This window comes from Nocardia arthritidis NBRC 100137, assembly GCF_001612765.1.
Classification (GTDB): domain Bacteria; phylum Actinomycetota; class Actinomycetes; order Mycobacteriales; family Mycobacteriaceae; genus Nocardia; species Nocardia arthritidis.
Genome location: NZ_BDBB01000019.1, coordinates 1 through 112,915, shown reverse-complemented (window position 1 = coordinate 112,915; position 112,915 = coordinate 1). Strand labels below are relative to the sequence as shown.

The window sequence follows — 112,915 nt, the reverse complement described above, 5'->3', positions numbered from 1 at the left end:
CTGCGCGGCATCCGCCGGGTCGGCGGCGTGCTGCGCGGCCTACGCCGCGACTCGATCGGCTTCGGGGTGGACCTGCACCACATCGCCGCCGACGGCGACGTCGTGCTCACCGACCGCACCGACTACCTGCGCTTCGGACCGGTGCGGGTCGGCTTCTGGGTGACCGGCACGTTCGAACTGCGCGACGGCCGAATCATCCTGTGGCACGACCACTTCAGCTGGGGGAACTTCCTGCGCGGCACCGCCGCCGGCCTCTGGCGCGCCGCACTCACCCGCGGCTGACCCGGCCTCAGGAGTGCTGGGCCAGGTAGTCCAGGTAGACCGGCCGCAACACCTCGGCGACCGCGCCGTCGCCCGCGTGGACGTAGTCGTCGAGCATAGGCAGCACGTACTTGATGTCCGCCTCGCTCTCGCCGACATTGCCCGCGGCGGCTTCCGCGGCCGGGATCGACGTGAGCAGCCGCCACAGGAACTTCACATCACCGCGTCGCACGGCGAGCTTCATCGCCCGATCGTGCAGCTCCTTCGACGACAGCTTCTCCAAATCCTCGTTACCGGACATACCAGCGACTCTATCCGCCGAATCGGCCGACAGCGACGGCGTGGCGAATCCCGGAGCCGCTCGGGGCGCGTGCTGCGATGACTGCTATGGCCCCGCAACCGCAACCCGGCTTCCGCGTCAAGCGCGTCTACGACAGCCCCGACCCGGACGACGGCGCCCGGGTACTGGTCGATCGGCTCTGGCCGAGGGGTATCACCAAAGCGCAAGCGCGGGTCGATCGCTGGCCCAAGGACCTCACCCCGTCCACCGAGTTGCGGCGCTGGTTCCACGCCGATCGGGACGCGCGGGGCGCGGAATTCGCCCGCCGCTACCGTGCCGAGCTCGCCGCGCCGGAAGTTCAACAAGATTTGCGGGATTTGCGGGATCTGGCCGCCGAAGGTCCGGTCACATTGCTCACAGCCGTACAGGATCCGGCGCACAGTCATGTTCCGGTGCTGCTCGACGTGCTGCGGTGAATAGCCGCGACGTGCCGGTTTACGACAAATTCACGGACACGCCTCCCGGTCCCCGAGCGCGGACATGGGAATCGGAGGTAGCGTCGGGTGTGCGGGCCGCGGCGGTGTGGCTCGTACGGGAGGTCCTGACCGTGACTGAGCTACTCAGTACGAGGGGGCCGGGACCCGGCCCTCGTGGCACCTGACGGCAACGTCGGGTCCATCAGGACGGACCGGTCCAGCGAGATCGTTCGTGCGATTGCCGCGCGAACACAGAGGAGCCCACCGTGACTGCTGCACGCTCCGTTTCCGCTCCCTCGGCGAACTCCAGCTCCGCGAAAGGCGGAGCCGCCGCGAAGGGGGCCCGCCCCTCGCAATCAGCCGGCACAACCTTCGTCATCGACACGTCCGTCCTGCTGTCGGATCCCTGGTCCTTCACGCGGTTCGGCGAACACGACGTGGTATTACCCCTGGTGGTCATCAGTGAACTCGAAGCCAAAAGGCACCATCACGAACTGGGCTGGTTCGCGCGAGAAGCCCTGCGCAATCTGGACGATCTGCGCCTGCAGTACGGCAGGCTCGATCAGCAGGTGCCGATCGGCACCGAGGGCGGCACGTTGCAGGTGGAACTGAACCACACCGATCCCGCGGTCCTCCCGGTCGGCTTCCGCACCGACACCAACGACTCCCGGATCCTGGCCTGTGCGCTCAACCTCGCGGCCGAGGGCCGCGAAGTGGTGTTGGTGTCCAAGGACATCCCGCTGCGGGTGAAGGCCAGTGCGGTGGGCTTGCACGCCGACGAGTACCACGCCCAGGACGTGGTGACCTCCGGCTGGTCCGGCATGGTGGAACTGGACGTCAGCACCGCGCGTATCGATCAGCTCTACGCCGAATCGGTGATCGATCTGGACGAAGCGCGAGAGCTGCCCTGCCACACCGGCGTTCGGTTGCTCGGCGTCAGCTCCAGTGCGCTGGGCCGGGTCACGCCGGACAAGCGGGTGCAGCTGGTGCGCGAGCGCGAGGCGTTCGGGTTGCACGGCCGTTCCGCCGAGCAGCGCATCGCGCTCGACCTGCTGCTGGACGAGAGCGTCGGCATCGTCTCGCTGGGTGGCCGAGCGGGCACCGGCAAGTCGGCGCTGGCGTTGACCGCGGGCCTGGAGGCGGTGCTGGAACGGCGGACGCAGCGCAAGGTGGTCGTCTTCCGTCCGCTCTACGCGGTGGGCGGCCAGGAGCTGGGCTATCTGCCCGGCACCGAGAGCGAGAAGATGGGCCCGTGGGCCCAGGCGGTCTTCGACACGCTCGACGGGCTGGCCAGCCGCGAGGTGATGGAGGAGGTGCTCAGCCGCGACATGCTGGAGGTGTTGCCGCTGACCCACATTCGCGGGCGGTCGCTGCACGACTCCTTCGTGATCGTGGACGAGGCCCAGTCACTGGAGCGGAACGTGCTGCTCACGGTGCTCAGCCGCCTGGGAACCGGCTCGCGGGTGGTGCTCACCCACGACGTGGCCCAGCGCGACAACCTGCGTGTCGGCAGGCACGACGGTGTCGCGGCGGTGGTCGAGAAGCTGAAAGGTCACCCGCTTTTCGCGCACATCACGCTGACCCGTAGCGAGCGCTCGCCGATCGCGGCGCTGGTCACCGAGATGCTGGAGGAGTACGGCCCCAACTCCTGATCCCGCACGGCCGTCCAACGGCGTGTTTCACGGCACATCCGGTGGGTATCATCCGCCGCGATAGCTGTTCGATATGACCCGGTGGCCCTCGTCGGTCACCGGGTCATCGCCTGACAATCGGCCGAGGCTACGCGCGTCGTCATGGAGTCCGTGGTGTGCCGGTAGCCCACAGCGAGAGGATGGACATGCACCACTTCGCTCGACGAACGGCTGGATTCACCGCAGTGCTCGCGGCGGCAGGGCTGGTCTTGGCCGGCTGCGGCGACGATGACGACAAAGGCGACAGCGTCAAGAGCGGTATGGCCAGTATGACCGGCATGGTCACCTCGATGATGAGCCCCGGCACCGGGAGCCCGACGCGCACCGGAGCGGAGCCGACCGGCACCACGGGCGCCACGGCCACCACGGGCGCGAGCGCGGAGGGCACCAAGATCGCCACGCCGGGCGGCGAGATCGCCGTCGAGGGCGAAATCTACGAGAAGTACACGCAGCTCGGTGGCCCGACCGGCATGCTCGGTCTTCCGCTGGAGGCGGAGGAGAAGGGCCCCGAGGACGGGGAGTACCAGGACTTCGCGGGCGGCACGATCTACGAGGCCAAGGACGGCGATCCGCACGTCGTCTGGGGCGAGATCCGCAAGGCGTGGGAAGACAACGGCGGCGCGCAGGGGCAGCTCGGCTACCCGGTCAGCGACGAGAAGGACATCCCCGGTGGCAAGCAGAGCGACTTCAGTGGCGGCACCATCACCTGGGTGAACGGTACTATCACCGTCACGCCCAAGTAGGAACCAGATGTACGGCGTCCGGGATCGCGGTGCGGTCCCGGTTACCTATGAATCCCATCCATCCGCCCCCGCTACGCGGGCCAAGCCGCTAGGTTATCTCGGTGCAAACTCTCCTGACCGATCGCGAATTGCTCGAATCGCTCGCGGTGGACGTAGAACTGCTGCTGCGTAAGCACATCGATGTCGCCGACGGGTGGCAGCCACAAGACCTCGTTCCGTGGGACGACGGCCGCAACTTCGCCTTCCTCGGCGGTACCGACTGGGCGCCGGAGCAGTCGGAGCTCAGCGAAACCGCCAAGCTGGCGCTGACCGTCTCGGTGCTGATCGCCGACAACCTGCCCTCCTACCACCGGGAGATCGGCAAGTACCTGCGCACCGGCGCGTGGTGGCGCTGGGTCGGCCGCTGGACGGCCGAGGAGAACCGCCACGAGATCACCATCCGCAACTACCTCATGGTGACCAGGGCCGTCGACCCGGTCGAACTGGAGCGGTTGCGCATGGAGCACATGACCAAGGGCTTCCGCCGCCCGGCGATGCATTTGCTGGACGTGCTGGCGAACTGCGCGTTCGAGGAGGCCGCCAGCGCGGTCCGGCATCGCAACACCGCGGCGCTCGGCGAGAACCCCCTCGTCACCGCCATCGCCGAGCGCATCGCGATGGACGACGAACTGCAGTCGGTGTTCTTCGCCGACCTGGTCGCCGCCGCCCTGGATCTGGCGCCCGACCAGACCGTGCGGGCTATCGCCGACCGGGTCGCCGGTTTCGAGGTCCCCACGGTGACGCTGCCGAACGGCCGCAGCAGCGACGAGATGCTCGCCGAGGCGGGCATCTACGACCGCGCCAAGGAGGACGAGCTGGTCTTCGCCCCGTTGCTGCGGCGGTGGAACATCTTCACCCGCACCGACTTCGGCCCGGACGGCGAGCTGGCGCGCGAGGAACTCTCGCGCCTGCGCGACTGATCCGCCTTCTCGGATCACGGGCGCTCCCTTCCGTGTCTCGCGGTCGGGTCGCCCGGTCAGAGTTCGAAACGTTCCAGGTGAACGCCACCTCGGCAAACCCCCGGTTTCTGAGGTGGCGTCCGTTTCCGCGCAGCTTCGCTGCGCTAGGACGCGACGCCTCTGGCATCGCTCCGACGCTCAGCGGTGGCGCCGAGGCAGGATTCCCGGTCCGTCAGTCCTGTTCTTTCACCTTCGCCATGGCGAGCACGTCGAGGCGGCGGTCGAGTTCCTCCTCGGTCAGCTTCTCGTCCAGCAAGCCGCGATCGATGACGGTCTGGCGAATGGTCTTCTTCTCCCGCAGCGCTTCCTTCGCGACCGCGGCCGCCTCCTCGTAGCCGATCGCGGAGTTCAGCGGCGTGACGATCGAGGGGGAGGACTCCGCGAGCGTGCGCAGGTGCTCGACATTGGCGACCAGGCCGCGCACGCACTTGTCGGCGAACAGGCGGGCGACGCCTGCCAGCAGGCGAATCGACTCCAGCAAGTTGCGCGCCATCACCGGGATGTAGACGTTCAGTTCGAACGCGCCGTTCGCGCCCGCGAAGGCGACCGCGGCATCGTTGCCGATCACCTGCGCGCCGACCTGCGTCACCGCCTCGGGGAGCACCGGGTTGACCTTGCCGGGCATGATCGAGCTGCCCGGCTGCAGATCCGGCAGTTGGAGCTCGGCAAGTCCGGTGAGCGGGCCCGAACCCATCCAGCGGATGTCGTTGGCGATCTTGGTCAGGCTCACCGCGATCGTGCGGAGCGCGCCGGAGGCCTCGACCAGCCCGTCGCGTGCGGCCTGCGCCTCGAAGTGGTCCTCGGCCTCGCGCAACGCATCGATGCCGGTGGCGCGCACGAGTTCCGCGACGACCTTCGCGCCGAAGCCCTCCGGCGCGTTCAGCCCGGTGCCGACCGCCGTTCCGCCGATCGGCAGCTCGCCGAGCCGCGGCAGCGTGGCCATGATGCGCTCGATGCCCGCAGCGACCTGGCGGGTGTAGCCGCCGAACTCCTGGCCGAGGGTCACCGGGACGGCGTCCATCAGGTGCGTGCGGCCGGACTTCACCACGGTGCGCCACTCCGTCGACTTGTCCAGCAGCGCCAGCCGCAGATGCTCCAGCGCGGGAACCAGGTCGGTGATGACCGCTTCGGTGGCGGCGAGATGCGTTGCGGTGGGGAAGGTGTCGTTGGACGATTGGGACATGTTCACGTCGTCGTTCGGGTGGACGGTGACGCCGTTGGCCTTGGCCAGCGAGGCGATCACCTCGTTGGCGTTCATGTTCGAGCTGGTACCGGAACCGGTTTGGAAGACGTCGATCGGGAACTGGTCGTCGTGCCTGCCCTCGGCGATCTCGTTCGCCGCGGCGATGATGGCACCGGCCTTCGCGGGATCGAGCAGACCCAGGTCCCGGTTCACCGTGGCACACGCGGCCTTCAGCAGGCCGAGCGCGCGAATCTGCGCCCGCTCCAAGCCGCGTCCGCTGATCGGGAAGTTCTCCACGGCCCGCTGGGTCTGCGCCCGCCACAAAGCGTCCACCGGAACCCGGACCTCGCCCATGGTGTCGTGCTCGATGCGGTACTGCGTCTCCTCGCTCATGATCCCGACCCTATGCCGCGGCCGCTGCCCTTGGGGCAGCCACGCCTGAGGTCATTCGCACACCCCCGCCGCCCCGCACTCGGGAATAGGAAACCGCCCTCCGGCCGCGGCGTGCCTCCCACTACCTGAACGCCGTGCCCACTGTAGTACAGGTGGAAACGACAAACCGTGAGCTGCTGCCGCGGTGGCGGCGCCACGTGCTTATTCGGCCCCGACTCGCGAGCCTCGAACCGCGCGGGATTGCCCTGGACAGCTGTTTCGCCCCGGACAGCGAAATCGCGTAGACGGGCTGTTGCGGTTTCCCCGCTGCGGCCCTACTCGGCCCACTCCCGGTTTCGAGCTGAGCGAGACCGAGCATGTTCCGTTCGCGGCCCGGCTCGCGTGTGCGTGGCCGCCGCGTCCGCGACGAAGTCGCAAGCGGTGGTCGCGCACACGCGAGCCACAGAGGGGCCCGCGAACACGCAGCGTCGCAGGCGCTGCGAAAAGTCACGGCAGCGGCGGGACCGCGTGTTCGTCGCCGATGAAATCGACCGAGGAGTATTCGCGCAGCTTGGTCAGGCGGTGGTAGGCGTCGATCATGCGGACCGTGCCGGACTTCGAGCGCATGACGATCGACTGGGTCGAGGCGCCGCCGCCGTAGTAGCGCACGCCGCGCAGCAAGTCGCCGTCGGTGACGCCGGTGGCGCAGAAGAAGACGTTCTCGCCGGAGACGAGATCCTCGGTGGTGAGCACGCGGTCGAGGTCGTGGCCGGCGTCGATGGCCTTCTGCCGCTCCTCGTCGTCCTTCGGCGCGAGCATGCCCTGCAACTCACCGCCCATACAGCGGATCGCGGCGGCGGCGATGATGCCCTCGGGCGTGCCGCCGATGCCGACCAGGATGTCGGTGCCGGATTCCGGGCGGGCCGCGGCGATCGCGCCCGCGACGTCGCCGTCGGAGATCAGGCGGATGCGGGCGCCCGCGTCGCGCACCTGCTGGATCAGCTCGGCGTGCCGGGGGCGGTCCAGGATGCAGACGGTCAGGTCGGACTTCGAGGAGTTCTTGGCCTTGGCGACCCGGCTGATGTTCTCGCCGATCGGGGCCGATATATCGATCACATCGGCGGCATCGGGGCCGACGGCGATCTTGTGCATGTAGAACACCGCGGACGGATCGAACATGGCGCCGCGCTCGGCGACCGCGAGCACCGAGATCGCGCCGGGGACGCCCTTGGACATCAGCGTGGTGCCGTCGATGGGATCCACCGCGAAGTCCACTTCGGGGCCGGTGCCGTCACCGACGGCCTCGCCGTTGTACAGCATGGGCGCTTCGTCCTTCTCGCCCTCGCCGATGACGACGATGCCGCGCATGGACACCGAGCTGACCAGCTGCCGCATGGCGTCGACGGCGGCGCCGTCGCCCCCCTCCTTGTCGCCGCGTCCGACCCACCGGCCCGCGGCCATCGCCCCGGCCTCGGTCACCCGGACCAGCTCGAGTGCGAGGTTGCGGTCGGGCGCCTCGCGGCGGCTAGGTGTGGGAGAAGTTGCCGTCATTGCGGGGTGCCTCCTGTGCGTCGGTACGTACCGGTCAATTGTCTCATTCGATGTGGCACGGGCGTACACCCCTGCTCGGCCGCGGTCGGGGTGCGCGGGGCGGCGTCGCCGTCCGAGTGGATACTGGGAGCGTGTCGTACCAAAAGCCACGCATCCTGAACGACTACCGGGATCTGTTCTGGTCGCTGATCCCGTTGGTGTTGATCGCGCTGGTTTTCGCGGGCCTGGCCAGCCAGTGCAGTTTCGCGGCGAACGGTCCGACGCAGGGGCAGATCCCGCACTTCGACGCGCGGGCGGCGCTCACCGCCGACGCTCGATCCCTGCCGTTCCCGATCCGCAATCCGGACCTGCCCGCGGAGTGGACGCCGAATTCCGGCAGCCGCGAGTCCATCGGAGGCAATGGCGGCGGACCGGTCAGCACGGTCGGCTACATCACGCCGCAGGGCACCTACATGCGTTTCAGCCAGAGCAACGCCACCGAGGAGGCGCTGGCCCGGTTCGTACTCGGGTCCCGGTACGCCAGCGGTACCGAGCAGGTCGGCGCGCAGAAGTGGATCGTCTACGCCGAGCAGGGGTCGGAGACCGCGTGGATCACCGACCTCGGCCGGTCCCGCGTGCTGATCACCGGCGCGGGCAACCAAGCGGCATTCACCACGCTCGCGCAGGCGATCGCCGTGGCGCAACCACTGAAGCCCTGAAACACGCTTGCCTTCGGTCGCGCGCGACCGTTACGTTTGCCGCGGCGCGAGACACGTGCCGAACCGGATCTCGGAGGTCGATGAATATGGCTGTCCTCAGCTGTATTCCGCATGCCCTTCGCCGGTTCGCGCGCCCCTGATTCTTTTCTCAGTCGCGTCGGCCTCTTTTCGCAGTCGCGTCGGCGCGAACCGGTCTCTTCTCGATGACCAGGAGTGTCACGTGTCTGTTTTCCTTTCCTCCGATCTGCTCACCGAACGTCTGATCCTGCGGTCGTGGACCGCCGATGCGGCGGACGCCGTGCTCGAGGACCAGCGTCGGGCCGCGTGGGCGGCGGATTTCCCGGCCGAGGGGGATCGCGTCATCGCCGGCCTGCTCGCCGCGCATCCGGACTGGCTCGGACCCTTCGGGCACCGGCTGATCGTCGAACGATCGAGTGGGCTCGTCGTCGGATCGATCGGGCTGTTCTGGCCGCCCGCCGACGGTGAGCTGGAGATCGGGTACGGCATCGTCGCCTCGCGGCGCGGTCGTGGTTACGCGACCGAGGCCACCGCCGCGCTGACGGCGCACGCGTTCACCGCGCCGGGCGTCCGCGTGGTGCGCGCCGATGTGGAGCTGTCCAATCCGCCGTCGGTGCGTGTGCTGGAGAAAGCCGGGTTCGAGCGGGTGACCAGCGCGGACGGCGTCGCGCGATTCCGGGTAGCGGCCGCACCGCGATAAGCGCGGTGCACGGGACCGTCGTCAGCGGTGGCTCACCACGTTGACGATGGTCCCGCTCGGGTCGCGGACGAAGAAGCGGCGCACGCCCCACGGCTCGTCGCGCAAGGGGTAGACGATGTCGGCGCCCGCGGCGAGCACCTCGGCGTGTACGGCGTCGACGTCGTCGACCTCCACGCTCATGTCGGGCTGGAGTCGCTCGGCGTCGGGACCTACGAGCAGGACCTGGGCGGTCGGGTTGGACGGTGAGGCCATGGTCACGACCCAGCCCAGGTCCATCGCCTCCTGGAAGCCGAGTAGCCGGTAGAAATCCCGGCTGGCGGCCAGGTCGGTGGTGCGGATGTCGGGTGTGGCGCGGCGGATGGTCATTCCTGCCGCTCCAAGTCGCTGCGGTGCAGCGCGTCCTCGACGCGCTTGCGCGCGCCCGCCAGGTGCTCTTCGCAGCGGGTGGCCAGCGCCTCGCCGCGTTCCCACAGGGCCAGGGATTCGTCCAGGTCGAGGCCGCCCTGTTCCAGGATCTTGACGACATTGACCAGTTCGTCACGGGCGCGTTCGTAACCGAAACCGGCGATCTCGGCCGCGTCGTCGGCCGGATCGGCTCCCGTCCCGTTCTTGCCCGTGGACTTGCCGGACTCGGCCAAGGTCAGTTCCTCCCTGTGTCGGTGTGCTTCGCGCCGAGCGCCTGGGCGCCGAGCGCGGCGGCCGTGACGGCCCCGTCGGCCACCCGGATGCGCAACTGGCTGCCCGCGGGCGCGTCCTCGATCGAGCGCACCACCTCCCGTTCCCGGCCGGCGACGCGCTGTACGACAGCGTAGCCACGGGCCAGCGTCGCGGCAGGGCCGACGGCGGTGAGTTTCTCGCGCAGGTGCCTTGTGGCCGTGGATTCGGTGCGGATCAGCTGTTCGGCCGAGCGGTGCGCGGCCGCGCGCAGGCGTTCGACCTCCTCCTGACGGCGATCGATTTCGCGCAGCGGGTCGGCCAGCACGGGCCGCGACCGCAGTTGGGCGAGCGCCCTGGTCTCCCGGTCCACCCAGCCGCGCAGCGCGGCGGCGGTGCGTTCGCGCAGCTCGCGGATGCAGGCCAGTTCAGCGGCCGCGTCGGGGACGATCCGCTTGGCGGCATCGGTGGGGGTGGCCGCGCGCAGATCGGCGACCAGGTCACTGAGCGGGTTGTCCGGTTCGTGGCCGATCGCGCTCACGATCGGCGTGGTGGCGGCCACGATGGCGCGGCACAGCGCCTCGTCGGAGAACGGCAGCAGGTCTTCCACGCTGCCGCCGCCGCGCGCCAGCACGATCACCTCGACGGCGGGATGCCGGTCGAGTTCGGCCAGCGCCGTGAGCATCTGCGCGACCGCGGTGGGTCCTTGCACGGCTGTGTTGCGGATTTCGAAACGTACCGCGGGCCAACGGTTGCGGGCGACGCTCAGCACGTCGCGCTCCGCGGCGCTCGCGCGGCCGGTGATGAGGCCGATCGTCCCGGGCAGGAACGGGATCGGGCGCTTGAGCCGGGGATCGAACAGGCCCTCGGCGGCCAGCAGCGCCTTCAGCCGTTCGATGCGGGCGAGCAGCTCGCCGATGCCGACCGGCCGAATCTCCGCGACGCGCAACGAGATCGTGCCGCGCCCGGTGAAGAACGAGAGCTTGCCGTAGACGACCACCCGGCTGCCCTCTTGCAGGGGGATGGGGGAATTGCGAATGAGGTCCGGATCGCAGGTCACCGACAGCGACATGTCGGCGGACGGGTCCCGCAGCACCAGGAACGCGGTGCGGGTGCCCGGTCGGAGGTTCATCTGGGTGATCTGGCCCTCCACCCAGATGCTGCCGAGCCGGTCGATCCACTGGGCGACCTTCATGGAAACCGAACGCACCGGCCAGGGGTGTTCGGCGGAGTTGGCCGGTGCGGCGGCGGGCCCACCGGAGGTCCCCCGGCTTGCCGTCGGCGACGAAGGAGTCCGGGGTTCGGTCACTGGGCCTGCACAGTGGCGATCCGGTTCGTGAGCATGGTCACGAACGGCGCCCTGGCGCGGGTGCGCTGCTCGTACTCCAGCAGCGCGGTGAGGTCTTCGATCGTCAGCAGGCGCAGCCGGGCGCGCAGCTGGGCCAGGGTCATGTTGGCGTAGTCGTAGCGGACGGCGACTTCCGGTTCGGCGATCTCGGGCGCTTCCGCGGCAGACTCGGGATCGGTTTCCGAGTTGCCCGGCTCCGGTTCTTCGGCCGGCTCCTCGGCGATCCTCGTCACCGAGGCGACATGGCCGTTGGTCGCTTCGGCGCGGGTGTCGTCCGCGGAGAAAGACTCGTTCGCGCGGAACGCTTCGGGATCGTCGGCGGTGAAGAGATCGAATCGACTGCCGCGATGCGCGGTGGGGCTCGGGTCGTCGGTGAGGTCCTCGTCGAAGGTGGCCCACTCCGGCTGCTCGACCGGGTGGCTGGACAACCGGTCGAATACCGCGTCGCCCTTCAGCGCCAGGCTGGTGACGAACTGCTGGACGTGCATCGTCGTCTGCAGTACCTGACTGATGGCCGTGATCGGGAAATTCATTGCCGCCGTGGGTAGCCGGCGGGATTCCTCGAGGGCGTATACGGCGGCGCCGGCGGCGACGCGGGCCAGAAAGGGTGGTCGAAACATGGTCCTAGCCTGCCCGAAATGGTGTGTTATGCAAAGGAGGGGCGCGCCCGGTTCCGATATTCGCCGGTTACGGCGTGCGGCCGATCGGCGGGAATTGCGCGGCGCTGTGCTCATAATGCGGAGAATAAACGCAGGTCCCGGCGGGAGTGTCCGAGACATTCGCGGCGGCCGGGTCGGCAACTCGGCCACGGCGGGCTCTTCGCCCCAGTTCGCGGCCCGTACGCACCGGCTCCGGCGCGGATGTGACGGGCAACTCCCGGACGTGGCGTGGTCGCGGTCCGCACGTATCCTGTGGACATGTCTTCGGCCATTCCCTTGAACGTCGGAATCGCGCGCTCGGCAGGCGTCGGAAACGCCCTTGCCGAGGGCGGAAAACGCGTGCTGCTCGCGGAACCGCGCGGGTACTGCGCCGGCGTGGACCGCGCGGTCGAAACCGTCGAGAAGGCGCTGGACAAGCACGGCGCGCCGATCTATGTGCGCAAGGAGATCGTGCACAACCGCCACGTGGTGGAGACGCTGCGCGATCGCGGCGTGATCTTCGTAGACGAGACCGACCAGGTCCCCGAGGGCGCGGTCGTGGTGTTCTCCGCGCACGGCGTGTCGCCCGCGGTGCACGCTTCGGCCGCCGCGCGCAGTCTGCACACCATCGATGCCACCTGCCCGCTGGTCACCAAGGTGCACCAGGAGGCGAAGCGGTTCGCCCGCGACGACTACGACATCCTGCTGATCGGTCACGAGGGCCACGAGGAGGTCGAGGGCACCGCGGGTGAGGCGCCCGAGCACGTCCAGCTGGTCGACGGGCCCGGCGCGGTGGACAAGGTCAGCGTGCGCGACGAGTCGAAGGTGATCTGGCTCTCGCAGACCACGTTGAGCGTGGACGAGACGATGGAGACGGTGCAGCGGTTGCGGGAGCGCTTCCCCTCCCTGCAGGACCCGCCGAGCGACGACATCTGCTACGCCACGCAGAACCGCCAGGTCGCGGTGAAGGCGATGGCGCCGGAATGCGACCTGGTGATCGTGGTCGGCTCGCGCAATTCGTCGAACTCGGTGCGCCTGGTGGAGGTGGCGCTCGGTGCGGGCGCCAAGGCCGCGTACCTGGTGGACTTCGCTCGCGAGGTCGACCCGGCCTGGCTCGACGGCGTTCGCACGATCGGCATCACCTCGGGGGCCTCGGTGCCCGAGATCCTGGTCCGCGGCGTGCTGGACATGCTGGCCGAGCACGGGTACGGCGAGGTCCAGCCGGTCACCACGGCCAACGAGACCCTCGTCTTCGCCCTTCCCCGCGAACTGCGCGACACCCGTCGTTGACGCCGGTCCGTGCCCGACGGGGCCGGCTCCGGTCCGCGCGCCTCCGTTCTCGCGTGCATGCGGAATGAGCGACATCTCCGATACCGAGCCGCGTCGTGGTGAGGTCGCCGGGTCCGCAGGGGCGCAGTAGCCGCACTGTCGCACCCGAGCGAACCGGCTACAGGTTCTCCGGCCTGCGCCGTTCCGGGCGGCCCGAATCACGTTCGCGGTAGCGCACATTGGGCTGGGGGTGCGGGGGCATATCGCGGCGACGGCCCGCGCCGCGCGGTGGTTCTCCTTCGGGCCGCGGCACGGCCCCGGCCGGGCGGGTAGCGCCCCTGGCAGGCGCCCGTCCTTCCCGCGGGCGAGCGGGTGCGACGCGCGGCGGGGTATCGGCGACCTGCGCCGCTGGTCGGCGGGCCGGCCGTGGGGTGGACTCGTCCGAGCCGTCCGCCTCGGGCCCGGCGGGCTCCGCCTTCGGGCGGCGGGTTTTGCGGCGTGGCGAGTCCGCGAGACCGCGGGATGAACGCCCGGGCTTGTTCTTCTTCGCCGGCGCCTTGCCCCCGCCCACGCCCGCGCCGCGGCGGGTCGACGGCGGACGAGTGGACTCCTCTTCGCGGCGGTGCAGGTAGATCCGGGCGCCACCGATCAACAGGACGACGACCGTGGCGAGCATCATGGTCGGGAACCGGTTCACCAGCGGGATCGCCAGGTTCAGCAGGATGTCCTTCAGCGAGGTCGAGCCACGGCCGGTGAGCTGCTGATAGGCCAGCGGCACGGCGACGAAGAGCAGCAGCGGCGGCAGCACCAGCGTGCTGAACAAGCCGCGATAGCGGACGGCGGCGACGGCCGCCACACACCCGAGGACGTACAGCGCGGCGAACGTGCCGGTCAGCTCGTTATTGCCGCCGCCGGCATCGATCAGGAACCCCAGAAACGTGCAGGCAACCGCGATCAGGATCGCCGCGCCGACCGGGATCCCCGGCACCGACGGCAGGATCGAGCGTTGCGGCGCGGGCACCCGGGATCGCACACGTTCGGAAGCAGCCACGACATGCAGACTAGTTGCCGCCGCTCGTGGCGGCGTGGCGGCACGGCCATAGTCCTGGTTACTCGCCCGCGTCGGTGAAGCCCACCGCGCGGTGGCGAAAATCCACGCGCCCGATGGCGGGCACTTTCTACTCGGCTATCTCCAGGTCGCGCCGTCGCGTGCGGTGACCATCACCCGCGACTCCACCGACGCCACGGTGTAGTCGAAAGTTTCCACCGCCTTGCCGAGTTGCGTACCCAGCCGGTCCAGGTGCTGCCCGTCATGTCCAGCCGGTGATACAGCTCACGGCCCAGCCGCCGCACGGGTGGCCATATCCCTGGACAGCGGCTCCTGTCGCGAGCCGAAGGCGATGGCGCGCAGCAACGCGATCGAGGTTGTCGGAGTAGCGAGGATCACGTCGCGACCGAACGCGTACTCCAGCAACTCCGAGTCGGTGGTCAGGGCCGCGTCCAGGAACGGGTCGCCGGGCGCGAACAGGACCACGAATTCCGGCGCCGGATCGAAAGTGGCCCGGTACGCCTTGTCCGACAGCTGATCGACATGCGCGCGCAGATGCTTGGCGTGCCGGGTGAGCAGCTCGGCGCACCTCGGGGTCGTCGGTGGCGCAGGCGTCCAGGTAGGCGGCGAACAGCACCTTGGCGTCCACCACGATGTGCCTGCCGCCGGCCAGGCGCACCCACCAGGTCCGGTCGCACCGTGCGGTCGCCCTCGTCGCGACCGGTGGGGGTCATCTGGCTGCGGAAGTCGCAGTGCCCGGCCGGCTCGACCACGATCGAGCACCGAGAACTGTTCGGCATCGGGTCGGCAACCGGTTCTGCCGGTATGTTCCGTGGTTGCGGGAACCATCTGGATTCGGGCTTGCGGAGCCGAGGATCGGGAGACCATGCGATATGTGCGATTCGGCTCGGCGGCCGACCGGCTCGAACACGTCCGTCCCCTTCGCTGGACATGCCGGGCTCTTGCTGGGCAAACCCGGCGCGGCGGCCGGGGCGATTGAAGTCTGTCGGTGGGTTGCCCTACGGTTTCGCGGCATGCGGATGCTGCACACCTCGGACTGGCACATCGGGCGCACGTTCCATGGGGTCGATCTGCTTGCCGACCAGGCTCGTTCACTGGCCGCCATCGCGGACCTGGTGGCCGAGGAGTCGGTCGACGTGGTGGTGCTACCGGGTGACGTGTACGACCGATCGATTCCGAGCGCCGACGCGATCGCGGTGTGCAACCGGGGATTCGAGGCGATCCGGGCCGCGGGGGCGCAGATCGTCGCCACCTCGGGGAATCACGACTCGCCCGCCCGGCTGGGCGCCGGCGCGAGTTTCGCCGCGGCGGGCGGGCTGCATCTACGTACCACCGTGGCCGACGCCGATCACCCCGTTCTGCTGGAAGACGCGTACGGACCGGTGGCGTTCTACGGCATCCCGTACCTGGAACCGGAGATCACCCGCGCCGAACTCGAAGTGCCGCAAGCACGTTCGCATGCCGAGATCCTCGACGCGGCCATGGCTCGGGTGCGAGCCGACATCGCGCGACGGCCGGGGGTGCGGACGGTCGTGCTGGCGCACGCCTTCGTGGTCGGCGGGGAAGCCACCGGGTCGGAGCGCTCGATCTCGGTCGGCGGGGTGGAGACGGTCCCGCTGGCCGCCTTCGACGGGATCGACTACGTAGCGCTCGGCCACCTGCATTCGCCGCAGACGCTCGCCGAGCAGGTCCGCTACTCCGGCTCGCCGCTGCCGTATTCGTTCGGCGAGAACGTGCATCGCAAAGCCGTCTGGATCATCGACCTGGACGCGTCCGGTCTGCACACGGTGCGCCGCCGGGACCTGCCGACGGTACGGGGCCTGAGCAAACTGACCGGCACCCTGGACGAGCTGCTGAGCGGCGCGCAGCACTGCGCGGCCGAACAGCACTACGTGTCGGCCGTGCTCACCGACGTCGCCCGCCCGGTCGACGCCATGCGCAAACTGCGCGAACGGTTCCCCTACGCTGTCCACGTCGAATGGGCACGGCCCGAGGGGAACCCCGAACTGCGCTACCGTGAGCGGGTGCACGGCCGCCGCGACATCGAAGTAGCCCGCAGCTTCCTCACCGACGTCCGTGGCGTACCCAACTCGAGCGAGATGAACTGGCTGGAGCGGGCGCTGTCCGCCGCCGTCGCCGAGCCGGAGCAGGTGGCCGTGGTAGCCGCCGCCGAGGAACTGACCGCATGAGCGCTCTGCCGGAGCCGCGTGTAGGCGCGGCGGGATGAGGCTGCACAAGCTCGAGATGACCGCATTCGGCCCGTTCGCCGACACCACGGTCGTCGACTTCGACGCGCTCGGCGCCGACGGATTGTTCCTGCTGCACGGCCAGACCGGCGCGGGCAAGACCACGGTGCTGGACGCCATCGCGTTCGCGCTCTATGGCAGGGTCCCCGGCGCGCGCGGGGAGAGCAAGCGGCTGCACTCCGATCACGCACCGGAGCAGAGGCCACCGCAGGTGGTCCTGGAGGCGACCTTGGGTGGGCGGCGACTTCGCCTGACCCGCAGCCCCGAGTTCCAGCGTGCCAAACGTGATGGCACCGGCATGCGCACGATCAACCCGAAGGCGACGCTGACCTGGCTGGACGGCCGCGGGGAGAACCTCTCCCGGATACCGGATATCGGCGAGGAGGTGCTGCGCCTGCTCGGCATGAGCGCCGACCAGTTCTTCCAGGTGGTGCTGTTACCGCAGGGCGATTTCGCCCGCTTCCTGCGCGCGGACAACGAAGATCGCGAGAAATTACTCGAGAAGCTGTTCGACACCAGGCGATTCGGCACCGCGGAACAGTGGCTCGCCGACAAGCGTCGCGCCGCCGAAGCGGATCTGGACGCTCGTGCGGACGGCGTCAAGCGGCTGATCACCCAGGTGGGTATGGCGGCCGGAGTGGCGGATTCGGTCGGTCCGGCCGAGTGCGTCGAATGGTCCCAGGACCTGCTGGCCGCCGCACGCGCCGATCTCGCTGCCGCCGTCGCGGAGGTCGAACGCCGCCAACGAGATTCGGCGCGCGTCCGGGAGCAGGCCGAACAGGCGCGTCGGCTGCACGAGCTGCGCCGCCGCCTGAGCGTGGCGCGCGCCCAGCTGGACGACTACGCCGCGGGCACCGACCGGCGCGCCGCACTGCAAGCCGAACTCGACCTCGCTCGCCGGGCCGAGCCGGTCGCGGCCGCTATCGACGAAGCGCGTTCGGCGGTGCAAACCCAGCGCAGGCGCGACGGCGAGAAGCAGGCCGCGGCGCAGCGACTCGCGGCCAGGTTGCGGGAACCGGAGAGCGTCGAACTCGGTGGCGGCGAACTGGTCGATCCCGACGGCGAGCAAGTCCGCGACGATGCCGACATCGACGCGGCGATCCAGCGCTGGAGCGCGCAGATCGGCGCGCTGGACGAGGTGCGCACCGATGCCGCCACCGCGACCAGGCTCGGCGGTGAACTCGCCACGCTGCGTACCGAGGACGCGACGCTGGCCCGGCGCGTCACCGAACTCGCAACCCGGCGTGACGAACTGCCCGCGGCGCTCACCGCGGCCGAGGCCCGGCTGCGTGAGGCCACCGAAGCGGCCGCGGCCCTGCCCGGCATCACCGCGGAGACCGAGCGGCTGCAGACCGCCGCCACAGCCGCGGTCGAGCTGGCGGCCCGTCGCACCGCGCTCGATCACGCCCGGATCGAGTTCGACGCCGCCCGCACCGCGCATCTCGACGCCAAGGAACTCGTACTGGATCTGCGCGAGCGCAGGCTCAGCGGGATGGCCGCCGAACTGGCCGGCGAATTGGTTGACGGGAGTCCTTGCGCGGTCTGCGGTTCGGCGGAGCATCCCGCACCCGCCCGGCCCACCGACGCCGCGGTGTCCAAGGACGAGGAGGAGGCCGCCGTGGCGGCCGAGCGCGCCGCGGAGGACACCCGCGACCGCGCGCTGGCTCGTATCACCGGGCTCGAGCGCGAGATCGAAGCGCTCATCGCTCGCGGCGGCGATACCGACCGCGTCGAACTCGCCGCCGCCCTGCGCGCCGCGACCGACCGCTACGAGGACACCTCGGAACTGGCGGCGAACGCCGATGGGTTGGAAGCCGAACTCACCCGTTTGCGCGACGGCGAGGCCCGCCTGCACGAGGAGCTGCGCGCATCCGAGGCGCGCCGCAGCGCGGTCGCCGCCACCATCGTCTCCGCCGACGAGCGCTTGGCCGAACTCACCGAACGGCTGCGTACCGCGGCGGGCGCCGACCAGACCATCGACCGCCGACGTGCGCGGCTCGCCGCCCTCGTCAGCGAGGCCACCGCCCTGCGCGACGCCCGCGCCGAAGCCGTAGCGGCGCGTGAGCAGGTGTCGGTCATCACCGAACGGGTCCAGAACCTCGCGCGCGCAGCGGGTTTCGTGCCTGAGGGCGAGTTCGGCGGTCCGCTGCTTGTTCCCGGCGCATCGGCCGCGATCGGCGAGGCGGGTTCGCCTGGTGCGAATTCGGCTCTTTTCACCGAATCCGACACGAGGGTTACCCCCGGATCCGCTGGTCTGGATAACCCGGTGCGCTTGGCCGCTGCTGACGTCACCGCGCGCGACGATGTCGCGCTCTTGACCGCCTACGCGAAGGTCGTCGCCGCCGCGTCCCGCAGCCCGCGACAGCAGGCCGAGATCGACGCGGAACTCGTGGCCGCCGACCGTGCCCGTGCCGCGGCGGAAGCGGTGCTGGCGGAACCGGAGATCCGGGCGGCAGCGCAGCAGGAGCCCGGCGATCCGGCCGAGTTCGACGCGCTCGTGGCGGAGGCGCAGACCGCGCTCAACGCGGCGGTGGCCACCCATGCCGAGGCGAGCAGGCGGGCCGGCCAGCTCGAGGACCTCGGCGGCCAGCTCTGGGCCGCCGTGGACCGGATCGCCCCGGCTCAGCGAGCTTTCGACGAGCTGGACGGTCTCGCCGACGTGGTCGCCGGGCGCGGGGCGAACAACCGCCGCATGTCCCTGCACTCCTACGTCCTCGCCGCACGTCTGGAAGAAGTCGCCCAAGCGGGATCGCTGCGGTTGCGCAGGATGTCCGGCGGCCGTTACGAATTCGTCCACTCGGACAAGGCCGGTCCGCGCGGTCGCCGCGGCGGGCTCGGGCTGGACATCCGTGACGACTACACCGGAGCCATCCGCCCGGCCAAGACGCTCTCCGGCGGCGAAACCTTCATGGCGTCGCTGTCGCTGGCGCTCGGCCTGGCCGACACCGTCGCCGCCGAATCCGGTGGCCTCGTCCTGGACACCCTGTTCATCGACGAGGGTTTCGGCGGCCTGGACGCCGACACCCTGGACGCCGTGATGGGCGTGCTGGACGAACTGCGCGCGGGCGGCCGCGTGGTCGGCGTCGTCAGCCACGTGGACGAGATGCGCCAACGCATCCCCAGCCGCCTGCACGTCCTGCGCGGCCGCGCGGGCTCCCACCTGCAAGCGACCATCGCCTGAGCGCGAGCCTTCCGTCCGCGAGGGACGGATGATCGCCGACAGCCGGTTTCCGGCCCCGATGATGTGCGACTCGTCCCTCGCGGCGAACCGGCGAACCATGGGTCTGCTCGCGCGAGTGCTGCGGGCGACGGACATGCGGCGCTGGGTGAACCGGTCGCCGAGCCGTGCGCCGGTGACGCGGCGGCGTCTGCGAGCGACGGTCTGCCCTCGCGACAGTCGCCGATCCGGTCGCCGGACGCTCACCCCTCGTGGTCGAGCAGCCACCGTTTCACCGGTAGTCCCCAGCGGAAGCCGCCGAGTGCGCCGCCGATGCGCAGGATGCGGTGGCAGGGCACGAAGAGGGCGGCGGCGTTGCGGGCGCACGCGTTGGCCGCGGCGCGCGTGGCGTCGGGGCGGCCGGCGCGGGCCGCGAATTCGGTGTAGGTCAGAGGGCTGCCCGCCGGGACGGCGCGGAGTATCTCCCAGGCGTGGACGAGGAACTCCCCGGACTGCTGACGTACCGGAATCCGATCGATCGCGGTGACCTCCCCCTCGTGGTAGGCGGTGACGGCGCCGGTCACCTCGCCCAGCGAATCCCGCTGCCGTAACGAGCCGGGACGCAGGATGGGGTGGATCAGGCCGCGGAGGTCTTCCGCGTCGGATGTCCAGCCGGAGGCCAGGACCGCGCCGTCGGAGTCGACGAGCGTGGTGAACGGGCCGAGCGGGGTCTGCGTGACAGCGAAATCCGCTGTCGTGGTGAGAGTGCCGCCGGTCTGGGTGCGGACGGCGATGCTGGTGGTCATGATTCGACACTGCCTTTCGTGGTGGCGAGCGCGGGGACATCGGAAGGTGTGGCGCGGCTGGTCAGTGCCGCTTTCCATAGGTGCATGGACAAATACGACCGCCACGGCGCCCAGCGTGCGGTGTCCGTCAGATCAAGGCCGAGCAGGGTCGCGCCGCGGCGGACGACCAGGTCGGTCCCGAGCAGGACGTCCGGATCGGCGAGCAAGCGCATGATCACGTAGTCGGCGGTCCACGGCCCGACGCCGTCCAGCGCGAGCAGGTCGTGGCGCAGGTCGGCGGCGGTACGCCCCTGGTGCAGCGGCAGCTCGCCGGAAGCGAGTGCCTCGGCGGCCGCGATGATGGAACGGATGCGCCGCGCCGGTCCGGTCAGGATCTCGGCGCCACGCGCGGCGATGATTTCGGGTGCCGGGAACAGCAGCGGAATCGGCCCGTCCACCCGTTCGCCGAGCGCTTCGACCAGCCGCGCGGTGTGCGTCGCGGCGGCCGACACCGAGATCTGCTGCCCGATCATGGTGCGCAGCAAGAGTTCGGCTCCGTCCACGCACCCGGGCACGCGGATACCCGGCGTGAACGACGGGCGCGCCGCGTCGAGCGGCTCCGCCCCCGTCGGCGTCGCGGTTTCCGGCGGCGACCCCGCGTCCGGCAGGTACTCGGCGGCCTGCTCGGGCAGTTGTCTCGAGGAAGGCATGAGCGCGGCAGGACCGACACCGAGCGCGTCATCGATCCCGACCGGGTCGGCGTCCAGATCCAGCAGGTGCCGCAGCCTGGCCACCGTCGGCGCGAGATCGCGCATGTCGTGCAGGGACAGCTCCGCTCGCACGTGGTCGCGCTGGAAGCTCAGCCGCGCGGTGGCGTGCCCGTGTGGCGTGCGCAGGTTCCTGGTGTAGGCGCGGTTCTCCCACAATTCCATGCCCGGCACGACGTGGGCGGACAGGAACCACTCCAGCCAGGCCCGGTCGAGCGGTTCCCGGTAGGGCAGCCGCAGGGTGAGCGATCCGCTGCCGGCCTGTGCCGGGCGCGCGGAGGCGCCGGTCTTCGCGCGCTGCGCCTCGAGCCGCATGATGGTGGGGCTCACCGCGAACACCTCGCGCACCGTGTCGTTGAACTGGCGGATGGAGGCGAAGCCCGCCGCGAACGCGATATCGGACATGGGCATGGCGGTGGTCTGGATCAGCAGCCGCGCGGTGTGTGCCCGGTGCGCCCGTGCCAGTGCCAGCGGCCCCGCGCCCAGTTCCGTGGTCAGCACCCGGGTGAGCTGCCGCTGGGAGTAGCCGAGCGTGGCGGCCAGCCCGGGCACTCCGGTGCGCTCGACCACGCCGTCACCGATCAGCCGCATCGCCCGTGCGGCCAGATCCGCTCTCGTGTTCCACAGCGGCGATCCGGGCGCCGCGTCGGGCAGGCAGCGGCGGCAGGCGCGGTAGCCCGCCTGCTGCGCCGCTGCGGCGGTCGGCAGGAACGACACGTTGGCCCGCTTCGGCGTGATCGCCGGACACGAAGGGCGGCAATAGATTCCGGTGGTCCGTACCGCGGTGAAGAATTGCCCGTCGAATCGGGAGTCCCGGGTCGACACCGCCCGGTAGCAACGTTCGAAATCCAAAGCCGTGATCGTCACGCCCACCACAATGGCAGCTGTGGCGGACCCGTGCTAGCGGGAATCGGTCACCACCGCCGGTGGTTGTCCCCACCTCGCATAACGGTCATGACATCGCACAGCCGTCGCCTGGTTCGCGGTGGTGGTGGCTACCAAACGGGGGTGTGGTGGCGCGCGCCGAAATTCTGTCGTTCAGCAGCAGCGATTGGCTGGATTGCGATCCGCCTCGGCGTGCCGCTGCCGCCAGTACTCCCGCTCGGTCGGAATGGCGCAGCCCGGATGCCTGCGCCGCAGGTGCTCGACGTAGCGCTGATAATCCTGCCCGCCCAGGATCGAGTCGAACCACCAGATGGCCGCCCGAACGCCGTCGCGGCAGGCGCGGGCCGCGGCGCGCAGCCGAGTGCCGACCGGTCGCCCGGACCGGTCGGCACCCGGTTTGGCCGAGTCGTTCATCGCGCGTGGACGTGCGCCGCGCCGGGAGCGCGCACCTTTCCGGTCGCGATCAACTCGTCCCACTGCTTCTGCACTTCCTTCTCCGCCGCGGTGGCGACGAAACCACTGGGCGCGAAGATCTTCGACGGCTCTTCCGGCGTCTCGGTGGTCCTCGTCTCCCCGGAGCGCCAGGCGCGGTAGGCCACGACGGCGCCGACCACCGCGACGATCAGCACCAGCACCGCGAACACGATCGACAGTGTGCCCTGGATGAAGGTGTTGCGCACGATCGCGGTCATGTCGTCCTGCGTCTTCGCCGTCAGGCACAACTTCCCGGCGTCCTGCGCGGCCTGGCAGATGCTGTGCTGCTTCCAGTAGCCGAGCTTCGGGTCGGCGGAGAAGATCTTCTGCCACGATGCCGTCATGGTCACCAGCAGGTCCCAGACCAGCGGAATACCAGGCACCCAGGCCCATTTCGCGAGGCCCTTCTTCACCACGATCACCAGCACCACGGTCAACGCGATGGCGGCGAGCAACTGGTTGGCGATGCCGAACAGCGGGAACAGCGTGTTGATGCCGCCCAGCGGGTCGGTGACGCCCATCAGCAGGATCGAACCCCATGCCGCGACCACGATGGCGGAGCACAGCCACGCGCCCACCCGCCAGGACGGATCACGGAACTTCTTCGCCGCCCCGCCGAAGTTGCCCAGCGCGTCCGAGAGCATGAACCGCGCCACCCGGGTGCCCGCGTCGATCGTGGTGAGGATGAACAGCGCCTCGAACATGATCGCGAAGTGGTACCAGAACGACTTCATGCTCGCGCCGCCGAGGAACTGGTGGAACACCTCCGAGATGCCGACCGCCAGCGTCGGCGCGCCGCCCGTGCGAGAGATGATCGACGATTCGCCGACGTCGCTCGCCGCCTGGCTCAGCTCCGCCGGAGTGACCGCGGGACCGCTGAGCCCGAGGCTGTTGGTGTAGGCCGCGGCCTTCTCCGCGGTGCCGCCGGTGAGGCCGAGCGGCGCGTTCATCGCGAAGTACAGGTGCTGGTCGATGATCGAGGCGGTGATGATGGCCATGACCGCGACGAACGACTCCATCAGCATGCCGCCGTAGCCGATCATCCGGGCGTGTGATTCCTTCTCCAGCAGCTTCGGCGTGGTGCCGGAGGAGACCAGCGCGTGGAACCCGCTCAGCGCACCGCAGGCGATGGTGATGAACAGGAACGGGAACAGCGAGCCCGCGAAGGCAGGCCCGGTGCCGGTGGAGGCGAACGACGAGACCGCGGGCGCGTGCAGCACCGGCAGCGTGACGAGGATGCCCACCGCGAGCAGCCCGATGGTGCCGACCTTCATGAACGTCGACAGGTAGTCGCGCGGCGCCAGCAGCAGCCACACCGGAAGCACCGAGGCGACGAAGCCGTAGGCGATCAGCAGCCAGGAGATGGTCACCGGCGAGAGCGTGAACCAGTCCGCGCCCCAGTCGGTTTCCGACACCCAGCCGCCGCTCACGATGGCCAGCAGCAGCAGCGCGAATCCGATCACGGAGACCTCGCCGACCTTGCCCGGCCGCAGGAACCGCAGGTATACGCCCATGAACAGCGCGATGGGAATGGTCATGCCGATCGAGAAGACGCCCCACGGGCTGTGCGCGAGCGCGTTGACGACCACCAGCGCGAGCACCGCCAGAAGGATCATCATGATCACCAGCACGCCGACGATGGCCGACCAGCCGCCGATCACCCCAAGCTCGTCCCTGGCCATCTGCCCGAGGCTGCGGCCGCGCCGCTTCATCGAAACCCATAGCACCAGGTAGTCCTGCACCGCCCCGGCCAGTACCACGCCGACCACGATCCAGATGGTCCCCGGCAGGTAGCCCATCTGCGCGGCCAGCACCGGCCCGACCAGCGGACCCGCGCCCGCGATGGCGGCGAAATGGTGCCCGTAGAGCACCCGCCGGTCCATCGGCATGTAGTCCTTGCCGTTCTCCAGGATCTCGGCGGGCGTGGCCAGGTCGTCACGCGGTTCGACGATCTTGCGTTCGATGAACCTGGCGTAGAACCGATACGCGATGATGTAGGTGGATACCGCCGCGATCACGATCCACACCGCGTTCACCGATTCGCCCCGCGAGATGGCGAGCACCGCCCAAGCTATGGCGCCGAGTACGGCGATCGCGGCGAAGATCAATTTCTTGGCCGGTGTGATCGGGGACTTGTCGACCACGCCGACGGGCGGCAGATCGGGATCGGTCCGCAGATATTCGATTGTCGCCATCTGCCTTCTCTCCTGTAAAACGCGCAGGATCTTGCTGAAACACGTGACAACGTATCCGATCGATGATCGCCGTCGCGCCGATTCCGGACGCCGAGCGGGCACCGTGAAATATTGTTCATGTGTCGGCCGTCACCACGTGATTGCCGAACGTATGCTGCCATGCGGTTCGAGGAGCTCCACATCCGCCCTGGAGGAGGGCTTTGTTGCGTGCGAATCCCGTCGCCCGGGTCCGTCGCCGGACGCTGCTCGGGTCGGCGCTGGCCGCGCCGCTGCTGGCCGGCGGCGGCTGCGCTTCCGATGACGACGCGTTGACCTTCTTCTTCCAGGCCAGGCCGGAAGAGGCGCGGGTGCGGCTGAAGATCATCGACGAGTTCCGGAAATCGCACCCCGGCATCCGGATTCGCACCATTGTGTCGGGGCCGGATCCGTTGCAGCAGATGCTCACCTACTGCGCGGGCGGTAAGTGCCCGGACGTGCTGATGGCGTGGGAGCTGCTCTATTCCGGGCTGGCCGAGCGCGGCGTCCTGCTGGATCTGAACACGCTGCTGGATCGCGACCCGCGCTACGCGGCCGAGCTGAAAGCCGACAGCTATCCGGCGCTGTATGACACCTTCGCTTACGGGGGCGGGCAGTACGCCCTGCCCGAACAGTGGTCCGGCGTGTTCCTGTACTACAACCGGACCTTGTTCGACGAGGCCGGGATCACCCCGCCCGCCCGCTGGCTCGACGCCTGGTCGTTCGATGAGTTCCTGGCCGCCGCCGCGGCGTTGACCAGGCGCGACTCGTCCGGACGGACCCGGTGGGGTTTCGCCGACGCCTGGGTGCCGTACTTCTCGGCGGCCTGCTTCGGCATGAACAACGGCGCCGAATGGTTCTCGCCCTCGGTGAACCCGACCAGGACCAACCTCGGCGATCCGCGCTTCGCCGAAGGCTTCCAGTTCTACGCCGATCTCGCCGTACGCCACCGCGTGGCGCCGAAAGCCGCCGACACGCTCTCGGTTTCGGCGCCAGACCTGTTCCGGCGGGGCCGGGCGGCGATGGCATTGGGCGGGCACTGGCTGTACTCCGAATTCGCCGGGCACGACGATCTCGCGATCGACGTCACGGTGCTGCCGACCGGCCCGCACGGTGGTCCCGGCGCGATCACCGACGTCGGCAGCACCGGCCTGGCCATCGCCGCGGACAGTCCGCGCGTCGAACAAGCTTGGGAGTTCGTGAAGTTCGCGACCGGACCGGTGGGGCAGGCGATCATCGCCGCGTCCGGGCTGTTCGTTCCGGTGCTGAAATCGGCCATGAGTTCACCGGGTTTCGCCGCCGCGCACCGCGAGGTCCGCAATCTCGAGGTATTCACCGAAGGCCCGGCCAGCTCCCGTCCGCTGCCGGTGACACCCGCGTGGGGCAAGGTGTCCGCCCTGCTCGAACGCGGCGCCAACCGAGTGCTGCGCGGCGCCGCCACCGCCGCCTCCCTGGAGGGGCGTTTCGCCTCCGACGTCGACGCGCTGCTGGACACGCCGTGACCGGCGCACAAAGGTCGCAAACGTCGGGCAAAGGGGGTGTGGCCTCCCGGTTGGCGCGGCGTCGGGAACGGGCCGGGTGGGCGTTCGTCGCGCCCAACGTGGCGGCCGTGGCGATTTTCTTGTTGTTCCCGCTGGGATTTTCGCTCTATCTGAGTTTTCATTCGTGGGACTTGTTCAGTCCCATGCGCTTTGTCGGTGTGGACAACTACCGGCGGCTGTTCGGTTCGGACCCGTTGTTTCTCATCGCATTGCGCAACACTGCCGTTTTCACAGTGTCCACCTTGGCGCCAACGGTGGTGATCGGACTGGCCGTCGCCGCCGCACTGAATCGAAAGCTGGCCGGTATCGGCCTCTTTCGGACCCTCGCGTTTCTGCCGTTGGTCGCCTCGGCGGTTGCCATGGCCGTGGTGTGGCGGTTCCTGTTCACCGACGACGGGCTGCTGAATTCGGCGCTGGCCGGGTTCGGCATCGACGCGGTGCCGTGGCTGACCGACCCCGACTGGGCGCTGGTCTCGCTCAGCATCGTCACCGTGTGGAAGAGCGTGCCGTTCGCGACGGTCATCCTGCTCGCCGCCATGCAGGGCGTGCCGCAGACGCTCTACGAGGCCGCGATGATCGACGGAGCCGGTGCGCTGCGGCGGTTGTTCGCGATCACGCTGCCGCTGATCCGAGGGCCGTTGTCGTTCGTCTTCATCATCACGATCATCAATTCGGTGCAGGCGTTCGACCAGGCCTACGCGCTGACCGGCGGGAACGGGGGACCGGAGACGGGTACGTACCTGTTGGGGATCATGCTGTTCCAGAACGCGTTCGGTTTCTACGAGGTCGGTTATGCCTCCGCGCTCGCCTGGGTGATCTTCGCGATGCTGTTCCTGCTCACCCTGGTGCAGTTGCGGCTGGCCCGGCGCTCGGAGGTGGAACAGTGAACACCTACGAGGTGGTGCGGCGCGCACTGCCGGTCCGGCGCGACCGCGCGGGCGTCGCGTTCGGCCGGGTCGACCGGGCGGTCGTGCGGCGGCTGCTGCGCGGGACCGCGCTATACGCGGTGCTGGTCGGTATCGCGTGGTGCGCGCTGCTGCCGATCCTGTGGGCGGTGTCGGGCTCGCTGAAGCGGGACGGTGAGATCGCCGACGCGGCTTTCCTTCCGCAGCGGCCGCAGTGGTCGAACTACGGGAAGGTCTTCGAACTGCTGCCGATGGGGCGGATGCTGCTCAACACCACGGTTTACGCGCTGTGTGTGACGGCGGGGCAGGTCTTCTTCTGTTCCCTGGCCGGCTATGCCTTCGCGCGCTTGCGCTTTCGCGGGCGCGACATGCTGTTCCTCGCTTACCTCGCGACGCTGATGGTGCCGCTGACCGTGACGGTGATCCCGCAGTTCCTGCTGATGCGGGCGTTCGGCTGGGTGGACACCCCGTGGGCGATGATCGTTCCCGGCCTGTTCGGCAGCGCGTTCGGCACGTATCTGATGCGGCAGTTCTTCCGCACGCTGCCCGACGAACTGGAGGAGGCCGCCATCCTCGACGGTTGCAACACCTGGCAGGTCTATTGGCGGGTCCTGCTGCCGCACACCCGTCCGGCCCTGATGGTGCTCGCCGTGCTCACCTGGATCACCGTGTGGAACGACTTCCTCTGGCCGCTGGTCATGATCCAGCGCGAGGACGTGGCCACCGCGACACTGGGTCTGGTCCGGCTGCAAGGCCAGTACCACACCCAGTGGCCGATCCTGATGGCCGCCGCGGTCGTCATCCTGGTTCCGCTGCTGGTGATCTACGCGATCGCCCAGCGCGCGTTCATCCGCGGCATCGCGATGTCGGGGCTCGGCGGGCGTTAGTCGGTTGTTCCCCAATAGGTGCCGAAACTCCAGAGGTTGCCCTCCGGGTCGCGGACCGTGAAGCCGCGCGAGCCGTAGTCCTCGTCGCGCAGGCCGCGGACCACTTCCGCGCCCGCGGCGGTCGCGCGGGCGAACAAGGCGTCGGGCTCCTCGCAGACCAGATAGACGGAGTCGGTGCCGGTCGGGCGAGTGCCGAACGGGCTGTCGTCCTTGCCTGCCGAGCCGAACATGACGCCGCCGCCCAGCGGCCAGCGCAGTTCCGCGTGCTCGACGATCGACGGGTCGTCCTCGCGGGTATAGAGCGCGGCTTCCCGGAAGCCGAACGCCTCGACGAGGAAAGTTGCCATGGCGCGGGCATCGCGGAAGGTCAGCGTGGGCCAGACGGCGGTGCGGGTGCTGGTTTGTGTCGGATTCGTCATGGATTCATCGTCATCCGGCGGACTCGTCGGCGGCTTGGACGGATGGAACCTCCTCGGCGAGCCAGACGGTCGGGCTCGTTCCGGCGAGGTCGGCGAAGTCGCGGTCCAGATGGGCCTGGTCGTAATAGCCGCACGCGGCGGCCACCTGGGCGATGGTGATGTAGGAGGGCGTGTGCGCGAGCATTCGGCGGGCTCGTTCGAAGCGCGTGATCCGGGCCGCGAGCTTCGGGCTCAGACCGAACTCGCGATTGAACCGGCGCGTCAGATGCTGCCTGCTCCACCCGATCTGCTCGGCCAGCGGGCCGACCGCTATCGCGCCGCCGGAGCCGACCACGGCGCGCCAGGCCCGGGTGAGCTCCGGACCCACCGCGCGGTCGGGATCGGCGAGCGCGCAGAGCACCCGATCGCAGACGGCGAAACGTTCCGGCCACCTCGGCGCGGATTGCAACCGTTCCCACAACTCCAGGCCGACGGGACCGACGACCTCGGAGAATTCGACCGACGTATCCCACAGCGCCGCCGCGGGCATGCCGAACAAGGTGCGGCAACCGAGTGGCGTGAGCGCCACGGCCACCCCCTCCTGGTGACCGTCGTGCGCGATCAGCGCCGTGCTCGCCTGTAGGCCGCTCAGCACGCACCGGTAGTTCCGCGGAGACTGTCGCGGATCGGTCTGCTCGACGACGTCGATCGTGGGGCCGATCCCGACGATGAAAGTCATGTGCCGCGAGGGCAACCCACGATGGATCGCCGCCGCGAATCCGGACATGCGATACCCGATATAGCGGTCGATGAACGCGGCGAGCGCGGGCGCCGGACGCGCCGTCACCACCTCCGTGGTCGGCTCCATACGGGACACGCTACGCCCGGGGACCGACATGTGGCCCGATCAGTTCGCGACGTTGACGTGCGCGCGGATCGCGGTTTCGGCGGTGGCCGTGTCGAGCAGGCAGGTGGCCGAGTCGTCGCGGGTGATGCGAATGCGGACCACGGGCCATCGCCGTGATCGCGTGTCCCGCGGCCAGACCGCGGGACTTGCCCGGATTTCGAGGGGACGCTCGTTCGGACTCGTTCGCGGATTCGCGCGGACTTCGGTCTCTGGCCCCGGGCGGCTCTCCACCGGGTCCGGCCGCCGGTGAGATGTACCACTACAGCGTGTAGTGGACTGTGATCACCCCTCTCGATCCGGCTACCGTTGCGCCTTCTAACGATTTCTGGAGGTGTGATGCGGCGGGTGCAGTACGAGGGCGGCGGTGGTCCCGAGGTGCTCGAGCTCGTCTCGGTCGAGGTGCCGACGCCCGGTCCAGGGGAACTGCTGGTCCGTGTGGAGGCGGTCGGGGTGACCCTGCCGGTGGTGCGGAAGGTGCGTGAGCAGCGCGAACCTGTCGCGTTGGGCGGCGAGGTCGCGGGCGAGGTGGTCGCGGTCGGCGAGGGCGTCGAGCGGTACGCGCCCGGCTATCGGGTGACCGGCCTCGTGTTCGGGCACGGTTACGCGGACTACGCCGTGCTGTCGGCGGCCATGGCGTCGCCGATTCCCGACGGCGCGTCGGCGGTCGACGCGGTCGCGCTGGTGCGCAGCGGCTTGGTGGCGCTCGGCGCGCTCGACGCCGCGTCTGCGCGGGAAGGCGAGTCCGCTTTGATAACCGCCGCCGCCAGCGGCGTCGGTCATCTCGCGGTCCAGCTCGCGCGGGTGCGCGGCGCGGCGCGGGTGGTCGGCGCGGTGTCGGATCTCGCGAAGGCTGATTTCGTCCAGAAGCTCGGAGCCGACGACGTGGTCGAGTACGGCCGAGAGTCCTGGGGCCCTCCCGCCGACTACGTGCTCGACGCGGTCGGCGGGGACCTCCTGACGCCCGCGCTAGCGGCCCTGGCCCCCGGCGGCCGCCTGGTCGCCTACAGCTCCGGCGGCGGCGCCATCCAGGCATACGACCTGCTCGTCGGCGCGAAATCCGTCATAGGCTTCCAAATGGCCCGCATCGCGCAAAAACAGCCCGACCTGTACGAGCACTGGCGCCAAGAGCTGTGGCAGTACTTCGCCTCGGGCCAACTCCGCCCCGCCGTGCACGCCGAATTCCCCCTCGAGGAAGCGGCCGCGGCCCACACCGCCATCGAGCATCGCGCCAACCTCGGCAAGGTCGTCCTCATCCCCTGAGGCCCGCCCGTGAGCCACTCGCGGCATGGGATACCGGCGCTGGTGTCGATGGGCGGCCGCGGGGGAGCGGAGTCGGCCCGCAGCGTAGACTCTGCTCCTCGTGAGTCTCACCCTGGGAATTGTCGGCCTGCCGAACGTCGGAAAGTCGACGCTGTTCAACGCGTTGACCAAGAACGATGTGCTCGCCGCGAACTACCCGTTCGCGACCATCGAGCCCAACGTCGGCGTGGTTCCGCTGCCCGACCCGAGACTGAATAAGCTGGCGGAGATCTTCTCCTCCGAGCGGATCGTGCCCGCCACCGTGTCGTTCGTCGACATCGCGGGCATCGTCAAAGGCGCTTCGGAGGGTGCGGGCCTGGGTAACAAGTTCCTCGCCAATATCCGCGAGGCCGACGCCATCTGCCAGGTGGTGCGGGTGTTCGCCGACGACGACGTGGTGCACGTCGACGGCCGCGTCGATCCGAGCGCCGACATCGAGGTGATCGAGACCGAGCTCATCCTCGCCGATTTGCAGACCCTGGAGAAGGCGGTCGTGCGGTTGGAGAAGGAAGCCAAGGTCAAGAAGGACCGCAAGCCGGTCGCCGATGCCGCCAAGGCCGCGCAGGAGATCCTAGACAGCGGCACCACCCTCTTCGCCGCAGCGGACAAGGTGGATACCGAGCTGCTGAAAGAACTCTCGCTGCTCACCACCAAGCCTTTCCTCTACGTCTTCAACGCCGACGAGTCGGTGCTCACCGACGAGGCGAAAGTCGCCGAGCTGAAAGCCTCCGTGGCCCCGGCCGATGCGGTGTTCCTCGATGCCAAAGTGGAAGCCGAGCTCCTGGAACTCGACGAGGAATCCGCCCTCGAACTCCTCGAATCCATCGGCCAGACCGAACCCGGCCTGCACGCCCTGGCCCGCGCCGGCTTCCACACCCTCGGCCTGCAGACCTACCTCACCGCGGGCCCGAAAGAAGCCCGCGCCTGGACCATCCACCAAGGCGACACCGCCCCCAAGGCCGCAGGCGTCATCCACACCGACTTCGAACGCGGCTTCATCAAAGCCGAAGTCGTCGCCTTCGACGACTTGGTCGAGGCGGGTTCGATGGCCGCCGCCAAGGCCGCGGGCAAGGTGCGCATGGAAGGCAAGGACTATGTCATGGCGGACGGGGACGTGGTCGAGTTCCGCAGCGGATTAGCTTCTGCGAAGAAGTAGGCAGCGCACGTATCGCTGCTGGTAAGGACTTTGCTGAGCCCCCATCCGGTGTCGGTTGGGAGATCAGTCGTTTCTCTGGCACCGCACGCTGCGCGGTTCGGTCGGCGCGGTATGGGCAAAATGGTGCGTTCCGTCGGCTCAGGATGCCGCCCAACCGGCGGTTACAGGGCGAGCATGGCGGTCGCGACCTGGTCGGCCGCGGTGTGTCGCAGAGCGGTACCCATGTCGTCGAGGACGAGCAGTCGCGCCCCGGGGATCTCGGCGGCGAGGACCTCGCCGTTGCCGACCGGGAAGAACGGGTCGGCGCGACCGTGCACCACGAGCGTGGGCACGTCGAGTGCACCGAGCCGGCCGCGCCAGCGCGGCGCGCAATCGATCCGGGAGAACACCATTCCGAGCTGATTCGCCTGGTGCACCGCGGGATCGCTCGACGGCGTCCGGTCCCAGATTCGGGCCGCCGTCGCCCGCGCTTCCTCCCGATCGTTGCCCATCGGCTCGGCCCCCTCGGCGGCGAACGCCGCGACAGCGGCCCGGTCGGTCCAGTCCGGCAGCGGGCGGGAGAACAGCGCGGCCATGACCGCGGGGTCGTGGTCGGGCAGGTCCTCGTCGACCGGGCCCGGCGCCACCGGCCGGGTGCCGACGAGGGTCACGGCGGAGAACGCGTCCGGGTGGTCCAGCGCGGCCACCTGAGCGACCATCCCACCGACGCCGACTCCACCGAGATGGGCGGTCCCGGCACCGAGTACCTCCACGAGCGCGGCCGCGTCGGCGGCGAGATCCCGCAGGTTGTAGGCCGGATTCTCCGGGTCGAGGGTCGTCGACGCGCCGGAGTCACGCAGGTCGTAGCGGACCACGCGCCGCCCGCCCGACGCGAGCTGCTCGCACAGCGCGTCGGGCCAGGACAACATCGTTGTGCCGCCGGCCAGCAGGACCAGCGGATCGTCCTCGCGACCGAAGCTCTCGATGCCCAGATCCACACCGTTCGCCCGCACCGAGGTCATGCCCGATCGAAACGGTCTCGTCATGCCTGGACTCCTGTCTGTCGGTATACCCAGAGGTATCGACGGCAGATTCGCCCGAAAGTCATCGGTGTAGCCGGGATTATGTCCACACTCCCGCAATCGCCTCTTGAACTCGGCGGAAGAGGATGTCCTGTCTCGCTGTCGGCCGCGCCCACGCCGGCCGGTTCGGTCAGGGCGGTATGCGGCGCTATCGTGTGCGCTTCGGCGGCGCCGATGGATAGCTTGGTGGAATGGGTGCCGACGAACACGAGCAGCCTCGTACCGCAGCCGCGCTGCGCGCACGACTGCGCCATATCTATTGGATCGGTGGGGGCAGTGGTGCAGGCAAATCGACGATCGCGGGCAATCTCGCCGCCCGGCACGGCTTGCGCGTGTACTCGACCGACGACGCCATGCGCGACCACGCCGCGCGCAGCCCACAGGAGAAATCACCCTGGCTGAGCAGATTCGCGGCGATGAGTATGGATGAACGCTGGGTGGACCGGACACCGGAGACGATGCTCGACACCTTCCACTGGTACCGGGGCGAAGGATTTCATTTCATCGTCGACGACCTGTTGTGTTCGTCCGCCGAAACCGGTGTCATCGCCGAGGGATTCCGCCTGTTGCCGCATCTGGTCGCTCCGCTGCTCACCGAGCGCAGCCACGGCGTGTGGTTGCTTCCCTCACCCGCGTTCCGCCGGGCAGCATTCGATAAACGGGGCTGGGAGATCCCGGCCAAGACCCGTGATCCGGAGCGTGCTGCACGAAATCTGCTCGAACGTGATCGATTGTTCACCAACCGTCTCCGTACGGAGAGCACCCGCATCGGACTTCCCGTCATCGACGTCGACGCCGTATCCGAGGAGGATCTGACCAATAGGGTTGGCCAGGTACTCGGACTCTGAGCCGCGAGTGCCCAAGACACATCCGGAACTCGGCATTACAGGGCGCTGGCTTCGGCGAGATAGATCGACCTCCTGCTTCGCATCCGCATCGGGTAGGACGCCGAGTGCCTACTCCAAGGTTTCGCGAGCTTCGCGGCCTCGGCCGGCAAGGATGAGCGTGTCAGCCCTTTGTCGGGTGCCAATGGATGGGCGGGCGGCGTTCGAGGGGTCGGGTGGGGTATTTGGCCGGGATGTGGCTGAGTGCTTCCTCGGCCATGGCGGTGATGGTGAGGCTGGGGTTGACACCCACGTTGGCCGGCACGGCGGATCCGTCGGTCACCAGGAAGTTGCGGTATCCGAATACTCGGTGATATCGGTCGACGACACCTCGGCTCGGGTCGGCCCCGATCACGGCGCCACCGAGGATATGGGCGGTGGTGGGCGAGCTGATCAGTGATTCGGCGACCGAGCTTTCCGGGTAGCCGTCGATGTGTCGTGCCGCCAGTTCGGTGAATCGGTTCGCGATCGGTAGGTAGCTTGCCGGTCGGCTGTCGGGGTGGTCGATGACGGTGGTCATACCGAAGCCGAACCTTCTGGGGCGCAGTCGAAGCGAGCTGTCGAGGCTTTGCATGACGGTGAAGATGATGGTGCGGCGGGACCAGCCGCGGATGCGGGCTGGGTTCAGCCAGCGGGACGGATGGCGAAGTATCTGTCGCACGAACTGGAGAATCCGTCGTCGGCCGCCGGTGAACGGACCGAATGTCAACGCCAACGCGTCGCCCACCGATGCGTAGGTGTTGTTGGTGACGTGGGTGTGTTCGTCGGGGTGCACGCTCATCGTGATGGTGAGGTCGGTGCTCAGGTCGGCCGAGCGGTCGTGGGCGGTGACCGCGGTGATGGCTTCGCTGTTGGTGCGTACGACGTGCCCAACGCGGTCCGACAGCCGGGGGAGCGCGCCTGTGCCGCGGGCCCTGGTGAGCAGTTCGGTCGTTCCCATCGCTCCGCCGGCGAGCACGACTCCGTGTGCGTGGACGACCTGGCGGTCACGCCGCAGCCAGGTGCCGGAGCGTTCGGTGGTGACGGCGTATCCGTCGGTGCCGTCGGGTGCGCCGAGGGGGCGTATGTCGACAACCGTGCGTTCGGGCCGTACCTCGACTCCGAGCCGTTCAGCGAGGTAGAGGTAGTTCTTGACGAGGCTGTTCTTGGCGCCGTGCCGGCAGCCGAGCAGGCATTCGCCGCAGCGCAGGCACCCTGTGCGTTCGGGTCCGGCGCCGCCGAAGTACGGGTCCGGCACGGTCTTGCCGGGTGTGCCGAGGAAGATCCCGACTCTGGTGTGGTGCGCGGTGTCGGGCACGCCGAGGTCGGCCGCGACCGCGCGCATCATCTGCTCGCTTCGGCCGTCGCTGTGACAGTCCACCACTCCCAGCATGCGTTCGGCGGTGGCGTAGTGCGGGGCGAGTATCGAGCGCCAATCGGCGAGTTCCGCCCACTGTTCGTGCCGGTAGAAGTCGTCGGAGTGGGGAACGTAGAGCGTGCTCGCGTATACCAGCGAGCCTCCGCCGACACCGACTCCGCCGATCACCGATACATGCTTCATCAACCGCACCTGCAGGATCCCGGTGAGGCCGATTCGCGGGGCCCAGAGCATGCGTCCGGCCTGCCAGGCGCTCGTGGCGAAGTCCTCGTCACGATAGCGGCGGCCCTTCTCGAGCACGGTGACCGAGTACCCCTTTTCGGCCAGTCGCAGTGCGGCGACGCTGCCCCCGAAACCGGATCCGATCACGACCCAGTCGCGCATCACCGGGCCTCCCGCCGTAGGAGGAACGGCGAGCCGTCGCGCGGAGTGAACGGCAGGCCGAAAGTGAGTCCCAGCACGGTCCCGTCGGGAAGAGTTCGCAGGTCGTCGACCACCCTGCGCCATGGGAAGGGGGCATCTGGCGGATAGCTCACCACTATGGCCGGCTCGCCGTCGAGGCGGGAGGGACCCACGGTCGCGCTGAGTGGGAGGGTGGTCCGCTCGCCGTGGGGACCGGCGAGGTTGTGTCCCGTCAACCTCGCGCCCTCGGTGCCGGGCCGAAGGTCCTTGCCCCACCAATCCGCCAGGCCGGTGAGCCGGAACGCGAGCGGGGCCAGCGCGCGCACGAGCGCCGGTCCGGCGAGTTCGGCTTCGAGGCGTCCCGACACTTCCGCGAGGTCGGGGCAGGCCGCTGTCCGGAACAGGGCGCGCAGCGCTCGGCTGCTGCGTCGTGCGAGGTCGTTGTCCATGGACTGGAAGTGTGCATACCGCTGACCTGCGAGGTATTGCCCCTCAACGACAGGGATTTACCTTTGCGCGACAGATTCGTCGACGCCGCCCGCGCGGCGTACGGCGCTCGGGGTGGCCCCGAACCATCGCAGGCAGCAGCGCGTCAGCGCCGACTGCTCGCCGAGGCCGACCGCGGCTGTCACGCGCGCGAGGGCCAGATCCGAGTCGATCAAGTGGCGTAGCGTGGCGTCGCGGCGGGCAGCGTCCAGAATCTCGGCGTACGACGTACCCTCTGCCGCGAGGCGGCGCTGCAAAGTTCGTGGATGAATACCGAAAATCGCTGCGACAGCGGACAACTCGATCGCTCCGCTGCCCAGCGCCTGGTCGAGGTAGCCGCGGACCCGGGGTACGTACACCTGATGCGGGTCGGGGTAGCGCGATGTGAGGTAGTCCAGCGCGAGCTGTCTGAGGAGCGGATTCGCCGCCGCCATCGACGATTCCAGCTCTTCGGCCGGCAATCTGAGGGTGGCCGTGGGGCGGTTGAACCGGGCCGGTGCCCCGAAGCATTCCGCGTAGCGCTCGGGTGGGCTGAGCCGGGAGTGGGGAAAGTCCACGCTGATCGGCAGCGACGTCGCGCCGATATCGAGCCGGCCCACCCGATGGGCGACGAGCAGCGCCATTTCGACGACCTGACGCGTGGGCGGGGGTGATCTCAGTGAGTACCGCAACCCGACCACATCCGGGTTTCCGTCCGGATCATCGGTCAAGGTGAACGACACCGCCGGACTGTGCACGAACATGAACCGAGACGCACTCTCGACAGCTTCTCGCAGCGTGGCCGAGTGGAGCATGACCACCGCGAGCGGGCCGAGGATCGAGATATCCTGGTGCTCCGCGACCCGCAACCCGAGGTCGGGGACCTCCAACTCCGTGGATGCGTGTTCCAGCAGCCGCACCAGGCTGCGATGCGAAATGACCGCGTCGTCGGAATCCAGCAGCGTGGAGTCGATCCCCACGCGCGCGAGCAGCGCGGTGAGGTCACCGCCACACTCGCTGACTACACTGCCGAAACCACGCAGCGCCGCAGCCCGGATCGAATCGCTCATTGTCGCGCCAGGATAAATCATCGCGCTTGCCTTCCTCCGCCAGGCGGATCGCGACCGGTTACCGCAGGTACTCCCACCACTCTCACCGTCGAGATCACGCAGCCGTCCGGCATCGCGGTCAGGCAATGACCGCGACTTCGCGCCGCGAGCGGTGGACGCATCTTCTCCTCCGAGATCACCCGGCTCGATGACGTGGTGCTGGGCCGAAAGCGGCATAGAGCTCGGGACATCAGATGACGTTCTGCCCTTGGTTCAACCGGATGGGGAAGACACGCTTGACTCCATGGATGCCGACCCTTCGGGGTCACACATTTCGAGAGGGCAAGAATATGAAACCGTTGTCGGAATCGCTGATGGATCTCGCGGCCCGGGTGAAGCAATTCGAAGAGTCCACCGCTGCGGCGCGGGAGAAGAACCGCGCGATGCTGCAGGCTCGGCGGGAAGAGTTGGGTGCGACCCTCGAGCGTGAGGGAAATGAGTTCGAAAAGACCGCGGGTGAACTGCGGGAGGCTGCGCAGAGTTGGTGGTCGGACACCCACGAAGCCGTCGAACGTCAGATCGATGTGATGCGGGCCGACTTCGAGAAGTGGCAGGCCGACATCAAAGCGCAGCGTGCGGCACGAAAAGTCGAGGGCGGCAAGTCCGCTGAACCGACGAGCAAGGGCTGACAAGCATCGTGACGTGGCCGCCGCGGCGCGTGGCAGGCGCAGCGGTTCCGGTCGAGGGCCCCTACGACGCCGCCGAGAACGTCGAGACCTGTGCGTGCCGAGGCCGCAGATTGATCGGGAGGCCATCGTCGGGCGTGGGGCCGGTACCCCAGGTGAGTGGCACCTGGTAGTCGACGGGAACGCTCCACTCGTAGCGCAGCAGCATCCGGTGCATGATCGACTTCACGGTCATGCCACCGAAATGCAGGCCGATGCACTTGTGCGCGCCGCCACCGAACGGCGACCAGGCATACCGATGAATCCGGTCCTCGCGGCGGTGCTCGGCGAAGCGCTCCGGATCGAACTCGTCCGGGCGGGGCCACCACCGGGCCAATCGCATGGAGGGGTACGCGCCGATGATGATGTCGGTGCCGGCTGGAACGTAGCGACCCAGGATTTCGGTGTCCGCGATCGCCTGACGCATCAACACACCCGCGGGCGCGTACATCCGCAGTGTTTCCTTGAATGCCAGATCCAGCGACGGCAGCCGCTCCAAGTCGTCGTAGTCGAGATGCTCCTTGCCCAGCGCGATCGCTTCCGCGCGCAGCCGCTCCTGCCAGTGCGGATTCTTACCGAGCAGGTAGGTGAGCATGGACAACGTGACGGCGCTGGTGTCGTGTGCCGCCATCAGAACGAAGATCATGTGGTTGACGACGTCGTCGTCGGTGAAGGTGTCCCCGGTGTCGCTCGTGGCGTGGCACAGCACGCTGAACAAGTCGGAGCCGTCGCCGGCGCGTTTGGCGGGCAGCTGGGCGCGGAAGTACTGCTCGAGCAGCGCTCGGCCGTGCAGTCCGCGCGACCAGGTGCCGCCGGGTACCGATGCCCGGATCAACGCCTGCCCGCCGACCACGGTGTGCTCGAAGGCGTGCTCCAGCCGCTTGGCCTCCGGCCCGAGCTTCGCACCCACGAAGACCTCGGTCGCGAGATTGAGCAACATCTGTTTCACGTTGTCGTACAACAGGAATCCCGGCTCCGGGCGCCAGGACCCGAGTTCCCGCTCGATGCCCGGCCGCATCAGGTCGAGGTAGCTGATCAGCCGCGGCCGCGTGAAGGCCTGCTGCATGATGCGCCTGTGGTGCAGGTGCTCATCGAAGTCCAGCAGCATGATGCCGCGCCGGAAGAACGGCCCGATCCAGTACTCCCACCCCCTCTCGCTGGAGAAGACCTTGTCCTTGTTGCTCCAGACGACTTCCAGCGCTGCCGGGCCGAGCACGTTGACCGCCCGGCGGCCGAAGAGGTTCGTCCACGACACTTCGCCGTACTTCTCGAAGGCGTTGCGTCCCCACGCGATCGGATCGCTGTAGACGCGCAGTGAATGTCCGATCAACGGCGGCCCCGCATCTCCCAGCACCGGCAGTAGGTTGCTCCCGGCCGGCGGTTGGGCGAGCGCAGTCGTCCGGGCGGGATAGTGATCCGCCAGGTCGGCGGCGTACCCCTGGAGCCTGCGGCGAATTCCTGCGTGCATGTGGCGTCCTTTCGCGGCGCTGCGAAAATTCGAAGCGATCCGGCTCGCCACAATCTGGTGACGTTCCGTCACCAATTGACTCGCACCGGGTGTGTGTTTGTCAAGATGGAGTCATGACCAGCCCATCGACCTGGGGCGGCCGGACCGTCGAGGCGCGCCGCGCCGCCCGCCGTGAACGGTTGATCGACGCCGCGATCGATGTCTGGGCGGACAGCGGCTGGGCGGCGGTCAGCCTGCGTAGCGTCTGCGCCCGAGCCGGCCTGAACGATCGGTACTTTCGCGAGAGTTTCGCCGATCGGGAAGAACTGCTCGCCGCTGCCTGGGACCACGTGCGGGACGAAACGACTGCCACTCTGGTCGCCGCGATCGGTGACCGGCGCGAATCGCCGCCGCTGGAGGTGCTGCATCGCGCGGTCGAGGCGGTGGTCCTCGGCTTCGCGGAGGATCCCCGTCGCAGCCAGGTTCTCTTCGGTGATCACGCGGGCAGCGCGATACTGGAACGCCGCCGCCACGATCTGGTACTCCTCGCCGCGGACTTGCTCGCGACGGGCCTGGAACCATATCTCCGCGCCGGAGTGGACCGCGAGGAGTTCCATCGCACGGCACTGATGGCCGTCGGCGGATTCGTGGAACTGACCAGCGCCTGGCGGGCGGGCGCCGTCGCGATAGACATTCCGGGTCTCATCGAGCAGACCATCCGTCTCGGCGACATCCTCGCCGGGCACTACCTCGGGGACCACATACGCCCGTGAGCGGAGATGGCCCGAATCAAGGCTCAGTGCGGCCATTCGACCGTCGGACGCGCAGGCTGATGCCGAAAATGCACTCCGCTTCTACCATCTCGCTGCGGCGCCCGCATCGGCGAGATGAACACCTCTACTCTCAGCGCCGGGAATGGGCGTTTCTGCGTTGAGCGATACTCGGCAGTGTCGCAATGGCAGGCCGCGCGTGGCCTGATGAGGGTTGTCAGGCGTGAGGTGATGATGTTGTTCGCAGATCGGCGGCCGACCCGGGTTCGGGTGCTGCGATGAGTCCCGAGCGCTGGGTGGTGAAGCTCGACCCGCCCGCCGGCGTGCGCCCCGGGTTCAAGGAGTTCCTCGCGGCGGTGCAGGAGGGTATTCAGACCTCCGCGGATCTGCTGGCGACCGGTACGCCCTCGCAGGCTCCGGATCTGTTGAAGCTGCTGCGCGACGAGAAGCTCATCACCGGCGACGAGAACAAGTCCGTCATGGCCGATGACTACTCCAGCCGGGTGCGTGAATTCGACACCATCAAAAACGAGATTCACAAGCAGGACGAGAGTGTGGACCTGTCCGCCTACGGCACCTACGACATCTCCAGCGGTGCTTTCGCGGCGGTCAAGCAACACGTCGAAGATCTGCAGGCGGTCCTGCGCGACGTTCCGAAGCCGAGTCCGGGGAAGGAGTTCATAGACCCGGATCTCCAGACGAGGCTGGAGAACGCCGTACTGAAGACGGTCGACAAGGTGAACGACGAGATCGAGAAAGCCAACGACAAAGTCCAGACCCACGCGAACGACATCACCGGCTCCGCCCCGACGTACACCCCGCCGTCCGCGGGCAGCAACGCCATGCCTAGCAACTATGTGCCGAGCAACTACATGCAGCGCAGCTACTCGCCCGGCCCGGGCTTCGTGCCCGCCGCGACGACCGCCGATTACGCCCGCTATCAAGGCAATGTCTCGGTCGACGCCGCCATCGAGCGCGCGCTCGACGCGCTCGGCATCACCGATCCGACGGCCCGCGAGTACTGGAAGCGCGGTTACCAGGTGCTGATCGAACGAGAATCCGGCGGAAACCCCAACGCCGTCAACAACTGGGACAGCAACGCCGCCGCCGGAAAGGCGTCCAGGGGACTTACCCAGACCATTCCAGGCACCTTCCAGGCCTATCACGTGGCCGGAACCTCCAGCAACATTCACGACCCGGTGGCCAATGTCGCCGCCAGCATGAACTATGTCATGGAACGGTACGGTGTCTCACGGGACGGCCACGACCTGCAAGCGAAGGTCCAGCAGGCAGATCCGAACCGTTCGCCGAAAGGCTACTGAGCACGGACTCCGAGCGCGGGTCCGCGTGGCGGCCCGAGTTCTGTGCTGGGCGGTTCGTCCCGCTGCCCGGCGGTGTACTCCATTCGGTCCTGTTTGCTCGTCGGGTCGAACGGATTTCGATGACGGGTTATCTTTTCCGTCTGGGCCGGAACGATCGTCCGGTTCGGCGGAAGTGGTCGACGGCCGAGGCAGCTATGGCGCGCTGCGTCTGGAACACTCGATCGTCGGAAAGGTTCTTTGCTGATGTTCCGTCGTTTCACGACCCACGCGCCCACGGGTGCGCCGCCGGTGGATGACCTGGTGGCCGGTGCGCTGCCGGACCGGGTGCAGATCGCGCATGAGCGGTTGGCCCACCAGGACGATCCGGCGCTGCTGGAAGCATTGTCGGAGCGCGAGCTCGCCGCCTCCCGCGAGTTGGCCGAGCTCGTGCGTGACTACGAACGCCACGAGAAGCGGGCGCGCATCCAGGCGGCCGCCGATGCCGCGGAGCGCGTGCGGCGCACAGCCGCCGAGCTGGCCGAACGGGAGGCTGCCGACCTCCTGCGGGCCGCGCAGGCGATCGGTGAACAGCGCCACAGCAGCAGCCCGCACGCGAAAGTCGCTCGCCTGCACCAGCGCAAGCCGCGGGTGCTGGGGCTGCTCGCCGGTGTGGTCGCGTTCTCGATGCTGTTCTCCGCGGTCACCGTGCAGCAGAACATCGCGCCGACCGGCGGCGCGACGAATCCGATGTTCTGGCTGTCCTACGGTCTGGAAGCCTTGATCAGCGCGGTACTCGTCGCGCTGATGCTGTCCACCGGGGATACCGCCGAGTGGGGGGTGATCGATCGGCTGTGGCAGGTCTATACCGTCGAGGGCGTCTTGCTGACGGCGAGCATCGCGCTGAACACGTTCCCGTACTTCCGGACGGGCGACATGGCCGGGATCGGCATCCACGCGATCGCGCCGATCATGATCGGCGTCGCGCTCGTCACCCACCGGCTCGTCGCCGAGCGATACGGCCGCGCGATCGAGCAAGCGACCGCCGCGGTGCCCGACCACGAGGATCTCCAGGAACGGCTGGCGGCGCTCACTCAGGTCGGCGGAGCCGGAAACCAGATCCTGCCCAGCATTCTCATGGAGCCCGCGGCGACCGTTCACCAACCCGCCACTCCACCACCGCCTGCCTCGGTTCCGGAGGGCGCGGCTGTTGCGGGACAGCACCCCGCCGACGCCACGCGGCACGAACAAGGCTCTCCGGTCGCCGCGGGGCAGCCCGCCGCCGAGATCTCAGCGCCTGCTCCCGCTCCCGAACTCACGGAGCTGTGGCTGGCCACGACGCCGTTTCCCGCGGTCGAACGGTCTCCCGTCGCCGAGGGCGGCGCGCAAGTGCCGGTCGAAGCCACTGCCGACGAAGCCGTGCTGGACGCGCGATTGGCGGCGGCGGTGCGTCAGACGCTCAACCGGATTCGGTTCAGCAAGCCCGGCGAGCAGCCGGTGGAGCATCCCGCCGCTGCCGTGCCCGCACCGAGCGCCGCGGACATCGCGGAGACGGCCGACGAGCACGGCGTGCCGGGAGAGACCGCCGAGGCGCCGTTCGCCGATGATGTGGCGGAGGCGGTTACGGCGCGCGGGGCCGATGGGGCGCACGCCTCGGAGACTGCCGAGACGCACCCCGAATCGAATGTCCGTGCGCTGGAGCCGCTCGACGCGGGCGTGGTCCAGCACTACGCACCCGGTGCGGACGACAACGATCGCCCGGCGCGGATGGAACCGGTCACATCGGTCGTGGCGGCGAACGGGTCACCGATCGCGCACGACGCCGACGACATGTCGGCCGTGACAGCGCCGCGCGCGACCAGCGAACCTCAGCTGACTACCCGATAGTCCGGCTCGTCTTCTCGGAGCTGCGAGCAGCTTCGCCGGGTCCTGGCCGGGTAGCCTGCGGGCAGGCCGGCGTCCTGCGCTTGTTTCCCGGTCGACCCGATGGCGAAATGGACGTAGCGTCGAATTCGTGAAAGTTCCCGCACACCTGCCCACCACCGCGGGCGACCTGCGTTCGGCCGGCTATCTGCCGCGTGGCGTGAAGACCGAGATCCGCGAGAACCTGCTCGCGCTGCTGAGTTCCGGCGGTGACCCCTGGCCCGGCATCGTCGGGTTCGACCGGACGGTAGTGCCGCAGCTGGAACGCGCGCTGCTGGCGGGACACGACGTCGTGCTGCTCGGCGAGCGAGGCCAGGGGAAGACCCGGCTGCTGCGTTCCCTGGTCGGCCTGCTGGACGAATGGACGCCCGTGATCGCAGGCGCCGAGCTGGGCGAACACCCGCTCGACCCGATCAGCCCGGCCGGGCGGCGGCTGGCCGCGGAACTCGGTGACGACCTGCCCGTCGCGTGGCGGCATCGCTCGCAGCGGTACGCCGAGAAACTCGCCACGCCCGACACCTCCGTCGGCGACTTGATCGGTGACGTCGACCCGGTGAAGGTGGCCGAGGGGCGCAGTCTCGGTGATCCCGAGACGATTCACTTCGGTCTCGTCCCCCGCGCGCACCGCGGCATCGTGGCGATCAACGAGCTGCCCGACCTCGCCGAACGCATCCAGGTCGCGCTGCTGAACGTGATGGAGGAACGTGATATCCAGGTCCGCGGCTATACGCTGCGCCTGCCGCTGGACGTATTGCTCGTGGCCACCGCCAACCCGGAGGACTACACGAACCGCGGCCGCATCATCACCCCGCTGAAAGACCGTTTCGGCGCGGAGATCCGCACTCACTACCCGCTCAGCGTCGAGGCCGAGGTGGCGCTGGTGCGCCAGGAGGCCGAGTTGGTGGCCGAGGTTGGCGATCCGCTGATCGAGGTGCTCGCTCGGTTCGTGCGGCAACTGCGCGAGTCGTCCGCGATCGACCAGCGCTCGGGGGTGTCCGCGCGCTTCGCCGTGGCCGCGGCCGAGACGGTGGCAGCGGCGGCGCTGCGCAGGTCGGCGGTGACGGGGGAGAGTCCCGCGGTGGCGCGGCCCGTCGACCTCGAGTCCGTTCCCGCGGTGTTGCGCGGCAAGCTGGAGTTCGAATCCGGGGAGGAGGGGCGTGAACAGGAGCATCTCACCCATTTGCTGCGCCGCTCGTTCTCCGAGACGGCGCGGGCGTTACTCGGCGGCCTGAACCTGCGGCCGCTGGCCGAGGCGGTAGGCGACGGGCATCTGGTCACCACCGGCGAACGCGTCCCCGGTGAGGAAGTCCTCTCGGCGCTCCCCGAACTGCCTGTGCTGCACGAAGTGGCCGGGCGGCTCGGCGTCGACGCGGCCGATCCGCCGCCCCGGATCGCCTCGGCCGTCGAGTTCGCGCTAGAGGCGCTCTACCTGGCCCGGCAGATCGCGAAGGACTCCGACGACGGCTTGGCGGTGTACGGCCGATGACCGCCGTGGTTCCCGGCGAGGCGTCGTGACGACCCCCGACCGCTACTCCTACGGCCCCTATCACGAGGGGCCCGATCCGCTGGCGCCCCCACTGGACCTGCGGGAAGCGCTGGACCGGGTCGGTCGCGACGTCATGGAGGGCAGTTCGCCGCGCAACGCCCTGCAAGAGCTGTTGCGGCGCGGCACCCGCACCATGCCGGGCCTGGAGGAGCTGACGCGCCGGTTGTGGCAGCGCCGCGCGGAGATCGCCAGGAGCCACCGGCTGGACGGCACGTTGCAGCGGGTCCGGGAACTGCTGGAAGAGGCGTTGGAAGCCGAGCGCGGCGCCCTGTTCCCCGACCCCGCCGACGACGCCAGGTTCGCCGAAGCGCAGCTGGACGCGCTGCCGTCGAGCACGGCCGCCGCCGTCACCGAGCTCGCCGAGTACCCCTGGCGGTCGGAGACCGGCCGCGACAACTATCAGAAGATCCGTGACCTGCTCGGCCGTGAGCTGCTGGAATCGCGCTTCCAGGGCATGAAGCAAGCTTTGCAGAACACCACCCCGCAGGACGTCGAGCGGGTCAGGCGGATGATGTCCGACCTGAACGATCTGCTCGCCGCCCATGCCCGGGGTGAGGACACCGAACAGCGGTTCGCCGAGTTCATGGCCGAGCACGGCGAGTTCTTCCCGGAGAATCCGCGCGACACCGAGGAACTGATCGACGCGCTGGCAGCCCGCGCCGCCGCCGCGCAGCGCATGATGAATTCGATGTCCGAGCAGCAGCGCGCGGAGTTGTCCGAGCTGATCGGCCAGGCGTTCGGCGATCCGGGGATCGCCCAGCAGGTCTCCGCGCTGGACGCGCATCTGCGGGCGCTGCGTCCCGGGGAGGACTGGAACTCCGGTCGGCGGTTCCGCGGCGACGACCCGCTCGGCCTCGGCGAAGGCGCGCAGGCCCTGCAGGATCTCGCCGAACTCGACGCGCTCGCCGAGCAACTCGGCCAGTCCTATGCCGGTGCGCGTTTGGAGGACATCGACCTGGACGCGCTGGTCCGCCACCTCGGTGCGGACGCGGGCGTGGATGCCGCCCGGCTGGCCGAACTGGAGCGCGAATTGCGCAGGCAAGGCATCTTCGAGCGGGCGCAGGACGGCTCGCTGCGACTGACGCCCAAGGCTTTGCGCCGGCTCGGTGAGGTGGCGCTGCGTGATGTCGTCGGACGCTTGCGATCCCGTCGCGGTGAACGGGATACCGCCCTGGCGGGCGCCGCGGGTGAGCCGACCGGCGGTTCCCGGGCCTGGCGGTTCGGCGACACCGAGCCGTGGGATGTGTCGCGGACCGTGCGCAATGCCGTGCTGCGGTCGGCGTCGACGGGCAAACGCAGTGTGCGGCTCGACGTTTCCGATGTCGAGATCATGGAGACCGAGCAGCGGTCCAGGGCCGCCGTCGCGCTGTGCGTCGACACGTCCTGGTCGATGGTGCAGGACGGTAGATGGGTGCCGATGAAGCGCACCGCCTTGGCGCTGCACCACCTGATCGGCACCAGGTTCCGCTCCGACGCGCTGAGCGTGATCACCTTCGGCAGGCACGCGACGACCGTGGACATCGGCGAACTGACCGCGTTGGAAGGCGTCTGGGAGCAGGGCACCAATCTGCACCACGCGCTGCTGCTCGCCGCAGGGCACCTACGCAGGCATCCGGACGCGGTGCCGATCGTGCTCGTCGTCACCGACGGCGAGCCGACCGCTCATCTGGAGCCGGACGGCCAGACGTACTTCAATTGGCCGCCCGCGCAGCGCACGCTGGCCGTGACGATGGCTCAGGTCGACGCCTTGGCCAAGCTGGGTGCGTCGGTGACGGTGTTCATGCTCGGAGAGGACCCGCGCCTGGCCGCGTTCGTCGACCTGATGGCCCGCCGCAGCGGCGGCCGCGTGGTGATGCCGGATCTGGACGGTCTCGGCGCCGCCGTGGTGAGCGATTACCTGCGCGGTAAGGCATAAGGCGCAACCAACGCTCCGGACAGGGAGGGCGGCGGGCCCTACACTGAGCGGGTGGCTTTTCCTCGACTCGTCGCAGCGTTGTTCCTCGCCTTGGTGATTCCCCTCGGCCTCGCTGCCTGCACGACGGAAGGCCCTGGTACGAAGACCGATTGCGCCCTGAGCGGCTGCACGGTGACCTTCGCCCGTGGTGTGGACGCCAAAGCGAGCATCCTGGGCATCGAAGCGAAACTCCTCGGTGTGAACGGCAACCTGGTCACCCTGTCGGTGGGGGGTCAGGAGGTCACGGTCCCGGTCGGGGAGACCCGGTCCGCCGACGGAAGCACCGTCGCGGTGCAGGAGGTGACCGACGACAAGGTCGTGGTCAAGATCTCCACCGGCCTCACCGCCGGCTGATTTCGTGCGGTGTAGCCGCCCGGTCCTTCGAGCGTGATCGCCGATCTTGTAATTGCTGCGAGATGACTGCCCGGCGCGCCGGTTCCCCGGGCCCGGCATGCCTCCGTGCGCGGCGCACGGCGGCGGAGGCCGTGCGGTTCCGGTGGCGCCTGCCCGTGCGTGCACAGGTGCAGGCGTGTCGCGTATGTGGCACCGGAGCAGTCGAGCGACCGTATCGAGGATTTATTGTGGCCGGATCGGCGTGTCGAGATCGAAAACCGACGGGTATTGAATACCAATAGGTATTGAATACCGAAAGGTATTTATTCCGCGCTGCCAGGGAAAACGCTTTTTACCGGAAATTTCTCCCCGATTAGCTGTACATCGTGCGGTGCGCGTGTGTAGCGTCTGGAACCCGTAAACCCCTCACATGACAAGTGGTGGCGCGTGATCGGTATCGACGGTTGTCTGAAACGCATCATGGATATTCCCGGTGCGCGCAGTGTGACATTGGTGGACGGTGCGAGCGGTCTGGCGATCGCCGCGGACGGCAGGCACGAGCTGCTGGATGAGCACGAAGATGCCGCCGCCACAACGGATGTGGTGCGTGCGGTGCTCGCCTGCCCGGCTTTGTCGAGCGGCGGCGACGGTGACGACGTCACCGAGATCATCGTCTACGGGACCCGCGGATATCACCTGCTGAACCTGGTGAACGGCGACTTCGACGGACGGCTTTTCGTACACGTGCTGTTCGAAGAGGGCGCCGGGAATCTCGCGATGGCGCGATATCAGCTGCGCGGAATTCTCGATGAAATGGCCGAGGGCACCGATGAGTCCTGAACTCGCGGTCGAATTGCGGCGGCTGGAGAAGGAAGGACGTACGGGCGTGCTGCGCGCGGGCGACGGTGCGTTTCACCTCGCCGAAGGCGCGATTGTTTCCGCCGATTGCCGGCGCACCACGGGATTGGACCGGCTGGTCGTCGAGGCGGGCGTGGCGACCGCCGAGGACTGGCGGCGCGCGGGGGCGGGCGATCCCGGCCGTGTGCTGGGACGGCCGCGGCTGGAAACCCTCGCCATGTTGTCGGTTTTCGATGCCGCCTACTTCTTGCTGGCCTCGCCCGCCGTCCCGGAGTTCCGTCCGGCCCCACCGCACTGGCTGGCCCCGGTCTGCCACATCACGCCACGGGCTCTCGTGCAGGAGTGCGCGCGCCGCGGCGACCCGGAGTCCGGGCCGTGGCCCGCGGACCTGGTCGATCGGGTCCCGGTCGTGCCGGTGCGCCGGGTGCGGCGGCGGCGTCTGGTGCTCACCGGGGGGCAAGCCGAGGTGCTGGCCGCCGCGGACGCGCGGCGCAGTGTCGCGGGGATCGGCCGCGAACTGGGCCGCACCACCTATGGATGCCTGGTCGCGGTGCGGGATCTGACCGCCGCGGGGCTCATCGAGCCGCCCGCCGGAACGTCCGTCCCGGTGGCGGCCCGGCCGGTCGCACCCGAACCGGTGACCGACGAGCCCGGGGCGGTCGCGGCCGTGAGCGCCGAGCCGGGCCGGCTTCCGAGACGCCGTGGGCGGCACTCGGCGCCGATCCCCGTCGCGGAGCGTGCCGAACCGCCGGACCGGGACCTGCTCGTCCGCCTGCAAGCGGCTTTGGAGGAGCTCGCGTGACCGCGCGGAAGAAACTGCTCGGCAATGTGATGGGAAGGTTGACCAAGGTGGCGATGTCCGGACCCGAACCGAACGCGGCGGTGCTGCTGGAGCTGAAGGCCCTGCGCGATCGCGTCCCGCGGCTGACCGGCGCGCTCGTGGCATCCAATGACGGGCTGCTCGTCGCACATGATCTACCTGCGCAGATCGAGCCGAACGGGATGGCCGCGATGGCCGCCTCGCAGCTGTCGCTGTCGCACCGGCTGGCCACCACCGCACACGGCGGCGGGTTCAGCGAGGTGGTCGTGCACGGCACGAGCGGGCACGTGGTCATCTACGCGGCGGGCTGGACTTCGCTGACCGTCCTGGCCGCCCCCGAGGTGAACATCGGCAGGCTGCATCTGGAATCGCGCCCGGCGGCCCGGGCGATCGCCGACTTGCTGACGCCGGTGGCGAGCGACGCACGAAGCGAACAGACAACGAAAACCCACTGAAAGGAAAACTTGTGTCCACTATGGATCTGGCCCTCAAAGACATGATGGTGATCGACGGCGCGATCGGCGCCGCCGTGGTCGACTACAACAGCGGTATGGCGCTGGGCATGCTCGGCAGTTCCAAGTCCCTCGACCTTCAGGTCGCCGGCGCGGGCAACACCGAGGTGGTGCGCGCCAAGATGCGGACCATGGACCAGCTGGGGCTCAAGGAGGACATCGAGGACATCCTCATCACGCTGTCCGGGCAGTACCACATCATCCGGCCGATGACCGGCCGCAAGTCCAAGGGCCTGTTCCTCTACCTGGCCCTGGACCGGGGCCGGGCGAATTTGGCGCTGGCCAGGCACCGCCTGAAGGGCATCGAGGAGGACCTGGAGGTCTGATCGGCGCTCGCCGATTTGACCTGAAGCGTGGTTCAGGTCCGACGCTGTTCTGTGCAACGCACGCGTCGAAGGGAACCACCATGCTCGACCATCCGATTCAGCTCGCCGTGATCGTCGGCAGCACCCGTGCGGGCCGCTTCGGCCCGACCGTCGCCACCTGGTTCGCCAGACACGCCGACCGGCGCGACGACGTCACCGTCGACGTCGTCGATCTGGCCGAAACACCTCTGCCGGAACAGCTTTCCCACCATCCCGGACCCGAGGCGGCGCGGGCGCTGGCAGCGGTGGGCCCCCGGCTGGCCGCGGCGGACGCTTTCGTCGTGGTGACACCCGAGTACAACCACAGCTATCCGGCGTCGGTCAAGAACGCCATCGATTGGCATTACGCCGAATGGCGGGCCAAGCCGGTGGGATTCGTCTCCTATGGCGGGATCTCCGGCGGCTTGCGCGCGGTCGAGCATCTCAGGCAGGTATTCGCCGAACTGCACGCGGTCACCGTGCGCGACACGGTGAGCTTTCACGATGCGGGCAGGCGGTTCGACTCCGCAGGGCAGCCGACTGATCCGGAAATGCCGGTGACAGCCGCCGATCAACTGCTCGGCCAGCTGGTCTGGTGGGGCCGCGCACTACGTTCGGCGCGCGCCGAACATCCCTATACCGCTTGATGTTCGACGCTCCGGTTCGCTCCGCCCGGGTGTGCTCGGGAAATCAGGCGACCAACCGCAGGCTGCGCCACCGCTTCTTCCCCCACCGGCGTAACCCGGGACTGACGATCAGCGCAGGCAGGAGCAGGGCAAACCCGATCAGAGTCAGGTAGAACACGAGTTCGCCCACGATCTGGACAACGGTAGGCAGGGCGAAGGGAATGGACAGCACTCCCAGAGCAATCGCGAGCGGGTAGGCGCCCGCCTGGGCCGCGGTGACGGCGGCGAAGACGAGTCCGCCCGCGAGCAGCAGACCGACCAGTGCGACCAGGTAGTTGTCCCACCACGCGGTGTTCGTCGCCCGATGTGGCTCTCGCATGCGGGAGTCTAACGCCGTGATCCCAGGGAGGGAGGCCAATCGTGGGCATCCGGTGTGATCGGCGGTGGCGTGGCCGCACGAGGTTTGCCGTCACGGGTGTTGAGCCATGCCCCGGCGAACATCAGGGCGGCCCCGAGGGCTTGGACGGGCGCGATGGATTCGCCGAGGAGCAGCCACGCGCAGGCCAGACCGAAGGCGGGGACGAGGAACATGGCGGAGGCAGCGGTCGCCGGGCCGACCTCGCCGACGGCGCGATAGTAGAGAACGTAGGCGAGCGCGGTCGGCAGCACGCCGAGATATGCCTGATTGAGCCAGAATTCGGCACCGAGTTCGGACCACGCCACCCCGGGCAGGCGCGGCGCGGCGACCACGCCGAGCGCCAAAGCGCCGATGGCCGTGGCGTATACGGTCACCGTGGGGGCGGCCAGCCGGGCGAGCACCGGGGCGCCGAGCATGGTGTAGCACGCCCAGCACGCGGCCGCACCGAGGAAGACGAGATCACCGAGCAGGCGATCACCACCGCCGGAGGGGATCCCGGCGAAGAAGACGACACCGCCGCCGACCGCGACGGCGAGCCCGAGGGCGCGGGCCGCGGTCGGCCGCGTGCGAGTCAGCACGGCCGTGACGGCGACAGTGATCACCGGCGCCGCCATCGGCACGATCACGCTGCCGTCCGCGGCGGGCGCCAGAGCCAGTGCCAGGAAGAACAGCACGTTGTAGCCGAAGACGCCGATCAGCCCGAGCACCGCCACCCGTCCCGAGTCCCGCACCGCGAGCCTGGGCAGGCGCAGAGCGGCGAGCAGGACGAGCGCGCCGAGGAAGAAGCGGATAAACCCCGCCACCTCGTGCGGCACTTCCCGGATCGCGAGTTTCGAGGACGCGAACGCGCTTCCCCACAACGCCATGACCACAACGAGCAACAGTCGGATACGCACGACCCGATCCTGCTGAGGCGCGGCCTCGCGGTCTTGAACGCTGGTGCGCGCGCACAATGAGAGGGTGGCCGAGGGTGAGTGGGTGCGGTACCGGCGAATGCCGAACCGCCCGGTGGAGGTGATGCACGCGCACTTCGAGCGGCACGTCTACCACGCGCACAGCCACGAGACCTATTCGTTCGGATTCACCGAGTTCGGCGCGCAGAGCTTCGATTGCCGCGGCGCGGCGCGGACCAGCGCGGCGGGCATGGTGATGGCCTTCAACCCGGACGAGCCGCACAACGGCCACAGCACGACCGATGCGGGCTTCACCTACTCCATCGTGCACATCGGCACCGAGCTGGTCACCGATCTGCTCTCCGATCACGCGGGCCGTCCGGCCGGGCTGCCGCTGTTCGCCGAGCCCGTGCTCCGTGATCCGGTGCTCACCTCGGCGCTACGCCGCCTCTGCGCGAGCTTGACCGGCCCGGCCACCGAACTCGCCGCCGACGAGGCGCTGGCGGCTTCGGTGGCGGCGCTGGTACAGCGAGGGGCGCGCCGTCCGCTCGGTCGCTCCACGGCCCAGCCGGGCGCCGCGATCGCCCGCCGCGTCCGCGCCCTGCTCGACGACCGGTATCTCGACCCGCTGTCCATGGACGACCTGGTCGAGGCGAGCGGCGCCAGCCGTTTCGCGCTGTACCGCGCCTTTCGCGCGAATTACGGTCTCGCGCCGAGTGATTACCAGCGTCTGCTGCGGCTGCGCGCGGCTCGCCGGTTGATCGCGGCGGGCCGCCCGGTCGCCGAAGCGGCGATCGCGGCCGGTTTCGCCGACCAGGCGCATCTCACCCGCTGGTTCCGCCGTTGCTACGGCATCACCCCCGGCGTCTACTCCGCCGCATGACCGTTCGTCACGCCAGCTCGGGCGGGCGTGGCCAGGGATTGTGCTCTTTGTCCTCGACCGACTGGTTGAAGCGCGCGATGAGCTTGCTGAGTTGATCGATGTCGGCCTCGGTCCAGTCGGCCACCACGGCACCGATGCCTTGGCGGCTCTGCACGCGGTCGGAGGCCAGTGACTCCAGTCCTTTCGGGCTGGCGCGGATCTTGCGGGCGATGCCCCCGTCGGGGTCGGGCACCCGGTCGACCAACCCTTGTCTGAGCATCGCCGCGACCTGCCGGTTGATCGTGGAAATGTCCAACCGGAACGCTTCGGACAGCTCGCGCAGACTCAGCGGGTGGTCCAGTTCCAGCCTGGTCAAGATCAGATACGCCGAGCGGTCGAGCTGGAAGCCGGGGCGCCGTAGCAGCGCGGCGGGAAAGTGCCTGGACAGTAGCGAGAGCTCGTAGGCGAGGCGGCTCAGCGCTGCGTCGTCGCCGGGACCGGAATCGGACATGCCCCACTATGTCGCGAGGATCACGTCGATGCCAAATTGTGCACCATACACACCATATGTACCGTGCATACGTGACAGTAACCGCCGACGCGTCTTCGACCGTCTCTGATTCCAGCGACCGGCGTCCCGCGCCGGCCTTGCTCATCGCGACGCTCGGCATGGTCGGTGTCGTCGTCTCGCTCATGCAGACGCTGGTCATCCCGATCATTCCGGCACTGCCCACGCTGCTGAACACCTCCGCGTCCAACGCCTCCTGGGTCGTCACGGCCACGCTGCTGGCGGGCGCGGTGGCGACGCCGATCAGCGGACGTCTCGGCGACATGTTCGGCAAGCGCCGCATCCTGTTCGCGAACCTGCTTCTGCTGGTGGCCGGTTCGGTGGTCTGCGCGTCGTTCTCCACGTTGCTGCCCGAGATCGTCGGCCGCTCGCTGCAAGGTGCGGCGGTCGGCGCCATTCCGCTGGGCATCAGCATCATGCGGGACGAATTGCCCGCCGAGCGGGTGGGTTCCGCGATGGCGATCATGAGCGCCACGCTCGGCGTCGGCGGCGCGATCGGCCTGCCGGTCGCGGCGGCCATCGCGCAGAACGCGGACTGGCACGTGCTGTTCTGGACTTCCGCCGCGCTCGGCGTCGTCTGCGCCGCCTTGGTTTTCGTGTTGGTGCCGGAGTCGCCGGTGCGCACGCCCGCCCGATTCGACTTCGGCGGTGCGCTCGGGTTGTCGGCGGCGCTGCTCGCGTTGCTCATCGCGATCACCAAAGGCGCGGACTGGGGTTGGGCCAGCGCCCCGATCCTGGTCCTGTTCGCGGTGTCCCTGGTGGTGTTCCTCGGTTGGGGCGTCTTCGAACTGCGGCAGCGTTCACCGCTGGTGGACCTGCGGGTCTCGGCGCGGCCGCGGGTGCTGTTCACCAACGCGGCCTCGATCGCCGTCGGATTCGCGCTCTACGGCATGTCGCTGACCTTCCCGCAACTGCTGATGGCGCCGGAGCAGACCGGATACGGTTTCGGGCTGTCCATGATCAGCGCCGGATTGGCGCTGGCGCCGACCGGTTTCGTGATGATGCTGCTGTCGCCGGTGTCGGCCCGGCTGTCGGCGAGCCGTGGTCCCAAGGTCACTCTCGCGCTCGGATCGGCGGTGATCGCGGTCGGCTACCTGTGCGCGGTGGTGTTGATGAACAGCGTCTGGGAGATCATGCTCGCCGCGGTGATCGTCGCAGGCGGCGTCGGCCTGGCGTACGCGGCGATGCCCGCGCTGATCATGGGCGCGGTGCCGATCACCGAGACCGCGGCGGCCAACGGCCTGAACTCGCTGATGCGCTCGATCGGCACCTCGACCTCCGCGGCGGTGATGAGCGTGGTGCTGGCGCACATGACCCTGCAGCTGGGCCCGCACCTGCTGCCCTCGCGCGACGGATTCCACACCACCTTCCTCATCGCGATGGTGGCGGCGCTGGTCGCGATCGGCCTGACCGCGTTGATCCCGATGCGGAAGACCACCGACGCGGCGACCACCATCGGGCATTCCTGACGACTGTCGTGCCGGCGGTATCGATCCGGGTTCAGCCGGGTCGGTACCCGCATCGGTGACTGCGGGTCCGTGCGGGGGAAGCGGCTGCACGCGAGTCGCGACTGCGGCGGTAGCCGGATCGCCGAGTGCGAATCGGAATGCACTCAGGAGTCGGCGACGGACTCGGTGTACCGGCGGCCGAGGGTGCGAATATGGGCGACCAGCTCCGGTGGCCCGTCGACGCGGAAATCCATCATCAGCATGGACAGGTAGATCGCGATGGTCTCCAGCGCGTCCGCGCCGGTGTAGAGCACACAGGTGTCCGCGTCCACGGCCTCGACCACGCCGACGGCGGGATTGATGCGGGCGATGACCGTCTCGGCGGGCGCGAGCACGGTGACCCGTGCCTGCACCTTCCATCCGGTGGTTGCGACGTGCCGCATGACGAAGGCGACCAGATCGTCATCCGGAAGCGAGCGTGCGGCGAAGCGGCGGGAACCGCCCTCGGCGTGGCTGATCCGGGCCACCGGGATGGCGCGCCAGGTGTGGTCTTCCAGGCTGTAGGCGACCAGATACCAGCGGCGCTGCCAGTTGATCAGCCGGTACGGCTCCACCTCGATCGACGCTTCGGTCCGGGCTTCGGCGATCCGGACTGTCGCGCCGTCGCGGATGGCGCCGGCCAGGGTGGTGAGCACGGCGGCGGGAACCGGCGCGTCCGGCTCGCGCGATCCGGTCGTGGCCGGGCCGATCGCCGTCGCCTCACGCAACGCGGAGACCTTGCGCTGCAAGCGTTTCGGCAGGATCTGATCCAGTTTGCCCAGAGCTTTGGTGACGTGCTCGGCGATGTCCGCGATGCCGGTGGAGCCGTCCTCGGCGAGTCCGACCGCGACGGCGACGGCCACCGCTTCGTCATCGTCCAGCAGCAAAGGCGGCATGGTCGCGCCGCGGCCGAGCCGGTAGCCGCCGATCGCGCCGCGTTCGGCGTGCACCGGGTAGCCCAGCTCGCGCAGGCGCTGAATGTCGTGCCGCAGGGTGCGATCGGTGACGCCGAGACGCTCGGCCAGCTCGCGTCCGGTGTGCGCGCGGTCCTGGAGCAACGCGAGCAGCCGCAGCAGTCGCGGAGTGGTGGACGCCACATTTTCCTCCCTGGCAAATTAGGAACGATAATAGCCTAATGCCCGCATAGGCTCATGTCAGAACCGAAAACGACCGAAAGGCTCCGACATGAACGCCACCACCGCCGCCGCAACTCTGCGCCCCGTCTGGCGCGGCGTGCTCGCCGATTCCTACCGCGCGCTGGAGAGCGTCGTCGCCGGAGTGCGGGCGGATCAGTGGCATCTGCCGACCCCGTGCTCGGAATGGGATGTGACGCAGGTCGTCCAGCACGCCGCCGGTGACCAGTTGGCGTTCGCCGAGTTCCTCGGCATCGGCGAGGGTCCGGCCTACAACCCGTTCGAGCCGTCCGGCGCGCTCGACGGTGCTCCCGCGGAGTTGGTGCGCGAGGCGCTCGAGCAGACCGCCCTCGCCTGGAGCACCGTGGACGACGCCTCCGAGACCGTGCCGACGCCGCTGCCGCACGGCGCGCTCGCCACTCCGGTGGCCGCGGTGATGTGCGCGCTGGACGCCGCGGTCCACGCCTGGGACATCGCGATCGCGACCGGTCAGGCGTCGCCGTTGACCGACGAGCTCGCCACCCACCTGCTCGCCGCCGCCCGCGCCGGTCACCCGGCGCCCGGCAGCGGCGAGACGGCGGAGATCGTCGAACCGCTGCGCCAGTGGGGAGCCTATGCCGCGATCGTCGACGGTCCGTCCGGCGACGCCGTCGGTGATCTGCTGCGGTACCTGGGGCGTGAGCCGCGCTGAGCGTTGCCGCGGCTCGGGCCGGGCCCGATGCTCACCCGCTGACAGAGGCCACCGTCATCGTGGCCGATCCGGACACCTTGTTCGGGTCGGCGGCGGTGGGCCGACCGGCCGGTGGTGGGTCCGCGATCCGCGGCTGTCCGGTGGGGCGGATGGGCAACCGACTGCGGTAACGCCGACGCTCGCCCTGGTGACTCACGGCTTCAGCGCGCGGTGACGAACCCCTGAGCGACCATCCAGTCCCGGGCCACCTCCGCGGGTTCGCGCCCGTCCACGTCGACCTGACGGTTGAGTTCGGTGATGGTCTCGTTGGTGAGGCGCTGCGAGATCGGCGTCATGATCTCGACCACCTCCGGATGCTCGTCGGCGAAACTCTTGCGCATCACCAGCGCGGCGTTGTACTTCGGGAAGAACCCGCGATCGTCCTGCAGCAGGACCAGATTCAGTGCCGGGATGCGTCCGTCGGTGGCGGCGACCGAGCCGAAACGGCACTGTCTGCCGTCTGCGGTCGCCTGGTAGACCACCGCGTCCTGCACGATCTGCTTGCGCACCTTGCCCGCGTCGATCTCGTACTTGCGGACGAGGCCGGGGAATCCGTCCTGGCGCACGTTGAATTCGGTGCCGACGCAGATGGCCGCGGCGGCCGGATCGGCGGCGGCCAGCGCGGCGTAGTCCGACAGCGTGCGCACGCCGGTCTCCTGCGCGGTCCGCGCGCTCATGACCAGCGCGTAGGTGTTGTTCATCGGCGCCATCGCGGTCCACACCATGCCGTGCTCGGCGAGGTCGGCCGCACGCACCGCCTCGAACTGGCCGATCTCGTCGGGCACCGGCTTCTCGTTGCCGAGGTAGTTGATCCAGCCGGTGCCGGTGTATTCGTAGGCGAGGTCGATCTGCCCGTGCAGCTGGGCGTCGCGCACGCTGTTGGAGCCCTGGATGTTGGTCAGGTCGCGGACTTCGGCGCCGGCCGCGGTCAGGGCGAACTCGATGAGATACCCGAGGATGTTCTGTTCGGTGAAATCTTTGGAGCCCACCGCGACCGGCACACCGTCCAGCGCGGGGATCGGGCCGATGCTGCCCGGCCCCACTCGCAGTGGCACGGCGCCGCCGGATTGCAGCCCGCAGGCGGCCACCAGCGCCAACCCCAGCCCGAGAGCGAGTGCGCGCCAGGCCCGCGTCATTTCAGCCCCCTCGGCCCGAGGAATTCTTCGGCGAGCGCGCCGAGCCAATCCACCAGCAGGGCCAGCGCCACCGCGAGCACCGCGCCGACCACCAGGGTGACGTTGTCGCGCAGTTTGTAGCCGGTGTCGATCAAAATGCCGAGCCCGCCCGCGCTCACCAGGAACGACAGTGTCGCGGTGCCGACCGCGAGCACCAGCGAGGTGCGCAACCCGGCCAGGATGTAGGGCACCGCGAGCGGGAATTCGATGCGGCGCAACACCGTCACGGCCGACATCCCCTGACCGCGGCCCGCATCGATGAGCGTCCGATCCACCTGCTGGTAGCCCAGGATGGTGTTGCGCAGCACCGGAAGCAGGGAGTAGAACGCGATCGGCGCCACGCCGATCCAGAAACCGGTGGTCCGGGTGGCCAGATAGAACAGCACGATCAGCCCGATGGCCGGTGCGGCCGCGCCGATGTTCGCGATGCCCACGAAAACGGGTGTGAGGCACCGAAATCCCGGTCTCGTGAGCAGGGTGCCCAACGGGACGGCCACCACGAGCACGATCAGCACCACGGTCGCGGTGATCAGGATGTGCTGCCAGGTGACGGTCGCGACGTTGCCCGCGTTCAGGCTCGCTCGCTGCGTGACGGTGAGGTCGCGGGCGAACGCCCACACCAGCACGCCGGCGGTGAGCACGAGCACGAGCACCGGCTGTACGAGCAAACGGATGCGCTCGGCCCTGCGCTGGGCGGCGGGTGACGCGGTGGCGGTGGTCATGGCGCCTCGTCCCGCGCGGCGCCGCCCGCTCCGTGCGCGGCGCGCAGGGCCGACAGGTGGCCGACCAGGGTGTCGATGGTGATCAGGCCGACGTACTCGCCGCGCGGTCCGGTCACCACCGCGGTCGCGTTCTGATGCGTGAGCAGGGCTTCCAGCGCGTCCTGCAGCGTCGATTTCAGCGACAACGTCTCCGGCACCGGTGATCCGAGGCCGCGCAGCGAGTCGGCGTGCGCCATGTGCTCGGCCGAGACCCAGCGGAGTGGACGGCGCTGACCGTCCAGCAGCAGCGCCCACGGCAGGCCCCGGTCCGCGAGCGCGGCGCGCAGCTCGTCGGCCGGGTCCTCCTCGGTCGCGGTGGGGCAGTCGCCGAGTTCGACGTCCCCTACCCGGGTCAGTGTGAGCTGTTTGAGCGAGGCGTCCGCGCCGACGAAGCCGGCGACCGTCTCGTCGGCGGGGTCGGCCAGGATCGCCGCGGGCGTGTCGTATTGCAGGATCCGGGACTTGTCGCCGAGCACGGCGATGCGGTCGCCGAGCTTGACCGCCTCGGTGAAATCGTGGGTGACGAAAACGATCGTCTTGCCGAGTTCGCCTTGCAGACGCAGCAGCTCGTTCTGCAGCGAGGCCCGGGTGATCGGATCGACCGCGCCGAACGGCTCGTCCATCAGCAGGACGGGCGGGTCGGCCGCCAGCGCCCTGGCCACACCGACGCGCTGCTGCTGGCCGCCGGACAACCGGCGGGGATAGCGGTCGCGGAAGGTGTCCGGGTCGAGACCGACCAGTTCCAGCATCTCGTCGACCCGTGCCGCGATGCGCCGCCGGTCCCAGCCGATCAGGCCCGGCACGGTCGCGACGTTCTTCGCGACGGTCAGGTGCGGGAACAGCCCCGCCTGCTGGATCGAATAGCCGATGCCGCGGCGCAATCGGTCGGGATGGATCGTGGCCGCGTCGCGCCCATCGATCGTGATGGTGCCCGAGGTCGGCTCGATCAGCCGGTTGATCATCCGCATGGTGGTGGTCTTGCCGCAGCCGGACGGTCCCACCAGGACCACGATCTCACCGGCCGGGATGGTGAGCGAGACCTTGTCCACGGCTGGATCACGCTGTCCCGGATAGTGTTTGGTCACCGAATGCAGCACGATCTCGACGCCGGAGACGACGGATTTCGCGGAGCCGTCGCGGGTTTCGGTCTCAGTCACGGATTCCCCTCGAGGTGGTGAGCCGTCCGATCAGGACGTAGATCCCGTCGAGTACGAGTGCGAGCACGACGACGAGGAGCGTGCCGACCAGGGCCTGCGGCACCGCGTTCGGGCTGCCGAGGCGCGCGAGACCGGAGAAGATCAGGTTGCCGAGCCCAGGGCCCTTGGCGTATGCGGCGAGGGCGAGAATTCCCATGATGAGCTGCGTGCTCACCCGCATTCCGGCCAGGATCGCCGGCCAGGCCAGCGGTAATTCGATCCGGGCGAGCACCCGGAGCCGGTTCATTCCGACCCCGCGGGCCGCATCGGTCACGGCCGGGTCCACCGAGGCGAGCCCGATGATGGTGTTGCGCAGGATCGGCAGCAGTGCGTACACCACGAGCGCGGTGATCGTCGGCGCGACACCCAGGCCCAGGATCGGGATCAGCAGGCCGAGCAGCGCGAAGGACGGAACGGTGAGCACCGCGCCCGCCAGCGCGGAGGCGATCGAGGAGCCGAACGGGCTGCGATAGACCAGAACCCCGATCAGCACCGAGACCGCCGTGGCCAGCAGCACCGATTGCACCACGGCCGAGACGTGTAGGTAGGAGTCGACCAGCAACTGATGCCGCCGGTGCACGATGAATGTCCACAGCGTGTCCAGGGCGGTACCTCCCCATCGGCCGGTCTCTCGGGAGACTAGCGCGGTTTCGCCGTTGCCGTACGCGATTTCGGCTCGTACGGATTGCCTCCGGCCTGGTCGGCCGGATGGCGCCGGGAATCGTCGGGCGCGCTCGCGCGTCGAATTCTATAGGCTCGACAACAGCATCACACGAATGAACGGGGGAGCGATGGCACAGCGGCCGGGATCGCGATCAGGGCGGTGGATCGCGCTCGCGTTGGTAGTGCTCGGTGTGGTCGGCGCCGGGATCACCGGGGCCCTCTGGTGGCAGGACCGCGCCGACCGCCGAGCGGTCGTGGGCGAGCGTCTCACCGAGTTCCCCACGCTGGACCGTTCGGCGCTCGACGCCACCCAGGCCGGAATCGTCGCGGTCGCCGAGCGCGAGTTCGCCGATCCGGGCGCGGGCACGAAATACGCGGAAGGCGTCGAGGAGGCATGGTGCGCCGATTTCGTCAGCTGGGTGCTGCGCGAGGCCGGTGTGGCGCTGGCCAACCCACATTCGGGCTCCTGGCGGATTCCGGGTGTCTACACGTTGCAGGAGTACTACGAGAGCGTCGGCCGGTTCGTCCCGATCGGCTCGGACTATCGACCGCGGACCGGTGACGTGCTGTTGTACCGGGAGTCCAGTCCGTTCGGTCAGCACACGAACATCGTCCTGCGCGCCGATGGCGGGCAGGTGACCACGATCGGCGGCAACGAGTACGGCGGGATCCGGATCCACCGCTTCACGCTGGACGACGTGACGGGAGTGGTCGGTCTCGGGCGATTGTGAAGATCACTCACGCCGAGCGGAATCTGTCCGATATGCGGGTGAAAGGGCGTGCCGGATGGTCCTACGATGGAGACGGCGGCGCCCGGCAGCGCCGCCGCCGGTCCCCGCCCTGCTTCCCCCTCATCGGCAGGACGGGGATCCCGGGCTGAACAGCGCGTTCCGGGGCGGGACAAGATCGGTCGCGTACCGTGTCGGGTGTCCATCGAGAGCTGAGGGTTCCGGAACTACTGATGCATCCGACCGACGAATCGAGTAGTGCGCCTGCCTGGATCGACTACGCCGAGTTCGGCGAGCGTTTCGTCACGCACGCCGTGAACGCCGCTCGCATCGAATCCGCCATCTCCGGTATGACGGGCCGCGGCTTGACCATCGGGCCGGTCTCGATCGGCCCGGCCGGACTCGCGGGTTTCGTCGCCGAGGGCAAGGTCGGCGCCCCGCGCGTCCTGCACAGCGGTCCCTCGGTGACCTTCGCCGTGACCGTCCCGGTGTCGCTCACGCTCAAAGTGCTTCTCGGCGGCCGGAAACTGCGGCTGGAGGCCAGGGTGGAGATCGATCTGACGCTGCATGCCCGCACCGCCGAGCCCGTCCTCGTCGTCATCGACATCCCGCCGATCACCCAGCGTGACATCAGCTTCGTCCTGCGCGCCCAAGCGGTGGAGTCGGCGTGGGAATGGCTGCTCGACCCCATCGCAGGGGTGGTGCAGCGGGAGGTCGCGTCCCGGGTGAACGCCATGCTGGCCGATCCGCAGACCCGCCGGAACCTGGTGTTCGACGTCGAGGCCATGGTCGCGGGCAAACGCTCGTCGCACCGGGATCGGATCGCGTTCGACTGGATCGGTTACGACGAGTTCGGGCACCGGTTCTTCTCCCGCATCGTGACGCGCGAACGGGTGTCCGACGTGGTCGAACGGTTGGCGGGCAGGCCGATCGAAGTCGGGCCGCTGCGGGCGGGGCCGCGCGCCAGTGCTGTCGTGACCGTCCGGGGAGCGGTCCGCATGCCGCGGCTGGCGGACCGGTCGGCGGATCCGGTCGCGTTCGACCTGACGCTGCCGGTAAGCCTGGACATCACGGTGGACGTTCTGAAAGCCAATCGCTATCGCGCCGACGTGGAGGTGCCGTTGGCGCTCACCGCCCGCGCCGCCGACCCCTTGCGCGTCGTGATCGACGTGCCGCCGCCGGGCCCCGCCGACATCCGGATGGAGTTCACCGCGCAAGGCGCGCGGGCGGCCGCCCTCGGTGTGCTTGCCGGAATAAAGAAACAGGTCGTCGCACAGGTGGCGGCGGTGATCCGTAGAGAACTGGCCGATCCCGCGATGCGCACCATCGACGTGGCCGCGCGGATCGATGGCGTCGCCTGACCCGATCACCTGCGGCTAGTGTGGCGAATGTGAAACGTGTTTCTCCTGGGTCTAGCGGTTCCAATGTGAATGTGGTGAAATGAGTTCACGTTCGAGGCTCCCGGCGCACGGTGATTTGGGGAAGGTGCGCCGGGCACGCTGCTATTCCACGTCGGAGTTGCGCGAAGGAGTCGACGATGCGTTCCATTCCGGTATCCCGGCGTGATCTGTTCGCCTACGCGGCGGCGGCGGCCGTGGTCGGCGTCACCGCGGCGGCTCCCGCCGCCGCGCGGCCCTCGCTCGGCACCCTGATCGATTACGCAGGTGGCGTCCCCTCGGCCGCGGCGATCCGCGACGCCGGACATGCCGGCGTGATCCGTTACGTGTCCGACCGGAGGCCGGGCGCGGAGTGGATGGCGGGAAAACCGCTGCGATCCGCCGAAGTCGACGATCTCAAAGCGGCCGGTCTGCAGATCGTCTCGTGCTACCAGTTCGGCAAGGGCCCGACCGCGGACTGGCGCGGCGGGCTGGAGGCGGGCAAGCGGCACGCCGAGCGCGGGCTCGCGTTGCACCGCGCCGCCGGTGGTCCGGACAACGTGCCCATCTACGCGTCCATCGACGACAACCCCTCCGCGGTCGACTTCGCCACCATGATCGCGCCGTACCTGCTGGGCTGGCAGGCCGTGCTCGGTAAGGAGAACACCGGCGTCTACGCGAACACCCCGACCATCGAGCTGGCCCGCACCGCGGGATTGGGCGCCTGGTATTGGCAGCACAACTGGGGCACACCCAAGGGCTTCGTGCACCCGGCCGCCCACCTGCACCAGTTCGAGATCGACAAACGATCCATCGACGGGGTGGGAATCGACGTGAACAACGTGCTCACGCCCGAATACGGACAGTGGTGAAACGAGCGAGCGCCTTTAGGTCTGGCAGTGGCTTATCGGGGTGACGCGCAGGTCGGGTTCGTCGTCCGGGACGACGCGCAGGGCGGGGCGGCTGTCCGGGGCTTCGTGGTTGCCGAGCCAGGAGAACAGCGACCACCGGGACAGGCCGGAGAACGCGGAACCGAGGCTGGCGAACGAGAACGAGGAGATCGCCGACCCGACCGAGCCCACCGACCCGATCGACAGCACCGAACCCACGCTGCCGATGGACAGGACCGAGTAGGCCGACCCGATGGACAGGATCGACCCCTCCGAGCGGAAAGACAGGATCGAGCGGTGCGAGCGTCTGCTGCGGATCGAATGTGCCGTGCGTATCGAATGATCGATGGTCGCCATACTTAGCGGTCTACCACAGTCCGGACGGCTCGTGGGGCGGCGCGGCGGATCCGTTCGAGGTTGCCGTGGGTTTCCCCGAAACGATCGCGGGCGGCGACCCCGATGGAGTCGCCGCCCTCGATCGAAAGCTCAGCCTACGGTGAAGAATCCGAGCGTCGGCAGGAACGAGCAGGTCCGCGCCTCGTCGTCACCGGACTTGGTGGTCAGCGAGCCGGAGACGACCGCGACGACGCGACCGAAGCCCGTGTCGGCGATCGCCGACAGCGTAGCGGGGCCGTCCGGGTTGATCTTGGCCTCGTCGGTCAGCGGCAGGACGCCGGACTGGCGGGTGTCCAGATTCAGCCACTGCACCGTCATCGGCGGATTCTGCACCGGCGTCGGCGACTTGGTGCCGAGCGCGGTGAAGACGAACCCGGTCTGACCCGCGCTCGGGCCGGGCGGCGGCAGCGTGGCCGGGCCGGGGACGGCCAGGGCGGTGCCCACCGAGTCGGCGCTCGGGCCGATGCAGCCCTTCCCGATGGTCGGGTACAGGAACTGCGCGATAGCCGGGCCGTCCTGCGGCACCTCGGGACCACCGCCACCGCTGCCGTCCAGGAAGGTGATGATCCGTTCCAGTGTCGACTTGATCTGCGGCGGCAGGTTCAAGGTGGCCAGCAGCCTGCGTGCCTGATCCAGGATGGCCGACTGCGGGCCGGCGATCCCGCCGGGGCTCGCGATATCCGCCGGGCCCGCGACGGCGCCGACGATTGCTGGGGCGAGCGCGGCCAGCGCATCCACCGGAACACCTTCGGGAACCATGGGAACGCTGTTCGTGAGCGCCGCCGGGGCGGTCGCGGGGGCCGCGATTGCTGTCGTCGGCGCGGCGAGCGTGGCGCTCGCCGCGATGGCGAGCGCGGACAATGCGATCCGCGATCCTCGGGTGCGAAGCACTGGTCTGGCCGTCCTTACCTCGGGTACATCTGGGTTCGATTGCTAAAAGCCATCGTTTCGGGGGTCACTCTAGGGACATTGCGGCTATGTGTACAGCCGCGGCGTCCAGAAGGCGCCGTGGACGATCAGTGTTAGCAGAACATACCGCGTCCTGATGTTACTGGTGTGAAAGTTGATGCAAATGTTACCGGTGGTTCGAGGGTGGAGCCGACCGGAAGCACGCTGCGGTTAATCTAATCGGTGCCGTCCGCGCTGTCGCCAGAACATCGAAGTCCGGGCGTGCCGAACCGACGCACCGCACTCGAGCCGAAAGCCAGCGATTTGAATCGTCACCTCCGATGGGCTTTGTCGGTGCTGGGCCTGTCCGTGCTGGCCCGGTTGCTCTGGATGCTGCTGTCTCCGAACGGGATGAACCTCGTCGACCTGCACGTCTACGTCGGCGGGTCGGCCGCGCTGCTGACCGATCAGCTCTACGACTTCACCTACGCGGAGAAGACCCCGGACTTCCCGTTGCCGTTCACCTATCCGCCGTTCGCGGCGCTGGTGTTCTTCCCGCTGCACTATCTGCCGTTCACCGTGGTCGCGGTGGCCTGGTTGCTGGCCATCGCCGCGGCGCTGTACGCGGTGGTGCACATCAGTCTCGAGCTGATCTTCGGTGCGCAGCGGCTGCGGACGCCGCAGTGGCGGGCCGCGACCGTCGGCTGGACCGCGCTGGGGCTGTGGCTGGAACCTGTGCGAACCACGATGGACTACGGCCAGGTCAATGTCTTCCTGGTGCTCGGCGGGATGCTCGCGGTGCGCAGTTCGCGGTGGTGGATCTCCGGCGGACTGGTCGGGATCGTCGCGGGCATCAAGTTGACGCCCGCGATCACCGGCCTCTACTTCGTCGCGCGCGGGCGCTGGGCAACCGTGGTGTGGTCGGCGGTTGTCTTCGGCGCGACGGTGGGGCTGAGTTTCCTGATCGCACCGGCCGAGGCGCGCCGGTACTTCGGCACGCTGCTCGGGGACGCCGATCGGATCGGCCCGGTGGGGTCGGTGTGGAATCAGTCGTTGCGCGGCACACTCAGCCGGATCCTCGGTTACGACGTGGAGTCCGGCCCATGGTGGATCGCGGCCGTGCTCGTGGTCGCGGTGCTGGCGTTGCTGGCTTGGCGCGCGCTCGGCCCGGACGACCGGCTCGGCACGCTGATCGTGGTGCAGCTGTTCGGGCTGATGGTCTCGCCCATCTCCTGGTCGCATCACTGGGTGTGGCTGCTGCCCACGGTGCTCTGGCTGGTCTACGGGCCGCTGCGCCGGGCGCCCGGCGCGCGGATCCTGGCGGGATACTGGCTGGTGACGATGTTGGTCGGCGTGCCGTGGGTGCTGTCGTTCTTCCAGGATTCGATCTGGACCATCTCGCGCCCGTGGGTGCTCGCCTGGCTCGGCGCCGTCGACGTGCTCGGCGTCGTCGTGTTCTACCTCTGGGTCATCCGCTTCGGGCTCCGGCGCGCGCGATCGGGCGCGGATGAGCAAGCGCGCGTGACGGCAGAGGGCCCCGCGCACACCACGTAGATGCGATTCAGCCAGGTCGTGTTACCAGAAGATCGATCTGGTGCGCCAGGGCGACGTCCAGCGCGGTGAGCCCGCCCGCGGAGTGGGTGGACAAGCTGAAGGTGACGTCGCGCCAGCGGATATCGATGTCCGGATGGTGGTCGGCTTCCTCCGCGACTTCGGCGACCCGGCGCACGAGGTCGATGCCCGCGGGAAAGGTGGGCGCCTTGACCGTGCGGACCAGCGCGTTCCCTGATCTGGTCCAATCCGGCAGTTCGGTGAGGGCCTCGGCGATCTCGATATCGGAGAGCAGTGTCTGCTGGGCCATAACACTCCTTACTACTCGCCTCGGGCCGCCCCGGAAAGGTGGCGGCGGGGGTCAGGCCGCGCGTGCCTGCTTGAGTGCCTTTTTCAGATCCTTGCCGGTGATTCCGGCCGCTTCGCACTTCTTCATCCGCATGATGACCACGGGGCACTTCAGGCAGCGCGTCTTCTTCCGACAGCACTTCTTCTTGGGTTTCAGGCTCGAAACCTTCTTTGCTTTGACCTTGCCCACGGGGGTTAGCGTACCCTAAGTACAAAGCCTGAAACGTTGCGCGAACGGACTGCCGGTAGGGTGTAGCTGGCCGCTATGCCCGGTGAGTTTCGATTCTCCACCTGTCTGCAAGGAGCCCGGCGTGAGCGTCAGGACCCGGAGGCGGCAACCTGCGTAACCGCGCAGGGGTCCCGCTACCGCAGGACACCGAGCACCATCGGCTCCCACACCGAAACAGCAGGAGGATTCAGGCGTGTCGTCTGCACGCGATTTTCGCAACGTCGCCATCGTGGCCCACGTCGACCACGGCAAGACGACCCTGGTCGACGCCATGCTGCGCCAGTCGGGCGCCTTCGCCGAGCGGGCCGAGCCCGTCGATCGCGTGATGGACTCCGGCGACCTGGAACGCGAGAAGGGCATCACCATTCTCGCCAAGAACACGGCGGTGCACCGCCACCACCCGGACGGCTCGGTCACCGTCATCAATGTCATCGATACCCCGGGCCACGCCGACTTCGGTGGTGAGGTCGAGCGCGGCCTTTCCATGGTGGACGGCGTCGTGCTGCTGGTGGACGCCTCCGAGGGCCCGCTGCCGCAGACCCGGTTCGTGCTGCGCAAGGCGCTGGCCGCGTCGTTGCCGGTGATCCTGGTCGTGAACAAGACCGACCGCCCCGACGCCCGCATCGAGGAGGTCGTCGAGGAAAGTCACGACCTGCTGCTCGACCTGGCCTCCGACCTGGACGACGCCGCCGCCGAAGCCGCCGAGCTCGCGCTCGACCTTCCGGTGCTGTACGCCTCCGGCCGAGAGGGCAAGGCGTCCAAGGAACGTCCGGAGAACGGCAACGCCCCGGCCGCGGAGAACCTCGACGCGCTGTTCGACGTGCTGCTGGAATACATCCCCGCGCCGAAGGGCGATCCGACCGCGCCGCTGCAGGCGCACGTCACCAACCTGGACGCCTCGGCCTTCCTCGGCCGTCTCGCGCTGGTCCGCATCCACAACGGCGAACTGCGCAAGGGGCAGAACGTCGCGTGGATGCACGCCGACGGCGTCAAGCAGGTGAAGATCACCGAGCTGCTGCAGACGATCGGCGTGGAGCGCCAGCCGGGTGAGGTCGCCGTGGCGGGCGACATCGTCGCCATCGCGGGCATCCCGGAGATCATGATCGGCGACACCCTCGCCGACATCGACGATCCGGTCGCGCTGCCGCGCATCACCGTCGACGAGCCCGCCATCTCGGTCACCATCGGCACCAACACCTCGCCGCTGGTCGGCCGGGTGCAGGGCCACAAGCTGACCGCCCGCATGGTGAAGGCGCGCCTGGACCAGGAGCTGGTCGGCAATGTGTCGCTGCGCGTGCTCGACATCGGCCGCCCGGACGCCTGGGAGGTGCAGGGCCGCGGTGAGCTGGCGCTGGCCATCCTGGTCGAGACCATGCGCCGCGAGGGCTTCGAACTCACCGTCGGCAAGCCGCAGGTGGTCACCAAGCAGGTCGACGGCAAGGTGCACGAGCCGTACGAAGAGCTGACCATCGACTGCCCCGACGAGTACCTCGGCGCGATCACCCAGTTGCTGGCCGCGCGCAAGGGCAAGATGGTGCAGATGAGCAACCACGCCGCGGGCTGGGTGCGGATGGAGTTCATCGTTCCCTCGCGTGGCCTGATCGGCTTCCGCACCGACTTCCTCACCGAAACGCGCGGCACCGGCATCGCCAACGCCGTGTCGCACGGCTACGCGCCGTGGGCGGGCGAGATCCGGGCCAGGCACACCGGCTCGCTGGTCTCCGACCGGGCGGGCTCGGTGACGCCGTTCGCCATGATCCAGCTCGCCGACCGCGGGCAGTTCTTCGTGGAGCCGGGCGCGGACACCTACGAGGGGCACGTCGTCGGTGTGAACCCGCGCGCGGAGGATCTCGACATCAACGTCACGCGGGAGAAGAAGCTGACCAACATGCGCAGCTCGACCGCCGATGTGATCGAGACCCTGGCCAAGCCGCTGCAACTGGATCTCGAAGGCGCCATGGAGTTCTGCGCCGCCGACGAGTGCGTGGAGGTCACCCCCGAAGTGGTCCGGGTCCGCAAGGTGATCCTCGGGCAGAACGAACGTGCGCGGGAACTGTCCCGGCGCAAGGCGCGGGACCGCGCGGCGCTGTAATCGCTTCCGGCGCAACGGGATTCGGTGTCACCGTGATGATGCCGGATCCCGTGGCCGGTCGGTGCGCGAGGCGGAAGGCGTTCGCGCTGGACAGCCGCGGATTCGACTCGCGTACACCCGAAGGTCGTCGGCAATTCATCCGTGACGAAATTCGGGGCGGGCGCGACAATCGGAATATCCTCGATACGGCTTTGTGATGTGGTTTGCGGATCGGGTCGGATGCCGCATCTGTCTTCCGAAGTCCGTCGACTTTCTTGTGATATTCCTCCCCCTTTCGCTGCGCTGCGGGACGATCGAACGAAGTACTCGTTCTTCCGTGCAGACAATTGCTGACCGGGTGCTCGTGGTTTGTGCGGTGGAGTGGCGAGAAGTCAGGATGATACTTCGACAGAGAACGTTCGTATCATCCGTAGGAATCGGCAGACGTCGGCACGTCCTGAGACATTCCAACTTCATGCGGACGGTCCCCCGGGCGGTCGGTGAGATGATCTTTCTCGGCGGACGGATGGCTTGACGTGCAACTCTGGTCGGCCTGCGCCCAGAGTGGGCGCATCGGCCCATGGTTTCGCGGAGGCGGGTCCCGTCTTCCGGTCGGCGTTTCGGTGCAATTGCTCGCTTGCGCGAACGACCTCGTGGTTTCGCGAATATCGACAATCGGCATGCGAATTGCCGGACCGCAGTGCGCCGATGCATCGTCGGCTATTGCTCCGCGGCGGGTACGGTGAATATTCGCCGAGGTTCGGTGCGGTATGGCCGGGATATATCACCGGCGCTGCGACGCACTCGCGTTTGCGCGTCCGCGCATATCCGCTCGACCGCGTCGTTTCCCCGCTCGGCAGCAGGAATCCGGTAACGGCCTCGACCGTACGGTAGAGTTCCCGAGCGTGAAAGTGGGCGCAGGAAAACGCGCAGCGTGGCGCACGTTGTTGCCGGCCGTGGCAGTGCTGACCTTGATCAGCAGCTGTGCCGCGAATCCGCCGCCGCCCATCGAGAGCACCGACAGCCCGAAGACCACTCCGGTCAAGCCGGCGGAGACGACCGTGGTCGTCGCCTTGGACACCATCGGTACCGCCTTCAATCCGCATCTGCGCTCGGACCAGTCCGCCGCCACCTCGGCGATCGCCTCGCTGGTGCTGCCGAGCCCGTTCCGGCCGGTACCCGATCCGGCGCGGCCTGGTGCGACGGCCTGGGTGCCGGATTCGTCGTTGCTGGTCTCCGCCGAAGTGACCGCGCAGGAGCCGTTCACGATCACCTACAAGTTGCGCAACGAGGCGTCCTGGTCGGACGGGGCGCCGATCGCGGCCGAGGACTTCCGCTACCTGTGGCAGGAGATGATCTCCGAACCCGGAGTCGTCGATCCGGCCGGATACCGGATGATCTCGGATGTGAACTCCTCGGCGGGTGGCAAGACGGTCACCGTCGTGATGGCGCAGCCCTACCCGGGCTGGCGCGAGCTGTTCACCGATCTGCTGCCGTCCCATCTGCTCAAGGACGCGCCCGGCGGGTTCGCCAGGGGGATGAACGGCCAGGTCAACGGCGTCCGGGTGTCCGGTGGCCCGTTCGGGATCCGCTCCGCGGACCCGGGCCGTGACGAGATGCTGCTGGAACGCAACGACCGCTTCTGGGGCACACCGGCGATGCCGGGCCAGATCCTGCTGCGCCGCGGCGGCACGCCCGCGCAGCTGGCGGGCTCGCTGCGCACCGGAGACATCCAGATGGCGCTGGTCCACGGCGGCGTGGCGACCCAGGCGCAGTTGGGGGCGATTCCCTCCGTGCGGACCGCGATCATGCCGCAGTCGCGGGTGCTGCAGATGGCGCTGAACGGGCGCAAAGGCGAACTGAGCGATCCCAGGGTCCGTTCGGGTGTGCTGGCGCTGCTGGACCCCGCGCTGCTGGCGACGGTGGGCGCCCAGACCGGCAACTGGGTGGAACCGGCTCGCGCGCAGGTGCTCGCGCCGTCCGATCCCGGTTACGCCCCGACCGCTCCGCCGCGTCCGTCGGCGGAGGAGGCGTTCGCGCTGCTCGCCGCCGCCGGTTACGGCCGGGCGCCGGAGCCGCCGCCCGCGATCTCCCCGACCTCGCCCGCCCCGCAGCCGCGCACCCTCGGCAAGGACGGCAAGCCGCTGGCCGTGCGCATCGGCGCGGTCGATCGGGACGCCACCGCCTTGGCCGTGGCCAATACCGCTGCCGACCAGCTGCGCAGCGCGGGGATCGACGCCACCGTGCGCAGCGTCGCCGCCGACGAGCTCTACGGCAAGGAACTGATCGAGGGCACGGTCGACGCGATCGTCGGCTGGGAGGTGGCCGGTTCCGATCCGGCGACCGTGCTGGCCTCCCGCTACGGGTGCCCGCCTCCCGCGCTGCCGGGGGTCACCGGGCCGGCGCAGGCCATCGCGGAGGCGGCGCAACGCGCGCCGAGCAACCTGTCCGGGGTGTGTGATCCGACCCTGCAACCCGCGATCGACGAAGCGCTGCGGGGCGGCGATGTGGGCCGCGTGCTCGCCGACGCGGAGCCCAAACTGTGGGCAATGGCGACGGTGCTGCCGATCGTGCAGGACAACGCCGTCGCCGCGTCCGGTCCCCGGCTGGACGGCTCCTCGCTCAGCGGCGCGATCCAGGTCGGCATCTTCGGCGACGCGTCCATGTGGCGCAGGATTCCGTGACCGCGGGGACGGGCGGGCTGCTGCTGGTGCACGCCCACCCGGACGACGAGTCCATCACCACCGGAGGCACGATCGCGCATTACCGCCGTCGCGGCGTGCCGGTCACCGTGCTCACCTGCACGCTCGGCGAGGAGGGCGAGGTGATCGGCGACGAGTGGGCGCTGCTCGCCGCGCAGCACGCCGACCAGCTCGGCGGCTATCGCATCCTCGAGCTGACCCGTGCGCTGGAAGCGTTGAACGCGGGCCCGCCGCGCTTCCTCGGCGGCGCCGGACGCTGGCGCGACTCCGGAATGGCGGGCACGCCCGCCGCGCAGAAGCCGCGGGTATTCGTGCGCTCCGGGGACGAAGCGGTGCGGGCTCTCACCGACGCGGTGCTCGAGCTACGGCCGCGCGTCGTGGTCGGTTACGACCCGAACGGCGGTTACGGCCACCCCGACCACATCCGGGCACACGAGATCACCACGGCCGCGGTGCAGGTGGCGGCGGGCGAGGGCTGGGACACCCCGAAGTACTACTGGACCGTCACCGACGCCGACATGCTGCGCCTGCACACCGCCGCGCTGGCCCGGCGCACGGCCGCGGGCCTGCCCGGCGCCCTGCCGCCCGGTTGGCGGCTGCCCGCCGAAGGCGAGCTCGCGAGCGTGCCCAGTGACGCGGTGACCACCACGATCGACGTGTCCGACGCGCTGACGGCCAAGCGCGCCGCGCTGCGGGCACACGCCACCCAGGTCACCGTCGCGCCGTCCGGCCGGGAATTCGCCCTGTCGAACAATGTCGCCCAGCCGGTACTGCCCGAAGAGCACTTCATCCTGGTGCGAGGACGGCGTGGTCCGCTCGGGCCGGACGGGCGGGAGCACGATCTGTTCGCCGGACTGGAGTGACCGGACTCCGCCGATGTTGTTGCCCTCGGGTTGCCATCCAGCGGTGCCCGCGCTGCGGGTACCGTTCGGCGTGATCTCGGGTCGAAAAGGAGGAACCGGCGTCTCATGACCGCGCGCGGCGACGAAGCTCACCTCAGCATCGAGGACCATGGTTACCACAAGAGTCTGAAGCCGCGGCAGCTGCAGATGATCGCGATCGGCGGCGCCATCGGCACCGGCCTGTTCCTCGGCGCAGGCGGCCGGTTGGCCAGCGCCGGACCCGGATTGTTCCTGGTCTACGGCGTGTGCGGGTTCTTCGCGTTCCTGATCCTGCGCGCGCTCGGTGAACTCGTCCTGCACCGGCCCTCCTCCGGGTCGTTCGTCTCCTACGCGCGCGAGTTCTTCGGGGAGAAGGCCGCCTTCGTCGCGGGCTGGATGTACTTCCTGAACTGGTCGATGACCGGCATCGCCGACACCACCGCGATCGCGCAGTACTTCCACTACTGGTCCGGGTTCTCCGCCGTCCCCCAGTGGGTGCTCGCGCTGGTCGCGCTGGTCCTCGTGCTGAGCGTCAACCTGATCTCGGTGAAGTGGTTCGGCGAGATGGAATTCTGGGCCGCGCTGGTGAAGGTATTCGCGCTCAGCGCGTTCCTGATCGTCGGCACGATCTTCCTGCTCGGTCGCTTCACCGTGCACGGAGAAGCGACCGGCACGAGCGTGATCGCCGATCACGGCGGCCTGTTCCCGACCGGCATCATGCCGCTGGTCGTGGTGGTGTCCGGTGTCGTCTTCGCCTACGCCGCAGTCGAATTGGTCGGCACCGCGGCGGGCGAGACGGAGCACCCGGAGAAGATCATGCCGCGGGCGATCAATTCGGTGATCGCACGGATCGCCGTCTTCTACGTCGGTTCGCTGGTGCTGCTCGGGTTGTTGCTGCCGTACACGCGGTACACCGCCGACGAGAGCCCCTTCGTCACGTTCTTCACCATGCTCGGCGTCCCCGGGATCGGCAGCGTGATGAATCTCGTGGTGCTCACCGCGGCGTTCTCCAGTTTGAACGCCGGCCTGTACTCGACCGGCCGCATCCTGCGCTCGATGTCGATGAACGGCAGCGCGCCGAAATTCACCGGGGTGATGGGCGGCAACGGCGTCCCCTACGGCGGCATCCTGCTCACCAGCCTGATCGCGCTGGTCGGTATCGCGCTCAACGGCATCGTCCCGAATCGGGCGTTCGAGATCGTGCTGAACATGGCGTCGCTGGGCATCGTCGCCTCGTGGGCCACCATCGTGCTGTGCCAGCTGCAATTGTGGCGCTGGTCCACTCAGGGACGCATCGAGCGGCCCGCGTTCCGCATGTTCGGTGCGCCCTACACCGGCCTGCTCACGCTGGTGTTCCTGTTCTTCGTCGTCGTGCTCACCGGGTTCGACTATCCGGTGGGAACCTGGACCGTCGCGACCCTCGCCCTGATCGTTCCCGCGCTGATCGTCGGCTGGTTCGCCGCGCGTAAGCGGGTGCTGGCCATCGCGGCGGAGCGTGGCGGTCCGACCGGCGAGTTCCCGGTGGTCGCCGCTCTGCCTGCCGACCGGGAGAACTGATCATGCACCTCGTAGCGCCGGAATAGACTCGGCAGTATGTACAACTGGGAGCTCCAGAACGCGATCGCGGCGTTCGTCGAAAGCATGCGGCCGCACTGGCCCGAACAGCACGACATGTATATGACGGTGCTGTACGCGTTCGCTGATATGCAGAGCCACCTGTTGACCCTCCTCGGCTACCCGCCGGTGCCGTGACGACGAAGGTCGATGACCACGCGGGCGATCGGGCTCCTGTGGCAGCCGCGGATGCCCGCCGTCCCATGGGCGTCGTGGGTTCGGTGACCCTCGTGCTTCTGGTCCTGAACGCCCTGCTCACCCTGGCGCTCGAGGCGTTGTACTTGCCGACCTACCTGGGCTCCGTCGCCTTCCCGGCGTCCGCCGTGGCGGCAGGAGTGGTGAATGTCCTGCTCGTCGCGGGCGCGCGATCGGTCACCCGGCGTCCCGCCGTGCTGGGCCTTCCGGTGGCGGCCTGGGCGTTCGGCTTCCTGGTCTGCGCGAGCGCCGGTCCGGGCGGTGACATTCTGCTGGGCAGTGATTGGCGGACGGCACTGTTGCTGTTCGGCGGGCTGCTGCCGCCGCTGGGGTACCTCTACATCCAGGCGAACGCGAGCCTGTTCCGTCGTCACTGATCTCGGCCGCCGGACCGCCGAGATCGCGTTGACGGCGTACCTGCCGCAGGCGTCCGATGCCGTCGCTCGGCAACCGATCAGCGACACCGTGCGCGGGTGGGTCAGCGCGCACCCGGCAGCCCCGGCGTGACCGCTTCGATCAGACCCCACGCCTGGGCGTCGGGCAGGTCGACCACCGCATAGCGCTTCTTGCCCGCCGCGGTGGCCGCGACCACCGTGGCGACTCCCGCACGCCGCTGGAAGAAGGTCCGGCGCACCGTCCAGCCGATCACGCCGGGGGCCTCCAGACAGTCGCGGTCGCGGTCGAGCGACCCGGACCGGGTGATCAGCCAGGTCGGGCCGGCGGCCGTGCGGGGAATTACCGCGTGGCCGAGGCCGCGATAGCGGTCCTCCGCGAGTGCGAGCGCGACCGGCAGCGCGAGGCCGGGCACCAGCCACCACCACGGTGAATAGTGCTCTCCCGCAGTGGAGAAGTAGACCGATACCGCGCTGATCAAGACGACCGGCGCGAGCGCGCGGGTATGCCTTCGGCGCCGAGCGGCGGGCCCATGCGCGATAAGCGGAGCACTGCCCGGCTCCGGGACGGTGTGCGCGTCCGATGCCCCCGCGCCGGTGGGCCTCGCGTCCGGACGGAGCGGAATGCCGTTGTCGTGCACCTGCTCCGGAGCCAGGAGATGGCCGAGGGTGTGTTCGACGGCCTCGCGCGGGGCCTGCGGCATGATCTTCTGCCGCGGGTTCTCCCCGGTCATGATCGCTTCGAGTTCGGCGCCTCCGGCAAGGCGCAGCAGCAAGGGTTCGTTGACCGTCGCCCCGCGTAGCCGCGCCCGGTCGAGCGTGATCTGGCGCGTGGTGAACAGGCCGTGGCGCAGCTGCAATGTCTTGCCGTCGTCGCGCACGCGCAACCCGAAATAAGTGGCCAGATAGTGCGCGCACGCGGCAGCGCTGACCACGAGGACGATGGCGCACAGCAGCGCGGCCGCGGCGAGCGCCAGGACGAGCGCGCCGCCGTCTTCCACGTCGTGTACCGCGTCCGACCGGAACACGATCTCGCCGAGCCCGTACTGTAGCGCGAAGCCGACGATCGGCGCGATGATCGCGAAGCCGGTCAGCGACAGCGGGGCGTAGCGCACCCACGCCGGACTCCAGTGCCCGATCTCGCGCGCCCGCGTGCGCGGGGCGGCGAAGCCACCGGATTCGTTCTGCCCCGGCTCTTTCCGGTCCTCGGACTGCTCCGTTCGCGCAGCCGTATGGGCGAGCAGCGCGGCTCGTAACGGCGGCACGACCCGGCTGTCCAGGGCGTCGAGCTTGAACTGCTCACCCGAATCGGCCTGCTGGCCGGTGCCGATCGCCAGCACCGCGAGTCCGAGAGCCCGGTGCAGCACGTCGGCTTCGATGTCCACCGAGCGGATGCGTGAGCGCGGCACCGACAGCTTCTTGCGTTGCAACAGGCCGGTGCGCAACTCGACGTGCGTCGGCCCGACCCGATACGTCGTGGTGAACCAGCGGGTCAGCGCGAACCCGACGATCAGCACGATCGGAATGATGCTCCACACATGGTTTCCGCTGCTGGTGCCGAGGATCACCGAACCGATCAGCACCGGGATGAACTTCACCACCTCGGTGATCGGATGGAGCAGCAACATCCGCTTGTCCAGCCGCTGCCACGGCTGTTCGGCCTGCTCGGCGTCCACCGCCGGTTCGCCACTCATGTCGCGTCCCCGCGGTGCTGGGCGGCGATCCGGGTCAGCCGCGTCACGGTCTCCTCGGCGACCGCGAGATCGAGCGCGCTGATCTGGACCGCCCCCGCGGACGACGCGGTGGTCACGGTGACCGTCGCCAGTCCGAGCAGGCGCTCGAGCGGCCCGCGTTCGGTGTCGACGGTCTGTACGCGCGAGATCGGCGCGACCCGGCTCTCCTGGGTGAGCCAGCCGACCCGGGTGTATACCGCCTCGTCGGTGACCTCCCAGCGGTGCACGGCGTAGCGCCACCACGGGGCCACCCCGATGTTCAGTACGGCAGGCACGAGCGCGACCAGGAAGAAGCCGAGCTGCCATCCTCGATGCGCGGAGTCGAGCAGCGACCACACCAGCAGCGCCGCGAACGGAATCACCCAGGCCAGCGCGGCCTGCGCGGTCCACAGGAGCTTCGCCTTGGGACTGGGGCGCCAGGCCGGATCGGCCATGATCGTGCGCGGCTGCGACATGCTGCCAATGTTTGCACGACCAAGTGTGCGCTGTCGCCGGCGATCGTCGGCGGTGCCGAGCGGGCAGGCGGGTGGGCGCGGGGACTGCGCAATGCCCAGGGGTGCACTAATTCTTCTGTGCCGCAAGGAATTCGGACGTGGACCACATGCGTGCGGGGCGGTCGCCCTCATGCGTTGTCGCCGCAGGCGCGGCCTCGGTGTAGCCGCGACAGCGGTGATCGTTCCCGGCGCGGCGCCGACGCGGGTGCTCTCCGAGGAGTCGCGCGCGCCCGGCCTTCACTGCGAAGGCCGCGTCTGGCGGAACGACCCGAAGCCACCGTCGGAGGGTGAACGCGAGTCCTCTGCTGGGCAGTGCCCTGGAATAGCCTCGGGCACCCCGCAGTTGTCAACGCTCAACGGCGCTCCACGTTCCTGCGTGGGCGCTGTGGCGAGTGGAGCCGTAGCCCCGGGTGGCTTGTCCGCTCCGCCGCAAACAGCACTGGAGGGAGACAGTTCCGGATGTGTAGCGCATGATCGAGGGCGTGACCGACCTACCGAACCCGAGCGTCCCGTCTGCGCCGCCCAGTCCATCGGCCATGCGCCGGGCGCTGCGCAGGGCCCGCGACGGTGTCACGTTGAACGTGGACGAGGCCGCGGTGCTGTTGCACGCGACCGGCGACGACCTCGCCGACCTCTGCCGCAGCGCCGCGCGGGTGCGCGACGCGGGGCTGGCGTCGGCCGGGCGCCCGAAGACGATCAGTTATTCCCGCAACGTCTTCATCCCGCTGACCCGCCTGTGCCGGGACAAGTGCCACTACTGCACCTTCGTCACGGTGCCCGGCAAGCTGCGGGCCGAAGGCGAGGGCATGTTCCTCGAACCCGACGAGGTGCTCGACATCGCCCGCCGAGGTGCGGCGCTGGGCTGCAAGGAGGCGCTGTTCACGCTGGGTGACCGGCCCGAGGATCGCTGGCCGGAGGCCGCGCAGTGGCTGGACGAACGCGGCTACGACTCCACGCTGGACTACCTGCGCGCCGTGTCGATCATGGTGCTGGAGGAGACCGGCCTGCTGCCGCACCTGAACCCCGGTGTGATGTCCTGGGCGGAGATCGCGCGGCTCAAGCCGGTGGCGCAGTCGATGGGCATGATGCTGGAGACCACCTCCGCCCGGCTGTTCACCGAGAAGGGCAACTGCCATTACGGCAGTCCGGACAAGGATCCGGCCGTGCGGCTGCGTGCCATCACCGACGCGGGCCGGCTCTCGGTGCCCTACACCACCGGCATCCTGGTCGGCATCGGCGAGACGATGGCCGAGCGCGCCGAGTCGATCATGGCGATCCGCAAGCAGCACAAGGCTTTCGGGCATATCCAGGAAGTCATCATCCAGAATTTCCGCGCCAAGGACGACACCGCGATGCGGGACGTGCCGGACGCGGGGCTGGAGGAATTCCTCGCCACCATCGCCGTCACCCGCGTGCTGCTCGGGCCCGACGTGCCGGTGCAAGCGCCGCCGAACCTGGTGTCGCACGAGGAGTGCCGCGCGCTGATCGAGGCGGGCATCGATGACTGGGGCGGCGTCTCGCCGGTGACGCCCGACCACGTGAATCCGGAGCGGCCGTGGCCGAACTTGGACACGTTGCGAGAGATCACCGAGGCGGCGGGCTACCAGTTGGTCGAGCGGACCTCCGCGCACCCGAAGTACGTGCGCGCGGGCAATCCGTGGGTCGATCCGCGCATCGGCGCGCACGTCGCGGCGCTCACCGACCCCGCGACGGGGCTGGCGAAGCCGGACGCGATCCCGGTCGGCCTGCCCTGGCAGGAACCCGAAGAGTCGTGGGAATCGGCCGGGCGCGTCGACCTCAACACCGCCATCGACACCGAGGGCCGCAACACCGAGGCCCGCAGCGACGCGGCGCTCGGGCAGGATCTCGTCGGCGCTTTCGGCGACTGGGAAACCATTCGCGAACAGGCGCGCGACCTCGCCGTCACTACGCCGCAGCGGCTGGATGCCGACGTGCTCGCCGCGCTGCGCGCCGCCGAGCGCGATCCGGCCGGGCTCAGCGACGCCGAGTATCTCGCGCTGGCCACGGCGGACGGCGCGGACCTGGACGCGGTCGCCGCGCTGGCCGATCAGCTGCGCCGTGACACCGTCGGCGACGACGTCACCTACGTCGTGAACCGGAACATCAACTTCACCAATATCTGCTACACCGGGTGCCGGTTCTGCGCGTTCGCCCAGCGCAAGGGGGACGCGGACGCGTTCACGCTGAGCATGGACGAGGTCGCCGACCGGGCCTGGGAGGCGCATGTCGACGGCGCCACCGAGGTGTGCATGCAGGGCGGTATCGACCCCGACCTGCCGGTCACCGGGTACGCCGACCTGGTGCGGGCGGTCAAGCAGCGGGTGCCGTCGCTGCATGTGCACGCGTTCAGCCCGATGGAGATCGTGAACGGCGCCTCGCGCGGCGGTCAGAGCATCCGGGACTGGCTGGTCGCGCTGAAGGAAGCGGGCCTGGACACCATTCCCGGGACCGCCGCGGAGATCCTGGACGACGAGGTGCGCTGGGTGCTCACCAAGGGCAAACTGCCCACCTCGGCATGGATCGAGGTGATCACCACGGCCCATCAGGTGGGCATCCGGTCCAGCTCGACCATGATGTACGGCCACGTGGACAATCCGAAGCATTGGGTCGGGCATCTGCGCGTGCTGCGCGGTATCCAGGACGAGACCGGCGGTTTCACCGAATTCGTGTTGCTGCCGTTCGTGCACCAGAGCGCGCCGCTGTACCTCGCGGGCGCCGCGCGGCCGGGACCGACCAACCGGGACAACCGCGCCGCGCACGCGCTGGCCAGGATCATGCTGCACGGCCGGATCCACAACATCCAGACCAGCTGGGTCAAGCTCGGCACCACCGGCACCCGGGTGATGCTCAACAGCGGCGCCAACGATCTCGGCGGCACGTTGATGGAGGAGACCATCTCCCGGATGGCGGGCTCGCAGCACGGTTCGGCGAAGACCGTCGCCGAACTGGTGGAGATCGCCGCGGGCATCGGGCGACCGGCCCGGGAGCGGACGACCACCTACGGTGTGCCTGAACGCAAGGTCTCGGCATTGCCGCTGACGGTGGGCTAGGGAATCGGCCGCACTCGCCGAGGACTCCCGAAGCCGGAGCGGTCCTCGACGCAAGACCTGAACGCAAATCCCGTGCCACCCGACCGGTACGGCCGGAAGACCCGAATAGGCGGGACATACCACCCGAAGTTAGGGCAGGCTGACCAGTAGTAACGTGGGGTGCCGGGATAGGGTTTCGCCGGGCGGACTATCCCGCAGGCGAGGACAGACTAGGAGAGCGGCAGTGCCGTACATCATCGCTGAACCGTGCGTTGACGTGAAGGACAAGGCATGCATCGAGGAATGCCCCGTGGACTGCATCTACGAGGGTGGCCGCATGCTGTACATCCATCCCGACGAGTGCGTGGACTGTGGTGCATGTGAGCCGGTGTGCCCGGTGGAGGCGATCTTCTACGAAGACGACACCCCGGACCAGTGGAGCGGATACGTGAACGCCAACGTCGATTTCTTCGATGAGCTGGGCTCGCCCGGCGGCGCCACCAAGGTCGGCAAGGTCGACTACGACCCGCCGTTCATCAAGGAACTGCCCCCGATGGCGAGTGAGTGAGATCTGACGTGTCGCCGCGTGGCCGGGTCAGCAGCCTGCTACCCGATTTTCCCTGGGACACCATCGCTTCGGTGAAGGTGCGGGCAGCCGCTCATCCAGGCGGGATCGTCGACCTGTCCGTCGGCACTCCGGTCGACCCGGTCGACCCGCTGATCCGGGCCGCGCTGAACTCCGTCGCCGCGGTGCCCGGCTACCCGACCACGCACGGCACCCCAGAACTCCGCGCGGCCGCGGTCGACGCGCTGAAGCGGCGCTACGGGATCACCGGACTCGAGCCCGCGGCCGTGCTGCCTGCCATCGGCACCAAAGAGCTGATCGCGGGACTGCCCCGGCTGCTCGGCCTCGGCGCGGGCGACCTGGTCGTCATCCCGGAGGTCGCGTATCCCACATATGAGGTGGGCGCGCTGCTGGCGGGCGCGCAGGTGCTGCGCGCCGACGGACTGACCCGGCTCGGTCCGCAGACGCCCGCGCTGATCTACGTGAACTCGCCGTCCAACCCTACCGGCCGCGTACTCGGTGTCGAGCATCTGCGCAAGGTGGTCGCCTTCGCCCGGGAACGCGGCGCGATCGTCGCCTCCGACGAGTGCTACCTGGGACTGGCCTGGGAGGGCCGCGCTCTCTCCGTGCTCGACCCCGAGGTGTGCGACGGCGACCACACCAACCTGCTGGCCGTGCATTCGCTGTCGAAGACCTCCAACCTGGCCAGTTACCGCGCGGGGTTCGTGGCGGGCGATCCGGCGCTGGTCGCGGAGTTGCTCGAAGTGCGCAAGCACGCGGGCATGATGGTGCCGTTCCCGATCCAGGCGGCGATGACGGCCGCGCTCAGCGACGACGCGCACGAGGCGCGCCAGCGCGAGCGGTACCGCGCCCGCCGTGATGTGCTGCGAAAAGCGCTGGAGGCAGCGGGTTTCCGGATCGATCACTCCGAGGCGGGCCTGTATCTGTGGTCCACCCGCGGCGAGCCGTGCCGGACCACCTTGGACTGGCTCGCCGACCGCGGCATCCTCGCCGCGCCCGGCGACTTCTACGGCCTCGGCGCGCGCGAGCACGTGCGGATCGCGCTGACCGCGACCGACGAGCGGATCGCCGCGGCGGCCGAACGACTGGCCGCGGGCTGACGCCGAAAGCGCTTTCTCCCGCTCCGTGCGAACACAGCAACTTCGACCGCGACCGTTCTGCTCCTGGGGTCATCCCGGTGTGTCGGCGTCCACGCCCACCCGACCAGGCGAGCTAGCCTGAGGTATGGACGCTGTCACGGTTGTCCCCACACCCGCCAATGAGCCGGTGCACTCCTACGCGCCCGGAAGCGCCGAACGGGAGCTATTGATCGGCAAGCTCGCCGAGCTGGCCGCCGCGCCCGTCGACGTGCCACTGGTGATCGGCGGCAAGCACCGACCCGGCATCGGTGAACGGCACGACATCGTCGCACCGCACCGGCACCGGCAAGTGCTGGGTACCTACACCGACATCACCCAGTCGGAAGCGCACGGAGCCATCGACGCCGCGATAGCGGCCGCCCCGGGGTGGCGGGCACTGCCCTTCGAGGAGCGCGCGGCGGTGCTGTTGCGCGCCGCCGACCTGCTGGCCGGGCCGTGGCGGGAGACCCTCGCGGCGGCCACCATGCTCGGGCAGTCGAAATCGGCCCAGCAGGCCGAAATCGATGCTCCGTGTGAGCTGGTCGACTTCTGGCGTTTCAACGTCGCGTTCGCGCGGGACATCCTGGCGCAGCAGCCCGGGTCCAGCGCCGGGGTGTGGAACCGGATGGACTATCGACCGCTGGAAGGGTTCGTCTACGCCATCACGCCGTTCAACTTCACCGCGATCGCCGGGAACCTGCCGACCGCGCCCGCGCTGATGGGCAACACGGTGGTGTGGAAGCCCTCGCCGACGCAGACGTTGTCGGCGTTCCACACGATGCGGCTACTGGAAGCGGCGGGCCTGCCGCCCGGCGTGATCAACATGGTCACCGGCAACGGGGTGCAGCTTTCGGAGGTGGCGCTGACCGATCCGCGGCTGGCCGGGATCCATTTCACCGGTTCCACCAAGACTTTTCGGTATCTGTGGCAGCAGGTGGGCGCGAATGTCGATCGCTATCACGGCTATCCGCGCCTGGTGGGGGAGACAGGTGGCAAGGACTTCATCGTCGCGCACTCCTCGGCCGACCCGGACGCGCTGCGCACTGCCCTGATTCGCGGAGCGTTCGAGTATCAGGGCCAGAAGTGCTCGGCGGCCTCGCGCGCCTACATCGCGCGGTCGGTCTGGCGTGCGATGGGCGACGAGTTCCTGCACGAGACCGGCGAGCTGAGCTATGGCGACGTCGCGGATCTGTCGAATTTCGGTGGGGCGTTGATCGATCGGCGCGCCTACGACAAGAACGTGACGGCCATCCGCCGCGCCGTGGAAGCGGGCATCGCCATCCCGGTCGGCGGAACCTACGACGACAGCGAAGGCTGGTTCGTTCGGCCCACCGTGTTCCTTGCGGACAACCCGCACGACGAATCGTTCGCCACCGAGTACTTCGGACCGATCCTGTCGGTGTACGTCTACGACGACACCGAACCCGGCGCCTACAGCGCGATCCTCGCCGAAGTGGAGTCGGCGGCGCCCTACGCGCTCACCGGCGCGGTGTTCGCGCAGGACCGGTACGCGATCGAAGAGGCCGACGCCGCGCTGCGATTCGCGGCGGGCAACTTCTACGTCAACGACAAGCCCACCGGCGCGGTGGTGGGTCAGCAGCCGTTCGGCGGGGCGCGCGCCTCCGGCACCGACGACAAGGCCGGTTCGCCGTTGAACCTGCTGCGCTGGGTCGCGCCACGGACGATCAAGGAGACGTTCGTGCCTGCCGTGGATTACCGCTATCCACACATGGGCAGCTGAGGCGCGCGGTTACACCAGCGGCTTCCCCTGCCGCAGCCGCCTGCGCAGGTCGTAGTGGTAGGCGTTGAGCGGGAACATTCGTGCCGATTTCGGCAGTCGCCGGTGCACGGCCCCGATGGCCCGCAGCAGCCGGTCCAGGCGCCGCTGGTCGCGGTCGGTCCAGGTCATGCCCATCTCGTCGCGCAGGTGCTGCGGGAGCAGGCCGGTGACGATGAAACGTTGCAGCCCGGCGAAGACCACCTGCACCGGTCGCGGCATCATCTTCAGGTCGACCAGGCCGTCGAAGTAGTCCCGCAGCTCGGGCTCGATGCCGCGCTTGGTCAAGTTCTCGTCCCAATACCGCTGGAATGCCGCGCGATTCGCCGGCCACATCTCCGGCCGCATCTGCAAGGTGGTGCCCAGGCGCGCGGCGTAGTCGTAGAAGGCGTCGGCGGTGGCGGCGTCCATGGGTCCGTGCATCCGGGTGTAGAGGTCATCGATGCCCCAGTACAGGCAGGCCGCGACCCACAGTTGTAGGTTCGGGTCGAAAGCGTTGTACTTCACCGGGCTCGCTGCGGTGGAGCGCACTGATCGGTGCGATACGTTGACCGCCTCGCGGTACGCCTCGCGCTCGGCATCCGACCCGAGCAGCGCGACGGCGATATAGGTGAGTGTGGTGCGCAGCCGCTTGATCGGATGCAGCGTGACTTTGCCGCTGTCGACGGTGCTCTCCAGGACGCCGCGGCCGACCGGGCGCAAACTCAGCTGCATGATGACATTGGCCGCGCCGCCGAGAAAGGCGGCGATGCCGTCGACGTACTCTTCGACCGTCTCCGGCGTGAGGGCTCGGCTGGGGTCGGGCTCGTGCTCGGCGGTGCGCAGCGGCGCGGTCATCGTCGACCTCGTCTTTCGTGTCGGCCCGATCCGAGAAGTATCGGTCGATGAGAAGATTATGTCCAAACTGTCTCATCGACTCGCGGGTGCTGTCAATCATGCGAGATGACGGTGACGGTGTGCGATGCTGAAAATGTCATCGTTTCGATCTCGCGGATAGGGTTGAGGTATGGCCAGGCTGACCAGGCTGCTGCCGCTGGTGCGCAGCGCTGCCCCCGAGGATCGCAACCAGGCGCGAGTGCTGGACGCGGCGCTGCTGGCGTTCCTGGACTTCGGTATCAAGCGAACCAGCATGGTCGAAGTCGCGCGCCGCGGTGGATTGTCGCTGGCCACGCTCTATCGCCGCTTCGCGAGCAAAACCGATCTGATCAGGGCCGTCGGGCTGCGGCAGACGCGCGATTTCATCGAGGAGGTCGACGCCGCGCTCCAGCGCCAAGTAGACCGGAACGCGAGCGCGGAAGATCAGATCGTCGAACTGTTCGCCGCGTTCATCAACGGGCTGCGCGGAAATCAACTGATCCACCGGCTGCTGGCCACCGAACCCGAACTCGTGCTGCCCTACCTGACCACCCAGGGCGCTCCGGTCATCGAGCTCGGGCGGGATTATCTGGCCGAGTTCATCACGCGCTTGCAGCGCGAAGGCAAGTTGCCGGAATACGATCCGGAGCCGTTGGCCGAGATGATCGCCCGTACCGCGCTGTCACTGGCGCTGACGCCGCAGACCGTCATCCCGCTCGGTGACGACGCGTCGATCCGGCAGTTCGCGCGCGACCACGTGGCGGTGTCGTTCCGGGTGCGCTGACCGGCTCAGCGGTGTGGCGGGACTCCGGTGATCATCGCGCCGAGCGCGGCCATGACATCCGCGGTCTGCTCGGCCGAGGTGCCCCGGGTGTGCGCGGTCACCGCGAAACCGGGGCCGTAGGAGGCCGAGGCGACCTCCGGCTCGCCGAAATCCGACCAGCCCCATTTGGTGCCGAGCACGAATGGCCACCGTGCGGTGCCCCAGTCCTGTTCGGTGCCGTCTTGGGCCGTCGATCCCGCCGCCGCCATCCATTCGAAGATCGGTGATCCGGGATCGGTGCGCAGTTTCGTGGCGAGAAAGTCGGATACGTCGGCGGCGCTGGTCGCGCCCGCGCCCCAATTGGGTCCGGGCGCCGTCTCGGAGAGCCCGTATTCGGCGGCGATGGCGGCGACGGCCTGGGGATACTTGGCCTCCATCACGCTCGCCGCCCCGTCATCGGAATAGCGGATCATTTGCTCGCCTAGAAATCGGTCCTCGGCCGAGCCGTCGCCACGGCGCAGGGCGTAATCGGCGAGGAAGAGTTTCGACAGCGACAGGCTCGAGCGCGACTCGTGTTCGTTCGCCGTGCCCCAGCCGATGCCCACCGAGGTGCGCACGGAGATGGCGGTGCGCGGCGGTACCGCGGCCACCTCGGTCTCCGCGGTCTCGTCGGCGCAGGCCACCGGCGCGGACAGTGCCAGGAACGCGCCCGCGACGAGCGCGGTCGCGGTCGATCGGTAGCCCATCTTCTCCTCCTGGCTCGCGGCATCGGACCGCCGATCGGGACAACCTGATCGGGTGTACGGAAAGCGATTGCCCAGTAGTAGCTCGACGAAACGGATTCCGTCGTCAGACCAGGCGCAGGCCGAGCCGGCGCCGGACGCGCATATCGAGGAGATAGGTGTTCAGGGGAAACAGGCGGATCGGTCGCGGGAGCCGGGATTGCGTGGCCCCGACCGCGCGCAAGATGTGGGCGAGTGCGCGCTCGTCGCGGTCGGTCCAGGTCATGCCCATCTCGGCGCGCAGATGCTCGGGCAGCAGGCCGGTCACGAAGAAGCGATGCAGACGCCCGAACGCCAGCTGCGCGGGCCGGGGCAGCATGCGTAGGTCGACGAGGTCGTCGAAATAGGCACGGACGACCGGGTCGATGCTGGTCTTCGCGAGATTCGTGGCCCAGTACTCCGCGAAGGCGCGCCGGTCGGCAGGCCACATCGATTCGGGCATCTGAAGAGTGGTGCCGAGCCGGGCGGCCAGATGGTAGAACGCGTCGGCCGTCGCCTCGTCCATCGGGCCGTGCATGCGCTCGTACAGATCCTGCGCTCCCCAATGCAGGCAGGCCGCGACCCACAGTTGCAGCGCGGGGTCGAAAGCGTTGTAGCGCACCGGGCTCGACGCGGTCGAGTGGACCGGGCGGTGTGAGACGTCGACCGCCTCGCGATAGGCGGTGCGTTCCTCGTCGGTGCCGAGCATCGCCACCGAGAGGTAGGTCAGGGTGGTGCGCAGTCGTTTGACCGGATGCAACATCACGTTGCCGCTGTGCACGGTGCTCTCCAGTACGCCGTAGCCGACCGGCGGAGTGCTCAGCTGCATGATGACGTTCGCGACGCCGCCGAACAAGCCGGCTACGCCGTCGATGTATCGCCCGATGTCGAAGGAGTCCGGCGATTCGGGGGAACGCGTCGCGGGAAGTGGCCTGGTCATCGTCGACCTCGCAATGCTGAGAAAGCTATGCAACAACGTTCTCACCACGTCAGCGCGAGTGTCAACCGTCACATCCGGCTCCGGTCGCCCCGGGACGCGGTGGACCGGGCGAAGTAGCGTGGTCGGATGTCGTTCGGTCCGCCGCTGCTGCTCAGTTCGCTGAACCCGCTCGCCGTCGCAGGCGGAGCGGATATCCCCGACGCCGTCACCATCGACGGGACCACCCTGTCTCGCAGTGACCTGCTGGGCGCGGCCACTTCGGTGGCCGAACGCGTCGCGCGCGCCGAGCGGGTGGCGGTGCTGGCAGCCCCGACCGTGGAGACCGTGCTCGCGGTGGTCGGCTGCCTCATCGCGGGTGTCACCGTGGTGCCCGTTCCACCGGACTCCGGAACCGCGGAGCGCGCGCACATCCTGGCCGATTCGGGCGCTCAGGCGTGGCTGGGGAAAGCACCGGAGGACGCGGAACTGCCCGTGGTGCCGGTGCGACGGCACGCCAGGTCATGGCACACCTATCCCGAACCCGATTCGGCCGCTACGGCATTCGTGCTGTACACCTCGGGAACCACCGGTTTGCCCAAAGGCGTGATGCTCAGCAGGGGCGCGATCGCGGCCGGTCTGGACGCCCTCGTCGAGGCATGGGCCTGGACCGCGAGCGACACTCTGGTGCACGGGCTTCCGCTGTTCCACGTGCATGGGCTGATTCTCGGCCTGCTCGGCCCGCTGCGTGTGGGCAGTCCGCTGATCCACACCGGCAAACCGACGCCGCAGGCGTACGCGGCGGCCGAAGGTTCGCTGTACTTCGGCGTGCCGACCGTGTGGTCGCGGGTGGTCGAGGACCCAGACTCGGCGAAGCGATTGTCCGGCGCGCGGCTGCTGGTCTCCGGTAGTGCGCCACTGCCCGTGCCGGTGTTCGAGCGACTGCGCGAGCTGACCGGGCACGCGCCGGTCGAGCGCTACGGCATGAGCGAGACCATGATCACGCTGTCCACCCGGGCCGACGGCGAGCGCAGGCCGGGCTGGGTCGGCACGCCGGTGCGCGGCGTGCGCACCCGGCTGCGGGACGAGTCCGGCTCCTCCGTCCCGCACGACGGCGAGAGCGTCGGCGGCCTCCAGGTCTGCGGGCCCATGCTCTTCGACGGTTATCTGAACCGACCGGAGGCGACCGCGCAGAGTTGGACCGAGGACGGCTGGTTCCGGACCGGCGACGTCGCCGCGATCGACGCGGAGGGCTTCCACCGCATCGTCGGCCGGGAATCGGTGGACCTCATCAAATCCGGTGGCTACCGGGTCGGCGCGGGGGAGGTCGAGACGGTGCTGCTCGGTCATCCGGCGGTCGCGGAGGCCGCGGTGGTCGGCCTGCCCGACGACGACCTCGGTCAGCGCATCACCGCCTTCGTCGTGTTGCGCGATGCCGCGACCGAACGCGAACTGATCGATTATGTCGCCGGGGAACTCTCGGTGCACAAGCGTCCGCGCGAGATCCGGGTGGTCGACGCGCTGCCGCGCAACGCGATGGGCAAGGTGCAGAAGAACAAGCTGGGTTGACCTCGAGTTCGGTAGAGGTTCTACGGTCGGCCCATGACTTCGACCCTGACCCCCGAACAGATCGACTACCTGCACGCCCAGCGCCTGGGCCGGCTGGCCACCGTCCGGCCCGACGGCACCCCGCAGAACAACCCCGTCGGCTTCCGCTACAACGCCGACCTGGGCACCATCGACATCGCGGGCTGGAACATGGGCGCCTCGTGGAAATTCCGCAACCTCGCCACCAACGACCACGTCGCATTCGTCGTCGACGACGTCGCGTCGGTCCAGCCATGGCGCGTCCGCTGCCTCGAAATCCGCGGCACCGCCGAAGCGCTCACCGACGTCGACCCGTACATCTCCGGCGTCTCCCGCGAAATGATCCGCATCCATCCGCGACGCGTCATCGCATTCGGGCTCTCCGGTGCGTCTCCCGACCTCGCCTGATCGGGCCGAGGCTGCACGAGTGGACATGGTTGCGGCAGAGCGCGAGAAGAGCTCTCGACCCTGTCCACTCGTGAAGTTCTAGTCGTTGGCGTGGAGATCGGCGTTGAGTTCTATGCCGGTGCCCTTGCGGGGGACCACCTCGACGGCGCCGGTGGTGGAATTGCGGCGGAACAGGAGGTTGTCGTGGCCGGCCAGGTCGGCCGCCTTGACGAGGGTGCCGTCGGGGGTGGTGACCTTGGTGCCGGCGGTCAGGTAGAGGCCCGCCTCGACCACGCAGTCGTTGCCGAGCGGGATACCGAGGCCGGAGTTCGCGCCGAGCAGCGAGCGCTCGCCGATGGAGATGACCTTGGTGCCGCCGCCGGAGAGGGTGCCCATGGTGGAGGCGCCGCCGCCGATGTCGGAGCCGTCGCCGACCACGACGCCCGCGGAGATGCGGCCCTCGATCATCGAGGCGCCGAGGGTGCCCGCGTTGAAGTTCACGAAGCCTTCGTGCATGACGGTGGTGCCGGAGGCCAGGTGCGCGCCGAGACGGACGCGGTCGGCGTCGCCGATGCGGACGCCGGAGGGCAGCACGTAGTCGACCATGCGCGGGAACTTGTCCACGCTGTACACGGTGACCGGGCCGCGGGCGCGCAGCTTGGCGCGGGTGGCCTCGAAGCCCTCCACCGCGGCGGGGCCGTGGTTGGTCCACACCACGTTGGTCAGCAGGCCGAACTGGCCGTCCAGACTCACCTCGTGCGGCTTGACCAGGCGGTGCGAGAGCAGGTGCAAGCGCAGGTAGACGTCGTGCGCGTCGACCGGGGCGGCGGACAGGTCGGCGATCGTGGTGCGCACCGCGATCACGTCGACCCCGCGCGCGTCGTCGAAGCCCAGCAGCGCCGCGTACTCGGCGGGCGCCTCGTCCAGCCGCTTGGTGCCGGTCTCGGCGAACTCGCCCAGCTGCGGGTTCGGGTACCACGTGTCCAGTACGGTCCCGTCCGCGGTCACATTGGCGATACCGACTGCTGCTGCTCCCTGGATGCTCACGGCCTAGAGGTTACCGACCCGCGCCGGACAACGGTGCGGCTGCTCCGGCGACCGCCGTCACCAGGCTTGCTGCGCGAACACCACCGCCCCGATCCACGACGGCGACTTCTGGACCGATCCGGCGGCACATGCGCGACCTCGGGGAGAAACACGCCTCCAGTCGGTGGACGGACGGCCGAATACCGGGGCGGCACCCGAAGCTGCGCACGGTCGAGGGGTTCCCGAAGACCACCGCGTCCACCGAGTGGTCCGCGCAGGTCTGTACCGATCCACGCGCCTTCCCTCAGCGGAGCAACATTCCGTGACCGGTCCAGATGACAACCGCGATCGAAGGGAAGTGGCGTGTGGACCGTGGCGGGTGAGCGGGTCGTAGGGTGAAGCGCGTGACCATCGACCTGCATGCCGACCCGATCGCACTGACCGCCGCACTCGTCGACATCCCGAGCGTCTCGCGCGACGAGGCGGCCATCGCCGACGTGGTGGCGCGGGCGTTGCGTGAGCAGACGACGGGGTTCGAGATCCTGCGGCACGGAAACGTTGTGCTGGCGCGCACCCAGCGTGGGCTGCCCACCCGGGTGATCCTGGCCGGGCACCTGGACACCGTGCCGATCGCCGACAACGTGCCCGGCCGGTTCGAGGTGAGCCCGGTGGGTGAGCGGGTCCTCTACGGCTGCGGCTCGGTGGACATGAAGTCGGGCGACGCGGTCTTTCTGCACCTCGCCGCGACCGTCGCCGACCTGGTGCACGACCTGACCCTGATCTTCTACGACGGGGAGGAGATCGCCGCCGAGTTCAACGGGCTCGGGCACATCGAGCGCGATCTGCCCGACTGGCTCACCGGCGACCTCGCAGTCCTCGGCGAACCGTCGGGCGGCTGGATCGAGGCCGGTTGCCAGGGCGCGCTGCGCGCTCGGCTGCGCACCTCCGGCGTGCGTGCGCACGCGGCGCGGGCGTGGCTGGGCGACAACGCGATTCACCGGCTGGCCCCGATACTCGGGCGGCTGGCCGACTATCGCGCGCGGGAAGTGGACATCGACGGCTGCGTCTATCGCGAGGGCCTGTCCGCCGTCCAGGTCGAGGCCGGGGTAGCGGGCAATGTCGTGCCGGACGCCGCCGAGCTGGAGGTCAACTTCCGTTTCGCTCCCGACCGCACGATCGACCAAGCCGTCGAGCATGTGCGCGAGGTCTTCGCCGGACTCGAGCTGTCCTTCGAGGTGATCGACGCGGCGCCGGGCGCGCTGCCCGGCCTGACGGCGCCGGCTGCCAAGGACCTGATCGACTCGGTGCAGCGCCACGGTGGCGGCGGTGTGCGCGCGAAGTACGGCTGGACCGACGTCTCGCGTTTCGCGGCCCGCGGCATCCCCGCCGTCAACTTCGGTCCGGGCGACCCCAACCTCGCGCACAAGCGCGACGAGCACGTTCCGGTCGACCAGATCACCGCCGTCACCGCCATGTTGCGCAGCTACCTGAGCAGCGCACCGGACTGAACGCTGCGCGCGGATCAGGGTGCTCTCGCCGCATTCGGCGCGGCGCGGTAGTCCTCCGAATCGGGTTTTCGGACCTGTCGTGTCGTTGCTCCTAGAGATCTACGGTGGAGATATGACCGCCTTGGAGTATCGGCATCTGCTGGTCGCGCGGAAGGGCGACACGGTGCGCATCACCATGAATCGGCCGGAGCGGCGCAATGCGCTGTCGGGTGAGCATCTGGCCGAACTGCTCGCCTCGTTCCGGGCCGCCGGGGCGACCGACGCCGCAGGGATAGTGCTCGCGGCGCGCGGCCCGGTGTTCTGCGCGGGCCACGATTTCGCCGACGTCGCCGCGCGCGACTTGCTCGGCGTGCGGGAACTGCTCACGCTTTGCACTGAGCTCATGTCGACCATCCAGTCGGTGCCGCAGGTGGTGATCGCCCGGGTGCACGGTCTGGCCACGGCCGCAGGCTGCCAGCTGGTGGCCTCCTGCGATCTGGCCGTCGCCGCCGAATCCGCCGGGTTCGCGCTCCCCGGTGGCAAGGGTGGCTGGTTCTGCCACACCCCCGCGGTGCCGGTGGCCCGCGCCGTCGGACGTAAACGCCTGATGGAAATGGCCCTCACGGGCGACCCGATCGATGCCCGCACCGCCGAACAGTGGGGCCTGATCAACCGAGCGGTGCCGGACGCCGAGCTGGACACTGCCGTGGGCGCGTTGCTCGCCCGCGCTACCCGTGGCAGCCGGGCCAGCAAGGCGCTCGGCAAACGCACTCTCTACAGCCAACTCGACCGTCCCGAAGCAGACGCCTACGCCCTCGCCCTGGAAGTCATGGCCGCCGCCGCTCAACTTCCCGGCGCCCGCGAGGGAATGGCGGCCTTCCTGGCGAAGCGCCCGCCCGCCTGGCCCGATTAGCGCGGCCGAGCCCTTTCCCCGGGGTCGAAATCGCGAGCGCCGCCGTCATCACGTACCCACCGAGACCGGACGGAGAGTAACTCGGAACGCCGGACGACTTCTCCCGTCCAGCCCCTGGGTCCGCCTTGCCGGGCGGTAGCGTGGAACGCATGTCCACCGACGCCGCGGACCGTGAGGTCGCCCCCAAACCCAAGTCGACACCGAAATTCCGCGGCCCGATCATGTTTCGCCGCGAGCGGGCAGACGGCGTGGGCACCGCCGACCGGCACCTGTTGGACAGGCGTGGCGACACGGACTGGGTACACACCGATCCATGGCGCGTGCTGCGCATCCAAGCCGAGTTCGTCGAGGGCTTCGGCGCGCTCGCCGAGGTGCCGCGGGCGGTGACCGTCTTCGGTTCCGCGCGCACGTCCGTCGACCACCCGGAATACCAGGCCGGGCGGGCCATCGGCGCCGCGCTGGCGCGGGCCGGTTTCGCGGTGATCACCGGCGGCGGCCCCGGCGCGATGGAGGCGGCGAACCAGGGCGCCTGCGAGGCGGGCGGCTACTCGATCGGCCTCGGCATCGAGCTGCCGTTCGAGCAGAGCCTCAACGACTGGGTCGACCTGGGCATCAATTTCCGGTACTTCTTCGTCCGCAAGACGATGTTCGTGAAGTACTCGCAGGCGTTCATCTGCCTGCCCGGCGGGTTCGGCACGCTCGACGAGTTGTTCGAGGCGCTGACGCTGGTGCAGACGCACAAGATCACCCGGTTTCCCATCATCCTGTTCGGCACCAGGTACTGGGCGGGGCTGGTCGATTGGCTGCGCGATTCGCTCGGCGGTTCGGGCAAGATCTCCCCCGGCGACCTCGGTCTGCTGCACGTGACCGACAGCGTCGAGGAGGTCGTGCACATCATCCAGGCCGCCGCGGAGGCGGGTGGCGCCGAGGACGCGATCGGGACGGAGGATCAGTGGTGAGCGATCGGCCTTTCGCCGTCTGTGTCTACTGCTCGGCGAGCACCACCGACCAGGACCACCTCTCGCTGGCCGCCCGGGTCGGCACCGAGATCGCCCGGCGCGGTTGGCAACTGGTGTCCGGCGGCGGGCACGTCTCCATGATGGGCGCGGTCGCCACCGCGGCGCGCGCGGGCGGCGCGAACACCATCGGCGTGATCCCGAAACACCTGGTGCACCGGGAGGTCGCCGACGTCGACGCCGACGAGCTGGTGGTCACCGACACCATGCGCCAGCGCAAGCAGGTGATGGAGGACCGCGCCGACGCCTTCCTCACCCTGCCCGGTGGCATCGGCACGCTGGAGGAGTTCTTCGAGGCCTGGACCGGCGGGTATCTGGGACAGCACGAGAAGCCCATTGTTGTGGTGGATCCCAATGGCTTCTTCCGCGGGTTGTTTTCCTGGCTGGACGAGTTGTACGAGCGGAAGTTCGTGCCCCAGACGGCATTGGACCGGATTACCGTGGTGACCGATCTCCCGTCCGCGTTCGCGGCACTGGAGGCAGCGCGCATCCAGTGAGGAGAGCTGAAGACGTGAGCACCGACGCCCGCTCGACAGTGAGTTTGTTCGACCTCGCCCGCAATCTCCCCGGGATGGCCCTGGACGCGCCGGGCATGCTCCGCAACGCGCTGAGCATGCTGGTGACGGCGGATTCCAAGTCCTCGGTGGGGCTGTATTTCCAGCGCAACGCCCACCGGCATCCGGATCGGTTGTTCCTGCGGTTCGAGGGGGCGACCTTCACCTACGGTCAGGCCAACGCACAGGTGAACCGGTATGCGAGCGTGCTCGCGGCCCGGGGGGTGCGGCGCGGCGACGTGGTCGGCGTGCTGATGACCAACCGGCCGGAGACACTGTTCGTCGTGCTGGCCACGGTCAAGCTCGGGGCCACCGTGGGGCTGCTCAACCACCATCAGCGCGACAACGTGCTGGCGCACAGCTTCGGCCTGCTCGACAGCGTGCTGAACGTGGTGGGCGCGGAATGCGCCGACGCGATCGACTCGCTGCCCGAGCCGCCCACCCGCGTCCTCGCGGCCGACGACCTCCACGAGGCGGCCCGCGACGCCGACGACGCCGATCCACCGAGCTGCGCGGAGGTCACCGCGCGCGAGCGGGCGTTCCTCATCTTCACCTCCGGCACCACCGGACTGCCGAAGGCCAGCGTGATGACCCATCTGCGCTGGACCAAGAGCATGGCAGGCCTGGGCGGTCTGGGAATCCGCCTGCGCGGCAACGACACCCTGTACTGCTGCCTGCCCCTGTACCACAACAACGCGCTCACCGTCGCGTTGTCCGCGGTGCTGGCCTCCGGCGGCACACTCGCGCTCGGCCGTGGTTTCTCCGCGTCCCGATTCTGGGACGAGGTCATCCGTGAGCAGGCCACGGCATTCATCTACATCGGCGAGCTGTGCCGCTACCTGGTCAACCAGCCCGCCAAGCCGACCGATCGGCAGCACCTGGTCCGGCTCGCCGTCGGCAACGGGCTGCGCCCGGAACTGTGGGACGAGTTCAAATCGCGGTTCGGCATCGAGCGGATCGTGGAGTTCTACGGCGCGAGCGAGGCGAACATCGCGTTCGTCAACGCCTTCGGCGTGGATCGCACGGCAGGCTTCGGGCCGCTGCCGTATGCCGTCGTGGAGTACGACGAGGAAACCGGAAAAGCGAAGCGGGACAACAAGGGCCGTTTGCGCCGGGTCGGCGTCGGCGCGGTCGGGCTGCTGCTGGCCAAGGTGACCGACCGCTCGCCGTTCGACGGTTACACCGACAAGGACGCCACCGAGGCCAAGTTGGTGCGCGACGGCTTCCAGTCCGGGGACGTCTGGTTCGACACCGGCGATCTGGTCCGGGAGCAGGGCTGGCATCACATCGCGTTCGTCGACCGGCTCGGTGACACGTTCCGCTGGAAGGGCGAGAACGTGGCGACCACCGAGGTGGAGGGCGCGCTGAGCAAGGCGGAGCCGATCGCGCAAGCGGTGGTCTACGGCGTGGACATCCCCGGGACGGACGGCAAGGCGGGCATGGCCGCGGTGACGCTGCGTTCCGGCGCGGAATTCGACGGGGCGGCGGTGGCGAAGCTGGTCTACCAGCAGTTGCCGGGGTATGCCGTGCCGCTGTTCATTCGGATCGTCCACGAACTGGAGCAGACCTCCACGTTCAAAAGCCGCAAGGTCGAACTGCGCAAGCAGGGATACACCCCGGATCCCGACAGCACGCTGTACGTCCTCGCGGGCCGCGCCGAGGGCTACGTCCCCGCCTACGACGACTATGCCGCCGAGGTAGCGGCGGGACGTGCGCCCAAGAGCTGACGGGCAAGATCAGCACGGCCTGAAGACCCGGAGTGACGGACTGGCTACAGTCGTTGACATGTTCAGCTCGACCGCGGCGCCGCTTCCCACGCTGTGCGGCAGGCCGGTGGCGACGGATCGAGCGCTGGTGATGGCGATCGTGAATCGCACGCCGGACTCGTTCTACGACCGCGGCGCCACGTTCACCGACGCGGCGGCGATCCAGGCCGTGGCGCGCGCGGTGGACGAGGGCGCCGACCTCGTCGACATCGGCGGGGTGAAGGCGGGTCCGGGCGATTCGGTGGACGCGGCCGAGGAGACGCGCCGAGTGGTGCCGTTCGTCGCGGCCATTCGCGCGAAGTACCCGCAGCTACTGATCAGCGTCGACACCTGGCGTGCCGAGGTGGCGCTGGCGGCGGTCGGCGAGGGGGCGGATCTGATCAACGACACCTGGGCGGGCGCCGATCCCGATCTCGTTCCGGTGGCCGCCGCGCACGGCGCCGGTGTGGTGTGCAGTCACACCGGCGGCGCGGTGCCGCGCACCCGGCCGCACCGGGTCCGCTACGCCGACGTGGTGGGTGAGGTCACCGAAACCGTGGTGCGCGCCGCGGAGAACGCGCTCGCGGCCGGGGTACGCCGGGATTCGATTCTGATCGATCCGACGCACGATTTCGGCAAGAACACCTATCACGGGCTCGAACTGTTGCGCCGAGTCGACGTTCTTGTAAAAACCGGATGGCCAGTCTTGATGGCGCTGAGCAACAAGGATTTCATCGGGGAGACTTTAGGTGTCGGTCTTTCCGAACGGCTGGAGGGCACATTGGCGGCAACAGCATGGTCGGCGGCGGCCGGCGCCCGAGTCTTCCGTGTTCACGAAGTCGCCGCGACCCGGCGAGTCGTGGACATGATCGCCGCGATCCAGGGCATCCGGCCCCCCGCACGAACCTTGCGAGGTCTGGCATGACATTTCAACACCGTGAGCCCGCCTGGGCGACGACCAATACCTGGGACACCCCGAACTGGCGAGTGGACGAGCTCGTCCGCGCCAAAGCCGGGCGCACCGTGTCGGTGGTGCTGCCCGCACTGAACGAAGAACGGACCGTGGCCGGCGTGGTGGCCAGCATCCGGCCGCTGCTCGGCACGCTGGTCGACGAGCTGATCGTGCTGGACTCCGGGTCGACCGACGCCACCGCGGAGCGCGCCCGTGCGGCGGGCGCCGAGGTGATCAGCCGTGAACAGGCGGTGCCGGAACTCGAGCCGGTCCCGGGCAAGGGGGAGGTGCTGTGGCGCTCCCTGGCGGTGACCAGCGGTGATCTGATCGCCTTCGTCGACTCCGACCTGATCGACCCGGATCCCGCCTTCGTCCCGAAGTTGCTCGGTCCGTTGCTCACGGTCGGCGACATGCATCTGGCCAAGGCTTACTACCGCAGGCCGCTGCGGCAAGGCGGCGCGGTGGACGCGGCCGGCGGTGGCCGTGTCACCGAACTGGTCGCCCGGCCCCTGCTGGCCGCGTTGCGCCCGGAACTCTCGCAGGTGTTGCAGCCGCTGGGCGGTGAATACGCGGGCACCCGCGAGCTGCTCACCTCGGTGCCGTTCGCGCCGGGCTACGGCGTCGAGATCGGGTTGCTGCTGGATACCTACGACCGGCTCGGCATGTCCGCGATCGGTCAGGTCAATTTGGGCGTGCGCACGCACCGCAACCGGCCGCTGGCCGACCTGGGGGTGATGAGCCGTCAGATTCTCGGCACCGTGCTGGGGCGCAGCGGCATCCAGGACTCCGGTGCGGCGCTGACCCAGTTCCCGCTGATCGGCGACGAGTTCACGGCGCACCGCACCGAGGTGTCCCTGATGGACCGCCCGCCGATGAACACCCTGCGGCCCGCGTGGGCGGCGGCCTGAACCGCTCCACCGTCGCGGCGCCGGGAGGCGGTCAGGCCCCTTCGGCGTGTGGGTCCCGCATGTATCCCGCCTCGATCAGGGTGCGGAAGGCCGCGAGCTTGTAAACGCACTCGGCCGGTTCACAGATCCGGTGGCGTTGCATGAGTTCGTGTGCCTCCGCCACGGTCAACGGCTCGACGGGCATCTTCTGCGGCCTGCCGATCGGGCAGGTCGGTAGCGGACGCGCGGGCAGCTGCTCCGCGATCACGTGCTGGGCGACGCCGACCCGGCGTCGCCGGGTCGCCGGTCCGTACATCAATCCGATGGTGGCGACCAGGCCGGCGGCGCCGGCGAGCGAGCAGAGGACGGCGATCTGGGTGGCGGTCACGGCGCTTTCTCCTCTCGGTGGGGCGGGCCGGGCAGAGCGTGGCGGGGCCGAAGCGCGAACGCACCGTCACCTGTTGATAGTTAACTTTCAGCGAATTCAGTGTGAGCCGATGTGGCGCGCCGTGCAAGAGTGAAATGGGACGCGCAACCGAGGTAATGTGCCGATTTATGGCCGGGTATGCCCGCTGACCAGTTGTCCAATCGCCCTGTAGGCAACTTTGAGCAATCAGCGGTGGATGGGCCCGTCGATGCGGTCCAGCGGCAGAGCGGAAGCCCCGCCGCGTTCGGCCAGGATCTGGGCGGCGATCGAGATGGCCGTCTCGTCCGGTGTTCGCGCGCCGAGGTCGAGCCCGACCGGACTGCGCAGCCGGCCGAGCTGGTCGTCGGCGACGCCGGCGGCCCGCAGGCGCTCGACGCGCTCGGCATGCGTGCGGCGGGATCCGAGGGCGCCGACGAACCCGATGTGCGGACACGACAGCGCCGTCACCAGCATCGGCACATCGAATTTTGCGTCGTGGGTGAGTACGCAGACCACGGTGCGCTGGTCGATCCGCCCCGCCTCCTGTTCCTCGCCCAGATAGCGGTGCGGCCAATCCACGACGACCTCGTGGGCAGCGGGAAACCGGGCGGTGGTGGCGAAGGTCTCGCGGGCGTCCACCACTGTCACCCGATAGCCCAGTTGACGGCCGGTGCGGCTGAGCGCGCGCACGAAGTCGTTGGCGCCCGCCAGGATCATCCGCGCCGGGGCCGCGAAGACCTGGACGAACGTCCGAGGTCGTGGTGCGCCGAGTGCCGCGCACTCGTCGGCGCCCACCACCCCGCAGCGGCCCGCGGCCAGCAGCGCCCGCGCGTCACGGTCGAGGCCGTGCCACGGTTCGGTAGCGGCGATCGTCAGCAGCTTCCATTCCGGTACGGCGTCCATGGTGGTCGCCACGGCGACGGGGGAGCCGTCCTCGATCCGCTGCCGTAGCGCGGTGAGCAGCGGGAGTCGTTCGGGTGAGACGCGCTCGACGAACACCTCGATCTCTCCGCCGCAGCTCAGGCCCACCGACGGTCCGTCGGAGTCGGCATAGCCGAACCGGTCGGTCACCGCATGGCCGCTGCTCAGGACCTCCTGCGCCGACGCGACGACGGCCGCCTCGACGCAGCCACCGGACAGCGAGCCGTGTACGTCGCCGGAGCCGGTGACGATCATCGCCGCTCCGAGTTCGCGAGGCCCGGCGCCGGTCGTGTCCACCACGCGGGCCAGCGCGACCGGCCCGAGGGGCAGCAGGGTGAGCAGTTGCCCGAGTATCGCGCGCACCGGAATCCGGTCCTTTCGGCGAGCGGGTCCAGCGCATCGGGCCCGTGACAGTCGGCGAATATCCGCCGTACTGTAAGCCTAGTTACCGAAGAACTATCCGTCGCGGCGGCGACGATGCGGTAACAGCACCTGGTCCGCGCGTGCTTCGGGTCGGTCCTCTTCCTGATCCGCGGCCCCGTTTCGGGCATCGTCGCCGGTGCGGGGCCGCTCTCGTTCCGCGCGCTCGGCGTCGGGCCGATCGGCTCGCGGGTCCGCGCCCACCGGGCCGTCCGCTTCGGGCGCGGTGGCCGACTCGTTCGCCAGCCGGGCCTGAAGGTCGGCGACGGTCACGTGAGCCTTCGCCCCCGCGGGCCGCAGCAGGACACTGAGGACCAGGCCGAGCAGGCCCACCGCCAGGACGGCGCCGCCGATCAGCAGTAACGGATTCACGATTCCTCCTTGCCGGACACCTCAGGCGTCCGTTTCGCGGAGCTGTAGCTGGGACGGGACGGCGCCGGTCTCGAAGTACGCCGTGAAGATCTCGGCCGCCTGCTCGGCGGTGAACAACTCGTCCGGATAGACCCGCGGCGTGGGCACGCAGGCCGGCACCGGCACGTCCACCCGGGGCGGTCCGAGCCGTTGACCGGGCAAGCCCACGGTGAAGCGGTGCGGCTCACCCTCGACGGTGGTGCGCACCTCGAGGGTGAGCGCGTCCGCCGAGCCGATGCATTGCAGGTACTCCCGCCCGGGAGCGGAACTGATCGCCGGGTCGATGTCCGCGGGCCGCATCGGCTCGGCGAGCCGGGTCATGTTCACCGAGTAGCGGTGGAAGCCGTCCAGCCTGTCCAGCGGGCGAAGAAAGCTGTCGATGGGCTCATCCGGGCGGAGGAAGACTCGCAACCGCTCGCTGTAGGTCACCCGGTGGGTGGTCACCGCCGGATCGCCGATCCGGGCGGGGGCCGCGCTGCCGTGCCGCGGGCGCCGCAGCACGGAGAGGAGGGTCACGGAACTCGCAGACATCGGCTTTCGATCACGCATCAGAGTTCACCTATCACATGCGGTTATCGTCCAGCTATTCAATCATCCCTGTATGAACTCGCTCGGACGAGGGCTGGTGACCTGGGCCACACGAAAGAATCGCGGCCCGCGTGGACTCTTCTGAGCCTTCGAAACCAGGTGATCGGCGGAATGGGTCGCGGAAAGTTGGAGCGCCCGCTCGACCTCTACCGTCCGGATTTCCGGTCGGGGATTAGCTTGCTCATGGTGTCCACATATTTGCTGAATATCATTGCGCGCGTGGGGCCGACGCGGGGATCACGCCCGTCGGTAGGGGCGGGTCCGACGCCGTTCTCCGGCAACGGAGGTCGAGCGAGGTATGCGAGTCAGCGGCGAACACCCGTTGCGGGCGATCTGTTTTCGGGGTCGTGGCGGTAGACCGGCGTGAGCAGGTCGGCCTCCAGTGGTTCGCCCGTGGCACGGTCGAAGCGACAGGCGATCAGCACCGAGAACAGGTGATTGCTCGCTCGTTCGTGCAGTGTGGCCAGCCGGGTGGCGAGCAACCGGATCGCGCCGAGCGAGCCGGGCGGGTGCATGCCGTCGATCATCAATACACTGCCCCGCCCGTCGGGCCTGGGGAGTCTGCCGAGGTAGGCGATGTCGTGCGGTTCCGGTCCGCCCGGCCGGTACACCCGCCGGGCCGCCCGGTCCTCGATTCCCCGGCGCGCGTCACCCACTCTCGCCACCGCGCGGCGCAAGCGGGGATCGGCGGCCACCAACTGGCGCAAACTCGGCGACAGTTCCGGACCGCCCAGCACGATCAGGCCGTCACGCCGCAGGTCGATCGGGCGGCCGGGTAGGAAATGCTCGACCGCTACGCTGAAGCCGAGTTCGCGCAGGAGCTCGGCCAATCGCTGCGATGCGGCGGGATCGGGAGCACCGATCACCCGCCCGGCGCGCACCTCGGGGACGAGCACGGTGAGCGAACCGTGCCCGAAGAACAGTCCTTCCGGCGCGGGCCCCTGTGTACTCACCTGGTGGATGCGGGCCCGGGAAAGACCCGCTGCCGCACCGATTCTGGCGAACGTCCAACCTTCGGCATGAAGCTCCCGGATCACGGCACGCCGAATCCTGGTCAGTTCGTTGATGGTCTGCTGGGCTGCCGCCACCCCGTCGGTGGCCGCTTTCAGTCGCTCGACCTTGTCCTCGATCGCGAACACGCGCGCCACGTCATCGGCCGCCATGTGCGAAGTCTAGACAGCTGAACAGCTCAATGCGTCTAGTCTGCTTGACGAATCAGGTGGCGTCGGTGTCGATCGGAGGACGTTCGTTGCGCTCCAACGGCTTAGCCAACTTGGGCATCGGGTAGTCCGGCATCCCGCTGTTCGTGCTGTACAGGTCCTTCGGATCGGGCAGCGCGCTGTCGAAATCCTTGAACAGCGAATCGTCGCCGTTGAGAAGGTGTTTGGTCACCATCGCCCGCGGAGTCATACCGCGCAGTTCGTTCAGGTCGGCCAGCGGCTTGCGCAGATCGTCGAACTCCGGCCCGAGTTCCTGTCGCAATTGCGAAGTGGCGCCGCTCGCGTAATCGCGCACCTGCCGCAGGCTGCGCGTGGTCCAGCGCACGGCACCGGGCAAGCGCTCCGGGCCGAGGATGACGAGGGCGGCGACGAGGAGGATGACCATCTCGCTCCAGCCGATGTTGCTGAACACGTAACCAGGCTACCCGGCGATCCGGCAGGCGGGTCAGTCGGATTCCAGCGTCACCGGCACGTCCACCTGCCTGCCATCGCGGATCAACTGCACGTTCACCGTTTCGCCGATGTTGCGCGACTGCACCGCGACGACCAGTTCGTCCGGACCGGTGACCTCTCGATCGCCGACCTTCACGATCACGTCACCCTCCACGATCCCGGCCTTCGCCGCGGGACCGCCGGCCACCACGTCCGCCACCGCCGCGCCGCTCATGACTTCGTTGGCCACCTGCTTGGTGCGCGCGCTGAGGCCGATCGTCGGATGGTGCACGACGCCGTCGCGGATCAAGGTCTGGGCGACCTCGATCACCTTGTCCACCGGGATGGCGAAGCCGAGGCCGACCGAGCCGCCGGTCTCGCTGCGGATGGCGGTGTTGATGCCGACTACCCGGCCGTCCATGTCCACCAGCGCGCCGCCGGAGTTACCCGGGTTGATCGACGCGTCGGTCTGCACGGCGTCGATCACGGCCTTCGTGTCGCTGCCCTCGCCCTCCAGCTTCACCGGGCGGTGCAGGGCGCTGACGATGCCGGAGGTCACCGTCTTGCTCAGGCCGAGCGGCGAACCGATGGCCAGCACATCGTCACCGACTTGGACGTTGCCGGACTTGCCGAGCTGAGCGACGGTGAGATTCTTCACATCGACCTTCAGCACGGCCAGGTCGGTCTTCGGGTCGCGGCCGACGATCTGGGCGGGCACCCGGGTGCCGTCGGAGAACTGCACCTGGATCGCGGACCGGTTGGACTTGTCCTGTGCGGCCATCGAGATGACGTGGTTGTTGGTGACCACGTAGCCGCCGCCGTCGATCACCACGCCGGAGCCGGTGGCGCCGTTGTCGCCGACGGTCACCCGGATGGAGACGACCGAGGGCAGCACGGCGTTGGCCACCTGGGCGATCATGCCGTGCGGGCGGGTGCCGTCACCGGTCTGTTCGAGGGTGACCTTCCGCGAGGTGAGCGTCGAGGCGGTTTCCGCGGTCAGTCGTCCGACCAGCCCGCCGAGCAGGCCGATGACGACCGCGACGAGCGCGAGCAGGGCCAGCGCCTTGGGCGCGACCCGGGAGCCGAACAGCACTTCGCGGGCGCCGAGCTTCTCCGCCTGCGGCAGCGTCTGCGGCTTGGGGGTGGGTACCGCGGGGGCGCCCAGGCGCGCGACCGCTTCGGGATCACGCCACGGATCGGCCGGTCCGGCCACGGCCGACGGGCCATCGGCCGCGTCGGGGTCGCGCTGCAGGATCTCGGTGGAGCCCTCCGGGCGCCCGAACGCCTCGGCCAGCACCGCGTCGGGCGGACGGTTCTGCAGTTCGGGACCGGATTGCGGCGCCGAACCAGTCTTGCGGAGCGGCAAGGGCTCGGCGAACGAACCGGACAGGCCGGACGGCCTGCGGAAGGCACGCGCGGTATGCGTGTCGACATGGGGCCGGTAGACCGGGCGCGGACCGAGAACGGGGGCGTCCGGCGGACGGAGATTCCCGCGGTCGGCCGCCGAATCCGAGGTGTCGGCCGATCCGGAATTCGTCGATTCGGTGGTCACTCGGGAAACTCTACTTGCGCCACCACGTAGTCCACCGGGTCGCGGTGAACGAATCGGTCAGAAAGCCGAAAACCGCGTCGTTACGCCCGGACTGGCCGGAAGCCGAAGAGGGCGCCCGGCCGCTGGACGCGCCGCCCGGCAACTCCGCGAGCGGAATCCTGGTCAAGCTGTCGTGCAAGCCGGTCGGAATCGCGACCTGACCCGCATGTCGCAACGCGATGCGCGCCTGCTGCTGGGCATCGACCTCCGCCGCGCACTCGGGACACAGCGAGAGGTGTTGAGCGGCACGCAGGTAGGCGTTCATCCGTAGCTCACCGTCCACGTACGCCGCGATCGCCTCACTCGCCAGATGCTCGGTGGGGCGGAAACGGGGCGGACCGGACGTGCTCGAGTCGCCACTCATTCGGTGCTCACCCTTTCAACCGACATCGACCGACGTTCGGGCGATGCCGGCGTCCGACGAATCACCCTATGTTCGCTTCAGCGGCGAACCGCTGCTCACTTCCATTATGCGCAAGGTAGTCGCGCAGGGCTTGACGTCCACGGTGTATCCGACTGCGCACAGTGCCCAGTTTCACGCCGAGCGTAGCGCCGATCTCCTCGTAGGACAGCCCCTCGATGTCACACAGCACCACGGCCGCGCGGAACTCCGGCGCGAGCGAATCCAGGGCCGATTGCAGGTCGGGGTCCAGCCGGGCGTCGTGATACGCCTGCTCCGGCCCCGGGCCCTCGGCGGGCACCCGGTCGTAGTCCTCGGGCAGCGCTTCCATCCTGATCCGGTTGCGGCGGCGCACCATGTCCAGGAACAGGTTGGTGGTGATGCGGTGTAGCCACCCCTCGAAGGTGCCCGGTTGGTAGTTCGACAGTGAACGGAACACCCTTATGAACGTCTCCTGGGTGAGGTCCTCCGCGTCCTGTGCGTCGCCGGAGAGGCGATAGGCCAACCGGTAGACCCGGTCGGCGTGCTCCCGGACCAGTTCGTCCCACGTCGGCATCGCCGACCGGTCACCGGTCGCATCGAAGGCAGCAGTCCCGCTCAGCTCGACCGCGTCCTCGACGGAGTCGGCTTCGGCCGGCAGGATCTGCTCGGGCAGGGTGGCGTATTCGCGCGCCGCATCGACCATGTGGATGGGGCTACCTCCTACTAGGGACCGCAAACGTGGGGACTTGCTCCGGTCCGGGTCTTCGGACCGTCGCGTACGGATACAACAGACAACCGGTATGTCGTTGTTCCCGCGTCCCGTGTTAATACACGGTCGGTTGCTCATACTCTTTCTGGTCCTGATATGGCCGGGATATGGAGATCCTGAGGGTCACCTGAGAAAACCGGCGGCGGAAATGGCGGGCGGCGCGTGTTGTCCGGAACGCCGAGATCACCCGCCCGGCGTTAGCCTCATACCCGTGGCATCGAATCTGGAGCGGAATCTCGCCTACGTGGAGGAATCCGTCGTAGAGGACGAAATCCTCATCAGCGCGCGCGAACGGGCCACCGAACTCGGCGCTGTCCCCGTGCCGCCCTCGGTGGGGGCGCTGCTGAGCATGTACGCGCAACTGCTCGGAGCGCGCGCGGTGGTCGAGGTCGGTACCGGCGCGGGCATCAGCGGGCTGTGGCTGCTCGACGGCATGCGCGAGGACGGCACGCTGACCACCATCGATTCGGAGCCGGAACATCAGCGCGCGGCCAAGGAGGCGTTCCGCGCCGCCGACATCCCCCCGGCGCGCACCCGGCTGATCAACGGACGGGCGCTGGATGTGCTGCCCCGGCTGGCCGACGGCGCCTACGACCTGGTCTTCATCGACGCGGCGCCGCTCGAGCACCCGGAGTACGTCGCCCAAGCGGTGCGTCTGCTGCGCGAGGGCGGCGCCATTCTGCTGCACAACGCGCTGCTGGGCGGGCGCGTACCCGATCCGGCGCAACGGGATCCGGCCACCCAGGCGGTGCGCGCCGCCACCCGCGCCATCGCGGAGAACCCGGAACTCACCTGTGTACTGATTCCGGTCGGAGACGGATTGCTCTGTGCCTCACGGGGTTAGTGATTCGCGCGCGGTCTGATTCCATCCGGGAATCCGGGGTATGCGCTGAGAAAGAACTCAGTGAGGAAAACAGTTATGCGTGAACTAAATCCGATCGAAGTAGCGGTCATGGGGGATGTCGTGACCGAACGGCGAACGAGTTGGCTGCGGCCCACCCTGTTGGCCCTGCTGTTCGTGATTCTGGGGGCAGTGCTCGTGATGGTCGTGGTGAGCAACACCGATTTCGACACCGGCCCCGAGAAAACCACTCCGCCCCCGGGACCCTGCGAGCCGTTCTGCACCCAGAACGTCACCCCGCCCGCCCAGTAATACCCCGTTGACGGCGGTTCTCGCTCCGGCCGAATAGGCCTGCCGCCGAAGTTTTTCCGGAACTTCGGGCGACCGCGCCCTCTTCTCCTGGCGACCGCGCCACCCACAGGTAGTCGGCGGGGTTCGCGAAAAAGCGACCTTACAGCCACGGTTCGGCGCAAGCCGCAGCGCGACGCCGATGCCCGACCGATACTGGTGGAGGTCAGGTTCCGAACGGATCCGGAAGAGGTGCGACGTGGTGATGATGATGTTCCTCTGGGACGAAGACGAGCGTCGTCCCAAATCGATCCATTGGGGCCGGACCATGATCGCTTTCGGCGCGGTGCTCTTGTTCGCCGTGCTGATGGTCTATTTGGTGAGCACCGCCGATTTCGGTGACGCCTCGAATTCCACCGTGCCGCGCACACCGGGGCCGTGCGCGCCATTCTGCCTCGGCCCGCGGGCGCCCGAGCCGGGCGGACCCTAGGATCGCTCGCCGCGGCTACACCCAGACGCCTTTGCCGACTGTGACGACCCCGCCGTTGCTCACAGCGAAACGGCCGCGATCGCGGGCCAGGTCCACTCCGATGATCTCGCCTTCGCCGACGACCACGTTCTTGTCCAGAATGGCGTGCCGTACCACCGCACCGCGTCCGATCCGCACGCCGGGCATGAGCACACACCCTTCGACGGTGGCGCCGTCGTCGACCATGACATTGGCGCTGAGCACCGAGTTGCGGACGGTGGCGGCGGACAGGATGCTGCCCGCGCCCACGATGCATTCCTGCGCCAGCCCGCCCTGGGCGAACTTGGCCGGCGGCAGGTTCTCGGCCGCCCCGCGGATGGGCCAGTGGCGGTTGTAGAGGTTGAACACCGGATGCACCGAGACCAGGTCCATGTGCGCGTCGTAGAACGCGTCGATGGTGCCGACATCGCGCCAGTAGCCGCGGTCACGGTCGGTGGCGCCGGGCACTTCGTTGTCGGCGAAGTCGTAGACGCTCGCCTGTCCGGCCGCGACGAGGGCCGGAATGATGTCGCCGCCCATGTCGTGGTCGGAGTCCGCGTTGTCCGCGTCCGCCCGGATCGAGTCGACCAGCACCTTGGTGGTGAAGACGTAGTTGCCCATGGACGCGAACGTGACGTTCGGATCGTCCGGGGTGCCGGGCGGATGCGCGGGTTTCTCCAGGAATTGCGTGATGCGGCCGGCGTCGTCACTGTCGATGCAGCCGAACGCGCTCGCCTCGCTGCGCGGCACCCGGATACCCGCCACGGTCACGCCCGCGCCGGAATCGATGTGGTGGCGCACCATCTGCTCCGGGTCCATGCGGTAGACGTGATCGGCGCCGAAAACCGCTATGTACTCCGGGTCCTCGTCGTAGATCAGGTTCAGCGACTGCAGGATCGCGTCCGCGCTGCCGGTGTACCAGCGTGGCCCGAGCCGCTGCTGCGCGGGCACCGGGGTGATGTACTCGCCGGCGAAACCGGACAGCCGCCAGGTCTGCGAGATGTGCCGGTCGAGCGAGTGCGACTTGTATTGGGTGAGTACGCACAGCCGCAGGAAACCCGCGTTGACCAGATTGCTGAGGACGAAGTCGATGAGGCGGTAGGCGCCGCCGAACGGGACAGCGGGCTTGGCGCGGTCGGCCGTGAGTGGAAAGAGTCGCTTGCCCTCGCCACCGGCGAGCACGATCCCGAGTACGTGCGGCTGGCTCCTCACACCTGCCAAACTACCCGGTGGAACGTTCGTGAGTGGCCGCCGCCGACCCGAACGTCTACTTTGGACCGGTGAGTTTCGGCACGGAGGGCGGACGCTCGGCGGTGGATTCCGGCGAGCGGGACCGGCTTCGCGTCGCGATGCTGACCCGCGAGTATCCACCCGAGGTGTACGGCGGGGCGGGGGTGCACGTCACCCAGCTGACGGCGCATTTGCGTCACCTGTGCGAGGTGACCGTGCACTGTATGGGCGTCGAGCGCCCGGATGCCGTGGTCCATGAACCGGATCCGTCGCTACACGCCGCCAACGCCGCGCTGCGGATGATGTCCGCCCAGCTACGAATGGCCGACGCCGTGGGCGAGGTGGACGTGGTGCATTCGCACACCTGGTACAGCGGCTTGGCCGGGCATCTGGCCGCGACCCTCTACGGGGTCCCGCACGTGCTGACCGCGCATTCGCTGGAGCCGCGCAGGCCGTGGAAGGCCGAGCAGCTCGGCGGCGGCTACCGGCTGTCCTCCTGGTCGGAGCGCAACGCCGTCGAGCACGCCGACGCCGTCATCGCGGTGAGCGAGGGGATGCGCCGCGACGTGCTCGACGCCTATCCCGCCGTCGACCCGGACCGGGTCCACGTGGTGCACAACGGCATCGACGGGACCGTCTGGCATCCAGGTCCGGCGACCGGGGACCAGCCGTCGGTGCTAGCCGAACTCGGCGTGCGAACCGACCTGCCCATCGTCGCCTTCGTCGGCCGCATCACGCGCCAGAAGGGTGTCGGCCACCTGCTTGCCGCCGCCCGCGACTTCGATCCCGACATCCAGCTCGTGCTGTGCGCGGGCGCGCCGGACACGCCCGAGCTGGCGCAGGAGGTCACCGCGGCGGTGCACGAGCTGCGGCAGCGCCGCGGCGACGTGTTCTGGGTTCGCGAGATGTTGCCGACAGAGCGGATCCGGCAGATTCTCGCTGCCGCGTCGCTGTTCGTGTGCCCGTCGGTGTACGAGCCGCTCGGCATCGTCAACCTCGAGGCGATGGCCTGCGCGACCGCAGTGGTCGCCTCGGATGTCGGCGGCATCCCCGAGGTGGTCGACAGCCGCAACGGACGGCTGGTGCACTACGACGCGGGTGCGGCCGGGGATTACGAGCACGGGCTCGCCGCCGCCGTGAACGAGGTGGCCGGTGATCGAGAGCTGGCCGCCCGGCTCGGGGCCGCGGGCCGGGAGCGTGCGATCTCCGAATTCGACTGGTCGCGCATCGCCGCGCGCACGGTGGCGGTCTACGACGAGATCAGGAAAGGCTGAGCCGGGCGATCAGGCCGCCGGGCGGTAGGCGCCCACCACGACCGAGGCGGTCACCTCGACGGACTCCGGCAACCGCACCGGATCCGCCGCTTCGGCGGCCCCGTGGTGCGCGGATGGACCCATGCCCACCACGTGCGAGACATCGGCTCTGGTGAGCGTCATCGGGTACTCCACCAGCGTCCGGTCGACCGGTTCGAAATGCCCCGCCATGGCAGCGTCGAGCCTGCGGTCCTTGTCGGGGTCGACCCGGACCATGTCCAGTGGCTCGATCAGCTCGCGAAGGTGGCGTTCGGTGGGTGTGGCGACGACGAAGCAGCCGTCCTCGGCGAGCACCCGGGCGATTTCGCCGGGATTGCGCGGGGCGAAGACGGAGAGTACGCAGGCCAGCGCGCCGTCGCGGATCGGCAACCCGCGCCAGGCGTCGGCCAGCACCGCCGCGGCGCGTGGGTGGGCGCGGGCGCAGCGGCGGACGGCGGGTTTGGCCACGTCCAGTCCGATACCGACGGCCGGGGGAGCGGCGTCGAGCGCCCGGGCGAGGTAGTAGCCGGTGCCCGCGCCGATCTCCAGCACCGGGCCGTCCGTCCGGCGCGTCGTGACGGCGTGCGTCACCGCGTCGGCGATCGGCGCGAAGTGTCCTCCGCTCTGGAAAGCGGCACGAGCGTCGAGCATCGCCGCGGTGTCCCCGGTCATCTTGGTCGACGCACCGGTCAGCAGACTGACGTAGCCCTGTCTGGCGACGTCGAAGCTGTGGCCGCGACCGCAGCGCAGTGCTCGATCCCGCGGTTCGAACGCGAGCGGCGCGGCGTCCTGGTGCGCCCGAATACATTCCGGGCAGGCCAGGACGCCGGCCGCGTCGGCGAGGGCCGTGTGCTCAGCCGGGCCCACTCAGCTCGTGACGCTCTTCAGTTCGTCACCGAGCGCCGCTGCCTCGTCCGGCGTGAGTTCGACGACCAGACGCCCGCCACCCTCGAGTGGAACCCGCATGACGATTCCACGCCCTTCTTTGGTTGCCTCGAGGGGACCGTCCCCGGTGCGGGGCTTCATGGCCGCCATCCTCTGCTCCCTCCAGATCTGCGCGGTCTGCTGCGCACTTTCTTGGAACTCCAGTTGTCACCAACCAGTGAGCTCGCCGGCGTTTGGCGAGCTACACCCGTCCCATTCTTCCCTATCGCGGATGTGGACGGATAGCTGAGTTCAAAAAGTGACCGGTCGGCCCGTGCCGGGCCGGTCGTTGCCCACCCAGCAATCGGCCAGGTGGTCATCCACCATCCCCGTCGCCTGCATCAGGGCGTACGCCGTGGTGGGTCCGACGAACCGGAATCCGCGCCGTTTCAATTCTTTTGCCAGCGCGATGGATTCGGGTGTGGTCGCGGGCACGTCGGCGCCGGAGCGGGGGCGTGGGCGCGGCGGTGGGGCGAACGACCAGAGCAACTCGTCCAGGCCGACGTCGAGGTCGCGGGCAACCCGGGCGTTGGCGATGGCCGCGTCGATCTTGCTGCGGTTGCGGACGATGCCCGCGTCGGCCATCAGCCGGGCGACGTCGCCGTCGCCGAACTCCGCGACGCGCTCGATGGCGAACCCGGCGAACGCCGCACGAAAGGCCGGGCGTTTGCGCAGGATGGTCAGCCAGGACAGGCCGGATTGAAACGCCTCCAGGCAGAGCCGCTCGAACAAGGCGTCGTCGCCGTGCAGGGGCTTGCCCCACTCGTGGTCGTGATAGTCCCGATAGAGTTGCGACTCCAGCGGCCAGGCACAGCGAACCAGCCCGTCGTCGGCCGGGGCGCTCACTTCGACTCCGGCGCGATCGGCGTCTGCCACCGCGCGGCCTGCGCTTCGGCCAACTGGTGCTGGAGTTCATCGATCCGCGCGGCCAGCCGGGTCAGCGCCCAATCCACCTCCCCGGCTTTGTAGCCGCGCACCACCTGCTGGAAGCGCAACGCGCGCACGTCCGCCCCGGTGATCCCTTCCACCGGCAGCACGGTGGCCGTCGTCCCCTCCGGCAGCGGCCCCAGCTCCTCCGACCGCCCGAACACCGCACTGGCCAGTAAGAACAGCACCGCGGCGACCAAGCCGACGATCAGCACGTACAACAGCATGGTGAGCATGAGGTGAGCTTATTAGGGCGCACCGACAGGTGGTCTCGCGCGTAGTGCTCGCTACAGATGCCGGGTGGTGTCGATGCCGAGGGACATGCCCGCGAGGCCGCGGCGGCGGACGGCGAGTTTGTCCGCCACCTCCAGCAGAGCCTTGGCGGCGGGGTTCTCCGGGTCGCGCAGCACGATGGGGGTGCCTTCGTCGCCCGCTTCGCGCAGCGCCTGTTCGATGGGGATCTGACCGAGCAGCGGCACGGTCGCACCCACGGCGCGGGTGAGCCGGTCGGCGACGGCCTGGCCGCCGCCGGAGCCGTACAGGTCCATCCGGGTGCCGTCCGGCAGGTCCAGCCAGGACATGTTCTCCACCACGCCCGCGATGCGCTGGCGAGTTTGCAGCGCGATCGCGCCCGCCCGCTCGGCCACCTCGGCGGCGGCCGGCTGCGGGGTGGTGACGACCAGGATCTCGGCTCCCGGGATCAGCTGCGCGATGGAGATGGCGACGTCGCCGGTGCCGGGCGGCAGGTCGAGCAGCAGGATGTCGAGGTCACCCCAGAACACGTCGGCGAGGAACTGCTGCAACGCCCGGTGCAGCATCGGGCCGCGCCACACCACGGGCGTGTTGCCCTGAGTGAACTGGGCGATCGAGATCATTTTCACGTCGTGCGCGACCGGCGGCATGATCATCCGCTCGACCTGGGTGGGCCTGGCATCGGTGCCGAGCATCCGCGGGATGGAATGACCGTAGATGTCCGCGTCAAGCACGCCGACCGACAGTCCGCGCGCGGCCATGGCGGCGGCCAGGTTCACCGTGACACTGGACTTGCCGACGCCGCCTTTCCCGGAGGCGACCGCGTAGACGCGGGTCAGCGACCCGGGCTGGGCGAACGGGATGACCGGATCGGCCGAGTCGCCGCGCAACTGCTTGCGCAGCGCGGTGCGTTGCTCGTCGTCCATTACGTCGAGATCGACGGAGATTGCGCCCACACCGGGCACGTCGGCGATCGCCTTGGTGACCCGCTGCTGGATCTCCGTACGCAGGGGGCAGCCCGCCGTCGTCAGGTAGATCTCCACGTGGACATCGCTGCCGGCGCCGATGACGACGCTTTTCACCATGCCCAGTTCGGTGATCGGCTTGCGGATCTCCGGGTCGTCGACCTTCGCGAGGGCACCCCGCACGTCCGATTCCGTAACTACTGGCATGGCAGTAATTTTAGGCGTGTCAAATTTTCGGCAGATCCGCGGGCCGGGGTGCGACCCCCGTGCCGTAGGAGGTCTCCCAGGCCATGACGTTCGCGACGTAGGCCATGGAGTGGTTGTAGCGCAGGATCGCTTTGGACTGTTGTGCCAGGTCACGCATGTTCAGGCCGCCTTCGCACAGGTACTTTCCGGCGGTCAGGGCGGCGTCGAACAGATTCTGCGGATCGGCGATGCCGTCGCCGTTGCCGTCGGCCGCGTAACGCTTCCAGGTGTCGGGCAGGAACTGCATCGGACCGATTGCGCGGTCGTAACCGTCCAGACCGTCCAGTGCGCCGTCATCGGAGTCGCGGACCACGTGATTACCGGTGAGCGAGCCGTCCAGCACGGGGCCGTAGACGGGGCTGAGCGGGTTGCCGTCGGCATCGGCCTTACCGCCGAAGGCGTGTGTGGACTCGACCCGGCCGATGCCGGCCAGCAGCGACCATGGCATGCCGCACACCGGGTTCTCGGCGGCCAGCACTCGTTCCGCGTTCTGATAGGCCGCGACGGCCACGCCGGGAACGCCCAGCGGCCCGGCGGGCATCGCGGCGGGCTGCCGCCCACTCGGCAGCGCAACGGTTTTCACGACAGGGTGCGTGGTGGGCGCGGCCTTGGCCATCGCGTGAGCGAGGAACTCGGACCCGGCGACCGGCTCGACGGCCGCCTGCGGCCGGGCGCCCTGCACGTTCTGATCATCCGGCGTCTGAACCGCGGCCGCGAGCGGTACGGCGTCGCCGACCTCGGAGGCGGCGGTGACGGAGACGAGCCCAGCGGGAACCAATCCGGTCAACGCGATGACGGAACTGCGTCTGACGGTGACAGGCGGTTGTTTTCGATGACGCCCCACGGTGTGGTGACCCTCCCATGACTCGCAGTGAGCCCTTTGTTACGGACCGAGGGAGAGGCTACCGCATCCGAGATCTTTTTGTTACTGCTTCGTGATCTGATACGGAGTTTGAATCACTGCGGGGGTGCGGCCGGCGGCGCGGGCAGGGGTATGACGATGCCGAACGGCAGGGTGATTCCAGGCGGCGGCGTAGGTGCGGATTCGACGCTGGGCGCCGGTTCGGCTCCGGGCTCCGGGGCGGGCGGGGTGGTGGTAGCGGGTTCGGTGTCGTTGCGCGGTGCGTTGTCGGGGACGGGCAGCTCACCGGGGATGGGCGCGGATTCGGTGGCGGCCAGGGTGGCATCGGGCTGAACGCATCCGGCGGCTGCCTGGTCCGGGGTGCCGGGCTGTCCGGGGGCTCCGGCATCGGCGGGCCTGGCCGCCGCGGCGGGATCGGCCGGGCCCGCGGGGGTTGGGTCACGGGGTGCGGCCGCCGCGCCGCCGTAGGGCTGCTGCGGTGCGAGCGGTACGCGTGCGGTCCCGGGTAGGTCCGGGAACGGCATCGGGGCGGGCACCGATTGTCCCGCACACGGATTCGCCGGCGGTGGCGGCGGGCAGAGAATCCCGCAGGGAATGGGTGGCAGACCCGGGATCGTGATCATCACCTGGGTCGGCTGCTGTCGCGGCCGCGGGGCGGGCGCTTGGCCCGCCGCCCGCGCCTGTTCGGCCGGATCGGCGGTCGGGGTGGTCGTGCGCACCGCGGACATCTCCGAACCGGGCGACAA

General features: G+C 69.0%; 112 protein-coding genes and 2 pseudogenes (1 of these 114 cut by a window edge). 59 read left to right on the top strand and 55 right to left on the bottom strand.

Annotation, left to right across the window (positions count from 1 at the left end; genetic code table 11):
• Window positions 1-282, top strand: partial view of a limonene-1,2-epoxide hydrolase family protein gene (locus NA8_RS15965; RefSeq protein ID WP_063051167.1) — the 3' portion only. 141 nt of this gene lie to the left of the window's left edge; the window shows 282 of its 423 coding nt (coding positions 142-423); the start codon falls outside the window, past its left edge; the stop codon is at window positions 280-282.
• 7 nt (window positions 283-289) lie between these two features.
• Here the strand turns inward: NA8_RS15965 and NA8_RS15960 are convergent, their stop codons facing one another.
• On the bottom strand, window positions 290-562 hold the full coding sequence (locus tag NA8_RS15960) for a hypothetical protein (protein WP_039800723.1): 273 nt from the start codon (window positions 560-562) through the stop codon (window positions 290-292).
• An 86-nt stretch (window positions 563-648) separates the two neighbouring features.
• On the opposite strand from NA8_RS15960, the gene NA8_RS15955 reads away from it, so the two are divergent.
• The 4 genes from NA8_RS15955 (at window position 649) to NA8_RS15940 (ending at window position 4,410) form a co-directional block, all read left to right on the top strand.
• The gene (locus tag NA8_RS15955; RefSeq protein ID WP_063051166.1) at window positions 649-1,017 is read left to right on the top strand and encodes a DUF488 domain-containing protein; all 369 of its coding nucleotides are present in this window, start codon (window positions 649-651) and stop codon (window positions 1,015-1,017) included.
• Between the two features lie 266 nt (window positions 1,018-1,283).
• Window positions 1,284-2,669: an RNA 5'-3' helicase PhoH2 gene (phoH2, locus tag NA8_RS15950; protein ID WP_063051165.1), complete on the top strand. Its 1,386-nt coding sequence runs from the start codon at window positions 1,284-1,286 to the stop codon at window positions 2,667-2,669.
• A gap of 185 nt (window positions 2,670-2,854) precedes the next feature.
• Window positions 2,855-3,451, top strand: coding sequence for an LGFP repeat-containing protein (locus NA8_RS15945; protein ID WP_063051225.1), 597 nt, complete (start codon window positions 2,855-2,857; stop codon window positions 3,449-3,451).
• A gap of 101 nt (window positions 3,452-3,552) precedes the next feature.
• Window positions 3,553-4,410, top strand: coding sequence for an acyl-ACP desaturase (locus tag NA8_RS15940; protein ID WP_063051164.1), 858 nt, complete (start codon window positions 3,553-3,555; stop codon window positions 4,408-4,410).
• Window positions 4,411-4,621: 211 nt separating this feature from the next.
• Here the strand turns inward: NA8_RS15940 and NA8_RS15935 are convergent, their stop codons facing one another.
• Together NA8_RS15935 and glpX are read right to left on the bottom strand one after the other, a co-directional pair.
• The gene (locus tag NA8_RS15935; RefSeq protein WP_063051163.1) at window positions 4,622-6,025 is read right to left on the bottom strand and encodes a class II fumarate hydratase; all 1,404 of its coding nucleotides are present in this window, start codon (window positions 6,023-6,025) and stop codon (window positions 4,622-4,624) included.
• Between the two features lie 486 nt (window positions 6,026-6,511).
• Window positions 6,512-7,555, bottom strand: coding sequence for a class II fructose-bisphosphatase (glpX, locus tag NA8_RS15930; protein ID WP_062972466.1), 1,044 nt, complete (start codon window positions 7,553-7,555; stop codon window positions 6,512-6,514).
• Window positions 7,556-7,686: 131 nt separating this feature from the next.
• Between glpX and NA8_RS15925 the strand changes: the two genes are divergently transcribed.
• Together NA8_RS15925 and NA8_RS15920 are read left to right on the top strand one after the other, a co-directional pair.
• Entirely contained in the window at window positions 7,687-8,253 is a 567-nt protein-coding gene (locus tag NA8_RS15925; RefSeq protein WP_063051162.1) for a DUF4245 domain-containing protein, read from the top strand.
• 220 nt (window positions 8,254-8,473) lie between these two features.
• Entirely contained in the window at window positions 8,474-8,971 is a 498-nt protein-coding gene (locus tag NA8_RS15920) for a GNAT family N-acetyltransferase (RefSeq protein ID WP_063051161.1), read from the top strand.
• A 21-nt stretch (window positions 8,972-8,992) separates the two neighbouring features.
• On the opposite strand, the gene NA8_RS15915 is transcribed toward NA8_RS15920, so the two are convergent.
• The 4 genes from NA8_RS15915 to NA8_RS15900 are packed head-to-tail and all read right to left on the bottom strand — an operon-like array spanning window position 8,993 to window position 11,593.
• Window positions 8,993-9,337 (bottom strand): VOC family protein, encoded by a 345-nt coding sequence (locus tag NA8_RS15915; RefSeq protein WP_040869583.1) that lies wholly within the window; start codon window positions 9,335-9,337, stop codon window positions 8,993-8,995.
• Window positions 9,334-9,609 carry an exodeoxyribonuclease VII small subunit gene (locus NA8_RS15910; RefSeq protein ID WP_084466835.1) on the bottom strand — a complete coding sequence of 92 codons (276 nt, stop codon included), beginning with the start codon at window positions 9,607-9,609 and terminating at the stop codon, window positions 9,334-9,336. Before NA8_RS15910 ends, NA8_RS15915 begins: the two co-directional genes overlap by 4 nt.
• A 2-nt stretch (window positions 9,610-9,611) precedes the next feature.
• On the bottom strand, window positions 9,612-10,934 hold the full coding sequence (gene xseA, locus NA8_RS15905; RefSeq protein WP_084466834.1) for an exodeoxyribonuclease VII large subunit: 1,323 nt from the start codon (window positions 10,932-10,934) through the stop codon (window positions 9,612-9,614).
• Window positions 10,931-11,593 carry a lipid droplet-associated protein gene (locus NA8_RS15900; protein WP_063051159.1) on the bottom strand — a complete coding sequence of 221 codons (663 nt, stop codon included), beginning with the start codon at window positions 11,591-11,593 and terminating at the stop codon, window positions 10,931-10,933. Before NA8_RS15900 ends, xseA begins: the two co-directional genes overlap by 4 nt.
• A 297-nt stretch (window positions 11,594-11,890) precedes the next feature.
• On the opposite strand from NA8_RS15900, the gene NA8_RS15895 reads away from it, so the two are divergent.
• Window positions 11,891-12,901, top strand: a complete 1,011-nt coding sequence (locus NA8_RS15895; RefSeq protein ID WP_063051223.1) for a 4-hydroxy-3-methylbut-2-enyl diphosphate reductase — start codon at window positions 11,891-11,893, stop codon at window positions 12,899-12,901.
• Between the two features lie 157 nt (window positions 12,902-13,058).
• On the opposite strand, the gene NA8_RS15890 is transcribed toward NA8_RS15895, so the two are convergent.
• Window positions 13,059-13,931 carry a DUF6542 domain-containing protein gene (locus NA8_RS15890; protein WP_218019466.1) on the bottom strand — a complete coding sequence of 291 codons (873 nt, stop codon included), beginning with the start codon at window positions 13,929-13,931 and terminating at the stop codon, window positions 13,059-13,061.
• Window positions 13,932-14,087: 156 nt separating this feature from the next.
• Window positions 14,088-14,701 (bottom strand): annotated as a pseudogene (locus NA8_RS32880) (DNA recombination protein RmuC); the annotation flags it as partial.
• Between the two features lie 261 nt (window positions 14,702-14,962).
• Here NA8_RS32880 and NA8_RS15880 point away from each other — a divergent pair.
• Complete coding sequence (locus tag NA8_RS15880) at window positions 14,963-16,138, top strand: exonuclease SbcCD subunit D (protein ID WP_063051156.1); 1,176 nt, start codon at window positions 14,963-14,965, stop codon at window positions 16,136-16,138.
• A gap of 34 nt (window positions 16,139-16,172) precedes the next feature.
• On the top strand, window positions 16,173-19,376 hold the full coding sequence (locus NA8_RS15875) for an AAA family ATPase (RefSeq protein WP_063051155.1): 3,204 nt from the start codon (window positions 16,173-16,175) through the stop codon (window positions 19,374-19,376).
• Between the two features lie 239 nt (window positions 19,377-19,615).
• On the opposite strand, the gene NA8_RS15870 is transcribed toward NA8_RS15875, so the two are convergent.
• From NA8_RS15870 to NA8_RS15855, 4 genes are all read right to left on the bottom strand, one after another.
• Window positions 19,616-20,158 carry a methylated-DNA--[protein]-cysteine S-methyltransferase gene (locus NA8_RS15870; protein WP_063051154.1) on the bottom strand — a complete coding sequence of 181 codons (543 nt, stop codon included), beginning with the start codon at window positions 20,156-20,158 and terminating at the stop codon, window positions 19,616-19,618.
• Complete coding sequence (locus NA8_RS15865) at window positions 20,155-21,771, bottom strand: DNA-3-methyladenine glycosylase 2 family protein (protein WP_063051222.1); 1,617 nt, start codon at window positions 21,769-21,771, stop codon at window positions 20,155-20,157. The genes NA8_RS15870 and NA8_RS15865 overlap by 4 nt, the downstream gene beginning before the upstream one ends.
• 171 nt (window positions 21,772-21,942) lie before the next feature.
• Window positions 21,943-22,146, bottom strand: a complete 204-nt coding sequence (locus NA8_RS15860) for a YbdD/YjiX family protein (protein ID WP_063051221.1) — start codon at window positions 22,144-22,146, stop codon at window positions 21,943-21,945.
• A 53-nt stretch (window positions 22,147-22,199) separates the two neighbouring features.
• Window positions 22,200-24,458, bottom strand: coding sequence for a carbon starvation CstA family protein (locus NA8_RS15855; protein WP_063051153.1), 2,259 nt, complete (start codon window positions 24,456-24,458; stop codon window positions 22,200-22,202).
• A gap of 203 nt (window positions 24,459-24,661) precedes the next feature.
• On the opposite strand from NA8_RS15855, the gene NA8_RS15850 reads away from it, so the two are divergent.
• The 3 genes from NA8_RS15850 (at window position 24,662) to NA8_RS15840 (ending at window position 27,806) form a co-directional block, all read left to right on the top strand.
• Window positions 24,662-25,975, top strand: a complete 1,314-nt coding sequence (locus NA8_RS15850) for an ABC transporter substrate-binding protein (protein ID WP_063051220.1) — start codon at window positions 24,662-24,664, stop codon at window positions 25,973-25,975.
• A 50-nt stretch (window positions 25,976-26,025) separates the two neighbouring features.
• Window positions 26,026-26,901, top strand: coding sequence for a carbohydrate ABC transporter permease (locus NA8_RS15845; RefSeq protein ID WP_063051219.1), 876 nt, complete (start codon window positions 26,026-26,028; stop codon window positions 26,899-26,901).
• An 83-nt stretch (window positions 26,902-26,984) separates the two neighbouring features.
• The gene (locus NA8_RS15840) at window positions 26,985-27,806 is read left to right on the top strand and encodes a carbohydrate ABC transporter permease (RefSeq protein WP_063051218.1); all 822 of its coding nucleotides are present in this window, start codon (window positions 26,985-26,987) and stop codon (window positions 27,804-27,806) included.
• Here NA8_RS15840 and NA8_RS15835 read toward each other — a convergent pair.
• Together NA8_RS15835 and NA8_RS15830 are read right to left on the bottom strand one after the other, a co-directional pair.
• Window positions 27,803-28,225, bottom strand: coding sequence for a VOC family protein (locus tag NA8_RS15835; RefSeq protein ID WP_063051152.1), 423 nt, complete (start codon window positions 28,223-28,225; stop codon window positions 27,803-27,805). The two genes, NA8_RS15840 and NA8_RS15835, sit on opposite strands and share 4 nt — an antisense overlap.
• A gap of 10 nt (window positions 28,226-28,235) precedes the next feature.
• Window positions 28,236-29,072, bottom strand: coding sequence for an AraC family transcriptional regulator (locus tag NA8_RS15830; protein ID WP_063051151.1), 837 nt, complete (start codon window positions 29,070-29,072; stop codon window positions 28,236-28,238).
• Window positions 29,073-29,447: 375 nt separating this feature from the next.
• Here NA8_RS15830 and NA8_RS15825 point away from each other — a divergent pair, with 375 nt between their 5' ends.
• Window positions 29,448-30,371 carry a quinone oxidoreductase family protein gene (locus NA8_RS15825; protein WP_063051150.1) on the top strand — a complete coding sequence of 308 codons (924 nt, stop codon included), beginning with the start codon at window positions 29,448-29,450 and terminating at the stop codon, window positions 30,369-30,371.
• Between the two features lie 100 nt (window positions 30,372-30,471).
• Window positions 30,472-31,566, top strand: coding sequence for a redox-regulated ATPase YchF (ychF, locus tag NA8_RS15820; RefSeq protein ID WP_063051149.1), 1,095 nt, complete (start codon window positions 30,472-30,474; stop codon window positions 31,564-31,566).
• Window positions 31,567-31,727: 161 nt separating this feature from the next.
• On the opposite strand, the gene NA8_RS15815 is transcribed toward ychF, so the two are convergent.
• Window positions 31,728-32,591 carry an alpha/beta fold hydrolase gene (locus NA8_RS15815; protein ID WP_245663854.1) on the bottom strand — a complete coding sequence of 288 codons (864 nt, stop codon included), beginning with the start codon at window positions 32,589-32,591 and terminating at the stop codon, window positions 31,728-31,730.
• Between the two features lie 227 nt (window positions 32,592-32,818).
• On the opposite strand from NA8_RS15815, the gene NA8_RS15810 reads away from it, so the two are divergent.
• Entirely contained in the window at window positions 32,819-33,475 is a 657-nt protein-coding gene (locus NA8_RS15810) for an AAA family ATPase (RefSeq protein ID WP_063051147.1), read from the top strand.
• A 160-nt stretch (window positions 33,476-33,635) separates the two neighbouring features.
• On the opposite strand, the gene NA8_RS15805 is transcribed toward NA8_RS15810, so the two are convergent.
• The 3 genes from NA8_RS15805 to NA8_RS15795 are packed head-to-tail and all read right to left on the bottom strand — an operon-like array spanning window position 33,636 to window position 36,805.
• Window positions 33,636-35,252, bottom strand: coding sequence for an FAD-dependent oxidoreductase (locus tag NA8_RS15805; protein ID WP_084466832.1), 1,617 nt, complete (start codon window positions 35,250-35,252; stop codon window positions 33,636-33,638).
• On the bottom strand, window positions 35,252-35,719 hold the full coding sequence (locus tag NA8_RS15800; RefSeq protein ID WP_063051146.1) for a hypothetical protein: 468 nt from the start codon (window positions 35,717-35,719) through the stop codon (window positions 35,252-35,254). The genes NA8_RS15805 and NA8_RS15800 overlap by 1 nt, the downstream gene beginning before the upstream one ends.
• A gap of 57 nt (window positions 35,720-35,776) precedes the next feature.
• Window positions 35,777-36,805 carry an AraC family transcriptional regulator gene (locus NA8_RS15795; protein ID WP_063051145.1) on the bottom strand — a complete coding sequence of 343 codons (1,029 nt, stop codon included), beginning with the start codon at window positions 36,803-36,805 and terminating at the stop codon, window positions 35,777-35,779.
• Between the two features lie 338 nt (window positions 36,806-37,143).
• Here NA8_RS15795 and NA8_RS15790 point away from each other — a divergent pair, with 338 nt between their 5' ends.
• Window positions 37,144-37,473, top strand: coding sequence for a hypothetical protein (locus NA8_RS15790; RefSeq protein ID WP_157106726.1), 330 nt, complete (start codon window positions 37,144-37,146; stop codon window positions 37,471-37,473).
• A gap of 61 nt (window positions 37,474-37,534) precedes the next feature.
• Here the strand turns inward: NA8_RS15790 and NA8_RS15785 are convergent, their stop codons facing one another.
• Window positions 37,535-38,977 carry a cytochrome P450 gene (locus NA8_RS15785; RefSeq protein WP_063051143.1) on the bottom strand — a complete coding sequence of 481 codons (1,443 nt, stop codon included), beginning with the start codon at window positions 38,975-38,977 and terminating at the stop codon, window positions 37,535-37,537.
• Between the two features lie 113 nt (window positions 38,978-39,090).
• On the opposite strand from NA8_RS15785, the gene NA8_RS15780 reads away from it, so the two are divergent.
• The 11 genes from NA8_RS15780 to NA8_RS15730 all read left to right on the top strand — a co-directional run bounded on the left by NA8_RS15780 (window position 39,091) and on the right by NA8_RS15730 (window position 49,961).
• The gene (locus NA8_RS15780) at window positions 39,091-39,729 is read left to right on the top strand and encodes a TetR/AcrR family transcriptional regulator (RefSeq protein WP_063051142.1); all 639 of its coding nucleotides are present in this window, start codon (window positions 39,091-39,093) and stop codon (window positions 39,727-39,729) included.
• A 275-nt stretch (window positions 39,730-40,004) separates the two neighbouring features.
• Window positions 40,005-41,048: a transglycosylase SLT domain-containing protein gene (locus NA8_RS35125; protein WP_063051141.1), complete on the top strand. Its 1,044-nt coding sequence runs from the start codon at window positions 40,005-40,007 to the stop codon at window positions 41,046-41,048.
• Window positions 41,049-41,291: 243 nt separating this feature from the next.
• Window positions 41,292-42,911 carry a hypothetical protein gene (locus NA8_RS34550; protein WP_063051140.1) on the top strand — a complete coding sequence of 540 codons (1,620 nt, stop codon included), beginning with the start codon at window positions 41,292-41,294 and terminating at the stop codon, window positions 42,909-42,911.
• Between the two features lie 127 nt (window positions 42,912-43,038).
• On the top strand, window positions 43,039-44,433 hold the full coding sequence (locus NA8_RS15765; RefSeq protein WP_063051139.1) for an ATP-binding protein: 1,395 nt from the start codon (window positions 43,039-43,041) through the stop codon (window positions 44,431-44,433).
• A gap of 25 nt (window positions 44,434-44,458) precedes the next feature.
• On the top strand, window positions 44,459-46,408 hold the full coding sequence (locus NA8_RS15760; RefSeq protein ID WP_063051138.1) for a vWA domain-containing protein: 1,950 nt from the start codon (window positions 44,459-44,461) through the stop codon (window positions 46,406-46,408).
• A 51-nt stretch (window positions 46,409-46,459) separates the two neighbouring features.
• Window positions 46,460-46,801 carry a hypothetical protein gene (locus NA8_RS15755; protein WP_157106725.1) on the top strand — a complete coding sequence of 114 codons (342 nt, stop codon included), beginning with the start codon at window positions 46,460-46,462 and terminating at the stop codon, window positions 46,799-46,801.
• Between the two features lie 459 nt (window positions 46,802-47,260).
• On the top strand, window positions 47,261-47,620 hold the full coding sequence (locus tag NA8_RS15750; RefSeq protein ID WP_245663853.1) for a hypothetical protein: 360 nt from the start codon (window positions 47,261-47,263) through the stop codon (window positions 47,618-47,620).
• Window positions 47,610-48,440 carry a hypothetical protein gene (locus NA8_RS15745; RefSeq protein ID WP_084466830.1) on the top strand — a complete coding sequence of 277 codons (831 nt, stop codon included), beginning with the start codon at window positions 47,610-47,612 and terminating at the stop codon, window positions 48,438-48,440. Before NA8_RS15750 ends, NA8_RS15745 begins: the two co-directional genes overlap by 11 nt.
• Window positions 48,437-48,913, top strand: a complete 477-nt coding sequence (locus NA8_RS15740; RefSeq protein WP_245663852.1) for a roadblock/LC7 domain-containing protein — start codon at window positions 48,437-48,439, stop codon at window positions 48,911-48,913. The genes NA8_RS15745 and NA8_RS15740 overlap by 4 nt, the downstream gene beginning before the upstream one ends.
• 11 nt (window positions 48,914-48,924) lie before the next feature.
• On the top strand, window positions 48,925-49,296 hold the full coding sequence (locus tag NA8_RS15735; RefSeq protein WP_174550088.1) for a hypothetical protein: 372 nt from the start codon (window positions 48,925-48,927) through the stop codon (window positions 49,294-49,296).
• Between the two features lie 80 nt (window positions 49,297-49,376).
• Complete coding sequence (locus NA8_RS15730) at window positions 49,377-49,961, top strand: NADPH-dependent FMN reductase (protein ID WP_063051134.1); 585 nt, start codon at window positions 49,377-49,379, stop codon at window positions 49,959-49,961.
• A 43-nt stretch (window positions 49,962-50,004) separates the two neighbouring features.
• Here NA8_RS15730 and NA8_RS15725 read toward each other — a convergent pair whose 3' ends face one another.
• Together NA8_RS15725 and NA8_RS15720 are read right to left on the bottom strand one after the other, a co-directional pair.
• Window positions 50,005-50,319, bottom strand: a complete 315-nt coding sequence (locus NA8_RS15725; protein WP_063051133.1) for a hypothetical protein — start codon at window positions 50,317-50,319, stop codon at window positions 50,005-50,007.
• Between the two features lie 8 nt (window positions 50,320-50,327).
• On the bottom strand, window positions 50,328-51,254 hold the full coding sequence (locus NA8_RS15720) for a DMT family transporter (RefSeq protein WP_157106724.1): 927 nt from the start codon (window positions 51,252-51,254) through the stop codon (window positions 50,328-50,330).
• 64 nt (window positions 51,255-51,318) lie between these two features.
• Between NA8_RS15720 and NA8_RS15715 the strand changes: the two genes are divergently transcribed.
• Complete coding sequence (locus tag NA8_RS15715) at window positions 51,319-52,134, top strand: AraC family transcriptional regulator (RefSeq protein WP_218019465.1); 816 nt, start codon at window positions 51,319-51,321, stop codon at window positions 52,132-52,134.
• A 7-nt stretch (window positions 52,135-52,141) separates the two neighbouring features.
• Here the strand turns inward: NA8_RS15715 and NA8_RS15710 are convergent, their stop codons facing one another.
• Window positions 52,142-52,624, bottom strand: a complete 483-nt coding sequence (locus NA8_RS15710; protein ID WP_063051131.1) for a MarR family winged helix-turn-helix transcriptional regulator — start codon at window positions 52,622-52,624, stop codon at window positions 52,142-52,144.
• A gap of 71 nt (window positions 52,625-52,695) precedes the next feature.
• Between NA8_RS15710 and NA8_RS15705 the strand changes: the two genes are divergently transcribed.
• Complete coding sequence (locus NA8_RS15705; RefSeq protein WP_245663851.1) at window positions 52,696-54,150, top strand: MFS transporter; 1,455 nt, start codon at window positions 52,696-52,698, stop codon at window positions 54,148-54,150.
• Window positions 54,151-54,293: 143 nt separating this feature from the next.
• On the opposite strand, the gene NA8_RS15700 is transcribed toward NA8_RS15705, so the two are convergent.
• Window positions 54,294-55,265 (bottom strand): helix-turn-helix transcriptional regulator, encoded by a 972-nt coding sequence (locus tag NA8_RS15700; protein ID WP_063051129.1) that lies wholly within the window; start codon window positions 55,263-55,265, stop codon window positions 54,294-54,296.
• Between the two features lie 88 nt (window positions 55,266-55,353).
• Here NA8_RS15700 and NA8_RS15695 point away from each other — a divergent pair, with 88 nt between their 5' ends.
• On the top strand, window positions 55,354-55,992 hold the full coding sequence (locus tag NA8_RS15695) for a TIGR03086 family metal-binding protein (protein WP_063051128.1): 639 nt from the start codon (window positions 55,354-55,356) through the stop codon (window positions 55,990-55,992).
• Between the two features lie 200 nt (window positions 55,993-56,192).
• Here NA8_RS15695 and NA8_RS15690 read toward each other — a convergent pair whose 3' ends face one another.
• The 4 genes from NA8_RS15690 to NA8_RS15675 are packed head-to-tail and all read right to left on the bottom strand — an operon-like array spanning window position 56,193 to window position 59,767.
• On the bottom strand, window positions 56,193-57,167 hold the full coding sequence (locus NA8_RS15690) for a glycine betaine ABC transporter substrate-binding protein (RefSeq protein ID WP_063051127.1): 975 nt from the start codon (window positions 57,165-57,167) through the stop codon (window positions 56,193-56,195).
• Complete coding sequence (locus NA8_RS15685) at window positions 57,164-57,928, bottom strand: ABC transporter permease (protein ID WP_063051126.1); 765 nt, start codon at window positions 57,926-57,928, stop codon at window positions 57,164-57,166. The genes NA8_RS15690 and NA8_RS15685 overlap by 4 nt, the downstream gene beginning before the upstream one ends.
• A complete protein-coding gene (locus NA8_RS15680; protein ID WP_063051125.1) occupies window positions 57,925-59,124 on the bottom strand; it encodes an ABC transporter ATP-binding protein in 1,200 nt (399 codons plus the stop codon). The genes NA8_RS15685 and NA8_RS15680 overlap by 4 nt, the downstream gene beginning before the upstream one ends.
• Entirely contained in the window at window positions 59,117-59,767 is a 651-nt protein-coding gene (locus tag NA8_RS15675) for an ABC transporter permease (protein WP_063051124.1), read from the bottom strand. Before NA8_RS15675 ends, NA8_RS15680 begins: the two co-directional genes overlap by 8 nt.
• Window positions 59,768-59,939: 172 nt before the next feature.
• On the opposite strand from NA8_RS15675, the gene NA8_RS15670 reads away from it, so the two are divergent.
• The 3 genes from NA8_RS15670 (at window position 59,940) to NA8_RS15660 (ending at window position 62,802) form a co-directional block, all read left to right on the top strand.
• The gene (locus NA8_RS15670) at window positions 59,940-60,557 is read left to right on the top strand and encodes a CHAP domain-containing protein (RefSeq protein WP_174550087.1); all 618 of its coding nucleotides are present in this window, start codon (window positions 59,940-59,942) and stop codon (window positions 60,555-60,557) included.
• Window positions 60,558-60,787: 230 nt separating this feature from the next.
• Window positions 60,788-61,915 (top strand): hypothetical protein, encoded by a 1,128-nt coding sequence (locus NA8_RS15665; RefSeq protein ID WP_063051123.1) that lies wholly within the window; start codon window positions 60,788-60,790, stop codon window positions 61,913-61,915.
• Between the two features lie 176 nt (window positions 61,916-62,091).
• Complete coding sequence (locus NA8_RS15660) at window positions 62,092-62,802, top strand: DUF1906 domain-containing protein (protein ID WP_063051122.1); 711 nt, start codon at window positions 62,092-62,094, stop codon at window positions 62,800-62,802.
• 15 nt (window positions 62,803-62,817) lie between these two features.
• Here NA8_RS15660 and NA8_RS15655 read toward each other — a convergent pair whose 3' ends face one another.
• Entirely contained in the window at window positions 62,818-63,177 is a 360-nt protein-coding gene (locus NA8_RS15655; RefSeq protein WP_063051121.1) for a hypothetical protein, read from the bottom strand.
• A gap of 129 nt (window positions 63,178-63,306) precedes the next feature.
• Complete coding sequence (locus NA8_RS15650) at window positions 63,307-64,107, bottom strand: Rv1157c family protein (RefSeq protein ID WP_063051120.1); 801 nt, start codon at window positions 64,105-64,107, stop codon at window positions 63,307-63,309.
• Between the two features lie 252 nt (window positions 64,108-64,359).
• Between NA8_RS15650 and NA8_RS15645 the strand changes: the two genes are divergently transcribed.
• Window positions 64,360-65,658 carry a mannosyltransferase gene (locus tag NA8_RS15645; RefSeq protein ID WP_439957390.1) on the top strand — a complete coding sequence of 433 codons (1,299 nt, stop codon included), beginning with the start codon at window positions 64,360-64,362 and terminating at the stop codon, window positions 65,656-65,658.
• A gap of 7 nt (window positions 65,659-65,665) precedes the next feature.
• Here the strand turns inward: NA8_RS15645 and NA8_RS15640 are convergent, their stop codons facing one another.
• Window positions 65,666-65,965 (bottom strand): 4a-hydroxytetrahydrobiopterin dehydratase, encoded by a 300-nt coding sequence (locus tag NA8_RS15640; RefSeq protein WP_063051119.1) that lies wholly within the window; start codon window positions 65,963-65,965, stop codon window positions 65,666-65,668.
• A gap of 51 nt (window positions 65,966-66,016) precedes the next feature.
• The gene (locus NA8_RS34375; protein WP_085997124.1) at window positions 66,017-66,193 is read right to left on the bottom strand and encodes a hypothetical protein; all 177 of its coding nucleotides are present in this window, start codon (window positions 66,191-66,193) and stop codon (window positions 66,017-66,019) included.
• A gap of 232 nt (window positions 66,194-66,425) precedes the next feature.
• Here NA8_RS34375 and typA point away from each other — a divergent pair, with 232 nt between their 5' ends.
• From typA to NA8_RS15615, 6 genes are all read left to right on the top strand, one after another.
• Complete coding sequence (gene typA, locus NA8_RS15635) at window positions 66,426-68,324, top strand: translational GTPase TypA (RefSeq protein WP_063051118.1); 1,899 nt, start codon at window positions 66,426-66,428, stop codon at window positions 68,322-68,324.
• Window positions 68,325-69,208: 884 nt separating this feature from the next.
• Window positions 69,209-70,987: an ABC transporter family substrate-binding protein gene (locus NA8_RS15630; RefSeq protein ID WP_063051117.1), complete on the top strand. Its 1,779-nt coding sequence runs from the start codon at window positions 69,209-69,211 to the stop codon at window positions 70,985-70,987.
• Window positions 70,984-71,868 (top strand): N-acetyl-1-D-myo-inositol-2-amino-2-deoxy-alpha-D-glucopyranoside deacetylase, encoded by an 885-nt coding sequence (gene mshB / locus NA8_RS15625; protein ID WP_063051213.1) that lies wholly within the window; start codon window positions 70,984-70,986, stop codon window positions 71,866-71,868. The genes NA8_RS15630 and mshB overlap by 4 nt, the downstream gene beginning before the upstream one ends.
• A 105-nt stretch (window positions 71,869-71,973) precedes the next feature.
• On the top strand, window positions 71,974-73,443 hold the full coding sequence (locus tag NA8_RS15620; RefSeq protein WP_063051116.1) for an amino acid permease: 1,470 nt from the start codon (window positions 71,974-71,976) through the stop codon (window positions 73,441-73,443).
• A 36-nt stretch (window positions 73,444-73,479) separates the two neighbouring features.
• Entirely contained in the window at window positions 73,480-73,638 is a 159-nt protein-coding gene (locus NA8_RS34370; protein ID WP_168434053.1) for a hypothetical protein, read from the top strand.
• The gene (locus NA8_RS15615) at window positions 73,635-74,072 is read left to right on the top strand and encodes a hypothetical protein (RefSeq protein WP_063051115.1); all 438 of its coding nucleotides are present in this window, start codon (window positions 73,635-73,637) and stop codon (window positions 74,070-74,072) included. Before NA8_RS34370 ends, NA8_RS15615 begins: the two co-directional genes overlap by 4 nt.
• A 101-nt stretch (window positions 74,073-74,173) precedes the next feature.
• Here the strand turns inward: NA8_RS15615 and NA8_RS15610 are convergent, their stop codons facing one another.
• The gene (locus tag NA8_RS15610; RefSeq protein WP_063051114.1) at window positions 74,174-75,781 is read right to left on the bottom strand and encodes a PH domain-containing protein; all 1,608 of its coding nucleotides are present in this window, start codon (window positions 75,779-75,781) and stop codon (window positions 74,174-74,176) included.
• Window positions 75,778-76,275 (bottom strand): PH domain-containing protein, encoded by a 498-nt coding sequence (locus NA8_RS15605; RefSeq protein ID WP_063051113.1) that lies wholly within the window; start codon window positions 76,273-76,275, stop codon window positions 75,778-75,780. The genes NA8_RS15610 and NA8_RS15605 overlap by 4 nt, the downstream gene beginning before the upstream one ends.
• Before the next feature lie 509 nt (window positions 76,276-76,784).
• On the opposite strand from NA8_RS15605, the gene NA8_RS15600 reads away from it, so the two are divergent.
• From NA8_RS15600 to pruA, 4 genes are all read left to right on the top strand, one after another.
• Window positions 76,785-79,385 carry a bifunctional FO biosynthesis protein CofGH gene (locus tag NA8_RS15600; protein ID WP_084466827.1) on the top strand — a complete coding sequence of 867 codons (2,601 nt, stop codon included), beginning with the start codon at window positions 76,785-76,787 and terminating at the stop codon, window positions 79,383-79,385.
• A 223-nt stretch (window positions 79,386-79,608) separates the two neighbouring features.
• Window positions 79,609-79,932, top strand: coding sequence for a ferredoxin (gene fdxA, locus NA8_RS15595; protein ID WP_014987978.1), 324 nt, complete (start codon window positions 79,609-79,611; stop codon window positions 79,930-79,932).
• An 8-nt stretch (window positions 79,933-79,940) separates the two neighbouring features.
• Window positions 79,941-81,050: a succinyldiaminopimelate transaminase gene (gene dapC, locus NA8_RS15590; protein WP_063051112.1), complete on the top strand. Its 1,110-nt coding sequence runs from the start codon at window positions 79,941-79,943 to the stop codon at window positions 81,048-81,050.
• 124 nt (window positions 81,051-81,174) lie between these two features.
• Entirely contained in the window at window positions 81,175-82,809 is a 1,635-nt protein-coding gene (gene pruA, locus NA8_RS15585) for an L-glutamate gamma-semialdehyde dehydrogenase (RefSeq protein ID WP_063051111.1), read from the top strand.
• Between the two features lie 9 nt (window positions 82,810-82,818).
• Here pruA and NA8_RS15580 read toward each other — a convergent pair whose 3' ends face one another.
• A complete protein-coding gene (locus NA8_RS15580) occupies window positions 82,819-83,682 on the bottom strand; it encodes an oxygenase MpaB family protein (RefSeq protein ID WP_063051110.1) in 864 nt (287 codons plus the stop codon).
• Between the two features lie 169 nt (window positions 83,683-83,851).
• Here NA8_RS15580 and NA8_RS15575 point away from each other — a divergent pair, with 169 nt between their 5' ends.
• The gene (locus NA8_RS15575; RefSeq protein ID WP_040869514.1) at window positions 83,852-84,484 is read left to right on the top strand and encodes a TetR/AcrR family transcriptional regulator; all 633 of its coding nucleotides are present in this window, start codon (window positions 83,852-83,854) and stop codon (window positions 84,482-84,484) included.
• Between the two features lie 5 nt (window positions 84,485-84,489).
• Here the strand turns inward: NA8_RS15575 and NA8_RS15570 are convergent, their stop codons facing one another.
• The gene (locus tag NA8_RS15570) at window positions 84,490-85,209 is read right to left on the bottom strand and encodes a hypothetical protein (protein WP_063051109.1); all 720 of its coding nucleotides are present in this window, start codon (window positions 85,207-85,209) and stop codon (window positions 84,490-84,492) included.
• Between the two features lie 103 nt (window positions 85,210-85,312).
• Window positions 85,313-86,164: an oxygenase MpaB family protein gene (locus NA8_RS15565; RefSeq protein ID WP_063051108.1), complete on the bottom strand. Its 852-nt coding sequence runs from the start codon at window positions 86,162-86,164 to the stop codon at window positions 85,313-85,315.
• 126 nt (window positions 86,165-86,290) lie between these two features.
• Here NA8_RS15565 and NA8_RS15560 point away from each other — a divergent pair, with 126 nt between their 5' ends.
• Together NA8_RS15560 and NA8_RS15555 are read left to right on the top strand one after the other, a co-directional pair.
• Complete coding sequence (locus NA8_RS15560; RefSeq protein WP_063051107.1) at window positions 86,291-87,709, top strand: acyl-CoA synthetase; 1,419 nt, start codon at window positions 86,291-86,293, stop codon at window positions 87,707-87,709.
• A gap of 33 nt (window positions 87,710-87,742) precedes the next feature.
• Complete coding sequence (locus NA8_RS15555; protein WP_063051106.1) at window positions 87,743-88,135, top strand: PPOX class F420-dependent oxidoreductase; 393 nt, start codon at window positions 87,743-87,745, stop codon at window positions 88,133-88,135.
• Between the two features lie 78 nt (window positions 88,136-88,213).
• Here NA8_RS15555 and dapD read toward each other — a convergent pair whose 3' ends face one another.
• Window positions 88,214-89,161 (bottom strand): 2,3,4,5-tetrahydropyridine-2,6-dicarboxylate N-succinyltransferase, encoded by a 948-nt coding sequence (gene dapD, locus NA8_RS15550; protein WP_063051105.1) that lies wholly within the window; start codon window positions 89,159-89,161, stop codon window positions 88,214-88,216.
• Between the two features lie 383 nt (window positions 89,162-89,544).
• Between dapD and dapE the strand changes: the two genes are divergently transcribed.
• The 7 genes from dapE (at window position 89,545) to NA8_RS15515 (ending at window position 96,715) form a co-directional block, all read left to right on the top strand.
• Window positions 89,545-90,648, top strand: coding sequence for a succinyl-diaminopimelate desuccinylase (dapE, locus tag NA8_RS15545; RefSeq protein ID WP_063051211.1), 1,104 nt, complete (start codon window positions 89,545-89,547; stop codon window positions 90,646-90,648).
• Between the two features lie 112 nt (window positions 90,649-90,760).
• Complete coding sequence (locus NA8_RS15540) at window positions 90,761-91,540, top strand: enoyl-CoA hydratase-related protein (RefSeq protein WP_063051104.1); 780 nt, start codon at window positions 90,761-90,763, stop codon at window positions 91,538-91,540.
• Window positions 91,541-91,689: 149 nt separating this feature from the next.
• Window positions 91,690-92,499 carry an LOG family protein gene (locus tag NA8_RS15535; RefSeq protein WP_063051210.1) on the top strand — a complete coding sequence of 270 codons (810 nt, stop codon included), beginning with the start codon at window positions 91,690-91,692 and terminating at the stop codon, window positions 92,497-92,499.
• Window positions 92,493-93,053, top strand: a complete 561-nt coding sequence (locus tag NA8_RS15530) for an LOG family protein (RefSeq protein WP_063051103.1) — start codon at window positions 92,493-92,495, stop codon at window positions 93,051-93,053. Before NA8_RS15535 ends, NA8_RS15530 begins: the two co-directional genes overlap by 7 nt.
• A 14-nt stretch (window positions 93,054-93,067) precedes the next feature.
• Window positions 93,068-94,837 (top strand): long-chain-acyl-CoA synthetase, encoded by a 1,770-nt coding sequence (locus tag NA8_RS15525; protein ID WP_084466826.1) that lies wholly within the window; start codon window positions 93,068-93,070, stop codon window positions 94,835-94,837.
• A 58-nt stretch (window positions 94,838-94,895) separates the two neighbouring features.
• Window positions 94,896-95,780 carry a dihydropteroate synthase gene (gene folP / locus NA8_RS15520; RefSeq protein ID WP_063051102.1) on the top strand — a complete coding sequence of 295 codons (885 nt, stop codon included), beginning with the start codon at window positions 94,896-94,898 and terminating at the stop codon, window positions 95,778-95,780.
• Window positions 95,777-96,715: a glucosyl-3-phosphoglycerate synthase gene (locus NA8_RS15515; protein WP_063051101.1), complete on the top strand. Its 939-nt coding sequence runs from the start codon at window positions 95,777-95,779 to the stop codon at window positions 96,713-96,715. Before folP ends, NA8_RS15515 begins: the two co-directional genes overlap by 4 nt.
• Window positions 96,716-96,746: 31 nt before the next feature.
• On the opposite strand, the gene NA8_RS15510 is transcribed toward NA8_RS15515, so the two are convergent.
• From NA8_RS15510 to sigE, 9 genes are all read right to left on the bottom strand, one after another.
• A complete protein-coding gene (locus tag NA8_RS15510; protein WP_063051100.1) occupies window positions 96,747-97,082 on the bottom strand; it encodes a hypothetical protein in 336 nt (111 codons plus the stop codon).
• A 225-nt stretch (window positions 97,083-97,307) separates the two neighbouring features.
• Window positions 97,308-98,384: an XdhC family protein gene (locus tag NA8_RS15505; RefSeq protein WP_063051099.1), complete on the bottom strand. Its 1,077-nt coding sequence runs from the start codon at window positions 98,382-98,384 to the stop codon at window positions 97,308-97,310.
• 93 nt (window positions 98,385-98,477) lie between these two features.
• Entirely contained in the window at window positions 98,478-98,813 is a 336-nt protein-coding gene (locus tag NA8_RS15500; protein WP_063051098.1) for a hypothetical protein, read from the bottom strand.
• Window positions 98,814-98,834: 21 nt separating this feature from the next.
• The gene (locus tag NA8_RS15495; RefSeq protein ID WP_157106722.1) at window positions 98,835-99,383 is read right to left on the bottom strand and encodes a hypothetical protein; all 549 of its coding nucleotides are present in this window, start codon (window positions 99,381-99,383) and stop codon (window positions 98,835-98,837) included.
• A 362-nt stretch (window positions 99,384-99,745) separates the two neighbouring features.
• Window positions 99,746-100,603: a hypothetical protein gene (locus tag NA8_RS15490; RefSeq protein WP_063051096.1), complete on the bottom strand. Its 858-nt coding sequence runs from the start codon at window positions 100,601-100,603 to the stop codon at window positions 99,746-99,748.
• A 52-nt stretch (window positions 100,604-100,655) separates the two neighbouring features.
• A complete protein-coding gene (gene tatB, locus NA8_RS15485) occupies window positions 100,656-101,072 on the bottom strand; it encodes a Sec-independent protein translocase protein TatB (RefSeq protein WP_040869494.1) in 417 nt (138 codons plus the stop codon).
• 33 nt (window positions 101,073-101,105) lie between these two features.
• Window positions 101,106-102,644, bottom strand: a complete 1,539-nt coding sequence (locus NA8_RS15480; protein WP_063051095.1) for a S1C family serine protease — start codon at window positions 102,642-102,644, stop codon at window positions 101,106-101,108.
• Between the two features lie 10 nt (window positions 102,645-102,654).
• The gene (locus NA8_RS15475; protein WP_063051094.1) at window positions 102,655-103,047 is read right to left on the bottom strand and encodes a hypothetical protein; all 393 of its coding nucleotides are present in this window, start codon (window positions 103,045-103,047) and stop codon (window positions 102,655-102,657) included.
• Between the two features lie 61 nt (window positions 103,048-103,108).
• Window positions 103,109-103,768 (bottom strand): RNA polymerase sigma factor SigE, encoded by a 660-nt coding sequence (gene sigE / locus NA8_RS15470; RefSeq protein ID WP_063051093.1) that lies wholly within the window; start codon window positions 103,766-103,768, stop codon window positions 103,109-103,111.
• A gap of 277 nt (window positions 103,769-104,045) precedes the next feature.
• On the opposite strand from sigE, the gene NA8_RS15465 reads away from it, so the two are divergent.
• The 3 genes from NA8_RS15465 to NA8_RS15455 all read left to right on the top strand — a co-directional run bounded on the left by NA8_RS15465 (window position 104,046) and on the right by NA8_RS15455 (window position 105,453).
• Window positions 104,046-104,678: an O-methyltransferase gene (locus NA8_RS15465; protein ID WP_373283906.1), complete on the top strand. Its 633-nt coding sequence runs from the start codon at window positions 104,046-104,048 to the stop codon at window positions 104,676-104,678.
• 75 nt (window positions 104,679-104,753) lie between these two features.
• Window positions 104,754-104,987 carry a hypothetical protein gene (locus NA8_RS15460; protein ID WP_157106721.1) on the top strand — a complete coding sequence of 78 codons (234 nt, stop codon included), beginning with the start codon at window positions 104,754-104,756 and terminating at the stop codon, window positions 104,985-104,987.
• A gap of 235 nt (window positions 104,988-105,222) precedes the next feature.
• Window positions 105,223-105,453: a hypothetical protein gene (locus NA8_RS15455; RefSeq protein WP_063051091.1), complete on the top strand. Its 231-nt coding sequence runs from the start codon at window positions 105,223-105,225 to the stop codon at window positions 105,451-105,453.
• Window positions 105,454-105,468: 15 nt separating this feature from the next.
• Here NA8_RS15455 and glgC read toward each other — a convergent pair whose 3' ends face one another.
• The gene (gene glgC / locus NA8_RS15450; protein ID WP_063051090.1) at window positions 105,469-106,683 is read right to left on the bottom strand and encodes a glucose-1-phosphate adenylyltransferase; all 1,215 of its coding nucleotides are present in this window, start codon (window positions 106,681-106,683) and stop codon (window positions 105,469-105,471) included.
• Window positions 106,684-106,820: 137 nt separating this feature from the next.
• On the opposite strand from glgC, the gene glgA reads away from it, so the two are divergent.
• Entirely contained in the window at window positions 106,821-107,975 is a 1,155-nt protein-coding gene (gene glgA / locus NA8_RS15445) for a glycogen synthase (RefSeq protein WP_063051208.1), read from the top strand.
• 9 nt (window positions 107,976-107,984) lie between these two features.
• Here the strand turns inward: glgA and NA8_RS15440 are convergent, their stop codons facing one another.
• The 7 genes and pseudogenes from NA8_RS15440 to NA8_RS15415 all read right to left on the bottom strand — a co-directional run.
• Window positions 107,985-108,860, bottom strand: coding sequence for a putative RNA methyltransferase (locus tag NA8_RS15440; RefSeq protein ID WP_063051089.1), 876 nt, complete (start codon window positions 108,858-108,860; stop codon window positions 107,985-107,987).
• The gene (locus NA8_RS32865; protein ID WP_011211259.1) at window positions 108,861-109,028 is read right to left on the bottom strand and encodes a DUF3117 domain-containing protein; all 168 of its coding nucleotides are present in this window, start codon (window positions 109,026-109,028) and stop codon (window positions 108,861-108,863) included.
• A gap of 141 nt (window positions 109,029-109,169) precedes the next feature.
• Complete coding sequence (locus NA8_RS15435; protein ID WP_084466841.1) at window positions 109,170-109,763, bottom strand: DNA-3-methyladenine glycosylase I; 594 nt, start codon at window positions 109,761-109,763, stop codon at window positions 109,170-109,172.
• A complete protein-coding gene (locus NA8_RS15430) occupies window positions 109,760-110,080 on the bottom strand; it encodes a DivIVA domain-containing protein (protein ID WP_040869480.1) in 321 nt (106 codons plus the stop codon). Before NA8_RS15430 ends, NA8_RS15435 begins: the two co-directional genes overlap by 4 nt.
• Before the next feature lie 51 nt (window positions 110,081-110,131).
• A complete protein-coding gene (locus NA8_RS15425; RefSeq protein ID WP_063051087.1) occupies window positions 110,132-111,268 on the bottom strand; it encodes an Mrp/NBP35 family ATP-binding protein in 1,137 nt (378 codons plus the stop codon).
• A gap of 19 nt (window positions 111,269-111,287) precedes the next feature.
• The gene (locus NA8_RS15420) at window positions 111,288-112,151 is read right to left on the bottom strand and encodes a lytic transglycosylase domain-containing protein (RefSeq protein WP_063051086.1); all 864 of its coding nucleotides are present in this window, start codon (window positions 112,149-112,151) and stop codon (window positions 111,288-111,290) included.
• Between the two features lie 113 nt (window positions 112,152-112,264).
• Window positions 112,265-112,915, bottom strand: a pseudogene (locus NA8_RS15415) (lytic transglycosylase); the annotation flags it as partial.

Bases quoted from the DNA above. Each gene is read 5' to 3' on its own strand.
- NA8_RS15610 (WP_063051114.1), bottom strand. From the start codon at position 75,781: ATGAGTGGCGAACCGGCGGTGGACGCCGAGCAGGCCGAACAGCCGTGG.
- NA8_RS15955 (WP_063051166.1), top strand. From the start codon at position 649: ATGGCCCCGCAACCGCAACCCGGCTTCCGCGTCAAGCGCGTCTACGAC.
- NA8_RS15750 (WP_245663853.1), top strand. From the start codon at position 47,261: ATGGATATTCCCGGTGCGCGCAGTGTGACATTGGTGGACGGTGCGAGC.
- NA8_RS15745 (WP_084466830.1), top strand. From the start codon at position 47,610: ATGAGTCCTGAACTCGCGGTCGAATTGCGGCGGCTGGAGAAGGAAGGA.
- NA8_RS15600 (WP_084466827.1), top strand. From the start codon at position 76,785: ATGATCGAGGGCGTGACCGACCTACCGAACCCGAGCGTCCCGTCTGCG.
- folP (WP_063051102.1), top strand. From the start codon at position 94,896: ATGTTCAGCTCGACCGCGGCGCCGCTTCCCACGCTGTGCGGCAGGCCG.
- NA8_RS15805 (WP_084466832.1), bottom strand. From the start codon at position 35,252: ATGCGCGACTGGGTCGTGATCGGATCCGGTTTCGGGGGCAGCGTCGCC.
- NA8_RS15945 (WP_063051225.1), top strand. From the start codon at position 2,855: ATGCACCACTTCGCTCGACGAACGGCTGGATTCACCGCAGTGCTCGCG.
- NA8_RS15835 (WP_063051152.1), bottom strand. From the start codon at position 28,225: ATGACGAATCCGACACAAACCAGCACCCGCACCGCCGTCTGGCCCACG.
- glgA (WP_063051208.1), top strand. From the start codon at position 106,821: ATGCTGACCCGCGAGTATCCACCCGAGGTGTACGGCGGGGCGGGGGTG.
- NA8_RS15825 (WP_063051150.1), top strand. From the start codon at position 29,448: ATGCGGCGGGTGCAGTACGAGGGCGGCGGTGGTCCCGAGGTGCTCGAG.
- NA8_RS15685 (WP_063051126.1), bottom strand. From the start codon at position 57,928: ATGACCACCGCCACCGCGTCACCCGCCGCCCAGCGCAGGGCCGAGCGC.
- NA8_RS15830 (WP_063051151.1), bottom strand. From the start codon at position 29,072: ATGGAGCCGACCACGGAGGTGGTGACGGCGCGTCCGGCGCCCGCGCTC.
- NA8_RS15900 (WP_063051159.1), bottom strand. From the start codon at position 11,593: ATGTTTCGACCACCCTTTCTGGCCCGCGTCGCCGCCGGCGCCGCCGTA.
- NA8_RS35125 (WP_063051141.1), top strand. From the start codon at position 40,005: ATGAGTCCCGAGCGCTGGGTGGTGAAGCTCGACCCGCCCGCCGGCGTG.
- NA8_RS15660 (WP_063051122.1), top strand. From the start codon at position 62,092: ATGCGTTCCATTCCGGTATCCCGGCGTGATCTGTTCGCCTACGCGGCG.
- NA8_RS15710 (WP_063051131.1), bottom strand. From the start codon at position 52,624: ATGTCCGATTCCGGTCCCGGCGACGACGCAGCGCTGAGCCGCCTCGCC.
- NA8_RS15810 (WP_063051147.1), top strand. From the start codon at position 32,819: ATGGGTGCCGACGAACACGAGCAGCCTCGTACCGCAGCCGCGCTGCGC.
- NA8_RS15915 (WP_040869583.1), bottom strand. From the start codon at position 9,337: ATGACCATCCGCCGCGCCACACCCGACATCCGCACCACCGACCTGGCC.
- NA8_RS32865 (WP_011211259.1), bottom strand. From the start codon at position 109,028: ATGGCGGCCATGAAGCCCCGCACCGGGGACGGTCCCCTCGAGGCAACC.
- NA8_RS15640 (WP_063051119.1), bottom strand. From the start codon at position 65,965: ATGGCCCAGCAGACACTGCTCTCCGATATCGAGATCGCCGAGGCCCTC.
- NA8_RS15425 (WP_063051087.1), bottom strand. From the start codon at position 111,268: ATGCCAGTAGTTACGGAATCGGACGTGCGGGGTGCCCTCGCGAAGGTC.
- NA8_RS15560 (WP_063051107.1), top strand. From the start codon at position 86,291: ATGTCGTTCGGTCCGCCGCTGCTGCTCAGTTCGCTGAACCCGCTCGCC.
- NA8_RS15875 (WP_063051155.1), top strand. From the start codon at position 16,173: ATGAGGCTGCACAAGCTCGAGATGACCGCATTCGGCCCGTTCGCCGAC.
- NA8_RS15670 (WP_174550087.1), top strand. From the start codon at position 59,940: ATGAACGGGGGAGCGATGGCACAGCGGCCGGGATCGCGATCAGGGCGG.
- NA8_RS15665 (WP_063051123.1), top strand. From the start codon at position 60,788: ATGCATCCGACCGACGAATCGAGTAGTGCGCCTGCCTGGATCGACTAC.
- NA8_RS15570 (WP_063051109.1), bottom strand. From the start codon at position 85,209: ATGGGCTACCGATCGACCGCGACCGCGCTCGTCGCGGGCGCGTTCCTG.
- NA8_RS15475 (WP_063051094.1), bottom strand. From the start codon at position 103,047: ATGAGTGGCGACTCGAGCACGTCCGGTCCGCCCCGTTTCCGCCCCACC.
- NA8_RS15895 (WP_063051223.1), top strand. From the start codon at position 11,891: ATGTCTTCGGCCATTCCCTTGAACGTCGGAATCGCGCGCTCGGCAGGC.
- NA8_RS15555 (WP_063051106.1), top strand. From the start codon at position 87,743: ATGACTTCGACCCTGACCCCCGAACAGATCGACTACCTGCACGCCCAG.
- NA8_RS15605 (WP_063051113.1), bottom strand. From the start codon at position 76,275: ATGTCGCAGCCGCGCACGATCATGGCCGATCCGGCCTGGCGCCCCAGT.
- NA8_RS15690 (WP_063051127.1), bottom strand. From the start codon at position 57,167: ATGACGCGGGCCTGGCGCGCACTCGCTCTCGGGCTGGGGTTGGCGCTG.
- NA8_RS15855 (WP_063051153.1), bottom strand. From the start codon at position 24,458: ATGGCGACAATCGAATATCTGCGGACCGATCCCGATCTGCCGCCCGTC.
- NA8_RS15935 (WP_063051163.1), bottom strand. From the start codon at position 6,025: ATGAGCGAGGAGACGCAGTACCGCATCGAGCACGACACCATGGGCGAG.
- NA8_RS15870 (WP_063051154.1), bottom strand. From the start codon at position 20,158: ATGACCACCAGCATCGCCGTCCGCACCCAGACCGGCGGCACTCTCACC.
- NA8_RS34370 (WP_168434053.1), top strand. From the start codon at position 73,480: ATGTACAACTGGGAGCTCCAGAACGCGATCGCGGCGTTCGTCGAAAGC.
- NA8_RS15540 (WP_063051104.1), top strand. From the start codon at position 90,761: ATGACCGCCTTGGAGTATCGGCATCTGCTGGTCGCGCGGAAGGGCGAC.
- NA8_RS15430 (WP_040869480.1), bottom strand. From the start codon at position 110,080: ATGCTCACCATGCTGTTGTACGTGCTGATCGTCGGCTTGGTCGCCGCG.
- NA8_RS15795 (WP_063051145.1), bottom strand. From the start codon at position 36,805: ATGAGCGATTCGATCCGGGCTGCGGCGCTGCGTGGTTTCGGCAGTGTA.
- NA8_RS15495 (WP_157106722.1), bottom strand. From the start codon at position 99,383: ATGTCTGCGAGTTCCGTGACCCTCCTCTCCGTGCTGCGGCGCCCGCGG.
- NA8_RS15785 (WP_063051143.1), bottom strand. From the start codon at position 38,977: ATGCACGCAGGAATTCGCCGCAGGCTCCAGGGGTACGCCGCCGACCTG.
- NA8_RS15815 (WP_245663854.1), bottom strand. From the start codon at position 32,591: ATGACGAGACCGTTTCGATCGGGCATGACCTCGGTGCGGGCGAACGGT.
- NA8_RS15780 (WP_063051142.1), top strand. From the start codon at position 39,091: ATGACCAGCCCATCGACCTGGGGCGGCCGGACCGTCGAGGCGCGCCGC.
- NA8_RS15580 (WP_063051110.1), bottom strand. From the start codon at position 83,682: ATGACCGCGCCGCTGCGCACCGCCGAGCACGAGCCCGACCCCAGCCGA.
- NA8_RS15515 (WP_063051101.1), top strand. From the start codon at position 95,777: ATGACATTTCAACACCGTGAGCCCGCCTGGGCGACGACCAATACCTGG.
- NA8_RS15565 (WP_063051108.1), bottom strand. From the start codon at position 86,164: ATGACCAGGCCACTTCCCGCGACGCGTTCCCCCGAATCGCCGGACTCC.
- glpX (WP_062972466.1), bottom strand. From the start codon at position 7,555: ATGACGGCAACTTCTCCCACACCTAGCCGCCGCGAGGCGCCCGACCGC.
- NA8_RS15960 (WP_039800723.1), bottom strand. From the start codon at position 562: ATGTCCGGTAACGAGGATTTGGAGAAGCTGTCGTCGAAGGAGCTGCAC.
- NA8_RS15535 (WP_063051210.1), top strand. From the start codon at position 91,690: ATGTCCACCGACGCCGCGGACCGTGAGGTCGCCCCCAAACCCAAGTCG.
- NA8_RS15880 (WP_063051156.1), top strand. From the start codon at position 14,963: ATGCGGATGCTGCACACCTCGGACTGGCACATCGGGCGCACGTTCCAT.
- NA8_RS15575 (WP_040869514.1), top strand. From the start codon at position 83,852: ATGGCCAGGCTGACCAGGCTGCTGCCGCTGGTGCGCAGCGCTGCCCCC.
- NA8_RS15800 (WP_063051146.1), bottom strand. From the start codon at position 35,719: ATGGACAACGACCTCGCACGACGCAGCAGCCGAGCGCTGCGCGCCCTG.
- pruA (WP_063051111.1), top strand. From the start codon at position 81,175: ATGGACGCTGTCACGGTTGTCCCCACACCCGCCAATGAGCCGGTGCAC.
- NA8_RS34550 (WP_063051140.1), top strand. From the start codon at position 41,292: ATGTTCCGTCGTTTCACGACCCACGCGCCCACGGGTGCGCCGCCGGTG.
- NA8_RS15490 (WP_063051096.1), bottom strand. From the start codon at position 100,603: ATGGCGGCCGATGACGTGGCGCGCGTGTTCGCGATCGAGGACAAGGTC.
- NA8_RS15695 (WP_063051128.1), top strand. From the start codon at position 55,354: ATGAACGCCACCACCGCCGCCGCAACTCTGCGCCCCGTCTGGCGCGGC.
- NA8_RS15655 (WP_063051121.1), bottom strand. From the start codon at position 63,177: ATGGCGACCATCGATCATTCGATACGCACGGCACATTCGATCCGCAGC.
- sigE (WP_063051093.1), bottom strand. From the start codon at position 103,768: ATGGTCGATGCGGCGCGCGAATACGCCACCCTGCCCGAGCAGATCCTG.
- NA8_RS15460 (WP_157106721.1), top strand. From the start codon at position 104,754: ATGCGTGAACTAAATCCGATCGAAGTAGCGGTCATGGGGGATGTCGTG.
- NA8_RS15620 (WP_063051116.1), top strand. From the start codon at position 71,974: ATGACCGCGCGCGGCGACGAAGCTCACCTCAGCATCGAGGACCATGGT.
- NA8_RS15730 (WP_063051134.1), top strand. From the start codon at position 49,377: ATGCTCGACCATCCGATTCAGCTCGCCGTGATCGTCGGCAGCACCCGT.
- NA8_RS15725 (WP_063051133.1), bottom strand. From the start codon at position 50,319: ATGCGAGAGCCACATCGGGCGACGAACACCGCGTGGTGGGACAACTAC.